Below are 84,748 nucleotides of genomic sequence, written 5' to 3'. Positions count from 1 at the left end.
ATCTGCTCAAGCCCGTCCTGGTCACCAAGGACAACTGGAAGCAGGTGCTGGTCGATGGTGGCTACTACAAGGAAGACCAGCTGAAATAAGTGGTCGTCCTTAAAACCATGTTAGGGTATCGGGCGGCTGGCACCACGGTGCCGGCCGCCCTTTTCACAGGTCATCCACTATGACAGCCATCCTGGAAATGCGGGGCATCACCAAGACCTTTCCGGGGGTCAAGGCGCTCAGCAACGTCAACCTCACGGTCAACGAGGGCGAAATTCACGGCGTGGTCGGCGAGAATGGCGCCGGCAAATCAACCCTGATGAAGGTGCTGAGTGGGGTCTATCCCCACGGCTCCTACGAAGGGGAGATTCGCTTCCGCGGCAAGGAATGCCACTTCAAGGATATCCGCCAGTCTGAAGAGCTCGGCATCATCATCATCCATCAGGAACTTGCCCTGGTGCCGCTGCTCTCCATCGCCGAGAACATCTTCCTCGGCAACGAGCAGGCCACCGGTGGACTGATCGATTGGCCCCTGACCTATGGCAAGACCCGCAAGGTGCTGGATAAGGTCGGGCTGAGGGAATCGCCGGACACGCTCATCACCAATATCGGCGTGGGCAAGCAGCAGCTCGTCGAGATCGCCAAGGCCTTGTCGAAGGACGTCAAGCTGCTGATCCTCGACGAGCCGACGGCCAGTCTTAACGAAAGCGACAGCGATGCCCTGCTTGACCTCCTGCTGGAGTTCAAGCGCCAGGGCATTTCCTCGATCCTGATCTCGCACAAGCTCAACGAGATCTCCAAGGTCTGCGACGAGATCACGGTGATCCGCGACGGTGCCTCGATCGAGACCCTCGACTGCCGCAACGAGGCGATCAGCGAAGACCGCATCATCAAGGGCATGGTCGGGCGCGAAATGGCGGACCGCTATCCCAGCCGCGAGCCCAAGATCGGCGAGCCGGTGCTGGAGATCAAGGACTGGGTGGTGCACCACCACGAGCATTCCGATCGCCAGGTGGTCAAGGGCGTGAACTTCACCGTGCGCAAGGGCGAGGTCGTCGGCATCTCCGGCCTGATGGGCGCCGGGCGGACGGAGCTCGCCATGAGCATCTTCGGCCAGTCCTACGGCCAGCGCATCAGCGGCCAGGCCCTGATGCACGGCAAGCCGGTGGATCTGTCCACCATCCACAAGGCGCTGGCCAACGGCCTGGCCTATGTCACGGAGGACCGTAAGCAGCTCGGCCTCGTCCTCGAAGAGGACATCATCAAGAACATCACGCTCAGCAACCTCGAGGGGGTGTCGAAGAATTCCATCATCGACGACATCAAGGAATTGCGGGTGGCCAACGACTACCGGCGCAAGCTGAACATCCGCTCTCCCAACGTCTTCCAGAAGACGGTGAACCTGTCGGGCGGCAATCAGCAGAAGGTGGTGCTCTCCAAATGGCTGTTCTCCAATCCTGAACTGCTGATGCTCGACGAGCCGACGCGCGGGATCGATGTCGGTGCGAAATACGAAATCTACAGCATCATCAACGAGATGGTGAATGAAGGTAAAGCCGTGCTGATGATTTCCTCCGAGATGCCGGAACTGCTCGGCATGTGCGATCGCATCTATGTGATGAATGCAGGTCGCTTCGTAGGCGAATTCCCCGGGGCCGAGGCCACCCAAGAAAAGATCATGCGCGCCATCATGCGTGCGGAAGGGCATTGACGATGACGACAAACACTGTGGAAGCTCAAGGCTCATCGCCCAAGAAATCCATCCTTGAATATATCAGCGGCAACATCCGCGACTATGGCCTGCTGATCTCGCTGATCGTCATCGTCGGCTTCTTCCAATATATGACGGAAGGGCGGATGCTGGCGCCCTCCAACATCAACAACATTCCCAACCAGAACGGCTATGTCATCGTCATGGCGCTCGGCATGCTGCTGGTGATCGTGGCCGGCCATATCGACCTGTCGGTCGGCTCGGTCTGCGCCTTCACCGGCGCCGTCGCCGCGACCCTGATGGTGAAGCTGGGCTGGCATTGGGCACCGGCGGCGGTCGCCACCCTGGTGGTCGGGGCGCTCATCGGCGGCATCCAGGGCTATTTCATCGCCTATCTGCGCATTCCCTCCTTCATCGTCACCCTGGCGGGCATGCTGGTGTTTCGAGGGCTGACCTATCGCCTGCTTGGCAATACCAATGTCGGTCCGCTACCGGCCGAGTTCAACCAGCTCAGTGCCGGCTGGATTCCCGATCCGTTCGCATCCCCGGGCTTCTTTACCACCACCTTCGCCCTTGGCCTGATCGCCGCTGCGCTGTTCATCCTGGTGAACATCAAGGGCCGGATGACGCGGCTCAAGCACGGCGTGGAGGAAGAGCCGATGGCGATCTTCATCGGCCGCAACATCCTGATGGCGGTCGCTACCGTCTATGTCGGCTATCTCCTCGCCATGTATCGTGGCCTGCCGATGGTGCTGATCATCCTGCTGGCGCTGACGCTGCTCTATGTCTTCGTCACCACCCGCACCGTGGTCGGCCGGCGCATCTATGCCCTCGGCGGCAACGAGAAGGCAGCCAAGCTCTCGGGCATCAACACCGATCGCCTCATCCTGTTGACCTTCGTCAATATGGGCGCGCTGGCGGCGCTGGCCGGGCTCATCGTCACCTCGCGCTTCGGCGGCATGGCGACACCCAAGGCCGGCGACGGCTATGAGCTCGACGTCATCGCAGCCTGCTTCATCGGCGGCGCTTCGGCTTCGGGGGGCGTCGGCAAGATCACTGGCGCGGTGATCGGCGCCCTGCTGATGGGCGTGATGAATGTCGGCATGTCGATCCTCGGTCTCGGCATCGACGACCAGAAATGGATCAAGGGCCTGGTGCTGCTCTTCGCCGTCTGCCTCGACGTCTACTACAAGAAGAAGCGCTGACAGACGGGACGTCGATCACGCATGCCGGCCTTCGGGCCGGCATTTGCGTTGTGGCGTCTCGATTGCATGCCCCGATTATACTTGGCGATTGCCGCTGCCTGGCCTTAAAACGCCTGCCACTCTCGGGAGCGGTCATGGAGCGAATCGTCAAGGCATTCTTCAATTCGGCAGCGGGTCTTGCCCATGCCGTCCGCTATGAATTGGCGGTGCGCCAGGAGGTCATCGTCCTGCTCGTCGCGGTGCCGGCGAGCTTCTTGGTTACCGAGAGCTGGTGGAAGCGCCTTGCCCTGATCGGCGTCATCCTGCTGGTACTGATGGTGGAACTGCTCAACACGGCCATCGAAGCGCTGTCGGACCATGTCACGCCCGACCGTCATCCCCATATCCGCATCGTCAAGGATCTCGGTTCGGCAGCGGTGTTCACGGCGCTCACCTTGGCGGGGCTGACCTGGCTTCTCGCGCTGGCCGAAAGGCTGGTGTAAGGATGGCGGATCATTCTTGTCCGCCTTTGAAGAGACCATGAGCACCGATATTCTGCGCATTGCCGTTGCCCAGCTCAAACCAACGCTCGGCGACATCGCCGGCAATCTCGCCAAGGCGCGCGCGGCGCGGGCCAGCGCGCGGGAGCAGGGCGCCGATCTCGTGCTGTTCACCGAACTTTTCCTCTGCGGCTATCTGCCCGAGGATCTGGTACTCAAGCCCGCTTTCCAGGATGCCTGCCGCGCCGCGCTGGAGGACTTCGCCCGCGATACGGCCGATGGCGGACCGGCGGCGCTGGTCGGCCTGCCCTGGCGCGAGAAGGACAAGCTGCACAACGCGGTAGCGCTGGTGGACAAGGGAATCGTCGCTGCCGTCCGCTTCAAGAACGATCTGCCCAATTACGGCGTGTTCGACGAAAAGCGCGTGTTCCAGCCGGGGCCCTTGCCGGGGCCGATCGCCTTTCGCGGTGTGCGCCTGGGCGTGCCGATCTGCGAGGATATCTGGGGCCATGACGTGGTCGAGTGCCTGGCCGAAACGGGCGCCGAAATCCTGCTTGTGCCCAATGGTTCGCCCTATCATCGCGACAAGTCCGACATCCGGCTCAATGTCGCGGTGGCACGCGTTACCGAATCCGGCCTGCCCATGCTCTACGCCAATGAGGTTGGCGGCCAGGACGAGGTGATCTTTGACGGCGCCTCCTTCGCCCTCAATGCCGATCATCGCCTGGCGGTGCAACTGCCGGCCTTCCGGGAGGCGATCGTCACAACGACCTGGCGGCGCGGGGCGCAGGGCTGGGCCTGCGAACCGGGCGTGGTCGAGCCGGTGGAGGAGGGCGAGGAAGCCGATTACCAGGCCTGCGTCCTGGGCCTGCGCGACTATGTCGACAAGAATGGCTTTCCCGGCGTGGTGCTCGGCCTGTCCGGCGGTGTCGATTCGGCCCTGGTGGCGGCCATGGCGGTGGATGCGCTCGGACCGGAGCGGGTGCATTGCGTGATGCTGCCCTATCGCTACACCTCCAAGGAATCCCTGAAGGATGCCTTGGAATGCGCTACGGCGCTGGGTGTGCGCTATGACGTCGTACCGATCGAGGCCCCGGTGAGCGGGCTGGAGAGCGTGCTCGAGCCGCTGTTCGCCGGCCAACCCCGCGGCATCGCCGAGGAGAACATGCAAAGCCGCACCCGTGGCACCATCCTGATGTCGATCTCCAACAAGTTCGGCGCCATGGTGGTGACCACCGGCAACAAGTCGGAGATGTCGGTCGGCTATTGCACGCTCTATGGCGACATGAATGGCGGCTTCAACCCGATCAAGGATCTCTACAAGACCGAGGTCTATCGCCTGTGCGAGCTGCGCAATCGCTGGAAACCGGTGGATGCCAAGGGGCCGGCGGGTGTGGTGATTCCGCGAAACATCCTGACCAAGGCTCCATCTGCCGAATTGCGCGAGAACCAGAAGGACCAGGATTCGCTGCCACCCTATGACGTGCTCGACGACATCCTGCGCTGCCTGGTCGAAAGCGAGATGCGGGTCAGCGAGATCGTGGCGCGCGGCCATGACGAGGAGACCGTGCGCAAGGTCGAGCGCCTGCTCTATCTGGCCGAATACAAGCGCCGCCAGGCCGCCCCCGGCGTGAAGGTGACGGAGAAGAATTTCGGCCGTGATCGCCGTTATCCGATCACCAACCGGTTCCGGGACGGCAACAAGGCTGCCTTCGTGCCGGATGCTGCGCTCTATCGCGTCTCCACCACTGCGAGCGCGGACGCCGTCGATTTCTGAGCCGCTGGGTTGTCTGCCAGCGCCTCTGCCTGGGCCGTGTCGATGAGCCAGCGCCGGACCGCGTCCGTGGGTTCGGGATGGCGCTGCCGGCGCGGCAGCACCACGTAGAAATCATGGCCGCCGGACATTACGGTCGCCACAGGCTGGATGAGCCGGCCGGTGGCGAGATCGCCGGCGACCAGGAAACGGCTGGCGAGCGCGATGCCCTGGCCGGCGGCCGCCGCCTCGATTGCCAGTCCCGTCTGGTTGAAGCGCATCCGTCGCGGCTCGACGAGCGGCTTCAGCCCCAGCGCCCGCTCGAGAAACTCCGGCCACAGATTATGGGTGTCGTGCAGAAGCGTGTAGCTCAAGATCTCGGCCTGTTCGATGCCGTTCGAGCCGGCCGGCAGCAAGGCGGGGGCGCAGACGGCGATGACGTGCTGCGGAAACAGGCGCTCCACTACAAGGCCCGGCCCGAAGGGCAGGCGACCCTGCCGTACCGCGATGTCGACACCGTCGCTCTGGAAATTCGACAGGCTTTCATTAGCGAGAATGCGCAGGTCGACGAGCGGATGCTCGGCCACGAAGTGAGGCAGTCTCGGGATCAGCCATTTGGTGGCGAAGCTCGGCGTGACGCTGATCGTCAGCCGGGCAGGCTCGGGCCGCAGGCCCAATGTCGCGTCGGCGATGAGTTCGAAGGCTCGGCGGACAGGAGGCAGGTAGCCGTGCCCGGCATGAGTGAGCGTAAGCCCGCGCGGCAGCCGCTCGAACAGCTTGACGCCAAGATCGGCCTCCAGCCCTCTGATATGCTGGGCGACGGCGCCCTGGGTCACGTTGAGCTCCTCGGCGGCGAGGCGGAAGTTCAGATGGCGTGCGGCGGCTTCGAAGGCACGCAGGGCCTTGAGCGGAGGAAGGCGGGGCAGGGCGTCCGGCATGCAGTAGTTTTTCTACAGAATGAGAGCAGCTATTCTGGCTCGAATGGGAGCTGGATTGCCAGTATATCAGGTGCATGGTCCCTTTGTCGCGGCCTCCTGCCGCTCCGGGGCATGGAAGGATGATTCCGATGGCAGCAGAAAAAGTAGCGATCGTCACGGCCGGGGGCAGTGGCATGGGAGCGGCGGCCGCCAGGCGCTTGGCCAAGGATGGCTATAGGGTTGCCATTCTCTCCTCCTCCGGCAAGGGCGAGGCCATCGCCCGGGAATTGGGGGGCCTCGGCGTCACCGGTTCCAACCAGTCCAATGAGGACCTGCAGCGCCTCACCGACCTGACGCTCGAACGCTGGGGGCGTGTCGATGTGCTGGTCAACAGCGCAGGCCATGGTCCGCGCGCGCCGCTTCTGGAGATCACCGACGAGCAATGGCACACGGGGCTCGACGTCTATCTGATGAATGTGATCCGTGCGACCCGCGTGGTGGCACCGGCGATGATCCGTCAGAAGAGCGGCGCCATCATCAATATCTCGACGGCCTGGGCCTTCGAGCCGACGGCGATGTTCCCGACCTCGGCGGTCTTCCGCGCCGGGCTTGCCGCCTACACCAAGCTCTTCGCCGATCAGCATGCCGCCGACAATGTGCGCATGAACAATGTGCTGCCGGGCTGGATCGACAGCCTGCCGGCCACCGAGGAGCGCCGCGACAGCGTGCCGATGGGGCGCTACGGCACCAGCGAGGAGATCGCCGCCACCATCGCCTTCCTCGCCTCGGAGGGCGCCGGCTATATCACGGGCCAGAACATCCGGGTCGACGGCGGGCTGATGCGCTCGCTCTGACAGAACATGGTCGGAGTGCCGATTCCCGGGTACGCGGACGTCTTGTCCGCGCACCCGGAAGGACGTCGTGCTCTCAGAGAGCCCAGCCGACCTTTAGGCCTTCCAGCACGGCTTCCTCGGCCGTGCGGGGCGTCAGGCAGTCGCCGATGCTGTGAATCTCCGCCACCAGGCCCTCCAGCTCGGCTTCCAGAGCATTGACGGCCTCATGGCCGAGCGAGGTCACCAGCGTGTCGATGCCGTCGATGATGATCGGCTCGCGCCCGGTGACATGGGCGAGATAGACGGTCTGGCCGTCGACGCCGTAGAGATCGGCATAGGGGATGACCTCGATGCCGAGATCGTGCAGCACGCCGGCCCAATGGTCGCGGACATAGGCCTGGATACGCTGGCCCGGCATGTAGCCATTGACGGCGAGGCGGACCTTGCAGCCCGCCCGCGCCAGCTTCTCGGCGACGCCCATGCCGATCCAATCACAGCGCCAGTCCGCCACCAGGACGGAACTGCCGACATTGGCCTCGTCACGGAGTACTTGCCAGGCGTCGACGACATGGGCGGTCTCGGCACCGGGCAGTTCGGGATGGCGGGGCGTGGCACCGGTCGCGATGATGACCACGTCCGGCCGTTCGCGCTCGACCAGAGCACGGTCGACCCTGGTGTTCCTCACCACGGTGACGCCGGCGAGCTCCGCCTCACGGGTGAGATTGGTGACGATGCCGCCGAACTCCATGCGACGCGGCAGCAATTGCGCCAGCAGGGCCTGGCCGCCGAGCCGGCCCGAGGCCTCGTAGAGCGTGACGTCATGGCCGCGCGAGGCGGCGATGCTGGCGGCTTTCATGCCGGCCGGACCACCGCCCGCCACCAACACTTTCTTCGCAGCGCCGGCGGGCAGCACCTTGCCGTAGCGCAGCTCGCGCCCAGTCTCGGGGTGCTGGATGCAGGAGATGGGCACGCCGAGCTGGAAATGGCCGATGCAGGCCTGGTTGCAGGCGATGCAGGCGCGGATGTCGTCGAAGCGGCCCTGTTCGGCCTTGGCAGGCATGTCGGGGTCGCAGATCAGCGCGCGCGTCATGCCGACCATGTCGGCCTCGCCCTTGGCGATCAGCTGCTCGGCATCCTGGGGCTGGTTGACGCGCCCAGCATAGAAGACGGGGGTCTTGACCTTGCGCTTGATGGCCGCCGCCGAGGGCGCGCCATAGCCGCTGGCAAAGGCCATGGCGGGGGCGATATGCACGGCGCCGCCAAAGCTGGCGGAGGAGCCGACCGTCAGGTTGAAATAATCGAAGCTGCCATCGAGGGCAGTCAGCACTTCCGCCACTTCCTCGGCGGTGAGGCCGTTGAGGTCACTGTCCTCGGATGAGAAGCGGAGGCCGACCACGAAATCCGGCCCTGTCCTGGCGCGGATGGCGGCCAGGCTCTCGCGGATGAAGCGCAGGCGGTTGTCCAGCGAGCCGCCATAGGCGTCCTCGCGTACATTCACGCGCGGATTGACGAATTGCGAGGGCAAATAGCCATGGCTGCCGACGATCTCCACGCCGTCGATCCCGGCCTGTTCGAGCCGGCGGGCGGCCTCACCATAGCCCTCGACGATCTCGCCGATCATCGTTGTGCTCATGGCGCGCGGCATGACGTGGAAGCGCTGGTTGGGCACGGCGGAGGGCGCGTAGGCGACGGGGGCGGTGCCTTCGGCCGTCTCCATGATCTCGCGGCCGGGATGGAAGAGCTGGCCGAACACCGCTGCTCCCTCGGCATGGCAGACCTCGGCGAGGCGCCGATAGCCGGGGATGCAGTCGTCGCTGGTCGCCATCAGCAGATGCGAGGTGTAGCGCGCCGTCTCGTGGACGCCGGCAACCTGCAGCACGATCAATCCGACGCCGCCCTTGGCGCGCGCCTGCTGATAGGCGATCAACGCGTCATTGGGCACGAAGGCCGTGGGCAGGGTGGTGTCGTGTCCGGTGGACATGATGCGGTTCTTGATGCGCAGATTGCGGATCGTGAACGGCGAATAGAGGTGGGGGAGGGCGGCGGACTGGCTCACGGGGCCTCGCAGAAGCTGGACCCGTACTGGGTGCACGGGACCGATCGTGCAATCAACATGGCCGATTGTCGCGACGAGCATGGCTCGGCGCTGGTGAGGCATATCCCGGGTGCCCGCGCACCCGGGGATAGCTGCGGGGCGTCTCAGAGATTGAAGTCGAAGCGATAGCTGGCCGATACGCCGATCGTGAACTGGTTCGGGGAGCCGCGCTCCTTGACCAGGCTCGATTTGGAAGCGGGGCCGGTGAGACGGCTATATTCGGCAAAGGCGCTGGTTGTGATCTTGTCCGTGGTCTTCCAGGTGAGCGCGCCGCCGACGCCAACCGATTTCAGGCCACCGCCGGGCGAATAGGGGCTAAGGCCCGAAGCGAGCGATTCCTGCAGGTTCACGCCGTAATAGGCGTCGAAATAGCTGCGTGTGGCCAGGGAGACCCGGGGCCCGCCGGAAATACGCCAATCCGGTGCGATATCATAGAAGGCGTCTGCGGCGATATCGGCGACCAGGCCGTGATGCGAACGGATGCCATGCCGCAATTCGGCCCGCAGACGCAGCCACTCGGTCGGATAGATATCGGCGAAGATGCCGAGTTCGCCGCCCCAGCGTACCGGCTTGAGGCCCTTGAGATCATCGTCGGTGGAGCCGTCGCGCTCGAACAGGATCTTGCCGACCGGGCCGATGCGCAGGAAACCATTGTCGAGGAGGCCCAGGCCCGGATTGTCGTTGCGCGAGGTGAAGGCCGGGCCCTTGCCCTGGCGCGACAGCGAGACGATGGGCGAGGGCAGGAAGCTGAAATCCTTGGCGCCTTCATATTTGGGGCCCATGGCGGCTGTGGCGCCGAGCTCCAGCGACCAGCCGCCGGCGATGTAGTTGTCCCAGAATCCCGTCGGCGTATAGGAAGAGGACTGGGCCAGCGCCGGCGTCGCCAGAACGGCAAGAACTCCTGCCGCAACGGCAGTCTTCAGGGAGGTACGCAACATCACTTTATTCCCATTTCCGGTCGCGGCAGGAACGGCCGCGAACCTGGCCGCACAATGCCTTCGAGGTGACAACAAACAATGAAGGATGGCACGAATAATCAACGAATTCCCTAACGTCATGTTTTGGATGCCGAGGGCATCGTCAGTTTCGTGATGCCTATTTTGGCGGCATTCACTGAGTGGCGATGATCAGCCGGGAAAGGAGTCTATGAGCCGGCTGCGATTGATTATCGTCTCCCTTATAAACACGATGGCGATTTTGTGGCCAGCAAAAATGGCAGGAGCCTGTTCATAATCTCTCCTTCAAAAGGCAGGAGACGCGGTATAGGACAGGCCATAATTCCAATTTCGAAAGCCCATCATGCCGCCCGTCGTCCGCTTTGCGCCATCCCCCACCGGCTATATCCATATCGGCAATATCCGCACCGCTTTGCTGAACTGGTGCGTGGCCAAGCGTGCGGACGGGCGCTTTATCCTGCGCTATGACGACACCGACACCGCCCGTTCGCGCCAGGAATATGCCGACGCCATCGCGGTGGACCTCGCCTGGCTCGGCATGGTGCCGGACGTGCAGGCACGACAGTCCGAGCGCATGGCGCTCTATGATGCCGCCGCCGCCCGCCTGCGCGAGGCCGGCCGGCTCTATCCCTGCTACGAGACCGAGGAGGAGCTGGAACGCCGGCGCACTTTGCAAAAGGCCCGCGGCCTGCCGCCGGTCTATGACCGGGCGGCCCTGCGCCTGACGGCCGAGCAGAAGGCGGCCCTGGAGGCCGAGGGGCGGCGTCCGCATTGGCGCTTCCTGCTCAACCACCGCATCGTCGAGTGGCAGGACGGCGTGCGCGGGCCCGCCCATGTCGACACCGCCTCGCTTTCCGACCCGGTACTGATCCGGGCCGATGGCGGCTATCTCTACACACTGCCGTCGGTGGTCGACGACATCGACCTCGGCGTCACCCACATCATTCGCGGCGAGGATCACGTCACCAACACCGCCGTGCAGATCGAGATCTTCGAAGCCTTGGGCGGCGCGGTGCCGGCTTTCGCCCACCACAACCTGCTCACCACGGTGAGCGGCGAGGGGCTGTCCAAGCGTAGCGGCGCGCTGTCGATCGGCTCGCTGCGTGAGGCCGGCTTCGAGCCGATGGCGGTAGCGAGCCTGGCGGTGCTGACCGGCACGGCCGAGGCTGTGCGTCCGATCGCGTCGCTGCAGGAGCTCGCTGCACTGGTTGATCTTTCGCGCATCTCGCGTGCACCGGCGCGCTTCGATCCGGCCGAGATCGAGACGCTCAATGCCAAGTTGCTGCACGAGACAGCCTTTGCGGATGTTTCCCAGCGGCTCACGGCTCTCGGCATCGAGGGCGGTGAGGATTTCTGGCTCGCCGTGCGCTCCAATCTCGTCAGGCTGGCCGATGCGAAATTATGGTGGGAGGTGGTGACGGGACCGGTCGCCGCAAGCGAACGGGATCGGGAGTTTCTCGGCCGCGCCGCCGAACTGCTGCCAAGCGAACCCTGGGACGAGAACACCTGGGGCGCCTGGACGCAGGCCGTGAAGGAAGCCACCGGCGCCAAGGGCAAGGCCCTGTTCATGCCGCTGCGCCAGGCGCTGACCGGGCTGGACCATGGCCCCGAACTCAAGGCGCTGCTGCCCCTGATCGGCCACGAACAGGCGCTGGCGCGGTTGGCAAGCTGAGGCCGGAGTGTCGACCTCTCGGTCGACATTGGATTGGGGATCTATGAGGAGTGTCGACCGGCAGGTCGAGACTCCACCCTGGCGCCCGGCTCGACGCCTTCCCATATGGGGCCCGATGAGGAGACCCCGCATGCTGCGTAGAATATGCTTCGGCCTTGCCGTGATCGGACTTGCCCTGCTGGCTCCCGCCGCTGCCCAGGCCCAGGAGCCCGACCTAATCTTCCGCAAGTCGACGGTATGGAAATTCCTGACCCCGGATGACAAGCTTGCGGTCTACGGCATCGACGATCCCGATGTCGAAGGGGTCGCCTGCCACTTCACCGTGCCGGAGAAGGGCGGTCTCAAGGGCATGTTCGGGGTGGCCGAGGAGGTGTCGGACGTCTCGCTGGCCTGCCGCCAGGTCGGGCCGATCAAGTTCAAGGAAAAATTCGAGCAGGGCGCCCTGGTCTACCGCCAGTCTCGCTCGCTGTTCTTCAAGAAGATGCAGGTGGTGCGCGGCTGCGACGCCAAGCGCAATGTGCTGGTCTATCTGGTCTACACCGACAAGCTGATCGAGGGCTCTCCGAAGAACTCGACCTCGTCGGTACCGGTGATGCCCTGGGCCGGGGAGCCGCCCCAGAAATGCGGCGATTTCGTCACGGACTGAGGGCGGCACCCGGCAGAGCTGCCGCCCGCATTCCCACTTCCCGTGAAGTTTTTACTTCTCGCAGGTGATCACGACGGCGTGCGGCTGCGCGGCAGCGGCGACCTGCGTGGGCGCGTTGATGGCGCCGGTGATGTCGGTTTCGGTCTGGCGGCGGAAGGCGACGGCCTTGGCGTAGCCGTTGGCGACGCACCATTCGCTGGCGATCGGCTGGCCGCAAGGCGAGCCGCTTTCCAGGCAGGTGTCGACGCCGTAGCCGTCATCGCTGCTGACGACGAAGGAAGCCACGTTCTGGGCGGAGGCGGGGCTGGCGAAGGCCAGGCAAGCCGCGATGAAGGAGAGGGTACGCAGGTTCATCGAAATCACACATGTGAACGGGGTCTGCCCCGTTCGGATAGCGGAGCCTGCCTATCATCGCTGTGCGTTTTTAAACATGCGTAAATCTGCGTGTTTAATTTTTGGCGAAACTCTGTTGCCTGGGTGCATCACTCTGGCACTGGAGAAAGCGGATGCCGTCCTTGTCTCGTGTGGCTTGACAACGTCGCCCGCATGGCACATTGCTCCCGGCCATGACAAAGACGGCCATCCTTTCGCGGATTATTTGCAGCTAGCAGCAACGCTGGCTGGCGCCGTCATTCGCCCAAAATCTTGAGCGCAGGACGCCCCCGGCCAGCCGAGGTGGGGAACTCATGGTTTTACGGCTCTACGATACCCGTACGCGCGCCAAGGTCGATTTCACGCCGATCGATCCCGATCGGGTGCGTATGTATGTCTGCGGCCCGACCGTCTACGACTTTGCCCATATCGGTAATGCCCGGCCGATCATCGTCTTCGACCTGCTGTTCCGCCTGCTGCGCCATGTCTACGGCGCCGCGCATGTCTCTTACGCGCGCAACATCACCGACGTCGACGACAAGATCAACGAGCGCGCGGCCGAGCGCGGCATCACCATCCGCGAACTGACCAATGGCACCCTGGCCCAGTTCCACCAGGACATCAGGGAACTCGGCGTGCTGATGCCCGACCAGGTCAACCAGCCGGGCGAGCCGCCGCAGATGGTCGAGCCGCGCGCGACCGATCATATCGAGGAGATGAAGGCCATCATCGAGCGCTTGGTGGCGCGCGGTGTCGCCTATGTTGCCGAGGAGCATGTGCTGTTCTCCGTGCATGCCATGGAGAAGCTCGCGACAGTGCCGCGCTATGGCGCGCTCGCCCGCCGCTCGCTCGACGAGATGCTGGCCGGCGCCCGGGTCGATGTCGCGCCCTATAAGCGCGATGCCATGGATTTCGTGCTGTGGAAGCCCTCGCATGGCAACCAGCCCGGCTGGCCGAGCCCCTCGGGCATCGCCACGCCCGGCCGTCCGGGCTGGCATATCGAGTGCTCGGCCATGTCGATGGCGACGCTGCTCACCCCTTATGGCGGTGGCATCGCCTGCGACGATCCGGCCCGCAACGTCTTCGATATCCATGGCGGCGGCATCGATCTCGTCTTCCCGCACCACGAGAACGAGATCGCCCAGAGCTGCTGCGCCTTCGACACGCCGGTGATGGCCAATGTCTGGATGCATAACGGCTTCCTGCAGGTCGAGAGCGAGAAGATGTCCAAGAGCCTTGGCAACTTCATCACCATCCGTGAACTGCTCGGCAGCGACAGGTTCGGCGGGCGCGCCTGGCACGGGGACGTGCTGCGGCTCGCCATGTTGCGTACGCACTACCGCCAGCCGATCGACTGGACACTGCAGGCCTTGAACGAAGCCCAGCAGACCCTGCTGCGTTGGTACGAAGAGGTGCCTGCGGGCGGAAGCGTCGATGCCGGCGTGATCGAGGCCCTGTCGGACGATCTCAACACGCCGGCCATGCTGGCCCGCCTGCATCAGATCGCCGACCCGGCCGACCGGGCGGCGACGCTCGCCTTTCTGGGCTTCGGCAACGATGCGGCCGCCCTGAAGGGAGACACTCAGGTCAGCGATGGTCTGAGGCAGGAGGTCGAGGCGCTTCTGGCGGCCCGCAAGGTAGCACGCGCCGAGAAGAACTGGCCGGAGTCCGATCGCATCCGCGACGAGCTCGCCCGGCTGAACATTGCCGTCAAGGACAACAAGGACGGCACCACCAGCTGGGAGGTCAAGCTCTGATGGCACAATCCATGCCCAAGCCGGGGCTGCGTCCCTTCCTGCCCGCAGATGCGCCGATCCTGGCCGAGATCTTCCGGGCCAGCATCCACGAGTTGACGGCTGACGACTACTCGGAAAGCCAGCAGGAAGCCTGGGCCGAGGCCGCCGATGACGAGGAAGCCTGGGCCAAGCGTCTTGCCGGCTGTCTGACCTTGGTGGCCACGGTCTCCGGCTCCCCAGTCGGCTTCATCGCCCTGAAGGGCAAGGACCTGGTCGATCTGCTCTACGTTCATCCCGCGGTCGCCGGGCAGGGGGTGGCCTCGACGCTCTATGGCGCCATCGAGCAACTTGCCAAGGCGCGCGGTGCTACCCAGTTGACGGTGGATGCCAGCGACACCGCCCGAGACTTTTTCCTCAAGCAGGGATTCGTGCCCCAGCAGCGCAACACCGTGTCGCTCGGCGACGAATGGCTCGGCAACACCACCATGAAGAAGGCGCTCGTGGCCCCGCCCGATGCGAGCCGGCAATGACACGCGACCGCCTCTATCTCTTCGATACCACCCTGCGCGACGGCGCCCAGACCACGGGCGTCGACTTCTCCCTCGCCGACAAGCAGGCGATCGCGCGCCTGCTCGATGATCTCGGTGTCGACTATGTCGAGGGCGGCTATCCTGGCGCCAATCCGCTCGACACCCAGTTCTTCAGCCAGCCCAACGGCCTCAAGGCGAAGTTCACCGCCTTCGGCATGACCAAGCGGGCAGGGCGCTCGGCCGCCAACGATCCTGGCGTCGCCGGCCTCCTGGATGCTGAGGCGGATGCGATCTGCTTCGTGGCCAAGAGCTGGGACCACCAGGTGCGCATGGCGCTCGGCATCAGCCTGGAAGAGAACCTCGATTCGATCCGCGACAGCGTCGCCACCGCCAAGGCGCGCGGGCGCGAAGTGCTGCTCGACTGCGAGCATTTCTTCGACGGCTACAAGGCCAATCCGGACTACGCGCTTGCCTGCGCCCGCACGGCCCATGAAGCCGGCGCGCGCTGGGTGGTGCTGTGCGATACCAATGGCGGTACTCTGCCGCATGAGGTCGAACGCATCGTCGGCGAAGTGGTCAAGGTGATCCCCGGCAGCCATCTCGGCATCCACGCCCATAATGACACCGAGCAGGCCGTCGCCAATTCGCTGGCAGCGGTGCGGGCCGGAGTCCGGCAGATCCAGGGCACGCTGAACGGCCTCGGCGAACGCTGCGGCAATGCCAATCTCACCTCGCTGATCCCGACGCTCCTGCTCAAGCCCGCTTATGCCGAGCGCTTCGAGATCGGGGTGGACGCGGCCCGGCTCGAGAACCTCACGCGCATCTCGCGCAAGCTCGACGAACTGCTCAACCGCATGCCCGACCATCATGCGCCCTATGTCGGCTCCTCGGCCTTCGCCACCAAGGCCGGCATCCATGCTTCGGCCGTGATGAAGGATCCTTCCACCTATGAGCACGTGCCGCCCGAGAGCGTCGGCAACCGGCGCAAATTGCTGGTCTCGGACCAGGCCGGCAAGTCGAACATCCTGGCGGAACTGGAGCGCCTGGGGCTGGCGATCGACAAGGATGATCCCCGCCTCTCCAGGCTGCTCGGCGCATTGAAGGACAAGGAAGCGCAAGGCTACGCCTATGAGGGGGCGGATGCCTCCTTCTTCCTCCTGGCCAAGCGCATCCTCGGCAGCGTGCCGGAGTTCTTCTTCGTCGAGCGTTTCAGCGTCAATGTCGAACGGCGCTGGAACGAGCGCGGTGAACTCGGCGTGTTCTCGGAAGCTATCGTCAAGGTCAAGGTCGGGACCGAGGAACTGATCTCGGCGGCGGAAGGGCATGGCCCGGTCAATGCCCTGGACACGGCGCTGCGCAAGGACCTGGGCAAATACCAGTCGGTCATCGAGGACCTGAAGCTGATCGACTACAAGGTCCGTGTCTTCCAGGGCGGTACCGACGCGGTGACGCGGGTGCTGATCGAATTCCAGGACGCCGCCGGCGACCGGTGGGCCACCGTGGGTGTCTCCGACAACATCATCGATGCCTCCTTCCAGGCGCTGGTGGATTCGATGACCTACAAACTGCTCAAGGCGGGCGCGGAGGTGTGAAGAGAGAGTGTCGACCTGGAGGTCGACACTCCATCGTTCAGCGCCGGATCGCTTCGGCGTTGATATCGATGCGCACGACGTCGCCGATCAGGGGGATGAAGGCCTTCATGCCGAAATCCGAACGCCGGATGGTGGTGGTGGCCGTGAAGCCGGCGACCATACGGTTGCCGCGCAACGGATCCGGTGCCACGCGGTTGAAGGTGGTTCGCAGCGTCACCGGTTTGGAGATCCCGAGCAGCGTCAGTTCACCGCTGAGGTCGGCGCTGCGCGGGCTACGGCGCTTCACCTTCGTGGTCCGGAAGGTGATCGTCTGATGGTGGGCGACGTCGAAGAACTCGCTCGACCGAAGATCCTCGTCGCGCGCCGGCACGCCGGTATCGACGCTCGAGGCCTCGAGCGTCGCCTCGACCAGGCTTTGCTCGGGATGTGCCTCGTCCAGCGTCAGCACGCCCTTCAGCTGGCGGAAACTGCCCGTGACGGTGGAATAGCCGAGATGGTCGATATGGAAGATCGTCTGGGTATGGTCGGGGTCGAGATCGTAGAGGTCGCCCGCCAGGACAGGGGACGAAAGGCAGGTACTGAAAAACAGCGCCGCCGCGCTCGCCTGGAAAAACTGCCTCATCGCATTGTCCATGCCGCCCGATCGCAAAACACCGTGGCATGAACACCCGAGGCCGCGATCCTATTCGACCGCAGCTCCTATTCGACCGCAACCCCTGGAGGCGGCTTCAGAGCGTCTCGGGTGCGACGCTCATCGCCATTTCGGCGCGCGAGATCTTTTCGATCGCTGCCGTGACCATCGGCACGACCTCTTCGGGTGTGTTGGCCACCAGCACATCCACCGCGGTTTCGGGCCGAATGAAGCCCTCCTCCCGCATGTGTTCAAGAATGTCGAGGAACCGTGTCCAGAAGCCGTCGATATTGACCAGCACGATCGGCTTCTTGTGCTGGCCGAGCTGGGCCCAGGTGAGCTGCTCGACCAGTTCCTCCAGCGTGCCGACGCCGCCGGGCAGGGCGACGAAGGCGTCCGCCCGTTCGAACATCAGGCGCTTGCGCTCATGCATGTCCTTGGTGACGATGAGTTCCTCGACCTCGGTGAGCATGCGCTCGCGCCGCTGCAGGAAGGTCGGGATGATGCCGGTGACCTGGCCACCATTCTCGATGACGGCGCGGGCGACCGTGCCCATCAGGCCGACATTGCCGCCGCCATAGACGAGGCGAATGCCGCCTTCAGCCATGTCCCGGCCCAGGCGCTCGGCGCCGGCGACATATTCGGGGCGAGTGCCATTGCTGGAGCCGCAATAGACGCAAATCGAACGAAGCTTTGTCATGCCCCCGGTTTCGCACTGCGGCATGGGTGGGTCAAGTTGCTTTGCCGGAAGCCCCTTACTTGATGCAGACTTTGGCGAGAAGGAGATCGAGATCGCGGAAACGTCCCGTCGAGACCGTAACGGTTTCAGCTTTGACGGGGCTGCTCTCTTTCGGGCCAATTGCGAGTTTCAGCGAACGCCTTTCGGCGAGCGTGCAGAAAGCGACGGGATCGAGGGTGATTGTCAGGGCAGGGCCGGAAGCATTCCTCGACAGATTCGAGAAGGCCAGTACGTCGCCGATTTGAAGGATCGCGATCAGATTGGCGGTCGGCACGGGACCGCCGCCGGTCGTCGGCATGACGCTGGCTTGGACGCCGGCGACATTCGGCGCTTGGCGCAACTCGACATGCGAGATGATCGCGTTGCCATCGTAGAGACCCGCCGGCACGTCGGCGGCAGTCGCGGTAAAGGCTGCGACGCGCTCGGCATTCTTTTGAGTAAACAGTGCCGCCTGGTGCTTGAGAACCTGCCCTCTCGCATCCTGGCCGTCAGTGATGATTTTCGTTGCTAGAAGTTCGGGACGGCTCATGACGTGGATATTGCTGTTGCTCGCAAGCTGAACCAGCTCGTTGATACTGGGATCGATGCCCATTTCGTCGAAAAAGCGGGCAGCCTGATCATATTGCGCCTGTGTCGTCTTTACCTTGATCCGGTTGACCGACAGAATCTCCCGCCGGATGACGCGCCCGTTCAGAGTGGTCTGGCGCCAGCGTGTCAGGGTCCGCGAACTGGCGAATTGATGCACACCGACCGGGCTCATCCAGAAGACGTGGCGCGCGACGCCGCCTGCCAGCACGAACACACAGGCCGAATTGCAAAAGGCGCCCGCATTGTTGGCGAAGCCGCGGCGGCCTTTCGTGATCGAGGCCGTGCAGTTTTTCTCACCCGGCTTGCAGGCAGCCAGCATGGTCCGGCCGATGGTGACCTCCAGGCCTGCGCGGCGAATCAGACGTCCCATGGCGTAACCGGCGGCGACGTCTCCGCCGGGCGAGGTGAGGATGAAAGGCAGCTTCCTGCCGCCGGCGGCTTTCAGGACCTTGCGCAGCAGTGCCGGCGTCGCGGCGGTGATGTCGCCTTCTGCGGAAATCCATTCCGCACAATCGGGTTCACAATCCACTGCTGCGTTGCGCACGATGAAAATGCGCATGGGCGAGCCTTTCGGACCTGTACCAGCCTCTGTTTGGCCGGCTTGCGATGGTAGGATTCCAAAAAGAAGTGTCAGGCAAAGAGCAGATACAAACAGCGCCGCTCGTTTCATGGAACCTTCCGATCAAGCCCGTCCGACGAAGAATATCGTGCGTTCCTCGAATTTCATCACAATTCTGCGGCAATGGCGCTGCAGTCGGGCGATACCGGCACGCGCCGGATATGATACGGTTGCAGGTGAAATAAACCGGCGCGATACTTTGTTTGCCCGACATCTTGGCGGCGTGGCCTTTCGTCTTGCAGGCGAAGCGGATAAGTAAAATTGGATGAAACGATGCGCGTTCTTGCGTCGGGAGTAGATGATGGCAGTGGGCTGGAAGAGTCTGGCTGGAATAGTCGGAGCCGCGAGCGTTGTCAGCGTCGGTACGCTTTACAGCGTGCTGGTGCGCGAGCCTGCCCGGTCGCCGTCGCCGGCCGTCGGCGATACAAATTCGGTGGTGGCTGCCAATCCTCCTGCCGACAAGGCACAGAGGCCGGCGTCGAGCGGCGATCAGGCGGCCGGCAAGCCGGGTGCGAGCGCTCCGGAGGCCACCAAGCCTGACGCCGCCAAGACCGAAGCCGCGAAAGTCCCGGCCGCGGGCACCCAGGCCGCCAAGCCCGAGGCTGGAAAGACGGAGGTAGCGCAGCCCGAGGCAGGCAAAACCGAAGCCGCCCAAGCCCAACCGCCGAAACCTCAATCTCCCAAGCCCGAGGCACCGAAGCCGGATGCGGCCAAGGGGCAGATTGCCCCGACCTTCGACATTGCCCGCATCGAGCCGGCCGGCAGCGCGGTGATCGCCGGCCGGGCCGCTTCCGGCGCCACGGTGGAATTGCTGCGCAACGGCAATCCTTATGCCCGCGTGGTCGCCGACATCAATGGAACTTGGGCGATCACGCCGCCGGCCTTGCCGAAGGGCCCCTGCGAGCTGACACTGCGCACCACATCGCCGGACGGCAAGGTGACCTTGTCCGAGCAGACCCTCTCCGTGCGCGTTCCCGAAAAGCCGGGCGAAGAGGTGGTGGTCGTCCTCAACACGCCCGACCAACCCTCCAAGGTTCTGACCGATGCGGCGCAGCCGCCAGGCAAGGCGCCCGAACAACCGGTAACGCCGGCAGCGGCAAGCGCCTCTGCCGATGCGGACAAGGCAGCGTCTCGGGCCAATGTCTCGATCCGGACCGTCGAAGCGGACGAGATGGGCCGCTTCTTCGTGACGGGCCGCGCCGAGCCGGGGGCTGCCCTGCGTATCTATCTCAACGATACCTTGGTGACGGGCGTGACCGCGGCCAAGGACGGGACCTTCGGCATGACCATCGAGAAAGGCATGCAGCCGGGCAATTATCGGGTGCGTGTCGACGATGTCGCAGCTGCCAACGGGCAGGTGATGACGCGGGCCGAGGTACCCTTCACCATGGTCGACAAGGCTCCTACCGCCTCGGCTCCGGCCGTGGTGGCGGCGATCGCCACACCGTCGCGTTCGGGGGGCAGTCGCAGCGGAGAGCCGGCCGCGACACCGACCCAGCCAGCGACCACGCCGTCGACCGCCGTACCCGGTGCCGCCACGCCGTCCCCGGGTAAGTCGCTCCCTGGCGAAACGGCTCCTGGCAGCAAGACGCAGCCGGCCGCGGCTTCCGTACCCGCCCAGGGGGCCTCCCCAGCAACGGAGTCCGGCAGCCCGGGAGCAGGCGCTACGGGAGCTGCCTCGTCTCCGACTCAGGCGGAAGCCGCACCGCCGGCCTCCGGCAATGCCGTGGTGCCGAAGTCTGCTACGACGCCATCCGCCTCCAACCCTGCGACGCCCGCCACGGAGCCGGTGCAGACCAGCGAGGCCAAGCCGGCCCAACCTTCGCCGCCGCCCTCGGTGGCGGTGATCCCGGAGATCCGCACCACGACGATCGTGCAGGGCGACAATCTTTGGCGGATCTCACGCAAGGTCTATGGCCAGGGCATCCGCTATACCTGGATCTACGACGCCAATACCGATCAGATCCGCAATCCCAATCTGATTTATCCGGGTCAGATCTTCGTCATGCCGGACAAGAAAACTCCCTGAGCAGAGCGGGCCGCGGGCCCCGGCTCGGGGCAGCAAAATGAGATTTCGTCGCAAGACGCTTGCGGTCACGGCGTTCCAGACCTAACTACGCAGCGTCATCGAGAGCAAAGCGCCTTCAGGCCTGAACGCTTTTTGCTCCGACTCTTTGTTTCGACGCGTCTTTGCGATTCGAGGCGATTCCGTCAAATCGCAAAACGCTTTGGAAAACCCCTGATGCCGGCGCTCTCCGCTCGCCGGCCGAAAGACCGTTGATGCCCTCCGCCGACCCTTCCGCCGCCCCCAAGCGCGTCAGCGCAGACCAGGGCGCCTTTCTCCAGACCATGAAGCATTTGTGGCCCTATATGTGGCCACAGGACCGTGCGGATCTGCGCATGCGGGTGGTGTGGGCCTTCGTGCTCCTGCTGCTGACCAAGCTCATCACCCTGGTCGTGCCCTATACGCTCAAATGGGCGACCGACGGTCTGGCAGCCGTCGGCGGCGGTCGTGAGCTCACGGGCCATACGCTCGCGGTGCTGCTGGCCGGTGTACCCCTCACCATGCTTGTGGCCTATGGCGTCGCGCGCATCCTGATGACGGCGATCTCGCAATGGAAGGATGGGCTGTTCGCCGCCGTGTTCATGTACGCGGTGCGGCGGCTGGCGATCGAGACCTTCGAGCACATTCACAATCTCAGCCTGCGCTATCATCTCGAGCGCAAGACTGGCGGGCTGTCGCGGGTGATCGATCGCGGGCGCACCGGCATCGAGAACATCGTCCGCTTCGCCACCATCAACATCCTGCCGACCATCGTGGAGCTGGCGCTCTACCTGGTCATGCTGGTGCTGCAATTCGACTGGCGCTATGCGCTGATCGTGCTCGTCACCACGGCGGTCTATGTCTGGTTCACCGTCAAGGCGACCGAATGGCGGATCAGCATCCGCCGCGAGATGAACGATTCCGACACCGATGCCAACCAGAAGGCGATCGATAGCCTGCTCAACTACGAGACGGTCAAATATTTCTCCAACGAGGACCGTGAACTGGCGCGCTACGACCGCGCCATGGCGTCCTACGAGAAGTCGGCGATCCGGACCTATATCACCCTGACCTGGCTCAATATCGGCCAGGGTATCATCTTCATGGCGGGCATGCTGGCCTCGCTGCTGCTGGCGGGCCTGGGCGTTTATCACGGCGTCAACACCGTCGGCGACATCGCCTTGCTCAACGTGATGTGGCTGCAGCTCGCCACGCCGCTGAACTTTCTCGGCTTTGCCTATCGCGAGATCAAGCAGGGCATCACCGACATCGAGACCATGTTCGAACTGCTCGACAAGGATGCCGAGGTGAAGGATCGGCCTGGGGCGCCGGCGCTCGATGTCCGTGAGGGGCGGGTGACTTTCGAGAACGTGGTGTTCAACTACGACCCCGATCGCCCCATCCTGCAGGGGCTGTCCTTCGACGTGCCGGCTGGCAGGACGGTGGCGATCGTCGGTCCCTCCGGCGCCGGCAAATCGACCATCTCGCGCCTGCTCTTCCGCTTCTACGACGTCAATGGCGGGCGCGTCATGATCGACGGGCAGGATGTGCGCGAGGTCACCCAGAAATCGCTGCGCGCGGCTATCGGCATGGTGCCGCAGGACACCGTGCTGTTCAACGACACCATCCGCTACAACATCCGTTACGGCCGTTGGGACGCCACCGACGCGGAAGTGGAGGAGGCTGCTCGCCTCGCCCAGATCGATACCTTTATCCGCCGCATGCCCAAGGGCTATGAGACCGAAGTCGGCGAGCGCGGCCTCAAGCTGTCGGGCGGCGAGAAGCAGCGTGTCGCTATCGCACGCACCATCCTCAAGGGGCCTCCGGTGCTGGTGCTGGACGAGGCGACCTCGGCCCTCGACAGCTACACCGAGATGGAGATCCAGGCGGCGCTCGAGCGCATCTCGGAGAACCGCACCACCTTGGTGATCGCTCATCGTCTTTCGACGGTGGTGAATGCCGACGAGATCATCGTGCTCGACAAAGGCGTGATCGTCGAGCGCGGCAATCATGAGGAATTGCTGGCATTCGGCGGCGTCTATGCCGGCATGTGGAACCGCCAGCGCGAAGCCGACGAGGCTCGCGAGAAGCTCCAGCGCACCCAGGACGATGCCTCGCCGGCGGCCGATTACCGCGACGCTCTGGCCGGATAAGCGGTACGGAAGTCCCGTTTTCGTGCTATGAGCAACCGGCTTGGTCGGTGTGGAGGCTCCATGACGGGCAGGAAGCGTCAGCCACCCTTCCCGCAGGCTACCGTTCGCCAGCCCTTCCCGACGTCCGCAGCCATGGCGCCGGCTCCGGCCGCGCGGCCCCTGGTCAGCGTGGTGATGCCGGTCCACAACCGGGTGCGCTACTGCGCCGAGGCGATCGACAGCATATTGAGCCAGACGCTGGCCGATTTCGAACTCGTCATCGTGGACGACGGCTCGACGGACGGCACCTCCGCCTTCCTCGAATGGTATCGCGGGCTGGACGTGCGCATCCGGCTGTTCCGCAATGAGGTCAATCGGGGTGTTTCCGCCAGCCTGAACCACGGCATCGCGCAAGCGCGCTGCGATCTGGTGGTTCGCATGGATTCGGACGACATCTCTTTGCCCGAAAGACTCGCGCGCCAGGTCGCGTTCATGACTGCTCATCCCGAAATTCTGGCCGCCGGCAGTGCCCTCAGGATGATCGATGCGGGAGGAAACATCGCCGGTCCGCCGTCGAAGGTCGAAACCGATCCACAGATCCTGCATTCCCGTCCAAGCCTGGCCCATCCGACCACCATATTGCGGCGCGAGGCGGTCCTGAGCGTCGGCGGGTATCGGCCTGCCTTCGATCATGCCGAGGATGTCGATTTGTGGTTTCGCCTCGGCGAGGTCGGCATGCTGGGCAACCACCCCGAGGTTCTCCTGCACTATCGTGCTCACCCCGGCAACGTCCATCAGACCCATCGGCGCCGCCAGTCGTTCCTGGCTGAGATGGCGGCCTTGGCCGCCTATCGGCGGCGGAATGGCTGGGGTGATCCGGTGCATGCCGAAGCCCGCTATGAGGAGGCCGAATTGGCCGATCTTCTGGGCTGGAGCGAGAAGGCGCGACAGGCCTTCCTTCGGCGCATGGAGGCATAGGGAAGGGCGGTCCCGGCCTCAGTTCAGCCCCGGTTCATCTTGTAGGCTGCTTATTCACCCGGCTGGGTGCAAGTCTTGCGTTACAGGATCCCTCTTCATGTCGACCCGACGTCGTTTTCTCGCTGGAGCTGCCGCTGCCGGCGCCACCATGCTTGCCGCTCCTGCGCTGGCGCAGAACCTGATCGAATGGCGGATGGCGACGGCCTGGCCGAAGGGCCTGCCGGGAGCGGGCACCGGCGCTCAGCGCCTGGCCGATCGGATCGGCGTGCTCACCCAGGGCCAGCTCACCATCAAGCTCTACGCGGCCGGCGAATTGGTGCCGGGGGACCAGAACATGGCGGCCGTGATGGCCGGCGAGGTGGAGATGTCGCATGACATGTCGGCCTATTATCTTGCCAAATCGCCGGCCTTCGCTTTCTTTTCGGCCATTCCCTTCGGCCTGATCGCCCAGGAGTTCGATGCCTGGCTCTATGCCGGCGGGGGCAGGGCGCTATGGGACGAACTGGGCGGACAGTTCGGCATCAAGGCCTTTGCGGCCGGCAATACCGGCGCGCGCCTGGGCGGCTGGTTCCGCCGGGAGATCAACAATGTCGCCGATCTCAAGGGCCTGCGTTTCCGCATCGGCGGCCTGGCCGGCCAGGCCCTCGCCAGGCTCGGCATTCAGCAGATGCTGATGCCCGGCTCCCAGATCCTGCCCAGACTCCAGGCCGACGAATTGGATGCGGCGGAGTTCATGGGACCGGTCAACGATCTCAGCTTCGGTTTCCAGAATGCCGCCAAGTTCTGCTATTGGCCTGGCTTCCAGGAGCCTTGTGCGGCGCTGCAGCTCCAGGTCAACCGTGCCAAGTTCGACGACTTGCCGGCCACCCACAAAGTGGCGATCGAGGTTGCCTGCGCCGAGGAGAATGCCCGCTCCCTGGCCGAATACGGCGCCCGAGCGCCCGCAGCGATTGCCCAGGCGGTGACGCAGCAGGGCGTCGTTCTCAAGCAGTTCCCCGACGAGGTGTTTCAGGCCTTCGGTACGGCCAGCGGGCAGGTTCTCAGCGAAATCATCGAAAATGGCGACGAATTCATGCGCCGCCTCGCCGCCTCTTATTTCGGCTTCCGCCAGCAGACCCTGCTGTGGACCCGTATCGGCGACCAAGGTTACGCCAATATGCGCCTGCTCACCTACGACTATCCCAAAGGCAGCTGATTGCGTCCTTGTCCTGTCGGTGTGCGCCGACCGGACAATTCTTGCCTGTGTTTTGGGCCGGAGCTTGGAGCTCGAGGGGCAGGTTTGCCGTGTAGCGATGTTTTTTACCATTTGTATACGATTGGTATGACGTAAAGTTATTTTCTTATCCAATGGCAACGTCGCTTCGAAGTTTTCGATCGTTGACTTGTAGAAAAACGCCAGCCGATTACCTTTGAATGCAAATATGCATCACTTCATGGGAATTCCCTATTTAAGAATATGCGGAATGTTCAAACTTTATCGAATGCTTCGGTGGATCAGTTTATTGAGGTGATAGGATTGATTGCGTGGTTAACCGTTTATTCATGATGATATACGGTGGTGGGTTGATTGGCGGAGGTTGTTTGGCGTAAGGTTCGGCTCCGGGGCGGCGCCCTCGTATAGGGGTTCAGTGGGGGCGCTGGTCTATGGCGTGGGGCGATCGACAAGCGATGAGGGGGCTCAGCAGGCTCGAACGCCTGATGCCGGCGCGGCAGCGTCTGGCCAAGGGGTTGGCCCTGTCAGTGGCTGTCGCAGCGCTCATTGCCGGGGCAAAGCCTCAGCCTGCCGCAGCCTTCAAGCTCTTTGGCTATAATTTCTTCGGATCGGACGAGAAGCCGGTCTCACCCGATGCCCAGACCTACAAGATCGAAGTGGTGATCGCGGGCGGGGACAAGACGATCAAGTCGGCGGTCGAGGGCGCATCCTCCCTCTATAGCGGTAAGGATGAGACGCCGCCGCCGAGCACGCCCGCCTTCCTCTCCAAGGCGCGGACCGAATATGATCGCATTCTCGGCACGCTCTATGCCAATGCGCGCTATGGCGCCTCCATCTCGATCATGGTCAATGGGCGCAAGCTCGAGGATATTCCCATCGATGCCACCTTGCCGCATCCGGTTCCGGTGGTGATCAACGTCAATCCTGGCCCGGTCTTCACTTTCGGCCGGATCAGGATGGAGAATCGGGCGCCGCACAGCCCGATCGACGACATTCCCAAGACCAAGACGCCCGAGCGTCTCGGCCTCGAGCCAGGGCATCAGGCCAATTCGGACATCGTCCTGTCGGCGGAACAGGCGATGATCGATGCCTGGCGGCGCCAGGGCTATCCCAAGGCCAAGGCCCTGCCGCGCGTCATCACCGCCGATCACGTCAACAACCGGCTCGATGTCACACTGGCGGTCGAACCGGGGCGCCTGGCCCATTATGGGCGCATGACCGTCGACGGCACCAAGGACATGAATCCGGCCTTCGTGGCGCGCCAGACCGGGCTCCGGCCCGGCGATCAGTACGATCCGGCCGAGATCGAGCTCGCCAAGCGGCGCCTGCAGCGCCTACAGGTGTTCTCGACCACCAGCATCGTGGAGGGCGATGCGATTGCGGCCGACAGCACCATGCCGCTGATGGTCACCGTGTCGGAACGCCCGCTGCATGTTTTCGGTGCCGGCGCTGAATATTCCACCACCGACGGCATCGGCCTCAATGGCTATTGGGAGCATCGCAACCTGTTCGGCGAGGCCGAGCGCCTGCGTTTCGATGCAACGGTCGCGGGCGTCGATTCGACCGACCCGACCAAGTTCACCTATTCGGGCGGCGTCACCTTCGTGAAGCCGGGGATCTTCGACCCCTTCACCGACCTCACCGCGCAATTGCTGGCCAAGCGAGAGGTCTATGATCCCTATTCCCAGAATACGTTCCGTGCCCGCGTCGGGCTTGCCCACGAGTTCTCCGAACGGTTGACCGGCAAGATTGCGATCAACGGCGAATACGACCAGGTCGAAGATTTCTACGGCAAGCGCAATCTCCTGCTGTTCAGCCTGCCTGGCGAGCTTGCCTACGACACCACCGACGACAAGCTCGAGCCGACGCGCGGCTATCGCCTGAAAGGAACGCTCGAGCCATTCTACGAGGCCAAGTTCGGCAATTTCGGCGCGGTGACGCGCATCGACGGTTCTGCCTATTTCTCCTTCGATGCGATGGGGCGCTATGTCCTGGCCGGCCGGGTTGCGGTCGGCTCCATCGTCGGGGCGCCGGCCAACGAATTGCCGGGCGATCGCATGTTCTATGCGGGCGGCGGTGGCTCGGTGCGCGGCTATAATTTCCGCAGCCTCGGTCCCAAGCTCGACAATGGCTTCGTCGTGGGCGGCCGCTCCTTGCTGGAGGGCTCGCTCGAAATGCGCATCAAGGTCACCGACAGTATCGGCATCGTGCCCTTCGTCGATGCGGGCAGCGCCTTCTCGACCTCCTATCCTTCTTTCGACGAGGACATGAAGATTGGTGCCGGTGTCGGTCTGCGCTACTATACCAGCCTCGGAGCGATCCGCGTGGACATCGCCAGGGGGCTTACGCCCGTCAAGGGCTTCGTCATCGAGGATGGTAAGGTCAAGAAGAAGAACACACCGCCTTTCGCCCTTTATATCGGATTGGGAGAAAGCTTCTGATGCGGCGCCGGATCGTTCTCTTCACTGCCGTCGCGGTGGTGGCCGTTCCCCTCGGTCTCAAGGCGCTCGCGCCGGCGCGCGCCGATGACGCCAGCGAGAAGTCGTGGTTCATCACCTATGTCGAGGACACCATCTCGACACCGGACCAGAAGATTTCGCTCGGCCAGATCGATGGCGCTCTGTCGTCCGATGTGAGGATCTCTTCCATCACCATCGCCGACCGGCAAGGCGTGTGGCTGACCATCAAGGACGCCCATCTGGTCTGGAGCCGGCTTGCCCTGATGAGCAAGAAGCTCGATGTCGACCTTCTCGAAGCGGGTTCGATCGAGATCACCCGCAAGCCCAATCCGCCCCAGGGCGTGCAGCCGGCCGCCAGCGAGGGCGGCTTCTCCCTGCCCGAACTGCCGGTTTCGGTGAAACTCGGCAAGCTCGCCGTGCCCGTGGTCAAGCTCTCCGCGGCCCTCGCGGGAGAGGATACGGTGTTCGACGTCGGCGGCAATGCCCTGCTGGCGGATGGCAAGCTGCATTCGGAATTGCTGATCAAGCGTACGCAGCCGGCCGGTGGCGATCTCACCTTCACCGCCGATTTCGACAATGCCACCAAGCAATTGGGCCTCAATCTTTCACTGCAGGAACCGCATGGCGGCTTCCTGAGCAGCATGCTGAAGGTGCCCGGCTCGCCGCCGCTCGGCTTCACCATCGTCGGTTCCGGCCCCCTCGACAATTTCGCCGCCGATATCGCCCTTTCGGCCGACGGCAACAAACTGTTCGGCGGCAAGACGACGCTTGCCCAGGGGGGGAATGGCGTTACCTTCAAGGCCGATCTCGGGGGCAATCTGGAACGGCTGGTCGATCCGGCCTATGCGGATTTCGTCCGGGGCCAGTCGGCCCTCTCGATCGAGGGCGGCCAGGTTGCGGGCGGTGGCTATGAACTCAAGCATGCGACCGTCAAATCCGGCGTGCTGGACCTTGCCCTCGCGGGTACGCTATCGCCCGATGCCTTTCCGACCAAGCTCAAGTTGGACGGCAAGTTCGGTGCCGAGGACGGCCACGACATCCTGTTGCCGGGAGGCAATGCCCGTATCAGGGGAATGACCCTGGCCGCCCAGTTCGGCGATGGCGGCTGGACCGCGAATTTCGACCTGCAGAAGCTGGTTGCCGGGACGGTTGCTGCCGAGAGCGCCACCATCAAGGCCGGGGGTGACGCCCAGAACCTCGCCGATCCACAAAAGCGGAGCCTCACCTTCAAGGTCGACGGGCGGGGCGACAAGCTCAGTTCGTCCGACGCCGGGCTTGCCAAGGCGCTCGGCAACAGCCTCGGTCTCACCGCAGCCGGCAAGTGGCAGGCGGGGCAGCCTGTGGTCGTCGACGGCGTGCGCCTTGCCGCAAACGCCTTCCAGGCCGGCTTCACCGGGCTCGTCGGCACCAAGATGAGCGGCATCTACTCGCTGGCCACGCCCGATATCTCGGTGTTCTCCGGCCTTGCGGGACGCGAATTGCGCGGCAAGGCCGATCTGACCGCCAAGGGCGACGTCGCTCTCGCGGGCGGCGGTCTCGCTTTGACCTTCGAAGGCAAGGCCAGCGACATCGTGCTCGGCGATCCGCGCCTCGATGCCGTGCTCAAGGGAGCGACCGATCTCAAGGGCGGCGTCAGACGCGACGCCGAAGGCCTGCATTTCGACAAGATCACCCTGGGCAACCAGCAGTTCAATGCCTCGGCCGATGGGCTTTATGGCGCCAAGGCGATGGATTTCAAGGCCACGGCCAGCCTTGCCGACATCAAGCTGGTGACGGGTAACGCTTCCGGCGCCGTCGAGGTCAACGCCAGCCTGAAGGGCAGCGCCGAAAAGCCCGACGTCGTCGCCGATCTCGTCGCACCCAAGCTGGTGCTGCAGGGCAAGCCGTTCAGCGACGGCAAGGCCAATTTCACCGGCAGTGTCGCCGGCCCCGCCGTCAACGGCGTATTCTCGCTGTCCGGCCAGCTCGACCGCATGCCGGTGAAAGCGGGTGCGACCATCGCCACGCTGGCCGACGGTACCCATCAGATCAATGGCCTCAATGCCAGCGCGGGAGCTGCCCAGCTTGCCGGCGACCTTGCCGTCACCCCGAACGGGCGTGCCAGTGGCCAGCTCAATGCGGCGATCCCGGACATGGCCGCGATCGCGCCGCTGCTGCTGATGAAGGCTTCCGGTTCGCTGACCGCCAATATTGGCCTGTCCATCGACGGCAACAAGCAGAATGCGGCCATCAAGGCGCAGGCCAAGGCGCTCAAGGTCGAGGCCAACAGCATCGGCTCCGCCACCATCGATCTGACCGGGCGGGATCTCACGGGTGTTCCGGCACTCGCCGGCACAGCCAACGCCGCCAATGTCCAGGCCGGCTCCTTCATCCTCAGCCAGCTGCAGGCCAGCGCCAAGCCGGAGGGCGAGAATGCCACCGCCTTCCAGCTTCAGGGCACCATGCCGAAGGGCAAGCTCGCGCTCGCGGGCGCGGTGAAGCCGGCCGGCGATGGGCTCGATGCCCGGCTCGACAAGCTTGACGTTTCACAGCAGGGTATCTCCGCCTCCCTCCAGTCGCCGGTCACCATCGCCAGCCGCAAGAGCGGGGTCACCATCCCCAAGGCCGTGCTCAGGATCGGGCAGGGCGGCGTCGTGTCCGTCGACGGCAAGGTCGGCGAGACGCTGGCGATGAATATCGTCGTCGGCCAACTGCCATTGTCTCTGGCCAATATCGCTTCGCCCGGCCTTGGTGCCACGGGCACGCTGTCGGCCAATGTGAAGCTCTCCGGCAAGCCCGCCGATCCGGTGGCGGAGTTCGACGTGAAGGGCAGCGGCCTCGGCGTCGCCGCCGCGAAGGGCTTCGGCATTCCGGCTCTGCAGCTTGCCGCCAATGGCCGCTATGCCGGCAAGGCCGTCACGATCGGTAGCGCCAGCCTGACGGGAGCGGGGGGGCTGTCGGTCACCGCGCGCGGCCACGTGCCCTTACAGGGGGCCGGCCTTTCCGTCGACGTGCAGGCTTCGGCGCCGCTCGCTCTGGCCAACGGCGCCCTGCGTGATCGCGGCGGCCGCGCCACCGGCACGCTCACCCTCAATGCCAAGGCAGGCGGATCGATCGCCGCGCCGGCCGTGTCGGGCCAGGCGGTGATATCAGGCGGCACGGTGACCGATCCCGAGACCGGCATGAAGCTGACGGGGATCGGCAGCACGATCCGCTTCGATCGTGACCGGGCGACCATTGCCCAGTTCAGCGCAACCACCCAGGGCGGTGGTTCGATCGGTGTCAGCGGTTCGGTCGGCTTGAAGCCGGATTTCGCCGCCGACCTGAAGATCACCACGCGCAACGCCAAGCTCACCGACGGTAATCTGGCGACGGCGATCGTCTCCAGCGACATCACGGTGCGCGGCCCCCTGATGGTCAAGCCGGTCATCGGTGGCCGTATCGAGATCCAGCGTGCAGAGATCACCATTCCCGAGCGCTTTGCCGCCAATGCCGCCATGCTCGGTGTCAGGCATCTCAAGCCGCCGCGTGAAGTAACCCGGACCCTGGCAAAGGCGAAGGACACCGCCGCGGCAGGCAAACCCAAGAAGGGCAAGGCCAGTTCCGGCCCGAATGTGGTGCTCGACCTGACCATCGATGCGCCGGCCCGCATCTTCGTGCGTGGCCGCGGCATCGATGCCGAACTCGGCGGCCAGATGGCGCTGAAGGGTTCGGTCGCCAACATATCGCCGGTGGGCTTCCTGGAGATGCGGCGTGGTTCGCTCGACGTCATCGGCCAGCACATCGTGTTCGACTCGGGCAAGGTAACCCTGGTCGGCGATCTCGATCCCAACATCGATTTCGTCGCCTCTACCCGCAACAGCTCGATCACGGTGACGGTGCGGGTGACCGGGCGGGCTTCCGATCCGCAGATCGTGCTCTCCTCGGTGCCCCAGCTGCCGCAGGATGAGGTGATGGCGCGCTTCCTGTTCGGTCGCAGCATCCAGGACCTGTCGCCGCTGCAGCTCGCCCAGCTTGCCACGGCCGTGGCCCAGCTCGCCGGCGGCCCCTCCGGTCCCGGCCTGCTCGACAGCATCCGCAAGTCGACCGGCCTCGACAATCTCGGCGTGGTCACCGATTCCAGCGGCAACGCCGCCGTGCAGGCCGGCACTTATATCGGCGACAAGATCTATCTGGGCGTGACCTCGGGCGTCGGCGGCCAGACCGACGCCACCATCAATCTCGACGTCACCAGGAACCTCAAGCTGCGCGGCCAGGCCGGCACCGACGGCTCGAAGGGCGGCATCTACTACGAGCGCGAATATTGAGGAACGGCGTTCGCCTTAGGGTTCGTCAATGACTGAATCGGCCCGGCCTTTGTCATTGCCGGGCTTGACCCGGCAATCCAGACCCGCTGCCCCCGGGGGGCGAGCCCGGGCATGACAAAGGCGGCGTTTAGGTGTCACCGGTCGATGCCTTAGCGGCCGCCTGCAACGCGCAGGATCGAGCCGGTGACGTAGCTCGCAGCCTCCGACAACAGATAGAGCGTTGCATCGGCAATTTCGTCGGCGGTGCCGATACGCTGCATCGGAATGCTCGGCCTGATGCGCTCCACGCGTCCGGCGTCGCCCGTGCTGCGCGCATGGATCTCGGTGTCGACCATGCCGGGCTGGATGGCGTTGACACGAACGCCCTCAGTGGCGAGTTCCCGGGCGAGGCCGTAGGTCAATCCGTCGATCGCGGCCTTTGACGCGGCATACCAGACATATTCGCCCGGCGAGCCCAAGGTCGCCGCGGCGGAGGACATGTTGACGATGGCCCCGCCCGGGCCGCCCAGCCGGGTCGAAAGCCGCTTGGCCGCTTCGCGTGCCACCAGGATGGCACCGGTGACGTTGAGGTCGATGGTTTCACGGATGATAGCCGGATCGGTGTCGGCGAGCTTTCCGGACTTGCCGGTGATGCCGGCATTGTTGACCAGATGGGTCAGCCTGCCGAACGCGTCTACGGCGGCGAACAGGGCCGCAATGTCGTCTTGCTTGGCCATGTCGCCGGCAAGGAGCAGTACCCGCGCACCCGCGCGCCGGACAGCCTCCGCCACGGCTTCGGCCGCGACATGGTCGCTACGGTAATTGATGACGAGATCGTAGCCGGCTTCGGCGGCCTTGAGCGAGACGGCGGCTCCGATGCCGCGGCTTCCGCCGGTGACGAGGAGGAGAGGGCGCTGTGACATGGAAAACTCCCGGCTTGTGATCGACCTTGGCTGGCTCAAGGGGATGGACGTGATCTGATCGTTCAGAGAGGGGAGACATCTCCCGGTTCGATGGGAACTGCCTCGCGGATCACCCATTCGGCAATCCCGTCGATGTCGTCGAGCGCGAAGCGCGGCATCGGGAAGGGGCCGGGTGCGTCCGTGGCGATGGCGCGAATATAGGGATCGCCGGGATAGATGTAATCCTTGTCGGTCGCCGTGCGATGCACCTCGATCTTCGGATGCGGATCGCTCTTGAAACCCTCGACGATGACGAGGTCGACCGGCGACAATCGCCGCAGGAGTTCGGTGAGGGGGGGCTCGGGAGCGCCACGCAGCTCATGCATCAGGGCGAAGCGATGGGCCGAGGCAACCAGCACTTCCCGGGCACCCGATTCACGGTGGATGTAGGAGTCCTTGCCCGGCTTGTCGACATCGAAGGCGTGGTGGGCGTGCTTGATGGTCGACACCGTGAGGCCGCGCTGGAGCAGGGCCGGAATCAGGGCGGCGATCAAGGTCGTCTTGCCGGCGCCGCTCCAGCCCGACAGGCCCATCAGCCGCATCATGGCGTCGGTCCCTTGCGGATGTGGTGCGCGGTGAAGCCTTGCTCCTCGCTGCGTCCTTCGTAGATGTCCCCGGTCTCGCGCATGAGATTGGGCAGGTCGATCGCAGCCATCGGATCGGTGCATTCGAGGATGAGGCGGTCGCCGGGCGCCAGGCGCGCAAGCTCCTTCTGCGCACGCAGCACGGGCAGTGGGCATTTGAGGCCGCGCAGGTCGATGCGCTGGGCCGGATCGGTCGCCGATGGAGAAGACGGATGAGCGGACATATCACCGCTCTAGCGAGCCGAGGGCCGCCATTCAACCATTGTGCGTCGTCGCGACGCATCTCCGCCCTATCGGGGTTGAAGAAATCCCGGAAAAGTCCCTCTGGGCTTGCTCGACATGCCGTTGGCATGGAACATCCTCAGCGGCGGCACGGCGACCTTCAGCCGCCATCGATCTCGGAAAGGCGAGGCAGTGTCGTTGAACCAGAACGAGCAGAAGACAGGCAACGCCGTCATGGGGCTGATCCTTGCCGGCGGCCTGTCGCGTCGCATGGGCGGCGGCGACAAGGGGCTGTCCTTGCTGGGCGGGCGGACGATCCTCGAGCGCATCGTCATGCGCCTGCGTCCGCAGGTCGGCGCCCTCTTTCTCAATGCCAACGGGGATGCCGGACGATTCGAGGCGCTGGCTCTTCCCATTCTGCCGGACAACGTGCCGGATTTCCCGGGGCCGCTGGCCGGTGTGCTCGCCGGTCTCGACCATGCGGCGCAGGCCGGTTTTGACGACGTGGCGGTGGTACCTTGCGATGCGCCCTTCCTGCCGGCGGATCTGGTGGCCAGGCTGCGGACCGGGACACAGGCAGGAAGGGGCGCCGTCGCAGTCTCCGCCGGCCGGCGCCATCCGACGGCGGCGCTCTGGCCCGTTCATCTGCGTAGTGCCCTGCGGAAGGCTCTGGTCGAGGAGGATCAGCGCCGGGTGGAGGCCATTCTTCGCCGTCACGATTTCGCGGAAGTGACGTGGCCGGCCGAGCCCTTCGATCCCTTCGCCAATGTCAACGATTCCGCCGGAATGGCTGAGGCGGAGGCGCTCCTCGCCCGTTTCCCGGCGGCCTGACTGCGGAAGTCGTCCCATCGCGCGCTAGTGCCGCCATCTGGCCTTAATTCCGCGCCGGTGATAGAAGCGCGGCGATTGCCAGAGCTTTTTGCGACCGACGGGGCATCCCGGGAAACGCAGAGGCGCGTTGAAACCAAGGTCGGAGTGCAGCGGGGGTTTGGCAAGAACCTGCGCTGTTCCAGGAGTTGCCACCATTTCCACAGAGGCTCAGAACACAGTCCGCGCCATGCCGTTGCTGCGGCGCCTGTTCTCCGATGAAGGAAGCAAGCACACCCGCGCCTATGGCGTGGCGATTGCTGCCGGCGCGATCGAAGCGTCCATGGGCGGGCTGGTGGCCTGGCTGATCGGACCGGTCATTCGCGCCATGTGGGACAAGCAGAGCATGGGGCAGATCACAGGCTTTGCCCTGCTGGTCGTCGTGGTCTTCCTGGTTCGCGGCGCGGCTGCCTATACCAAGGACACCGTGCTCGCCCGCATCGGCAACTCCATCATCGCCAGCGTGCAGCAGCGGCTGTTCGATCATGTCGTGAAGCAGGACATGGCCTATTTCACCGCGCGCCATTCCACCGAAATGGTGGCCTCGAATACTTTCGTGGCCAATTCCTCGCGCATCGCCTCCAATCTTCTGGTCACCTCGGTCTCCAACGTGCTGCAGGTCGGTGCACTGATCGCCGTGATGATCATGCGTGATCCGCTATTGGCCTTGTCTGCCCTCGTGGTGATGCCGCCTGCCGTGCTCGGCATCCGCTACATCACCAAGCGGATCCGGCGTGTGGTGAAGCGCCAATATCAGAGCACCGCGCAGATCACCGGAATCATTCAGGAAACCTCGCAAGGGATCCGGGTGGTCAAGTCCTTCGGCATGGAGCAGGCCATGCGGGCCCGCATGGCAGCCGGCGTGGCCGAGGCCCAGGCAGCCGCCAACAAGATGGCGGGGCTCGGCAATCGTTCGGGCCCGATCATGGAGACGATGGCCGGTTTTGCCGTTGCGGCGGTCATCATCTATGGCGGTTGGCGTATCACCGCCGGCCAGCTCACAGTCGACGAGTTGATCTCTTTCCTGTTCGCCTTCCTCACCGCCTATGCGCCGTCCAAGGCACTCGCTCGCGTCAATGTCGACCTGAACGCCGCCGTTGCCGGCGTGAGCATGTTTTACGACATCATCGATCAGCCGGCGCGCGAAGGGGCAGGCGAGAGCAAGAAACCCGCCTTCGTCAACAGAGGTGGCCATATCGCCTTCGATCAGGTGAGCTTCGGCTACAAGCCGGACGAGCCGGTCTTGCAGGATCTCTCCCTGGTCGCCGAGGCCGGCAAGACGACCGCTCTGGTCGGTCCGTCCGGCAGCGGCAAGTCGACCGTGCTCAACCTGATCCTGCGCTTTTATGAGCCGGGCTCCGGCGCGATCGAAATCGACGGGCAGGACATCGCGTCGGTTTCCGTCGCCAGCCTCCGCAGTGCCATGGCCTATGTCGGCCAGGACGTCTTCCTGTTCGCCGGCACCATCCGGGAGAACATCGCCTTTGGCCGGCCGGGTGCCTCCCAGGAGGCGATCGAGGCGGCGGCCAAAGCCGCCTATGCCCATGACTTCATCGTGGATTTCGACCGGGAATACGACACCGAGGTCGGTGAGCGCGGCCTGCAGCTTTCCGGCGGGCAGCGCGCCCGCATCGCGATCGCGCGTGCCATCCTGCGTGATGCCTCGATCATTCTTCTGGACGAGGCCACGGCCGCATTGGACTCGCAATCCGAACAGGCGGTGCAGAATGCCCTCGACGATCTCTGCGCCGGCCGCACCGTCGTGGTAATCGCCCACCGGCTGCAGACCATCCAGGAAGCCGACAAGATCTGCGTGATCGACGGCGGCCGACTGGTGGAGGAGGGCAGCCATGAGGCGCTGCTCGCCAGGGCAGGGCGCTATGCCGCCCTCCATGCCGTGCAGTTCCGCGACGAGCCCCAGCTCCTGCCTCTCTGAAGAAGGTTTTGTTTCGTGAAATCCGTTGCTCTCTTCGATCTCGACGGCACTTTGGTCGATGCCGATCACCTGCATTACGAGGCCTGGCGCGAGATGGTGGCGCCGCACGGGATCGAGCTTTCCCTCGACACCTATGTCTCCGAGATCATGGGCCAGCCCAACAGCCTGCTTGCCAGGAACTTCCTGAAGGATCTCGACGAAGATGCCGCCCTCAAGCTCGTCGACGACAAGGAGGCGATGTTCCGCAGCCTCTTCGTGGGGCTGAAGCCGGCGAAGGGACTGACGGATTTCCTCGACTGGCTGGAGCAGAACGGGGTGCCGGTCGGCGTGGTCACCAATGCACCGCGGGACAATGCAGAGCATCAGCTGGTCAATCTGGGCCTGGTGGAACGCTTTCCGACCGTGGTGATCGGCGCTGAGGTTGCCAATCCCAAGCCCCATCCAGATCCTTACCTTGTCGGCCTGGAGCGCCTGTACGGACGGGCCGCTTCCAGCCTGGCCTTCGAGGATTCGCGCTCGGGCATCACGGCTGGCAAGGCAGCGGGCCTTGCCGTGATCGGTCTTGCCACCAGCATGAGCGAGGAGGCGCTGCTGGCGGCCGGCGTGGAACTGGCGATTCCCGACTATACGGATTCGCGCCTCCGACCTTTCGCCGCAGCTCGGCTCGGTATCGCCTGATCGCAGGCCGGTGACCCAGCTCCGTCATGGCGCGGATGCTGGGTGAGGCCCCAAGTCTTGGCCTGTCGTCGGCAGAGGGCGGCTGCCGCGATGAAACGGACTTTCCCTCGTGCCGGGAAAGCGCTAACACGAGAATTGTCTCATGGGGTGCCCGCAAGGGCTGAGAAGACGATGGCCGCAAGCTACGTCTAACCCATCGAACCTGATCCGGGTCGTGCCGGCGGAGGGATGAGCTTCGAAGCTTTCAGCTTCACCTCAATTTTCTTCACCGCCGTCATCCGTATCGAACCGTTTTCGACATGGAGGACGCTATGCTGAGGAAACTGCTCGCCGCTCTCGCACTGGCCACCGTCGCCACAACGGCCTCGGCCGACGACAAGCCGGTGCTCACCGTCTACACTTATGAGAGCTTCTCCGGCGAATATGGCCCCGGCAAGCCGCTGCAAACCGCCTTCGAGGCCAAGTGCAACTGCAAGCTGACCTATGTCACCGCCGATGACGGTGGTGCCCTCTTCGCCAAGCTCAAGCTCGAAGGGGCCTCGACCAAGGCCGACGTCGTCGTCGGGCTCGACGACAATCTGATGGGAGAGGCGGAGAAATCAGGCCTGTTCGCGCCGCATGGCGTGGCAGCCGAGAAGCTCTCTCTGCCCGAGCCTTGGACCAACAAGACCTTCATTCCCTATGACTGGGGCTATTTCGCCTTCGTCTATGACAGCGACAAGCTCAAGATCCCGCCCGCCAGCCTGAAGGATCTCGTCGACGACAAGAACGGTCCCAAGCTGGTGATCGAGGATCCGCGCACCTCCACGCCAGGCCTTGGCCTGCTCGCATGGATGAAGGCCGTGTATGGCGACAAGGCCTCCGACGCCTGGAAATCCTTGAAGCCCCGCATCGTCACGGTCACTTCGGGCTGGTCGGAAGCCTATGGGCTCTTCCTGAAGGGCGAGGCCGACATGGTGCTCTCCTATTCGACCTCGCCCGCCTACCATATCGGTGCCGAGAAGAAGACCAACTACAAGGCTGCGATGTTCCCGGAAGGCCATCAGACCCAGGTCGAGGTCGCCGGGGTGACGGCGAGTTCAAAGCAGCAGGAACTCGGGCGCCAGTTCCTCACCTTCCTCATCTCCGACGAGGCCCAGGCCGTCCTGCCCGAGACCAATTGGATGTATCCGGCCAGGACGCCCGCTGCCGGCCTGCCGGAGAGCTTCAAGGCCGTTGCCGTGCCCGCCAAGGCCCTGATGGCGGATCCGGCCAAGCTCGCCGAGAACCGCAAGGCCTGGATCGACGAATGGCTGGCCGCCATGGCGAAGTGAGGAAGGGCAGGTGAAGCTCGACGCTGGTCCTTTACCCTCCCCTGGAGGGGGGAGGGTCGACACGAAGTGTCGGGGTAGGGTGGGATGCACTGGCCCTTCCAAATCGTCTTCCCTCGGCCAAAGCTGAAATATTTTGCAAAGAGTCACCCCACCCCGGCCTTTCAGGCCGACCCTCCCCCTCCAGGGGAGGGTAAAGATGCTTCAATCTGAATGCCCGGCCTGATTCTCCTCGGCGGCCTTGCCGCACTCGTGCTCGCCGCGCTCGCCAGCCTGTTTCTCGCGGCTGGCGGCGACGCCTGGCAGGGCAATGTCGGCTATCTCGTCTCGATCGCCGGTTTCACCGTCTATCAGGCGCTGCTCTCCACTCTGCTGTCGCTCTCGTTCGGGGCGCTCGTGGCCTTGGCGCTGGCCCGGCGGCAATTTCCCGGACGTCGGCTGCTGCTGGCCCTGTTCGGCGTTGCAGCGGCTTTGCCCTCGATCGTCGCCGTGTTCGCCTTTGCCGGCATCTACGGTAGGGCCGGCATCGCCAACACCGTGCTGGGCGCCATCGGCCTGCCGGCCATCTCGCTCTACGGGCTCACCGGCATCCTGATGGTGCATGTGTTCTTCAACGGTGCCTTCGCGAGCCGGGTGTTCCTTGCGGCGCTGGAGGCGGTGCCGGGCGAGCATTGGCGGCTGGCAGCCTCGCTCGGCATGCCTCCGGCTACCATCTTTCGCCGCATCGACTGGCCGGTGCTGAGGCGGGACCTGCCGGCGCTCGCGCTCCTGATCTTCATCGCCTGTGCGACGTCCTTCGCCATTCCCCTTACGCTCGGAGGCGGGCCGGGGAGTGCCACGTTCGAGGTTGCAATCTACCAGGCCATCCATTCCGATGCCGATTTTGCCCGGGCCGCGGTGCTGGCCTTGCTGCAGATCGTCGCCATGGCACTGCTGGCGACGCTTGCCGCGCCGTTGCTGGTGCGCCCGCCGGAAGCGGCGAGTGTCGGACGCAGGCTGGAACGGCCCGATCGCGAAGCTGGCTGGTTGCAACTGGCCGATGCACTGGTCATCGGCTTTGCGCTGCTTCTGCTGCTGCCACCCTTGCTGGCGGTCATTCACGCGGGCCGCACGCTGATGGCTGGCATCGATCCGCAGGTGCCCCGGGCCCTCGTGACCAGTCTGGTGGTTGCATTGGCGGCTGCCTTGCTGTCGCTGGCCGCTGCCCTCCTGCTGTCGCGTTCGCGCCTGTCCCTGGCGAAGCAGGGCTGGCCCCGTCTCGCCCGTCTGATGGCCGCCGGGCCCTTGCTCACACTGGCCGCTCCGCCATTGGCTTTCGCGGCGGGTCTCTACGTGATCGCCCGTGCCTTGGGCGCGACCGATTTCGTGGCGATGCCGGCTCTCATCCTGGTCAATGCGATGATGGCTCTGCCTTTCGTGCACCGGCTCGTCGATCCGCCCATGGCTCTGGCTGAGGAGCGGTATGGCCGACTGGCCGACAATCTCGGCCTGACCGGCTGGGCACGGTTGCGTCTGGTCGAGTGGCCTTTGCTGGCCCCCTCGGCGGCGGCCGGTTTCGCCCTTGCCATGGCGCTCTCACTCGGCGATCTCGGCGTGGTGGCCCTGTTCGGCTCGCAGAGCCTGGTGACACTGCCGGCCTTGCTCTACGCCAAGCTCGGCTCCTACCGTGTCGCCGAGGCGGACGGCATTGCCGCGCTGCTTGCCGGTCTCGTGCTCGTGCTGTTCCTGGTGGCTGGGCGGTTTGGAGGCCGGCATGCTCGTCGTGGATAATCTCACCATCATCATCGACGACTGGACCGGGCGCTACGACCTCACGGTTCCGCGCGGTGCGCTAGCGGCCATGGTCGGTCCTTCCGGCGGCGGCAAGTCCACCTTGCTGCACGCCATTGCCGGTTTCGAAAAGCCGGCAAGCGGCAGGCTCAGCTTCGGGGGGATCGATCTCCTGCCGCTGAAGCCGGCTGACAGGCCGGTGGCCATCGTCTTCCAGGACCATAATCTCCTGCCCAATCTCACGGCCCTGCAGAATGCCGGTCTCGCCCTGTCGCCCTCCCTTCGGCTCTCGGCGGCCGATCACCAGGCCATCTCGGCGATGCTCGACCATGTCGATCTGGCCGGCATGGAAGCGCGCCTGCCTTCAGAGCTCTCCGGTGGCCAACGCCAGCGCGTCGCGCTCGCGCGTGCCATGCTGACCACGCGCCCGCTGCTGCTGCTCGACGAGCCGCTGACAGGGCTCGATCCCACCATGCGGGCCGACATGATCGATCTCATCGATACGCTGCGTCGCGAGAAGAACCTGACCGTGCTGATGACCACGCATACGCCCGAAGATGTCGAGGGCAGGGCCGATCAGGTCATCACGGTTGCAGATGGACGGGTCGTGGGCTGAGGCGAGGTAACACGGAGGGGCGATCCCCTCGTGCGACACGTTTCCGAGATGGTCGATCTGCTCCCTCAATTGATGGAACTGCGGAGATCGATCCTCCAGGGTGCCGTGCCTTCGCCGACAAGGAAAAGCGGACTGGAAGTCCGCACCCCAAGGTCTAAGTTGCTCCTTTGCATGCAGAAGGAATCGCCCGGATGGACGCCAGCGAACTCGCCCGATTGATCGCCCAGGGGCGGGGCACCGAGCCGGCGGATCTGGTGATCAAGAATGTGCGCCTCCTCGACCTTGTCAGCGGCGACCTCGCCGAGACCGATATCGCCATCGGCGGAGATCGCATCGTCGGCACCTATGCCAGCTATCGCGGCCGGCGCGAGATCGACGGGCGCGGGCTTGTGGCCGTGCCCGGTTTCATCGACACGCATCTGCATGTCGAATCCTCGCTCGTCACCCCTCCCGAATTCGACCGCTGCGTGCTCCGGCATGGCGTGACCACGGCCATTTGCGATCCGCACGAGATTTCCAACGTGGTCGGGGCCGATGGCATCCGCTATTTTCTGGAGGCGGCCGGTGAGACGGCGCTGGACCTGCGCGTCCAGCTTTCGAGCTGCGTGCCCTCCACCCATCTGGAGACCGCCGGTGCGAGGCTCGAGGCTGCGGATCTCGCACCCTTCAAGAACCACCCCCGCGTGATCGGCCTTGCCGAGTTCATGAATTTCCCGGGCGTGATCAACGCCGATCCTGCCTGCCTCGCCAAGCTTCTGCCGTTCCAGGACGGCCATATCGACGGCCATGCCCCGCTTCTCATCGGCACGGATCTGAATGCCTATCTCACCGCCCGCATTCGTACTGACCATGAGACGACAACGGCCAGGGAGGGCCGGGAAAAGCTTGCCAAGGGCATGACGCTGCTGATCCGGGAAGGCTCCGTTTCCAAGGATCTGCATGCCCTTGCCGAGTTGATCACGGTCAGGAACTCGCCTTATCTCGCCTTCTGCACCGACGATCGCAATCCCCTCGACATTGCCGAGGAGGGCCATCTGGATTTCATGATCCGCACCGCCATCGCCCTCGGCGCCGAGCCGCTGGCGGCCTATCGCACCGCGACCCTGTCGGCGGCCATGGCCTTCGGGCTCAGGGATCGTGGCGTGATCGCGCCCGGCAAGCGGGCCGATATCGTGCTCATCGAGGATCTCGACCATTGTGCCGTGCGCCAGGTGATCAGCGCCGGCCGGCTGGTGGAGGACGGCTTGTTCGAGGGGCGGACCCGCATTGCACCGGTGGGGCTTGGCTCGATGAAGGCTCCCCGCGTTTCGGCGGCCGATTTCCGCGTCAAGGCAGGCGGGCCGACCGGGCCGGTGATGGGTGTGGTGCCCGGCAAGATCATCACCGAGCATCTGAGGTTGAGCCTGCCCTATGAGAGTGGTTATCGGAATATCGACCTCGACCAGGACGTGGTGAAGGTGGCCGTGGTCGAGCGCCATGGCATCAACGGCAATATCGGTCGCGGCTTCGTCAAGGGCTTCGGTTTGAAGCAGGGGGCAATCGCTTCCTCGGTGGGACACGATTCGCACAATATCTGCGTGGTCGGTGCCGATGACGCCGACATGGCGCTGGCGGTCAACCGCCTCGGCGAGATCGGCGGCGGCTTCGTGGTGGCCCAGGATGGCGTCATCCTGGCCGAATTGGCGCTGCCGGTGGCGGGCCTGATGAGCTTGCTGACTTTCGAGGAAGTGCGAGACCACCTGATTCCGCTGCGCGCAGCCGCCAAATCCCTTGGTGTCACCCTGGCCGAACCCTTCCTGCAGGTGGCTTTCCTGCCCTTGCCGGTCATTCCCCATCTCAAGATCACCGACAAGGGCATGGTCGACGTCGATCGCTTCGAATTGATCGCCGCTTGAGTCATGGTCTTGACGGTGCTGCATCAGCATTCTGCAACCACCGCTCATGCAGTATTCCGGACTCAGTTTCCGGCTGAAAACTTTTGTGATTTGAATAAATAAACTCAACTCACAGCGATGCGTCGAGCCGATTTTAGTATAAAAGTACGTTTTTTATCAAAGCGCATTTCGCTTCAGAGTACCTGCGATGAAACTCCTCGTCGTCTATTGCCATCCTTGTTCGGAGAGCTTTGGCGCCTCGATCCGGGACACCGCCCTGCGCGCGCTCGGCAAGGCGGGGCATGAGGTCCGCCTGATCGACCTTTATGCGCAGGGTTTCAATCCGGTGATGAGTGCAGAGGAAAGGCGCGGCTATCACGAACCGGGCAGCAATGAGGCGCCCGTGGCCGAGCATCTGGCGCAATTGCGCTGGTGCGAGGGGCTCATCTTCATTCATCCCACCTGGTGGTATGGACCGCCGGCCATGCTCAAGGGCTGGCTCGAGCGGGTCTGGGTGCCGCACGCCACCTTCACCATGCCCGAAAACGGCAAGGCGATCGGCCCGGTGCTGACACAGATCCGCCTGCTGGGCGTCATCTCCACATTGGGATCGCCCTGGTGGTGGTGGACCTTGTTCATGAAGGCGCCTGGACGCAATATTCTTCTGCGCGGCCTGAAGAGTCTTTGCGCTCCGCGTTGCCGCACGATGTGGCTGGCACTGCACCGTCTCGACGAAACCACCGAAAAGCAGCGCCGCTATTTTCTTGCGAAGGTCGAGAAGAGGCTGGCATCCCTCAAGAATTGAGAAGTGCCGGAAGGCGGTTCCGCAGAATGTTGGGAGGATATTTGACCAATTCTAAACACGCGGTCGGTTGACGCGGATGCGCCCCGGGCGGCGGAATTGCCAGCGAGCTCTGCCGAAAGATCCGCAAAGACCGAGTTTTGCCAAGTTTGTGTAAGATGAACGGGTATTCTCACCCTTCGGACTTGACTCAGGCAGCAGCCTATTGTCTCAACGCGCCGTCTCAAACGGGGTTCTTGCATGAGTATCGCCTTCACGTTTCCCGGCCAGGGAAGCCAAAGCGTGGGGATGGGCAAGGCGCTTGCCGATGCCTTTCCCGTAGCCCGCGCCGTCTTCGACGAGATCGACGCAGCGCTTGGCCAGAAGCTGACGGCCGTGATCTGGGATGGCCCGGACAACGACCTCACGCTCACGGAGAACGCCCAGCCGGCGCTGATGGCCGTCTCCCTGGCAGCCTTCCGCGTGCTGCAGGACGAGGCTGGCCTCGATCTCAAGAAACATGCCAGCTTCGTCGCCGGCCATTCGCTCGGTGAATATTCGGCCCTGGCTGCATCGGGGGCGCTGACGATCGCCGATACGGCCCGCCTGCTGCGCATTCGCGGGCGGGCGATGCAGGCCGCGACGCCCGTGGGGACCGGCGCCATGGCCGCCCTCCTCGGTCTCGACTACGAGCAGGCGGCCGCCGTCGCCGCCGAAGCAGCGCAGGGCGAAGTCTGCCAGGCTGCCAACGACAATGCGCCGGGCCAGGTCGTCATTTCCGGCACCAAGGCAGCGGTCGAGCGGGCGGTGGAGATCGCCAAGGGCAAGGGCGCCAAGCGCGCCATCCTCCTACCGGTTTCGGCTCCCTTCCATTGCGCTCTGATGCAACCGGCTGCCGATGCCATGGCCGAGGCGCTTGAAAAGGTCGCCATCGCAGCGCCGGTCGTGCCACTGGTTGCCAATGTCCTTGCCCAGCCGATCTCGGATCCTTCCGAGATCCGCCGCCGCCTCGTCGAGCAGGTGACGGGAACCGTCCGCTGGCGGGAAAGTGTCGAATATCTTGCCGGGGCCGGTGTCACCAAGCTGGTGGAGGTCGGCTCTGGAAAGGTTCTGAGCGGGTTGGTCAGGCGTATAGCCTCCGGCGTAGAAGCGGTGAGCATTGGTACACCGGACGATGTAGCGGCATTCGCGCCGACACTGCGATGAAAGGGCCCACGGCCACCCGCCCGATAGCGGGTGGTCATTTCGGGTGAGGATAAACAATAAAGGGTGCGCCCGCAGTGGCCGGCAGCACTCGATTGGGGATGACGATGTTCGACCTTACTGGCAAGATAGCCCTGGTGACCGGCGCCACGGGCGGAATCGGAGCGGCCATTGCCGCATCCCTGCATCGGCAGGGCGCCACGGTGGCGCTTTCCGGTACGCGCAAGGCGGTGCTGGAGGAACTGGCGGCCAAGCTGGGCGAGCGTGCCCACGTCTTCGCCTGCGACCTGACCGACAAGGAACAGCTCGGCGCGCTGGTCCCGAGTGTCGAGGGGGCCCTGGGTCAGCTGGACATCCTGGTCAACAATGCCGGCTTTACCCGCGACAATCTGATGCTGCGCATGAAGGATGAGGACTGGGACAGCGTCATCGCCGTCAACCTCTCTGCTGCCTTCCATCTGTCGCGGGCCGCGGTGAAGGGAATGCTGAAGCGCCGTACCGGCCGCATCATCAACATTGCCTCGCTGTCCGGTGTCATCGGCAATCCCGGCCAGACCAACTATGCCGCCTCCAAGGCCGGCCTGGTCGGCATGTCCAAGTCGCTCGCGCATGAGGTTGCGAGCCGCGGAATCACCGTCAATTGCATCGCGCCGGGCTTCATCGAAACGGCGATGACGGATGCCCTCAACGAGAAGCAAATGGAACCGATCCTTGCCGCGATCCCCGTGCATCGGCTCGGTCATGTCGACGAGATTGCGGCGGCAGCCGTTTACCTTGCCTCTTCAGAGGCTGCCTATACCACCGGGCAAACTTTGAATATTAACGGCGGAATGGCAATGATTTGAACGAGTTAGGCGTCAATTCCACAGTGATTTCCACTGGCGGGATGCCCGCTGGCAATGGCATTTGAAGTGTGTTAATCACCGCCGAGGGACATTCCGATGGCCCCTACGAATGTGATTGTCCGGGATAATCGGAGGTCAATCGAAGGATTGGCCCCGGCTCAAGGAACTATCCAAACACCGACCGCCTCACCGGCGGCGGAATAAAGTGCCGGCAGGCAGTCTTGGTTTATCAAAGGAACGAAAAATGAGCGATATCGCAGACCGCGTGAAGAAGATCGTGGTTGAACACCTCGGCGTCGATCCGGACAAGGTCACCGAGAATGCGAGCTTCATCGACGATCTGGGCGCTGACTCGCTCGACACGGTTGAGCTGGTCATGGCTTTCGAGGAAGAGTTCAACTGCGAAATCCCCGACGATGCCGCAGAGACGATTCTGACCGTCGGCGATGCCGTCAAGTTCCTGACCAAGGCTACGGCCTGAGACGATCGGGGAGCGAAAGCTCCCCGATATCCATCCATCGACCGGCCGGGGGACGAGATTGCATCATTGCCGGGAACCCTGGAGTGACAGCAGGCATAGCGGCTGCCAGTTCAGCGTAAAGGCAATGCGTTCGAGGCATTGGAAGGGCAGCCCTCAGGGCGCCTGCCTTTCAATGCCCGCCTTGCGTCAGGCAATTTTGCGATCAAACGGGTTTGAGTAGCCGGGGAGGGCGATTCCCCGGCCTTTGGAGGTTCTATGAGGCGCGTTGTCGTAACAGGTCTCGGCATGGTCAACCCGATGGGTGGCGATGTCGAAACATCGTGGTCCAATCTCCTTGCGAGCAAGAGCGGCATCGTCAAGATCGACCGTTTCGAGACGGAGGATCTCAAGGCGCGCATTGCCGGCCTCATTCCGCATGGCGATGGCAGCAACGGCACCTACAATGCCGATCAGTGGATGGAGCCCAAGGAGCAGCGCAAGGTCGACGACTTCATCGTCTTCGCCATGGCCGCGGCCACCCAGGCGCTCGACGATGCCGGCTGGCATCCCGCCTCACAGAAGGACCAGGAAGAGACCGGCGTCCTGATCGGTTCGGGCATTGGCGGCCTGCAGGGCATCGAGGATGCCGCGATCACGCTTCGCGATCGCGGTCCCGGCCGCATCTCGCCCTTCTTCATTCCCGGCCGCCTGATCAACCTGGCCGGCGGCCAGGTCTCCATTCGTCACGGCCTGAAGGGGCCGAACCACGCGGTGGTCACGGCCTGCTCGACCGGTGCGCATGCCATTGGCGATGCCGCCCGCCTGATCGCGCTCGGCGATGCCGAGGTGATGGTGGCCGGCGGCACCGAATCCCCGGTCTGCCGTCTCGCCCTTGCGGGTTTTGCCGCATGCCGTGCGTTGTCGACCGGCTTCAACGACGAGCCCACACGTGCCTCGCGCCCCTATGACCGCGATCGCGACGGTTTCGTCATGGGCGAGGGCGCCGGCTGCGTGGTGCTCGAAGAGTATGGTCACGCCAAGGCGCGTGGCGCCAAGATCTACGCCGAAGTCATCGGCTATGGCCTCTCCGGCGATGCCTATCACATCACTGCGCCGTCAGAAGACGGCGACGGCGCCTTCCGCAGCATGCAGATGGCAGTGAAGCGGGCAGGTATCTCCGTCGGCGAGATCGACTACATCAACGCCCACGGCACCTCCACCATGGCGGATACGATCGAGCTCGGCGCCGTCCAGCGCCTGCTCGGAAATGCGTCCGCGACGGCCTCGATGTCGTCGACCAAATCGGCGACCGGCCATCTGCTCGGCGCTGCCGGTGCGATCGAAGCGATCTTCTCGATCCTGGCCCTTCGCGACCAGATCGTGCCGCCCACCATCAATCTGGAGAATCCCGAAGTGGAGACGCCGATCGATCTGGTGCCGTTGCAGGCGCGCAGGCGCGAGGTGAATGTGGTGCTCTCCAATTCCTTTGGCTTCGGCGGCACCAACGCCTCCTTGATCCTGCGCAAGGCCGATTGATCCTCTGCCCGAGCAGAGCGCGTTCAGGCGTGAACGTCGATTTGCTCGGGTTCTTTGTTTCCGAGCCAATCCAGCGGATCGGCTCGGGCGTCCTTGCGGTTCCTGGTACTTCCGAGAAATCGCAAAACGCGTGGCGCATGGCAGGCATGGGGAGCTGGCCGGCATTTCTGCCATATTCGCAGGGCATGCCCGCCGGGGCAGAGGTGATACGGCTTCCGGGTTTCGGCAATCGGAGGTCGCCTTATTGTTCGTATTTTGATGCATTTTCGCCGAAACACACTGGTATTTGTGCGGCAAAGCGCATTTTGGCAAAGGCCGTGTTTTGCTCTAACTCTTTGTTTCGACGCGTTTTTGCGATTCTTGGCGATTCTGTGGGAACACAGGGCGCCTCGGGCATGGCACAATAGATCCGCCAGTTGCCAGGCTCTGCGGCCCGCGGTCGAGGCGGGCAAATATGTAGGCGTACGAGGTTTCTATGGTCGATGATCGGGATGATTCGGGACTAGCGAACGAACGCTCGCGCTCCTTCGGGAAAGGTGCTGCCGGCTCGCGCGGATCCCGCAACATGATCCAGCCCGATGCCGTCGCCAAGCCGCCGACACGTTCGAGCGCCGTGCGCAATCCCTTCGTGGTCGCGGGCAACGCGATCTTCGTCCTGCTGATGCTGATCGCCATCGGCGGCTATTTCGGTCTGCGCCAGTTCACCTCGCCCGGGCCGCTCTCCGAAGCCAAGACCGTTTATGTGCCCAAGGGCAGTGGACGTGACGAGATCGCCGATTCCCTCGAGCGCCAGGGCGTGATCGACAGTGCCACCGTCTTCACCACCGGCGCGTTGATCCTGGGACATAGCAATCTCAAGGCGGGCGAATACGCCTTCAAGCCCGGCGCCTCGATGTATGACGTCATGAACATCCTGGTAGACGGCAAGGTGATCCAGCATTCGATCACCATTCCCGAGGGCCTCACCAGCCAGATGATCATCGATCGTCTGAGCCAGGACGACCTGCTCACCGGCGATGCCCCGCCGGTGCCGCCGGAAGGCGCGCTGCTACCCGACACCTACAAATATGAGCGTGGCACCACGCGCTCGGCCATGGTGCGCAAGATGCAGGAAGAGCAGAAGGCCCTGGTCGATCAGATCTGGAAGCAGCGCGCGCCCAATCTGCCGCTGAAGAGCCCGGCGGAGATGGTAACGCTGGCCTCGATCGTCGAGAAGGAGACGGGCCAGGCTGACGAGCGACCCCATGTCGCGAGCGTCTTCATCAACAGGCTGCAGAAGAACATGCGCCTGCAATCCGATCCGACCGTGATCTACGGCATGGTCGGCGGCAAGGGTAAGCTGGACAGGGCGCTGACCAGCGCCGACCTCTCGCAGCCGACGCGCTTCAACACCTACACCATAGCCGGCCTGCCGCCTTCCCCCATCGCCAATCCCGGCAGGGCCGCCATGCAGGCCGTGGCGACCCCCTTGGCGACCAAGGATCTCTACTTCGTTGCCGATGGCACGGGTGGGCATGCCTTTGCTCCGACTCTGGACGAGCACAACAAGAATGTCGCCAAATGGCGCCAGTTCCAGCAGCAGGGCGGCAATGCCACCGTCGCACCGCCGCAGCCGACACCTGCGCCGGCACCGGACAATGCCGCAGCGGCGCCGGCGCCAGCCCCGGCCGAGGCCCCCGCAGCCAAGCCACCGGCAAAGCCTTGCAAGAAGGGCAGCAAGGCCTGCAAGCAGCAGACGGAGGCCGAGGCACCGTCTGCACCTACGCCGCCACCGGTACCAACTCCGTCACCAGCGCCCGCTCCGTCACCGGCACCTGCAGCCGATGTCCCGCTGCCTGCTCCTTCGGCGCCCCCGGCTGCAGAGGCGCCGGCCGCACCCAATGCCGACCCGGCCCAGGCTGGCAAGCCCAAGAAGGGCGGCTTTGACGATCCTGTCGCCAATACCAACCATGACCCGCTGCTCGACAAGACCTTCGATCTGAATTCGCCGCAGTCGGTGCAATAGGCTGGCTGCGTGCGAGCCGCTTGAGCGCGGGGCCGCGGGGCTCTATCTTCCGTCAGGCTTATTCGACGCGCCCGCGGCGCGTCGGGAGCGAGCACTCAGTTCCGGTTGCCGGTGAAATCCGTCCGGTCGGATGCTGAAATCACCGTATGGAACGTTGGAAGATGTCCGTTGTCAGTATGACCGGCTTTGCCCGGGTGGAAGGACAGACCGGCGCGAACCGCTGGGCCTGGGAAATCAAGACCGTCAATGGCAAGAGCCTCGACGTCCGCTTCCGGTTGCTGCCCGGATTCGAGGCGCTGGAGGCTTCGGCACGTGCCGCCTTGGGCGCCGCCTTTGCTCGCGGCTCGTGCCAGATCGGCCTGTCGCTGAAGCGCGATGCCGTGGCGCCGGTGGTGCGTATCAACCAGGCGGTGCTCGATGCCATCGTCTCGGCGATGGCCGAGGCCTCGCACAAGGTCGATGCGGCGGCGCCGCGCCTCGATGGCCTCTTTGCCATCAAGGGCGTGCTCGAGGTCGAGGAGCAGGAGGAGGACGAGGCCGGACGCGTCGCGCTGCAGGAGGTCCTGCTGGAGGGGTTCGCCAGGGCCGTAGCCCAATGCGCCGAGATGAGGCGGCGGGAAGGGCAGGCGCTCGCCCGCGTCCTGCTCGGCCGTATCGACGAGATCGAGGCCCTCACCCGTGAGGCGGACACCAATCCAGCGCGCCAGCCCGCGGCCGTGCGGGAGCGGCTTGCCGCCCAGATTGCCGCCCTGCTCGACGCCTCGTCGTCGCTCGACCCCGACAGGCTGCACCAGGAGGCGATCCTGATGGCAGCCAAGGCCGACATCCGCGAGGAACTCGACCGGCTGCATGCGCATGTTGCCGCCGCGCGCGATCTGCTGGCCAAGGGCGGCCCGGTGGGACGGCGCCTCGACTTTCTCGCGCAGGAGTTCAACCGGGAAGTCAACACCCTTTGCTCCAAGGCGAATGATGTCAGCTTGACCGCGACCGGTCTTTCTCTCAAAGCAGTGGTCGAGCAATTCCGCGAACAGGTTCAGAATATCGAATGAGTAGCACTGCGTCCGTTCCCCAGCGCCGGGGCCTCCTGCTGATCGTTTCCTCGCCCTCCGGTGCCGGCAAGACCACGCTGACACGCCTTCTTCTGGCCGAAGACAAGTCGATGCATCTGTCGATCTCGGTAACGACGCGGCCGCGCCGTGGCAGCGAGATTGACGGCGTGCATTATCGCTTCATCGACGCCGGTAGCTTCGAGACCATGCGCGAGAAGGGCGAATTGCTGGAATCGGCCAAGGTACACGGTAATTACTACGGCACGCCGGCCGGGCCGGTGGAAGAGGCCCTGGCCGCCGGGCGTGATGTCCTGTTCGATATCGACTGGCAGGGCACCATGCAGATCTACAACAAGATGAGGCCGGATATCGTCTCCGTCTTCGTCCTGCCGCCGTCGGTGGCCGAACTCAAGGCGCGGCTGGAGCGGCGGGCCGAGGATAGTCCCGAGATCATCCTGCAGCGCCTGCAGAATGCCCGCGTCGAGATCAGCCACTGGACGAAATATGACTATGTGCTGGTCAACACCGACCTGCAGACGACCTATGCCAAGCTCAAGGAAATCCTCGACGTCGAACGCATGAAGCGCCAGGACAAGTCGCAGGTCGGTCAGCTGGTTGATACGCTGAAGGCCGACCTCGACGCACTCACACGCGGGCGCTGAGGCTACTTCAAGGCATGCGCCAGCGCGACGAAGGCGGCGACCGGGACTTCCTCGGCGCGCATCTCCGGGCGCAGGCCCGCATCGGCCAGCGCGGCCGCGAGGTCACCACCAAGCCCTTTGAGGCTCTGGCGCAGCATCTTGCGCCGCTGGCCGAAGGCGGCCTGCGTGATCCGCTCCAGGGCCGCCGGAGTACAGGGCAGCGGCGCCGGACGGGGGCGCAGATGCACCACAGACGAGGTGACCTTGGGCGGTGGCACGAAGGCACTCGGCGGCACGTCGAAGACGATTTCCGCTTCCGTCCGCCATCCGGCCAGGACCCCGAGGCGGCCATAGGCCCCGTCCGCTTCGGTGGCCACGATACGCTCGGCAACTTCCTTCTGGAACATCAGCGTCATCGACTGGAACCAGGGCGGCCAGGGCTCGGTCTTCAGCCAGCCGATCAGCAGGGGAGTCGCCACGTTGTAGGGCAGGTTGGCGGTGATGCGCACCGGCCCTTCCAGCCCGGCGATCAGCGCCGGCCAATCCGCTTCGAGGGCATCGCCGGCATGGACCGTCAACCGGCCGGGATAGTGGGCCGCGATTTCGGCAAGGGCCGCCAGGCAGCGCTCGTCGCGTTCGACGGCGACCACATGGCGAGCGCCGCAGGCCAGCAGAGCGCGGGTCAGGCCGCCGGGACCGGGGCCGACCTCCACGACATTCACCCCCTCCAGCGAGCCGCCCGCCCGCGCGATCTTGGCGGTGAGGTTGAGGTCGAGCAGGAAGTTCTGGCCGAGGGACTTCTTGGCCATCAGCTCGTGCTGTCGGATGACCTCGCGCAGCGGAGGAAGGTTGTCGATCTGGGCCATGGTCAGCGGGACATCCTGTCGGCCAGCGCCAGGCTGGCAAGGAAGCTGGAAGGGTTGGCCTTGCCGGTACCGGCAAGGTCGAAGGCCGTGCCATGGTCGGGCGAGGTGCGTATGAAGGGCAGGCCCAAGGTGACGTTGACGGCCTCGTCGAAGGCGAGCGCCTTCGCCGGCGCCAGGGCCTGATCGTGATACATGCACAAGGCGACGTCGAAGCCCTGGCGCGCCCGAGCATGGAACATGGTGTCGGCGGGCAGGGGACCGCGAGCGTCGATGCCGGCCGCTCTCAGCCGGGCGATTGCGGGCGCGACGACGGCGTTGTCCTCCCGGCCCAGCGTGCCATTCTCGCCGGCATGCGGGTTGAGACCGGCGACCGCGAGCCGCGGAGCCATGATGGCGAAACGAGCCTTGAGATCCTGGGCAACGATCAGCCCGGTCTCAAAGATCAGCTCCTCGCTGAGGGCTGCGGGCACCTCGGCCAAGGGAATGTGAATGGTCACCGGCACCACGGCCACCGTTTCGGACCAGATCATCATCACCGGCTTGCCGTCGTGGCCCCAATGGCGGTGCGCCAATTCACCCAGGAATTCGGTATGGCCGGGATGGCTGAAGCCGGCGCGATAGAGCACCTCCTTCATGATCGGAGGTGTGACCACGGCCCGGGCCTGCCCGCGGCGAACAGACAGCACGGCGCGTTCGATCGACTCGATGACCGCGGCGGCACCGGCGACATCGGGCCTGCCGGGCTGGTCAGGGGCGGGATTGGCCAAGGGAACCACAGGAAGGCCACGTGCGAAGGCTGCGAATGCGCCGGCTTCGTCGGTCTCGACGATGGCCAGATCGAGACCGATGCGCCGAGCACGGTCCGACAACAGGCCGGGATCGCCATAGACGAAGAAAGGCGCGGCTTCGCGGCGGGCTGAGGCTGCCGTCACGATCAGCTCCGGGCCGATGCCTGCCGGTTCCCCCATGGTCAAGGCAATTGGCAGCGAGGACTGTTCGGTCGGCATGATCAGGTCAGATGAGCTCGCTTGCATGAGCGGGCCAGCCCCGGGCGGGGCAGGCCGGCTCGCTTCGTCTCAGAAGGTCTTCAGATTGCCGTAGCGGTCGGTATAGCTGCTCGGCTTGGTGACATTGAGATTGTCGAAGTCGTTGTTCCAGATCTTGTCGGTGAATTCCTTCGGACTGCCGCTGACACCCAGGCCGCGCAGCTGCAGCTGGAACTGCACCGTGGTGTCGTATTTCAACGACGTGGTGTCATAGGAGCGCGAGACGCTCATGCCGAGTGCAATGCAGGCGTCGACATAGGTCAATCCGGCATAGCTCGACGAGAATTTCTTGGTCCTCATGTCGTAGAGAGCGCCGGCACTGGCGATCCAGTTCTCGTTCAGCTTGAAGGCAGCCTTGCCGTTGATGCCTTCGCGATCGTCGAGCCCCAGCAGGGGCTGGGCATCGTAGCGTGCATAGATGATGTCGGCCTTCAGGCGCCCGATCGTACCGAGGGCGCCGACTTCGAACTGCCGCATGTCCCAGTTTTTCTGGTCGAAGCGGGCACCCGACAGGATCGCGAAATTGTTTACCGGCTGCAGATAAACACGCGCGACATAGTCGGAAATGTTGCGATCCAGGCCCGATTGCAGGCCCGTATTGGCCATGTCGCCCCTGGTGAAGGAATTGGTGCCGCCGAAGGAGTAGGACTGGCCGAACATGGCGTTGTAGTAGCCGCCGCCATTGGTAGTCAGCGAATATTGCAGGCCGGCATTGACGCGAGAACCGTCCTCGGCCCGATCATAGCCGGAATACTTATCCCAATCGAACAGGTTGGTGTCGTCGAAGATCAGGCTCTGGGCGTCTTCGTTCGGGAAGACGCCGCTCTGCATCGCCTTGGGGCGCAGGATGACCTGCGCGATCGGTTCGATGATCTGCGTGCCCCAATCGGATTGCGAGATGAAGGGGTAGCGATAATCGAGGCCGATGGCCGGCACCAGGCGCGCCGCAGTGTCGTTCTTCTTGTTGCTGACGAACTGGTCGGCCGGATTGCCGTCGAGCTGGGTGAAGCCAAGATCGCCGCGAACATAGGCGAAGGGGGTCCACTGCTGCCCATAGGTATCGGTGAAGGTCTTCTTCCAATAGGCATTGATCGAGGCGCGCGTATAGGTGCCATCGATGCCGCGCTGCAGGCAGTTCGTCCGCGTCTTCGGCGTGAGATTGTCGCAGTTGTAGCCCAGGATGTTGTCGAAGGCGGCCTGCTGGCGGGTCAGGCTGGTCAGATTGAGGTTCCAGCCGAGTTCGCCGCCGAAGACCGGGCGGTCGACGATGTAGTCATAGTCGAGCACAGGTGCGACGACGGGCAGCTGCTTCTGCACGTCGGCCGTGGTCAGGCCCTGGAAATAATAGGCGCGCAGATCGAACCAGGATTTGGTGCCGACGCCGGTCAGATAGACGGTGGAGGTTGCCTCCGTCTTGCCCCGCAGATTGTCGAGGCGGTAGTCGCGCCAGTAATATTTGTCGCTCAGCAGCGAGCCGTCCCAGCCGAAACGCCATTTGTCGTTCAGCCAGAATTCACCCTTGGACGAAATCGAGCCACGCCAGTTCGGCCTGCCGATATCCTCATTGGCGAACTTGTCCGGGTCGCTGATGAAGGCGCCCGACGCCATCACCGAATAGGCGCCGTTGAGCGTACGATGGCGCCATTCGATCTGGCCCGTCGGACCCTGGCTGCTGGCATAGCCGGGCGTCAGGGTCAGATCGTAATTGGGTGCGAGGTCGATGAAATAGGGCAGTTCGAGGCCGTAGCCGATCCGCGAGGAGTGGAAATAGCGCGGCGTGATGAAGCCGCTCTTGCGGGTGACGGACGGGTCGGGGGTCGACATATAGGGCAGGTAGGCGATCGGCAGTCCGAAGAACTCGAAGCGAGCATCTTCGAAATAGATCATCTTCTCCTGCTGGTTGTGGATGACCTTGACGGCCTTGATCTGCCACAAAGGCGGCTTCTGCGGATTGTCGGCACAGGGCGAGCAGGCCGAATAGACACCGTTCTGGAACACGGTGACATTGCCGCCGGTGCGCTCGGCCCGGTTGGAGGCGATATAGAGTTCGTCCGCCGTCACCATCTTCAGCGAATTGACGAAACCGTCCCTGAAATCGTCGGTCAGGTCGAAATTGTCGGCATAGGTCTTGGTGCCGTCGGCTTCGGTGATGACGACATTGCCATTGGCCCGCACGCGCTTGGCCTTGCGGTCATAGACCACGCGGTCGGCCTGCAGGGCGCGGCCGTTGTAATAGATCTGCACCGTGCCGATGGCGGTTACGACCTCGTTGTCCTGGTCATACTGCATCTCCCTGGCCTTGAGGACCATGTTGGAGCTGCCCTGACCTCCGGCACCATCGGAACGCGCACCCAAGGGCCCGAGCAGGTTCTCCTGGGCATGGGCTTTCGACGGCAACAACGCAAACGACAGCGCTGCAACCGCGACGGTGGTGCACAGCATGGTCGTAAGGAAGTGGCGAGCTGATACGCGCATCAGCCATCCTCCTGGTTAAGCAACACGGTAAATCCGATCAGGGCCGCAACGGCAGCCGGAGTCCAAGCGGCGACGGCCGGCGCAACCAGCCCCGCAATGCCCAGATCCTTGGCCATTTTGGTTACGACATACAGCAAGAAACCCGCCCCGATTCCACTCAAGATCATCACACCAATACCGCCAAGACGCGCAAACCGCAGCGATACCGTCGCGGCGATCAGCACCATCGCTACGAGCAGCAGGGGACGAGCTAGAAGCGTCTGATATTGCAACCGGTAGTCATTTGCATCAAGTCCCGCGGCGCCCTGTTGTGCGATTGATGACGGGAGTCTCCAGAAAGACACGCTGTCCGCAGACACCGCAAATTTCTGGTCAACCTGGGACTTGGTCAAATTACTAGGAAAATCAATGCTTTCCGACGTTTTGACCGGTTGGTTGGGAATGAATTCCTGGACGTTGGATAGATGCCAGGCGCCCTTGTCAAGTTTTGCGGTATCGGCTTCCAGCCGCCTGACAAAGCGACCGTCGGCATCGAGGGCATAGATGGTAACGCCCGTCAGCGTGCCGTCGTCGCTGTTCTCCGCCGAAGTATGGATGACGGCCTGGCCGTCGCGGATCCAGCGGCTCTTGTCGTCGTCGCGGATCTGGCGGGCGCCGAAGACGCGGGTGTCGAGAAGATCGCTTCTGGTTTTCAGCGCCGCCGACAGCGGGTTGAAGGCAATTGCCGCAAGGATGCCGAGGAGGATGGCGCAGATGATCGGTGGGGCCAGGAATTGCCAGACCGACAGGCCGGCGGCACGCATCACCACCAGCTCGAGCCGCAGGCTGAGATTGACGAAACAGATGATGGCCCCGAACAGGAAGACGAAGGGCAGGGTCTGCTCGATGATGGACGGTGTTCGCAGCAGGGACAGGGCCGCGATCGAGCCCACGGACACGCGGGGCAGGTCGCTGGCGCGCCGACTGGTCTCGGCAAAATCCAGCAGGAAGATCATGACGAACAGGAAGGCAAGCACGCCGAAAATGGCGATCAGAAAGCGCTTGCTGAGGTAGCGGCCGAGGGTGGAGGTCATGATCATGCGCGCGCCGTCCGGTTGGCGAGGCGCGAAGTCAGCTCATTGTACCAGTTCGTCACTCCGCGCGGCAGCGACAGGCGCAGATGGCCGGTGATCACGGCAAGGCAGATCAGCGAGGTCAGGATCGGCACGCCGAATGCGATATAGACGCCGCCGGCCGAATGCACGCTCAGGCTCTGCGTGGCAATGAAGCCGAGAATGCGCACCACCAGCACGCTCAGAATGGCAAAGCCGATCGCGCTGGCTCGCCCCTGGCGGGTGGTGCGCGCCTGGCCCAGGAAGGCAAGGGCGACCAGCATGAAGGCAATCGGATAGAGGGGAGCGGTAAACCGGTCCACCAGTTCGCCGCGAATGCGGCCGCGTTCGGCCTGTCCCTTCATCTCGGATGGCTGGGTATTCCACAGTTCGCTGGTGTAGCGGTCACGCGGCTTGTAGTTGATGGTGTCGTTGTCGTCGCGGGCGAGCTGCGAGAGGTCGAACTGATACTGCTCGAAGGTGACGATGGAGGCGTCGGAGGAAGCGCCGCCTTCCTGCTGCTGCAGCGAGCCGTTGTTGAGAACCAGCACCAGCCCCGTCGCCGTATCGACGATCTTGCCGGTTCCGGCGATGTAGGTCTTGGTCTTGCCCTTGTCGCGGGCATCCTGCACGAAAATGCCGAGCAGCGTCCCGTCGGGCTGGCGCTCACGGATATGGAAGGTGAAGCCGCGCAGGGCAGTGAACTGGCCTTCCTTGAGGAAGTGCTGCACTACGTCGGCCGCTGCCGCGACGCGCCAGGCGGTCAGCTCATGCTGGCTGGCGGGCTGGATATAGAGGGTGACGGCGGCAATTCCCGCAGCGACGAGACCGGTAATGCCGGCAAAGGGCGTGATCAGCCGGGAGGGGGAATAGCCCGCAGCGTTGAGGACGACGAGTTCAGAGCCGGCATTGAGCCGCTGCAGCAGCCACACGGCCGCCAGGAAGACCGCCAGCGGTGCGACCACGACTACCAGCGCCGGCAAAGCGAGCGAGCTGATGGCCAGGAAGACCAGCACGGACTGGCCTTGTGCCGTCATGACGTTGAATTCGCGCAGGGCTCCGACCATCCAGGCAAGGAGCGTCAGCACGACGAGGCAGACCAGAAAGGCAAAGCCAAACTGTCTGGCAATATATCGGCTGACGAGGTTCATTGCCTTTTCGGGTCTCCTACCCGTTGCTTGTAGCCTCGTGCTAGGCAGGAGGCGAGACGTTTGTATGGCAGGACCGAGGCTGCAAGCGAATTGTTGTAGACATGGTTACGGATTGACATGCAAAAGTCCCAACAAGCCGTCAACCGCGCGGCAGCTTCCAAGCCGATTCCTTCTCCCCGAGCCATTGGCGCGGGGAGAAGGAATCGGCAGAATATCAACCGCTTGCAAAGTTTCTCGATAGTGTCCACGAATGGGCGATAATTGAGAAACTTCGCTTGGAATGGGCATCAATTATGGTTTCCGAATTGAAACTGTCTTTTTCAAAAGTCGAGAAAATTGCCGACGGCATTGCCGTCATATTCACAAATATCGATTTGGCGGTATCGCCTGAAACGGAAGCTGCTCTACCGGGTATCGGCAGTCTGGTCAAACGTGCGGCTTCCGCCGATAATTTCAAGGGGAAGGCGCTGACCTCCCTCGACATTCTTGCGCCCTTGGGCCTGACGGTGGATCGTGTGATCGTGGTTTCGCTCGGCAAGGCCGAGGACAGCGCCCGCACCGATTGGGTCAAGGCCGGAGGCAATGTGGTCGGCAAGCTGCCGGCTTCGGCAAAGTCGGCGACTGTGGTGCTGGACCTGCCGGATGCCGCCATCACCGCCGATCAGGTGGCTGACTTCACCCTCGGCGCCCGGCTGAGGGCCTACAAGTTCGAACGCTACAAGACGCGCAAGCAGGACGATGCGGCGAACAAGGTGCTGGAACTGACGATCGCCAGCAGCGTCGATGGCGCAGCCAAGAAGGCCGGCAAGTCGCGCGAGGCGATCGCCGACGGCGTCAGGCTCGCGCGCGACCTGGTCAACGAGCCCCCGAACGTGCTCTACCCCGAAGCCTTCGCCAAGCGGGCGGCCGAACTGGAGGAACTCGGCGTCGAAATCGAGATCCTCGACGTCAAGGCGATGAAGAAGCTCGGCATGGGGGCGCTGCTCGGCGTCGGTCAGGGCTCCGAGCACGACAGCCGGCTGGTGGTGATGCGCTGGAACGGCGCCAAGAATCGCGAGGCCAAGCCGGTTGCCTTCATCGGTAAGGGCGTAACCTTCGACACCGGCGGCATTTCCATCAAGCCGGCTTCCGGCATGGAGGACATGAAGGGCGACATGGGCGGTGCGGCCTGCGTGGTCGGGCTGATGCATGCGCTTGCCGCCCGCAAGGCCAAGGCCAATGTGATCGGAGCCATCGGCGTGGTCGAGAACATGCCGGACGGCAATGCCCAGCGCCCGGGCGACATCGTCACCTCGATGTCGGGCCAGACCATCGAGATCATCAACACCGATGCCGAGGGCCGGCTCGTGCTGGCGGATGTGCTCTGGTACATCCAGGACAAGTACAAGCCGCAATTCATGATCGATCTCGCCACCCTCACCGGGGCCATCATGGTGGCGCTCGGCCAGGAATATGCCGGCCTCTTCTCCAACAATGACGAATTGGCCGGGCGCCTCTTCGTGGCCGGGCAGACGACGGGCGAGCGGGTCTGGCGCATGCCGCTCGGCCCGGAATACGACAAGCTGATCGATTCCAAATTCGCTGACATGAAGAACACCGGCGGCCGCAATGGCGGCTCGATCACCGCCGCCCAGTTCCTGCAGCGTTTCGTCAACGAGACGCCCTGGGCCCATCTCGATATCGCTGGCACCGCCATGGGTTCGCCCGCCAGCGACGTCAACCGCAGCTGGGGTTCGGGCTGGGGCGTGCGCCTGCTCGACCGGCTGGTGGCGGAGCATTACGAGGGGTGAGGATCACGCTGTTCGGCACGCCTGACAGCGTCTATACGCGGATCATCCGGCTGGTTCTCGATTTGAAGAATGTCGGTCATGACTTTGTCATGGCTGACATTTTTGACGACAGGGGTATACCGGATGATTATGAACGGCGCCATCCGTTCCGGCGTATCCCGAGCATCGAGATCGATGGCACGGTCGTCTATGAGACCGACGCCATTGCCCATTATATAGAGGCACTGCTTCCCGATCCTTCGTTGGTGCCTGCGGATGCACGCACCGCGGCACGCATGCGTCAGATCATGCGCGTTGTCGATCATTACGCCTATCGACCGCTTGTCTGGGGAATTTACGTGCCGCTGTGGTGGCGTGATGGCACGATGCCCACTCGAGAGATGCTGGCGGAAGCCGAGACGGCATTGCGTGCCTTGCAAGAATTGGTGGGTGAGGGGGGCGTGGGACTTTCTCCCAACCTGGCTTGGTGCTACCTCGCGCCGGTCCTGGCCGTTGCCGACAGTGTCTAGGCCGGAAGCGAGTTGATCGCTCGCGTACCGGTTCTGAAAGAATGGTGGCATTCCGTGCGGAACGCGCCTGCCATGGTGAGGACACGCTCCCGGGAGAGCCACTATTGAGAAAGGCGAGGCGATGACGGAATTGCTCTTCTATCATCTGCAGCGGGCCCCGCTCGAACGGGTTCTACCGGGCCTTCTGGAAAAATCCCTGCAGCGGGGTTGGCGCTGCGCGGTGCAGGGGCCGCAGGAGCGGCTGCGTGCACTCGACGACGTGCTTTGGACCTATAATGACGAAGCCTTTCTGCCGCATGGGCTGGAGAGCGACGATGGTCCCGCCCAGCCGATCGTGCTGGTGACGCATGAGGGCAATCCCAACGGCGCTGCGATCCGCTTCCTCGTCGATGGCGCGCCCTTGCCGGCGGATGCCCCGAGCTATGAGCGCATCGTGCTGATGTTCGACGGCAATGACGCCGATGCGGTGCAAGGGGCGCGGGATCAGTGGAAGCAGGCCAAGGAACTTGGCTTTGCTGCGACCTATTGGCAGCAGAGCGACGAGGGACGCTGGGAGAAGAAGGCTTAGGCCAGGTCCGACCGGATCGGCAATCGATCTAGGCGCACTGCTGTCCCTCGGCCGACGAAGTTTCCTGGCTCTGCCCGAAATGCGCGCGGACATGGTCGATGAACGCGCTTGCCATCCAGGTGATCGGAAATTGGCGCGGTGTGATGATCGCTGCCTTCTGCGGGGGGAGCGCATCCTCGAGTTCCACGATGGCCAGCGGCAGGCCATCCTCGCTGACACCGGACCGGGAACGTGTGGTCAGCAGCGCGATGCCGAGACCGTTGGCGACGAGGCCGCGTACCATGTCGATCGTGCGTGCTTCCATGCCCAGGGTAGGTGTCACACCCGCCTGGCGGAACAGCGCCAGGAAATAGTCGCGGCTGTGCGGCAGGTTGATGAGGATCAGGGGCCACGCGGCGACGTCCTGCAGCCGGACGCGACGCTTGTCGGCAAGCGGGTGACCGGCCGGAACGAGCACGTAGGGCTGGAATTCCGCGACCGTCTCGGCCGCGCCGGTTCGGCCGAGGTCGAGATCGTAGAGCAGAGCGACCTCGATCAGGCCATTGTCGACCAGCCGGTGCAATTCCTCGATGTCGCCCTCTCGCATCCGCACTTCGACATGTGGGTGGGAGTGGCGAAAGGCGCTGATGATCGGCGGCATGTGCAGCGGGCCCAGCGTGGTCAGGCAGCCGACGTCGACGAAGGTCTGACGCCCGGACGAAACGCCGGGGGAGGCGGCCCAGGCATTTATCTGCGAGAGAATGGAACGGGCTTCGGCAAGCTTGTCGCGTCCGGCCTGGGTGAGGACGAGGCCCTGAGCGTGGCGGCGCACGAACAGGGGTTGACCGACCCTTTCCTCCAATTGACGGATCGCCACGGAAATCGCCGGCTGGGAGACATGAAGGGCGCGTGCCGCCTGCGCCGTGCCCTCATGCTCGGCGGCAGCCACGAAATAGCTCAGTTGGCGGACGGTGACCATGAATAGGAAAAACTTATTCTCTTAATGCAATAAGAATATTTGCCTTTATTCATGGGCTGTCAAATCCTGCGCAGGCATCAAGGAGCAGCCATGACTGGATTTGACCTGCCGCTCGAGGGCCTCGTCGTCCTGGACTTCTCGCGCGTGCTTGCGGGCCCCTTCGCCACCGCCCTTCTCGCCGACGCCGGCGCCGATATCATCAAGGTGGAGGGAAGCGCCGGCGACGACTATCGCCATGTCGGCCCGTTCGTCGGGGATGACAGCGCCATGTTCGAGTTTGCCAATCGCGGTAAGCGCAGCATCGTGCTCGACCTCAAGGCCGAGGCCGACCGTATCACGGCGCGGCGGTTGGCCGCCCAGGCGGACGTCGTGGTCGAGAATTTCCGGCCGGGCGTCACGTCCCGGCTCGGCATCGCCTATGCCGATCTCGTCGGCGAGAATCCCGATCTCGTCTATCTCAGCATTTCCGGTTTCGGACAGAACGGCGTCGGGCGTGATCGGCCAGCCTATGACATCATCGTGCAGGCTGAGAGCGGGCTGATGGCGATGACGGGCATGCCGGACGGGCCGCCGACCCTGGTCGGGGAGGCGATCGGCGACATCGGCGCTGGGCTGTATGGCGCCTGGGCCGTTACCGCCGCGTTGTGGCAGCGCGAGCGCACCGGGCGCGGCTGCCATATCGATCTCGCCATGTTCGATGCCCTGCTGTCGCTGCTGCCGACCGGAGCGTGCCGCTATCTGGCGACGGGGGCCGTGCCGATGCGTGCCGGCAACCGTCACCCACTCTCGGCGCCATTCGGGGCCTATCGGACCATGGACGGCCACGCGGTGATTGCGGTCCTCAACGAGAAATTATTTGCCGATTTTGCCGCGACCATCGGGCAGCCCGAACTGGCGAGCGATCCGCGTTATCGCAGCGATTCTCTGCGCTCGGACAATGAACCATCCTTGCGCGTCTGTGTGGAGCGATGGACAGGCGTAAGGCCGACCGGTGAGGTCGTGAGGGTCCTGGCGGCAGCTGGCATACCTGTGGCGCCGATCAGCACCGTGGCACAGGCGATCGATTCCGAGCTGGCGCGCGAACGTGGCCTTTTCCGGCAAGGGAGCACGGTTCCCCTGCCGGAGCAGCCCGCCCATTTTTCGGGCTCCCGGCGTGGCCGGCCCGTGCGAGCCCCGCGGCTCGGCGAGCACACGCACGACATTCTCGCCCGCCTTGCCGCGCAGGAGGAACAGCAATGAATTTCGAACCGGATGCCGACACCCTCGCGGTGGTCGAACAGATCCGCCGCTTCGCCGAGGACGTCCTCAAGCCGAACGCCCGCGAGATCGATGCGAACGGGACCTTCGCGTCACGGCACATACCGGCTCTGGCCGAACTGGGCGCGATGGGCATGAACCTGCCGGAGGCATGGGGCGGCCCCGGCCTGTCGCCGGTGGCGCTCTATCTCGCCGTCGAGGCCTTGGCGGCCGGTTGCGGCTCCACCGTCTCGATGATGACCGCGCATTTCCTGGCGACCGATGCAATCCTCATCGGCGGCGACGATGCGCAGCGCGGCCGCTATCTGCCGGATGCGGCGGCCGGCAGGACATTGGGCGCTTTCGGCCTGACTGAACCGGGGGCCGGTTCCAATCCGGCCGACATGACGACCCGAGCCATACGGGACGGCGCATCGTATCACCTGCGCGGCGTCAAGCATTTCATCTCCAACGCAGCGCATGCCGATTTCATCGTCGTCTTCGCCAAGACCGATGCGGCGGCGGACGCACGCGGCATCAGCGCCTTCGTGGTCGAGCCCGCAAAAGGGGGTGTGAGAATCGGTTCCCCCGAAAAGACGATGGGCCTGCGCGGCGGGCATGTGTTCGAGGTCGAGTTCGACTGCCGCGTCGGCGAGCAGGAGATGCTCGGGCCGGAGGGAAGCGGCTTCAGGACCGCATTGAAAACGCTCGACAATGGTCGCACCGAAGTCGCTGCCATGTGTACTGGAATGGCCGGTGAGGCCCTGGCCATGGCGGTGGAATGGGCCAGGACCCGACGGGTCGGCGGCCACCCCATCGGCGAATTCCAGGGACTGCAATGGATGCTCGCCGACATGGCGACCGAACTCGATGCGGCGCGCCTGATGGGGCTGAGAGCCGCCTCCCTGCGCGAGAAGGGCGAGCGCTTTTCGAAGGAAGCCTCCATGGCCAAGCTGTTTGCCTCGGAAAAGGCCGGGGCGATCATCGACCGCGCCCTGCAGATCCATGGCGGCTATGGCTATTCCCAGGAATTGCCCCTGGAACGGATGGCGCGCGATGTCCGCATCATGCGCATTTACGAGGGCTCCTCGGAGATACAGCGCAACATCATAGCGCGCATGCTGCTCGCCTGAATGTTCCGCGAGTTGATGGAGATCTCAAATCGTAAAGGCGTGCTGCAACGAAGGGGGGGCAAGCATGTGGTTTTGCCGAAGCTTGCCTTGCGCTCCAACGTCTTGATGGTGATACCTCCCCATGATCGATGCGGGGCCGTCGCCGCTTAGAAACTGTTGCGGGGCGATTGCGAAATCCGCTCTCGACGATGCCAAAAAAAGCGGGTTCAATCCAAAGCCTATCCAGGTGGAGAACATAATGAAAATCGGAACCTTATTGCGCGGTGCGCTGCTCGGGCTTGCCCTTGTCGGCGGCTCGGGACTGGCGGCGTCGGCCGATCAGCTGGCCAGCGTCAAGAGCGCCGGTAAGATCGTGACGGCAACGGACATGCACTATGCGCCGTTCGACATGGTCGTCGACGGCACCTATCAGGGCATGACCAAGGACCTGTTCGACAATGTCGCCAAGGAGATCGGCGTCGAACCCGTCTATCAGGACCTGCCCTGGACCTCCCAGCTTCCCGGCCTCGAAGTGTCGAAATTCGACATCGTCATCGCGCCGGTGACGATCACGCCCGAACGGCTCGAGCGCTATACCTTCACCCTGCCGATCGCCGATGCGACCGTCGGCATCGTCAAGGCCGCCGCCAACAAGGATATCAATAAGCCCGAAGACATCGCCGGCAAGACCGTCGGCGTGCAGCAGGGCACGGCGCAGTTCAAACAGTTGCAGGAATTCGGCACCAAGGTCGGCAATGTGACCATCAAGGAATATGGCACGACCGATGAGGCCTATGCCGATCTGGCCGCCGGCCGCCTCGATGCCGTGGCGGGCTCGGCGCCCAATCTTGCCTATCTCGTCAAGCAGCGCGGCGATGTGTTCGCCCTGCCTGAAGTGTCGACCTTCGGCAAGCCGACCTATTTTGCCTGGGTGCTCCGCAAGGGCGACGACAGCGCCAGCTTTGCTGGCGCCATCAAGGATGCCATCGTCAAGATGACCAAGGATGGCCGCGTCAAGGCGATCCAGGAAAAGTGGCTCGGCAAATATACCGAGCTGCCGCTGGAAGTGCCGGCCAAGTGACCTGAGGTGTTTTCCGGTTTGACGGAACTCGTCGGATCGGAAAGGCACGTCGCAATGAAGAGCCGGAGCAAGGTGCGATTCGCGAGGATCACACCTTGCTTTGGGAACGCACGGCATCCTGGTGACGCCGCGCTTCGGTCGCTGGTCCCGTTCGCATGTTTTCGCTGAATGCCTTCGTCAAAAGCTTCCATGCGCTGGCGCTGGGAGTACCCAGTACCCTGATCGTCTCGCTGTTGGGCATCGCGATCGGGCTTCTCGTCGGCGCATTGATCTGTGCCGGCGCCCTGTCGCTCTCGCCTGTATTGCGGCGGGTTGCTGCGGTCTGGATCAGCTTCTTTCGCGGCGTGCCGCTGATGGTACAGCTGCTCTTGATGTTCTACCTCCTGCCGGTTGCCGGCATCAACGTGCCGCCGATGGTGGCGGCCGTGTTGGCCGTCGGCTTGTGCTCCAGCGCCTATGTCGCCGAAATCTGGCGTGGGGCCATCAACGCGCTGCCGCGCGGGCAGGCCGAGGCGGCCGTCGCCATCGGCATGCTGCCGCGTTCGATCTGGACACGGATCATCCTGCCGCAGGCGGTCCGGCTGTCGCTGCCGGCGCTGGTCAACGAGCTCATCCTGCTCGTGAAGGCCTCCTCGCTGGTCTCCCTGGTCGGCATCTGGGAGATCACGCGTGCCAGCCAGGCGGAGGCCGGTGCAAGCTATCGCCCGCTCGAAGCCTATGTCGCGGCGGGATGCCTCTATCTCGTGATCAATCTGTGCCTGGCCGCGCTCGGCCGGTACCTGGAACGAAGGACGGCGGCGTAATGGAGCTGATCGTTCACTACGGACCGGCACTGCTGCGCGGTTTCGGCATGACGGTGCTGTGCTGGCTGGTCGGCACCGCCTGTTCGGTGGTCCTGGGCCTCGTCATCGCCCTGGCCCAGCGCTATGGGCCGGCGCCGTTGCGCTGGCTGCTGGTCGGTTATGTCGAGGCCATTCGCGGCACGCCCTTCCTGGTCCAGCTCTACGTGCTCTATTATGGCGGTCCCGCCTTCGGCTTGCGGCTGGATGCCCTGCCGGCGGGCCTGATCGGGCTGTCGATCTATGGCAGCCCCTATTTCGCCGAGATCTTCCGCTCGGGCTTCAATGCAGTCCCGGTGGGGCAGATCGAGGCGGCGCGCACCATCGGCATGAGCGAGTTCGCCATCGTCAGGCGCATTCTCTTGCCGCTCGCCCTGGTTTCGTCCCTGCCGGCGCTGGTCAATTTCGCCATCATCCTGACCAAGGAAACGGTGGTGCTCTCCACCATCACGGTGCCGGAGTTGCGCTACCAGGTGGACCGGATGATCACCGAGACCTTCCGCTATTTCGAGGCCACCTTGGCGTTGGCCTTGTTCTTCTGGGGCCTGGTGGAACTGGTCTCCCGGCTCGGCCGCTGGCTGGAAGGCCGCGTGACCCACTACATGATCGAAAGACGCTGAGATGGAACAGGCTTCCTCCGTCGAGATCCGCAAGGTCGACAAGTTCTACGGGCCGTTCCAGGCCTTGAAGCAGATCTCGGCCTCGATACCTCCCGGCAAGGTCACCTGCCTGATCGGGCCGTCCGGATCGGGCAAGTCGACCCTGCTGCGCTGCATCAACTTTCTGGAAGAGTATGATGCCGGCGAGATTCGCATCGATGGCCGGCTGATCGGCTACGAGACCCCGGGCGGCAAGCGCATGGGTTCGGGCAAATTGCGCGAGATGCGCCGGCGCATCGGCATGGTCTTCCAGCAGTTCAATCTCTGGCCGCATATGACGGCGCTGCAGAACGTCGCCGAAGGGCTTGTCCAGGTGCGCGGTTTCTCCAAAGCCGAGGCCCAGGCACGTGCGGCGGAGGCGTTGCGCAAGGTCGGCCTTGCCGACAAGATGGCGAGCCATCCCGGCCGGCTTTCGGGCGGGCAGCAGCAGCGCGTCGCCATCGCCCGTGCCATCGCCATGGAGCCCAAGCTCATGCTGTTCGACGAGCCGACCTCGGCGCTCGATCCCGAACTGGTCGGCGAGGTGCTGAATGTGATGAAGCAGCTTGCCGCCGAGGGCATGACCATGGTGGTCGTCACCCATGAAATGGGCTTTGCCGCCCATGTCGGCGATCAGGTGGCCTTCATGGAAGCGGGCGAACTGGTCGCGGTCGATACGCCGTCGGCGATCTTCCACAACCCGGCCGACAAGCGCATCCAGTCCTTCCTGCGGACCTATAACGAGCGCAACAGTTTCTAAACGGAATGCCGAATTTGTCATCCCCGGCCGAGCAGAGCGAGGGGAGGGGATCCAGAACAAACGCACGACACGCAGCCCCTGAATTCCCTTCCCGCCGCCTCCGGCGGAGTCGGGAATGACGGAGAGCTAAATCCTGCAGGCCAATCAACTCCGATGCGGGTTGATATGAAGCCTTAACAGCAGCAGATCTTACGATCGTAAGCCTACCCCTTCAACTGCGCCATGACGCCGGCGATGTCGCCCATGCCCCAATGTTCGGCGATCAGCCCGGCCTCGACGCGGAAGATGTCGCATGAGGTGAAGCGCAGGTGCTTGCCGGTGGGGGCGATGCCGAAATAGAGGCCCTTGTGCGTACCGCTGTAGACGAAGCTGGCCGCTATCTTGTTGCCCTGGCTCACCTGCGTCTCGATCGTCACCTGCAGATCGGGCATGGCGGTGAGGCGGGCCTGGAAGAAGGCCACCGTCGCCTGCTTGGCGCTGAGGTCCTTGCGGGCCGGAGCGGCGGCGCTGGACTGGTTGTTGATGTAGCTCTGCGCGAACAGGGCGGCAAAACCGTTAATGTCGTGGGCATTCAGCCGGGCCGCGAAGCGCTCGGCGGCGTTGGGTTCCTGCGCCTGCGCCGACAGGCTCACGCCGCCTGCAAGGGCCAGCCCGCCCAGGATCGCTAGTCTGCGCCGATCATCCATATCTGTCTCCAGCTTAGGTCTTATGAAGACGCTTCCTCCAGAGCGGCGCTGGCTTCGAGCCAGGCTTCCTCCGCCAGGAGCAGCCTCTCTTCGGCGGTCGCGCGTGCCCTAGCCATTTCGGCCGCCTTGTCGGGCGAGCGCTCGAACAGGCCGGGACGCGACAGCTTCTCGTCGAGATCCACGATGATGGCCTGCAGCTTCTCCATCGCCGCCTCGATCTGCCGGACTTTTTCGCGGTCGGCTGCGGTTTGCGCCCGCCGGGCGGCATTGGCCTGGCGCTGCGTCGGCTCGCCGTTGCGCTCGTTCTTCTCCACGACCGGCTTGGCAAGGACCAGGCGACGATAATCCTCCATGTCGCCGTCGAAGCCCTTGACCGTGCCGTTCGCCACCAGCCAGAGCCGGTCGACGCAGGCTTCGAGCAGATAGCGGTCATGGCTGATCAGGATCACCGCGCCGGGATAGTCGTTGAGCGCCTGGATCAGGGCCTGGCGGCTGTCGATGTCGAGATGGTTGGTCGGCTCGTCCAGGATGAGCAGATGCGGGCCGCCAAAGGTGGCCAGGCCCATCAGCAGGCGGGCCTTCTCGCCGCCGGAAATGTTGGCGACCGGCGTATCGGCCTTGTCGGCGCCGAAACCGATCTGGGCGGTGCGGGCGCGGATCTGCGCTTCGGTGGCGCCGACCATCATCTCGGCGACATGGTCGCGGGCCGAGGCCTGCGGATTGAGTTCGTCGAGTTGGTGCTGGGCGAAATAGGCAACCTTCAGCGCCGAGGAGCGCCGCATGCGCCCCGCCATCGCCGCGAGGCGCCCGGCCAGCAGCTTGGCGAAGGTCGACTTGCCGTTGCCGTTGGACCCGAGCAGGCCGATGCGGTCCTCGCTGTCGACGGACAGGTCGAGCCGCGACAGCACGGTGCGCTCGCCATAGCCGACACTGGCGCCTTCCAGAGCGATGATCGGCGGCGACAATTCCTTGGCGGGCGGCGGAAAGTCGAACGGCCTGACTTCCTCGTCGACGATCGCCGCCACCGGCTCCATGCGTGCCAGCATCTTCATGCGCGACTGGGCCTGGGCCGCCTTGGTGGCCTTGGCCTTGAAACGGTCGATGAAGGACTGGATGTGGCGGCGCTGGTCTTCCTGCTTCTTCCTCAGCTTCAGGCTGAGCGCCTGCTTTTCCCGACGCTGCTTTTCGAAGCCGTCATAGCCGCCGCGATAGAGTTCGAGCCGGCCCTCGGTCAGGTGCAGGATGTAGTCGACCGAGGCGTTGAGGAGATCGCGGTCATGGCTGATCACCACCACGGTGTGCGGGTAGGAGGCGAGATAATCCTGCAGCCAGAGCGTGCCTTCGAGGTCGAGATAGTTGGTCGGTTCGTCCAGAAGCAACAGGTCCGGCTCGGTGAAGAGCAGGGCGGCCAGCGCCACGCGCATGCGCCAGCCGCCGGAGAATTCCGAGCAGGCGCGGCTTTGCGCGGCATGGTCGAAGCCCAGGCCTGCCAGGATGGTGGCGGCCCGCGCCGGCGCAGCATGGGAATTCTTGTCGGCGAGGCGGGTCTGGATCTCGGCGATGCGATGGGGATCGCTGGCGGTCTCCGCCTCGGCCAGCAGGGCCGTGCGTTCCTCGTCGGCCGCCAGCACCACCTCGATCAGGGTTTCCGGCCCGCCCGGCGCTTCCTGGGCGACACGGCCGATGCGCATGCCGCGCGGCACCGAGACGCTGCCGAGATCGGGCGAAACCTCGCCCATGATCATCCGGAACAGGGTGGTCTTGCCGGTGCCGTTGCGTCCGAGGAAGCCGACGCGCGCATCCGGTGGCAGCGCCACGGTGGCGTTGTCGAACAGGACGCGCGATCCCAGGCGATAAGTAAGGCCGTTCACATGCAACATGGCCGGGCTTTTGGCATGAGCCGGGCGGCAGGGCAATCATGCAATGGCCCTATCCTCGAGCCGCATGCGTATTTGGCCGAAATCTTCAAGGCAGGCATCGGGATGATGGCACAGTATGACGGTCGGAATTTGATTTGCGGCTTATTCTTCTCCGTCATTGCGAGCGCAGCGAAGCAATCCAGGAGCCATGAGTGCGCCGTTTTCCGACCCTGGATTGCTTCGCTCTGCTCGCAATGACGATCGAGTCGGGCGTTTCAGACGGTTGGCATAAGCGAATATCGCGGATTCCCCGCAAGCCATGTACGGAGGAGGAGTTTTCATCATGAAACCGTATGTAAGCGTCCTGAGCATCGGCGTGGACGATCTGGAAGCCGCCTTGCATTTCTATCGTGACGGCCTCGGCCTGCCGACCGAAGGCATCATCGGTCGCGAATTCAAGCATGGCTCGGTGGCTTTCTTCGATCTGCAGAACGGCCTGAAGCTCGCCTTATTTCCGCGCGCCAACATCGCCCACGATGCCGGGATCGCGCAGTCGGCGCGCAGTCCGACCGAATTCACCCTCGGTCACAATGTCGGCAGCGAGGCCGAGGTCGATACCGTGATGCAGCGGGCGATCGCAGCAGGAGCACGCCTGGTCAAGCCAGCCCAGAAGACCTTCTGGGGCGGATATGCAGGCTATTTCCAGGATCCGGACGAGCATCTTTGGGAGGTCGTTTTCAATCCGGCCTTTCTGCCGCCGGCGTGAGGACGCGGCGCGGAAGCCACAGGGCATGGGAGAGGGGGCCTTCGCTTTTTAGTAGTCCGCAAGGAGAACTTTCCCGACCTTCCGCTTCGTGAGGTAGGGACTTGGTCTTGCTGAATCTGGCAGTCCGCCACCGCAATTTTTAACCAATTGCTGGGATTGCACTCACGAATCCAGCATTTGATTCATGGTGTTGCGCCAGAATCATGATACTTCATCTGTCTGTGGCGAGTGGGGAGGTAGAATATTAGCGCATTCCCCAACGTCAGTTTTATATGCCGGGCGACAGAAAAAATTGGTCCATGAAGATGAGTCATTCACGGCGTGAACCAAGCAACCTCTCGTTAGACAAGCCCAAATGGATGAGACATGATTAAAAAACTCGCGGCAGAGTTCTTCGGAACGTTCTGGTTGGTTTTCGGCGGTTGCGGTGCCGCCGTGCTTTCGGCGGCTTTCCCGGAACTGGGCATCGGTTTCGCGGGCGTCGCCCTGGCCTTCGGCCTGACCGTCCTGACCATGGCTTTCGCGGTCGGCGGTATCTCCGGCGGCCACTTCAATCCAGCCGTCTCGCTGGGCTTGGCCGTCGGTGGCCGGTTCAGCTGGGCTGAGCTCATTCCCTACTGGATCGCACAGGTCGTGGGCGGCCTCGTCGGCGCGGCGGTGCTCTATGCCATCGCCACCGGCAAGCCCGGCTTCGAGGTCGGCGGCTTTGCGTCCAACGGCTATGGCGACCTCTCGCCCGGCAAATACAACATGATCGCCTGCCTGATCGCCGAGATCGTACTGACGGCAGCCTTCCTCGTCATCATCCTGGGCTCGACCTCGAAGGTGGCGCCGGCCGGCTTTGCGCCGATTGCCATCGGCCTTGGCCTGACGCTGATCCATCTGATCTCGATCCCGGTCACCAACACCTCGGTCAATCCGGCCCGTTCGACGGCTGTCGCCTTCTTCGCGCAGACCGGTGCGGTGAACCAGCTCTGGCTGTTCTGGGTTGCGCCTCTGGTCGGCGCCATCGTGGGCGGTCTGATCTGGAAGGTGCTGCTGGAGCCCGAGCAGGCCTGAGGCACGCCCGGATAGGGGGGTTTCAAGCGGCGATCGGTTCATCCGGTCGCCGCTTTTTTGTGTGAGAGCATCAGAGGTTGGTGCTGCCATGGCGCCCACCGATTTGACGGCGCCGGCAGGAAGGGCGACGGCGCGGCCACTGCCGGGAACCGGAGTAAACAAGCGTTCTCCGCGAATGCGCTTCGCGGTGGGGGTTGAAGCCTGGCAGGGGCATGGCTATAAGCCGCTCACCTCAACCCAAAGAAACCAGGACGACCATGGCTCTCGAGCGCACCTTTTCGATCATCAAGCCCGACGCGACCAACCGCAACCTCACCGGCGCCATCAATGCCGTGTTCGAGAAGGCTGGCCTGCGTATCGTCGCCCAGAAGCGCGTCCGCATGACCCGCGAGCAGGCGGAGACCTTCTACGGCGTGCACAAGGAGCGTCCCTTCTTCGGTGAACTCGTCGAGTTCATGATCTCGGCTCCCGTCGTCGTGCAGGTGCTGGAAGGCGAGAATGCCGTTGCCAAGCATCGCGAAGTGATGGGCGCCACCAACCCGGCCAATGCCGCCGAAGGCACCGTCCGCAAGCTCTTCGCGCTCTCCGTCGGCGAGAACTCGGTGCATGGCTCGGACTCGCTCGACAATGCCAAGATCGAGATCGGCCAGTTCTTCTCGGGCAACGAGATCGTCGGCTGAGCCGATCGACAGGTTGCCGGCCTGATAGGCACCACGAGATGCGCTCGGTTTGAGTGCGCCTTGCCCCCCGGGGGCACACACCTTTCAAGGCGGGTCCATTGGATCCGTCTTTTTTGAATTTTAATTTTATACTAATTCTATAGAAAATAATTGACACGTTCATGTTGCTGACGCACCCTTCCACCACGACGAGCGGGCAGCCCTGATTTCCCCGCAAGCGGAACCTGTGGAGGGGATCGCCATGACCAGTTGTTGTCGCTGCTGAGTCCTTTGCATTCGGACGCCGGACCGGCGTTGCATCACCCATAACCTTCATCACCGCATCGACGTTGCCGGGCATCTCATGGTGCTTCTGCGCAGCGCATGACGGATCGTGTCTTCAAGGATCTCATATGACGTTCCTCAACCGCCGCCTGTTCCTGGCCGCTGGCCTGGCGCTCGGCACCGCTTTTGGCGGTACGGCCCATGCCGCCGATAACAAGGTCACCATCGGCTTCCAGACCGGCGTCGATCCGGCCAAGGCCGCGCAGGCCGCAGGTGCCTATGAAAAGGCGACCGGCTGGCAGATCGCCTGGCGCAAATTCGACTCCGGCGCCGACGTGATCGCGGCCATCGCCTCGGGCGACGTGCAGATCGGCTATGTCGGCTCGAGCCCGCTCGCCGCGGCCGCCAGCCGCCAATTGCCGATCGAGACGATTTTCGTCGCCGCCCTCCTGGGCGATTCCGAGGAACTGGTGGTGCGCGACACCATCAAGGATCCCAAGGACCTCGCCGGCAAGAAGATCGGCGTGCCTTTCGTCTCCACCTCGCATTACAGCCTGCTGGCGGCGCTCAAGCATTGGGACATCGCACCGAAATCCGTGCAGATCCTCAATCTGCGTCCTCCGGAACTGGCCGCCGCCTTCGAGCGCGGTGATATCGACGGCGGCTATGTCTGGGATCCGGCCCTGGGCAAGCTCAAGGAAAAGGGCAAGGTGCTGGTATCGTCGGCCGACGTCGCCAAATGGGGTGCGCCCACCTTCGACGCCTGGATCGCTTCGAAGGATTTCGCCAAGGCCCATCCCGACGTGGTGACCTCCTTCGTCAAGGTCACCGGCGAGGCCTACAAGACCTATCGCGACAATCCCGATGCCTGGAGCGCCGCCTCGGACCAGGCCAAGGCGATTGCCAGGCTCACCGGCTCCAAGCCCGAAGATGTGCCGGGCCTGCTGAAGGCCAATGTCTGGCCGCTCCTGGCCGAGCAATCCTCGCCCGATCTGCTGGGCGGCGCTACGGTCAAGGCGATCGCCGACACGGCGGGCTTCCTGGCCGAGCAGAAAAAGATCCCGGCGGTGCTGCCGGACTATTCCGCCTATGTGAACAAGGCTTTCGCCGCACAGGCCCTGACGAAACTCTCTTCCCAATAGATTTTCGCAGGCTCGCCCGCCCCGGGATCTCCTCCCTCCCGGGGCGGGCCTTATTCAATGAATTGAAAACGGTGCCCCGCATCGTCATTGCGAGCATAGCCAAGCAATGCAGTCCTGCTTCGCGCAAGGGCGTGGATTGCTTGGCTATGCTCGCAATGACGTTCCAGGGGCTGAAAGAGGTTCCCGTGTCCGCTCTGTCCGCCCGTGACGTCAACGTCGTCTATTCCGGAAGAGGAGGGCGCTCCGTCACCGCCCTCAGCAATGTTTCCCTCACCATCGAATCCGGCGAGTTCGTCGTGGCGGTCGGGGCCTCCGGCTGCGGCAAGACCACCTTGCTCAAGCTGTTCGCCGGGTTTCTGCCGCCGAGTTCGGGCGCGATCACGCTCGGCGACAAGCCGGTGAAGGGGCCTGGCGGTGAACGCGGCGTCGTCTTCCAGGACGATGCCCTGTTTCCCTGGCTTTCGGTGCGCGGCAATATCGAGTTTGGTCCCAGGCTGGCCGGGCTCGACAGGGCCGAACGCAGGCAGCGCTGCGGACGCATCATCGAGTTGGTCGGGCTTGGTGAATTCGCCGATCATCGGATCTGGGAGTTGTCGGGCGGCATGCGCCAGCGCGTCGGCATGGCCCGGGCTCTCGCCAACGAACCGGATATCTTGCTGATGGATGAGCCGCTCGGCGCGCTCGATGCGCTGACACGCGAGAAAATGCAGGAATTGCTGATCCATCTGTGGGACCGCACGCGACGCAGCGTCTTCCTGATCACGCATAGTGTCGAGGAGGCGATCTTCCTGGCCACCCGCATCGTGGTGCTCTCCCCACGCCCGGGACGCATCACGTGCGAATTCCATACCGATTTCTCACGCCGGGTCCTGGCCGGAGAGAGCAGCCGGTCGATCAAGTCGGACCCGGCCTTCATCGCCCTGCGCGAGCAGGTGCTCGCCGCCGTCCTGAAGGGAGCGGATGCATGAGCGATCTCGCCAATTCCGTCAGTCTGGACGATGTCGAGGAGCAGAACGGCAAGATTGGCTCGCGCAAATCCGCTTCGCCACTCGGGGCGACGCCGGTGCGCATCCTCACCATTCTCGGGCTGCTGCTCACCTGGTCGCTCGCCACCTATTTCGAATGGCTGCCGGCCTTCTATCTGCCGTCGCCCCGGGCGGTGGTGGAGCAACTCTTCACGGTCGCAACGGAGGGCTATGCCGATGCGACCTTGCTGCAGCATTTCGACGCCAGCCTGGCGCGCATCCTCGCTGCTCTGCTGATCGCGCTGGTGACGGCCGTGCCGGCCGGCATCGCCATCGGCCTCAGCCCGATCGCCCGCGGCATTCTCGATCCGATCATCGAATTCCTGCGCCCGGTGCCGCCGCTCGCCTATCTGCCGCTGATGGTGATCTGGTGCGGCATCGGTGAAACCACCAAGGTCCTGATCATCCTGATAGCCATCTTCGCGCCGGTGGCCATCACCACCGCCGCCGGCGTCGCCACCGTGCCGCCCGACCGGATTGACGCGGGCCGTGCGCTCGGCGCCCGGCGCTGGCAGGTGCTCTGGCATGTCATCCTGCCCAATGCCTTGCCGTCGATCCTGACGGGAATACGCATCGGGCTTGGCGTCGGCTGGTCGACGCTGATTGCGGCGGAATTGGTTGCCGCCTCCCAAGGGCTCGGCATCATGATCAAGACGGCCTCGGACTTCCTGCAGACCGATATAGTCGTCCTCGGCATCTTCGTGATCGCCCTGGTGGCGATCGGCTTCGAGTGGATCGTCCGGCTGGCCGAGAAGCTGCTGGTGCCCTGGCACGGCAAAGCGTGAGGGGCGCGGCCGGCTGCCTTGTCCTCACCCGATCGGCAGCCGCTCGATGGCGTCGACCCGGTCCGGATAGAAGGCGAGATGATCCTTGATGGCCGATACCGCAGGATAGGGGGTTTCGTAGCTCCAGACGGCATTGACCGAGCGGTCGCCGCCGGCCGGAAGGCTGAAATAGGAGCAGTCGCCCTTGTAGGGGCAGTAGGTGGCATGCTCGCTGCGCACGAGTGCGCCCATGTCGACATCATCGCGCGGAATATAGAAGACGGCGGGATAGGTGGCTTCCTGCAAGCGCAACGCCTGCCGGCTGTCGGCGATTACCCGGCCGCCGAGGCTGACGACGATACGCTCCCCGCTGGGCTCGACGCTGATGGGATGGTCGGGACCTGGAGTCTTCATCACTTTGTTCGTCATGACCTGTCCTTTCTTCAATCCGCGGCGGAGGGAACCGCCTGCGCGCCCACGGCCTCGCGTCGGCCGAGGCCTGCCGCAAGATAGGCGCCGACGGAGTGGCAGGCCGCGATGGCCAGCAAGGTCCAGGCGAAGGCATGGCCGATGCTGGCGGCGTCGGTTCTCGTGCCCACCAGGGTATAGAACAGCCCGCCCAGCACCGCCACGCTGATGGCGGCGCTCACCTGCAGCGTCGAGTTGACGATGCCGCCGACAAGGCCGGCGTGATGCGGCCCGACCCGCTCGACAATCGCCCGCATCATGGTCGGCATCGATGTTCCCATGCCCAGCCCGATGAAGCCGATGGCCGGCGCCATCAGCAGGAGCGGCGGCATGGTTCCGGCCGGAAAGCCCAGCACGAGCAGGGCCGTTGCGGCTGTGCCGAAGGCCGAGCTGGCGAAGCCGAAAGCGGGGGCGGAGCCACCGACCAGACGACTGATCGTGGGGCTGAAAGTGGATCCGGCCAGGAACCCGGCCGAGAAGGGCAGGATGGCAAGCCCGGCTTCCCACGCGGTATAGCCCAGGGAGCCTTGCAAATAGAGCGAATAGGTCAGGAAGAAGGTCGCCATGGCATAGAGCGCGAGGATGGCGCTGATGCCGCGGACCAGGCCCGGCAGGCGGAAGATGCCGAGATCGATAAGGGGATCGCCGCCAGCCCTGGCGAGGCGCTGCTCGTAACGGCGGAAGAGTTCCACGAAGACGGGGGTCGTCGCCAGCATGACGATCGACCACCAGGGCCAGCCGCGCTCGCGGCCCTCGACCAGCGGCACCACCAGGCTGCTGAGTGCCAGGCTCGAAAGCACCACGCCGCCGAGGTCGAGACGAGGTCTGGTCTCGCCGCGCGTCTCGCGCAGCAGCGGGATCGCCGCGAGGAAAGCGACAAGGGCGATGGGCAGGTTGATCAGGAAGATCAGCCGCCAGCCGAAGCCGTCGAGATCGGCGCCAACGAGCGCGCCGCCGAGCAACTGGCCGATGATGGAGGACACGCCGAGCACGATGCCGTAGATGCTGAGGGCCCGCCCGCGTTCATGGGCCGGAAAGAGCGCATGGACAGAGGCCAGGGCCTGGGGCGCCATGGCGGCCGCGGCGAGGCCTTGCAGCATCCGCGCGGCGATCAGGACGGTGGGGGACCAGGCGAGGCCGCACAGGGCGGAGGCCGCGGCGAACCCGGCGAGGCCGGTCATGAAGATCGCCTTGCGGCCGAAGATGTCGCCAAGCCTTCCGCCGGTGATCAGAAAGACGGCATAGACCACGGCATAGCCGGAGATCACCATCTGCACGTCGGCGGCCGTGCTGTGGAGGCCGGTGGTGATGGCCGGCATGGCGACGTTGACGATGAAGAAGTCGAGGGGGGCCAGGAAGGCGCCTGTCAGCAGGATGGCCAGGGCCGACCAACGGCGCGGGTCGGGCGCCGGGCCGGCCTGTCGAACGATATCGGAGGGAGAGAGTGCCGAGTCTGGCATTGCAGAGCCTCGTTCTGAAAAGGATAAAATACGTACGAACGTATTATTTTGTGCGAAATACGATGCGTGAAGCCGGGGCATCAACGCAGGATGGAAGCGAACAGAAATTTCTTGAAGCGTTCGACCGGTGCCGCGCCGCGCTCCGTCTTGGCCGTCAGGAAGGCTCCCTGGAGCGAGGAGAGGATAAGGGCGGCGGCATCGTCGCAGTCGAACGCCTGCGGCAGGTCGCCAACCCTCACGGCGGCCTCCAGACAGTAGCGCATGGCACGCCGGCTCTCGGCGAAGATGTCGAGCAGTTCAAGGCGGATCGCCTCGCTCTCGCTGCTGGATTCGGCCGCGAAATTGCCGAACATGCAGCCGCAGCGCATGCCGTTCTGCTTGAAGCGCTCTGTCCTGGCGTCGATATAGGCGCGGATGCGCTGCAGCGGTGGCTGGTTGTCGTCCAGCAGCGTCTTGTGGGCATCCTCCCGCTTTTCGGCGCGATAGAGACCCAGCACCTCGAGGCCGAAGGCTTCCTTGGAGGTGAAATGGTTGGTGAAGCAGCCCTGCGGCACGCCGGCCGCACGCACGACGTCACGCACACTGGTAGCGTTGTAGCCATGCTCGTGGATCAGGCCGAGCCCGGCGACGAGGAGCTTTTCACGGTTCGATGCGCGTGCCATTGCGCCAATATGTACGACCGTATTATTTTGTCAAGAATAGATCGCTGTGTGATTGGTGTGCCGGTCTTCAGACCGGCAATTGTGGTCCAAAGATGCCGGTCTGAAGACCGGCACACCAACGACAGCCATCGCAGCTCACTTCTCCTTCGCCTGATGGCTGGTCGATGCCTTCAGGCGCCGTTCGAGCCACAGGCTGTAGCGCGAGGCCGGAAAGCAGATCAGGAAATAGACGAGGGCCGCGAAGGCATAGGCTTCCGGATAGCAGTGCGGCCAGATCTGCTCATTGGTGGCGGCCGTGTTCCTGACGGCGGTCAGGAAGTCGATCATGCCGATGAATCCGATCAGCGGGGTGCTGAGGAGGACGCCGATGCCCAGATTGACCAAAGGCGGGATGATGGCGCGCAGGGCCTGCGGCAGGATGACGAGGCCGGTGGTTTGCCAGTAGCTCAGGCCCAGCGCCCGTGCCGCCTCGCTCTGCCCGGCCGGCAGGGCCTGCATGCCGGCCCGGATTACCTCGGCCAGATAGCAGGCGATGAAGAGGGTGAGGGCGACCTCGACGCTGAAGAACAGGTTCACGTCGAAATAGGGCAGCGCCATCGGCACGATCAGGCTGGAAACATAGAGCACCACCAGCATCGGCATGCCGCGCACGATTTCGATGAAGCCGGTGCTGACCAGCCGCACGCCGCCCATGCTCGAGCGGCGCCCGAGGGCGAGGGGAATGGCGATCAGGAAGGACGAGGCATAGGCGATCGTCCAGATCAGCATGGTCAATGGCAGGCCGCCCCAATCATTGGTGGAGACGGTGATACCGGAGAAATATCCGCGCAGCAGCAGGCAGGTGAGGAGGGGCACCGCGATCCAGGCCAGGATCAGACCGCGTCCCCAGAAACGCGGGATGGTGCTGAGGCCGGCCAGGCCGAACATCAGCACCAGGCCGAGGATCGGGCGCCAGAGGAGGTCGGACGGGTAGGTCCAGAACAGCATCAGCTTGAGATTGACGCCGACGAAGGCCCAGCAGGCACCGCCATTGGCCTGGCAATCCTGCGCGGTGCCGGACCACGTCGCTCGGATGAAGGCCCAGTCGACCAGATGCGAGCCGACCCAAGCGATCAGGGCCAGGACGACGAGTGTGATCGTCGTGTTGAGAGGCGAGGAGAACAGGCCCGCCTTGAGGGTCTGCCAACGCCGGCTCGAGCGGATCCGTGCTGCATCGGGGAGGGACATCGAACTCATTTGGCGATGATCCCGCGCTTGGCCAGGCTGCGATTATAGAGATTGATCAGATAGGAGGTCGGCATGCTCACGGCCAGGAAGACGGCGACGAGCACGATGATGGTCTCGACGGCGTTGCCGGTGTTGTTGGCGCTGGTCTTGATGATGGCAGTCACCTCGGTGAAACCGATGAGGATGCCGAGCGTGGTGTCCTTGGTGAGGTCGAGATAGCTCGAAGTCATCAGGGGCGTGATCACCCGCATCGCCTGCGGCATCACGATGAGGCGCATGATGCGTCCGCGCGGCAGGCCGATCGCCCGGCCGGCTTCCCATTGGCCGACATTGACGGATTCGATGCCGCTGCGCACGCTTTCGGAGATGCTGGCGGAATAGTAGATCGTCAGTCCGACGAGCATGGCGGCGAATTCCGGCGTCAAAGTAATGCCGCCGCGGATGTTGAAGCCCTGCAGCACGGGCAGATCCGGCGTGAAGGTGATACCGGCGACGAAGATCCAGGCGAGTGCGATGGCCGGAAAGAGTGCAAGCAGGCCGAGGAAGCCGAGAGCCGACAGGGGATGCTGCAGGCGACGGATGAAGGCCCTGGCAGCGAAAGCGAGCAGTACCAGCACGGCGGCCAGCAGCCACAGGCTTTGGCCATTGCCGATCTCGACCCAGGGCAGGAAGATGCCGCGCACCGACAGGAAGGTTGAGCTGAAGGGCTGCAGGGCTTGCCTGGTGGGTGGCAGGGCCTGGGTCAGGGCGATCCAGAAGAACAGTTGCAGGGGCAGGGGCGTGTTGCGGATCAGCTCGACATAGGCCTGCACGAGGCGGGAGAGAAGCAGATTGCCGGAAAGGCGGGCGATGCCGAGAGTCGTGCCGAGAATGGTGGCGAACAGGCAGCCGAGCACGGCGAGCTTGAGCGTGTTGAGCAGGCCGACCGCGATGGCACGCGCATAGCTGTCGCCGGCCTGGTAGACGAGCAGGCTTTCGGTGATGTCGAAATTGGCCGGCTGCCAGAGATAGTCGAGCCCTGGCGCCATGCCCAGGCGATGCATGCTGGCCAGGATGTTGTGGCAAAGGAGGCCGAGGACCAGCGCCAGTGCGGCGATCAGCAGGAGCTGGCCATAGGGATGGGCGCCCCACCAGAGACGGATCTTGCCGACGGGGCCGGGCGTGTCGGGGGAGACTATGCTGATCGTATCGGCCATGAAGAGATCCCATGGGGGCGGGTCTTCTCAGCTCCATCAAATGATGGAGCGGGACCCGCCTGGAACCGGCTCGCTTGCCGGCAAGGAGAGGCGGGTCTGAAGACCCACCCCCCTTTATTATCGGAAGGGCGGCGAATAGATCAGGCCGCCCTGGGTCCACAAATTGTTGAGGCCACGCTCGAAGCCGATCTTGGTGCTCTTGCCGAGATTGCGCTCGAAGATCTCACCGTAGTTGCCGACCTTCTTGATGATGTTGTAGGCGAATTTCGGATCGAGCCCGATGGCCTGGCCGAGCGAGGGATCGACGCCGAGGAAGCGCTTGATGGCCGGGTCGTCGCTGGTCAGGAAAGTGTCGACATTCTGGCTGGTGATGCCGAATTCCTCGGCCTGGATGGTGGCATAGACCGTCCAGTTCACGATCTCCAGCCAGCGATCGTCACCGCCCAGCACCGCCGGCGCCAGGGGTTCCTTGGACAGGCGCTCGGGCAGCAGCACATATTCGTCCGGATTGGGCAGCGCGGCACGGCGCAGGCCGAGATCGGTGCCGTCCTGCGTCAGCGCGTCGACACGGCCGGAGGTCAAGGCCTGGGTGAAGGTCGCCGTATCCTCGATCACCACGGATTTGTAGGTCTTGCCGGTCTTCTTGAAGAAATCGGCGATGTTCTGTTCACCCGTGGTCCCGCTCTGCACGCCGATGGTGGCGCCGTCGAGTTCGGCCGCCTTGGTCACGCCCAGCGACTTCTTCACCAGGATGCCCTGGCCGTCATAGAACACCACCGGGCCGAAGTGGAAATTGAGCTTGAAGGCGCGGGTGATTGTCTGGGTCACCGCCGAGAGCAGGATATCGAACTGGCCGGCCTGCAGGGCGGGCAGACGCTGCTGGGGCGAGGAATTGGTGAACTCGACCTTGTCGGGATCGTTGAACACGGTGATGGCGAGAGCCCGGCCGAAATCGACGAAGAAGCCCTGCCAGCGGCCATTGGCGTCAGGCGCAAAGAACCCGGCCTGGCTGCCGACGCCGACCTTGATGACGCCACGCTCCTTGATCTTGTCGAGCGTGGGGCCTGCCTGGGCCGGTGCCGCTGCGATGAAGCCGGCTGCGAGCGCCGCGATGGCGATGCCGGCGCTACGCGTGAAGCCGCGTTTGACTGAGTTCAGCATGAAAGTCCCTTTCATTCCCTGCCGGTCGATATCCACGGCAAGGCGCCCCGTTGCTCTCTTGTTTTACCAGCCTGGCGGCATGCGCAGAGGCCGATGGTTTTCGGAAGGATGTCGTTGCTTCGAGGCATGATCGGGCGATTGTACCGCGATGGCAAGATCGGCGGTGACCGCCCCAATTCCTGTCAGCTGTTTCATCCATTCAGCAGAATGTGATCGTAGAATGATTTATTACACATTGTCTACTGGTTTTATAAACTAATAAACAGCGTGAAATTGGGTGTTGTGCCCTGCCTCAGAGGCCGACATCGAAGAAGATCTGGTCCATCGTCCGCCCCGGATCGGCACCCGGCGTGTCCCCGATGATCCGGGCCGGCACGCCCGCCACGGTCTTGTGCGGGGGCACCGGCGCCGTCACCACCGAGCCGGCGCCGATGCGGGCACCTTCGCCGATCTCGATATTGCCGATCAGCTTGGCGCCTGAGCCGATGAGGACGCCCTTGCGGATCCTGGGGTGGCGCTGGCCCGAGCGGATGCCGCTGCCGCCCAGCGTCACCGATTGCAGGATCGAGACGTCGTCCTCGATCACCGCCGTCTCGCCGATGACGATGCCGGTGGCGTGGTCGAAGAAGATGCCACGCCCGATCGGAACGGCGGGGTGGATATCGACCTGCAGCACCTCCGAGACGCGGCTTTGCAGATAGAGTGCGAAATTGCGCTGGTCCTCCTGCCAGAGCCAATGAGCGAGGCGATGCAGTTGCAAGGCGTGGAAGCCCTTGAAGTAGAGCAGGGGCTCCAGATAGCGCTTGCAGGCCGGGTCGCGCTCGAGCACGGCCTGGATGTCGGCACGGATAGCCAGGCAGATGCCGGGATCGGCCGCGATTGCTGTGCGGAAGGCATGGCGCAGCACCGAGGCCGGCATGTCCGGATGCTCGATACGCTGGACCAGGCGCTGGATCAGGGCGTCCTCGAAGGAGGCATGATCGAGCACGCTGGCATAGAATTGCGTGGCAAGCTGCGGCTCGGCGGCAATGGCGTCCTGCGCCTCGTCCACCAGCCTCTCCCAGATCAGGTCGGATACGGCGCCCGGTCTTCCGGTCCGGCGCGAGAGCTTGCTTCGATGCGAGGCATTCATGATGGCCCCTCCGATCAGCGTATGCCGGCCGTGCCGGTACGCTTGGCGAGAGAGCGCTCGAGGCTGCCGAGCGCATCGTAGATGAGCACGGCCAGGAGCGCGACGAGGACACCGCCTTGCAGGATATAGGCGGTGTTGGTGGTGGTGATGCCGGCCATGATCACCTCGCCGAGGCTTTTGGCGCCCACGGTGGAGCCGATGGTGGCCGTACCGAGATTGACCACGAAGGAGAGCCTTATGCCGGTGAGGATCACGGGGAGGGCGAGCGGCAGCTCGACCTTGATCAGGCGCTGCCAGCCGGTCATGCCCATGCCGCGGGCCGCATCGAGTGCGGTAGGGGGAACGCTCCTGAGGCCGGCCATGGTGTTTTCGAAGATCGGCAGCAGCCCGTAGAGGGTGAGGGCGAGCAGGGTCGGCTCCGCCCCGAAGCCGAGCGAGGGCACCGCGATGGCGAGCACGGCGATCGGCGGAAAGGTCTGGCCGATATTCACGATGGTTCGCGACAAAGGCAGGAATTCGGCGCCGGCCGGTCGGGTCACGAAGATGCCGGCGAGCAAGGCCAATGTCCCGCCGATGAGGGTGGAGACGGCGACCAGGCCGAGATGGCTCAAAGAGAGGAACAGCAGGCTGCCCTGGCGATAGACCGGCGGCGCCCCATTGTCGTTGAGCGGTGCCAGGATCGGCACGAACAGATCCGTGTCGAACAGCAGGAGCAGCAGCAGGACGAGAGCGAGCGCGCGAGCGCCGTAGCCGAGCCACTTCATGCCGGCGTATCCTCGGCGCGATGCGCATCGGCTCCGGCCAGGTCGAGGATGGCAGGCAGGGTGATGCGCCCACGCGGGGTGCCGTCGGCCGCCGTGACGGGCAGGGCCTGGGCCCGAGCCCACAGCAATTCGGAGAGGGCGTCGCGCAGTGTCGCGTTTTCCTGCACGGGCTTGCCCTCGGCAGTGCCGGGTTGCACGGAATCGGCGACTTTGAGCAAAGAGAGCAGGCGCAGCGAACGGTCGGGGCCACCGATCAGGCGCTCGACGAAACCGGGCGCCGGGTTGGTGAGGATCTCGGTCGGCGTGGCATATTGCAGGAGCTTGCCGTTATCCATTACGGCGATGCGGTTGCCCAGCAGCATGGCCTCTTCCATGTCGTGGGTGACCAGGACCACGGTGATGCCGAGGCGGCGCTGCAAGGCAAGCAAATCGTCCTGCGCCTTGGCGCGGATGATCGGATCGAGCGCGCCGAAAGGTTCGTCCATCAGCAGCACGGCGGGTTCGGCCGCCAGCGCGCGGGCGACGCCGACACGCTGCTGCTGGCCGCCGGACAATTGGTGCGGCAGCTTCTCGGCGTAGAGGGCCGGGTCGAGATCGAACAGGCGGAGCAGTTCGTCGACCCGCCTGGCTGTTCGAGCCTGGTCCCAGCCGAGCAGGCTCGGCACGGTGCCGATATTGCGTGCCACCGTCCAGTGCGGGAATAGGCCGTGGCCCTGAATGGCGTAGCCGATGCCGCGCCGCAGTTCCTCGCCCGACAGGGTGGAAGTGTCCTGGCCGTTGATCAAAACGGTGCCTGAGGTCGGCTCGATCAGCCGGTTGAT

General features: G+C 64.1%; 73 protein-coding genes, 1 pseudogene and 1 riboswitch (1 of these 75 only partly in view). Of the genes and pseudogenes, 47 read left to right on the top strand and 27 right to left on the bottom strand.

Annotated features, from left to right (window positions below; all coding sequences use genetic code 11):
- From QM672_RS16285 to QM672_RS16265, 5 genes and pseudogenes are all read left to right on the top strand, one after another.
- Positions 1-89 (top strand): annotated as a pseudogene (locus tag QM672_RS16285) (sugar ABC transporter substrate-binding protein); the annotation flags it as partial.
- A gap of 80 nt (positions 90-169) precedes the next feature.
- On the top strand, positions 170-1,699 hold the full coding sequence (mmsA, locus tag QM672_RS16280) for a multiple monosaccharide ABC transporter ATP-binding protein (protein WP_311933207.1): 1,530 nt from the start codon (positions 170-172) through the stop codon (positions 1,697-1,699).
- A 2-nt stretch (positions 1,700-1,701) separates the two neighbouring features.
- On the top strand, positions 1,702-2,904 hold the full coding sequence (gene mmsB / locus QM672_RS16275; protein WP_311933206.1) for a multiple monosaccharide ABC transporter permease: 1,203 nt from the start codon (positions 1,702-1,704) through the stop codon (positions 2,902-2,904).
- Positions 2,905-3,038: 134 nt separating this feature from the next.
- Positions 3,039-3,386 (top strand): diacylglycerol kinase, encoded by a 348-nt coding sequence (locus QM672_RS16270; RefSeq protein WP_394309913.1) that lies wholly within the window; start codon positions 3,039-3,041, stop codon positions 3,384-3,386.
- A 37-nt stretch (positions 3,387-3,423) separates the two neighbouring features.
- Positions 3,424-5,160, top strand: a complete 1,737-nt coding sequence (locus QM672_RS16265; RefSeq protein ID WP_415083779.1) for an NAD+ synthase — start codon at positions 3,424-3,426, stop codon at positions 5,158-5,160.
- On the opposite strand, the gene QM672_RS16260 is transcribed toward QM672_RS16265, so the two are convergent.
- Positions 5,115-6,074, bottom strand: coding sequence for a LysR substrate-binding domain-containing protein (locus tag QM672_RS16260; RefSeq protein WP_415083777.1), 960 nt, complete (start codon positions 6,072-6,074; stop codon positions 5,115-5,117). The two genes, QM672_RS16265 and QM672_RS16260, sit on opposite strands and share 46 nt — an antisense overlap.
- Positions 6,075-6,202: 128 nt before the next feature.
- Here QM672_RS16260 and QM672_RS16255 point away from each other — a divergent pair, with 128 nt between their 5' ends.
- Positions 6,203-6,907: an SDR family oxidoreductase gene (locus tag QM672_RS16255; protein WP_367623931.1), complete on the top strand. Its 705-nt coding sequence runs from the start codon at positions 6,203-6,205 to the stop codon at positions 6,905-6,907.
- A 73-nt stretch (positions 6,908-6,980) separates the two neighbouring features.
- On the opposite strand, the gene QM672_RS16250 is transcribed toward QM672_RS16255, so the two are convergent.
- The gene (locus tag QM672_RS16250) at positions 6,981-8,942 is read right to left on the bottom strand and encodes an FAD-dependent oxidoreductase (RefSeq protein WP_415083774.1); all 1,962 of its coding nucleotides are present in this window, start codon (positions 8,940-8,942) and stop codon (positions 6,981-6,983) included.
- A gap of 143 nt (positions 8,943-9,085) precedes the next feature.
- Positions 9,086-9,919, bottom strand: coding sequence for a MipA/OmpV family protein (locus QM672_RS16245; protein ID WP_311933200.1), 834 nt, complete (start codon positions 9,917-9,919; stop codon positions 9,086-9,088).
- A gap of 361 nt (positions 9,920-10,280) precedes the next feature.
- On the opposite strand from QM672_RS16245, the gene gltX reads away from it, so the two are divergent.
- Both gltX and QM672_RS16235 read left to right on the top strand, forming a co-directional pair.
- Entirely contained in the window at positions 10,281-11,609 is a 1,329-nt protein-coding gene (gene gltX / locus QM672_RS16240; protein WP_415083772.1) for a glutamate--tRNA ligase, read from the top strand.
- A gap of 130 nt (positions 11,610-11,739) precedes the next feature.
- A complete protein-coding gene (locus tag QM672_RS16235) occupies positions 11,740-12,255 on the top strand; it encodes a CreA family protein (RefSeq protein ID WP_311933198.1) in 516 nt (171 codons plus the stop codon).
- Positions 12,256-12,306: 51 nt separating this feature from the next.
- Here the strand turns inward: QM672_RS16235 and QM672_RS16230 are convergent, their stop codons facing one another.
- The gene (locus QM672_RS16230) at positions 12,307-12,609 is read right to left on the bottom strand and encodes a hypothetical protein (RefSeq protein ID WP_068287134.1); all 303 of its coding nucleotides are present in this window, start codon (positions 12,607-12,609) and stop codon (positions 12,307-12,309) included.
- Between the two features lie 332 nt (positions 12,610-12,941).
- Between QM672_RS16230 and cysS the strand changes: the two genes are divergently transcribed.
- Genes cysS through cimA form a run of 3 tightly spaced genes read left to right on the top strand, consistent with a single transcriptional unit; the run spans position 12,942 to position 16,485 of the window.
- Positions 12,942-14,384 carry a cysteine--tRNA ligase gene (cysS, locus tag QM672_RS16225; RefSeq protein ID WP_415083769.1) on the top strand — a complete coding sequence of 481 codons (1,443 nt, stop codon included), beginning with the start codon at positions 12,942-12,944 and terminating at the stop codon, positions 14,382-14,384.
- Entirely contained in the window at positions 14,384-14,893 is a 510-nt protein-coding gene (locus QM672_RS16220; protein WP_311933196.1) for a GNAT family N-acetyltransferase, read from the top strand. The genes cysS and QM672_RS16220 overlap by 1 nt, the downstream gene beginning before the upstream one ends.
- A complete protein-coding gene (gene cimA, locus QM672_RS16215) occupies positions 14,890-16,485 on the top strand; it encodes a citramalate synthase (RefSeq protein ID WP_415083767.1) in 1,596 nt (531 codons plus the stop codon). The genes QM672_RS16220 and cimA overlap by 4 nt, the downstream gene beginning before the upstream one ends.
- A gap of 37 nt (positions 16,486-16,522) precedes the next feature.
- Here cimA and QM672_RS16210 read toward each other — a convergent pair whose 3' ends face one another.
- The 3 genes from QM672_RS16210 to QM672_RS16200 all read right to left on the bottom strand — a co-directional run bounded on the left by QM672_RS16210 (position 16,523) and on the right by QM672_RS16200 (position 19,002).
- The gene (locus tag QM672_RS16210) at positions 16,523-17,107 is read right to left on the bottom strand and encodes a YceI family protein (protein WP_415083765.1); all 585 of its coding nucleotides are present in this window, start codon (positions 17,105-17,107) and stop codon (positions 16,523-16,525) included.
- Positions 17,108-17,213: 106 nt separating this feature from the next.
- Positions 17,214-17,816, bottom strand: a complete 603-nt coding sequence (locus tag QM672_RS16205; protein ID WP_311933193.1) for a TIGR00730 family Rossman fold protein — start codon at positions 17,814-17,816, stop codon at positions 17,214-17,216.
- Between the two features lie 55 nt (positions 17,817-17,871).
- Positions 17,872-19,002 (bottom strand): hypothetical protein, encoded by a 1,131-nt coding sequence (locus tag QM672_RS16200; protein WP_311933192.1) that lies wholly within the window; start codon positions 19,000-19,002, stop codon positions 17,872-17,874.
- 361 nt (positions 19,003-19,363) lie between these two features.
- Between QM672_RS16200 and QM672_RS16195 the strand changes: the two genes are divergently transcribed.
- From QM672_RS16195 to QM672_RS16170, 6 genes are all read left to right on the top strand, one after another.
- Positions 19,364-21,091 (top strand): LysM peptidoglycan-binding domain-containing protein, encoded by a 1,728-nt coding sequence (locus QM672_RS16195; RefSeq protein ID WP_415083762.1) that lies wholly within the window; start codon positions 19,364-19,366, stop codon positions 21,089-21,091.
- Between the two features lie 251 nt (positions 21,092-21,342).
- On the top strand, positions 21,343-23,259 hold the full coding sequence (locus QM672_RS16190; RefSeq protein ID WP_367623921.1) for an ABCB family ABC transporter ATP-binding protein/permease: 1,917 nt from the start codon (positions 21,343-21,345) through the stop codon (positions 23,257-23,259).
- Between the two features lie 60 nt (positions 23,260-23,319).
- Complete coding sequence (locus QM672_RS16185; RefSeq protein ID WP_415083758.1) at positions 23,320-24,216, top strand: glycosyltransferase family 2 protein; 897 nt, start codon at positions 23,320-23,322, stop codon at positions 24,214-24,216.
- A 97-nt stretch (positions 24,217-24,313) separates the two neighbouring features.
- The gene (locus QM672_RS16180) at positions 24,314-25,411 is read left to right on the top strand and encodes a TRAP transporter substrate-binding protein (protein WP_415083756.1); all 1,098 of its coding nucleotides are present in this window, start codon (positions 24,314-24,316) and stop codon (positions 25,409-25,411) included.
- 473 nt (positions 25,412-25,884) lie between these two features.
- A complete protein-coding gene (locus QM672_RS16175; RefSeq protein ID WP_367623918.1) occupies positions 25,885-27,870 on the top strand; it encodes an autotransporter assembly complex protein TamA in 1,986 nt (661 codons plus the stop codon).
- Entirely contained in the window at positions 27,870-32,174 is a 4,305-nt protein-coding gene (locus QM672_RS16170) for a translocation/assembly module TamB domain-containing protein (RefSeq protein ID WP_415083753.1), read from the top strand. Before QM672_RS16175 ends, QM672_RS16170 begins: the two co-directional genes overlap by 1 nt.
- A gap of 149 nt (positions 32,175-32,323) precedes the next feature.
- Here the strand turns inward: QM672_RS16170 and QM672_RS16165 are convergent, their stop codons facing one another.
- The 3 genes from QM672_RS16165 to QM672_RS16155 all read right to left on the bottom strand — a co-directional run bounded on the left by QM672_RS16165 (position 32,324) and on the right by QM672_RS16155 (position 33,923).
- Positions 32,324-33,076 carry an SDR family oxidoreductase gene (locus QM672_RS16165; RefSeq protein WP_415083751.1) on the bottom strand — a complete coding sequence of 251 codons (753 nt, stop codon included), beginning with the start codon at positions 33,074-33,076 and terminating at the stop codon, positions 32,324-32,326.
- Positions 33,077-33,138: 62 nt separating this feature from the next.
- A complete protein-coding gene (mobB, locus tag QM672_RS16160) occupies positions 33,139-33,657 on the bottom strand; it encodes a molybdopterin-guanine dinucleotide biosynthesis protein B (RefSeq protein ID WP_311933882.1) in 519 nt (172 codons plus the stop codon).
- Positions 33,657-33,923: a sulfurtransferase TusA family protein gene (locus tag QM672_RS16155; RefSeq protein WP_311933184.1), complete on the bottom strand. Its 267-nt coding sequence runs from the start codon at positions 33,921-33,923 to the stop codon at positions 33,657-33,659. Before QM672_RS16155 ends, mobB begins: the two co-directional genes overlap by 1 nt.
- A 232-nt stretch (positions 33,924-34,155) precedes the next feature.
- Between QM672_RS16155 and mobA the strand changes: the two genes are divergently transcribed.
- From mobA to gmk, 15 genes are all read left to right on the top strand, one after another.
- Positions 34,156-34,752: a molybdenum cofactor guanylyltransferase MobA gene (gene mobA / locus QM672_RS16150; protein ID WP_367624304.1), complete on the top strand. Its 597-nt coding sequence runs from the start codon at positions 34,156-34,158 to the stop codon at positions 34,750-34,752.
- A 226-nt stretch (positions 34,753-34,978) separates the two neighbouring features.
- Positions 34,979-36,724, top strand: a complete 1,746-nt coding sequence (locus tag QM672_RS16145; RefSeq protein WP_367623914.1) for an ABC transporter ATP-binding protein — start codon at positions 34,979-34,981, stop codon at positions 36,722-36,724.
- A 15-nt stretch (positions 36,725-36,739) separates the two neighbouring features.
- Positions 36,740-37,402 carry an HAD family hydrolase gene (locus QM672_RS16140; protein WP_367623913.1) on the top strand — a complete coding sequence of 221 codons (663 nt, stop codon included), beginning with the start codon at positions 36,740-36,742 and terminating at the stop codon, positions 37,400-37,402.
- A gap of 133 nt (positions 37,403-37,535) precedes the next feature.
- A riboswitch (TPP riboswitch) is annotated at positions 37,536-37,648 on the top strand.
- 53 nt (positions 37,649-37,701) lie between these two features.
- Complete coding sequence (gene thiB / locus QM672_RS16135; RefSeq protein WP_311933181.1) at positions 37,702-38,715, top strand: thiamine ABC transporter substrate binding subunit; 1,014 nt, start codon at positions 37,702-37,704, stop codon at positions 38,713-38,715.
- Between the two features lie 210 nt (positions 38,716-38,925).
- Positions 38,926-40,482 (top strand): ABC transporter permease subunit, encoded by a 1,557-nt coding sequence (locus tag QM672_RS16130; protein ID WP_415083747.1) that lies wholly within the window; start codon positions 38,926-38,928, stop codon positions 40,480-40,482.
- A complete protein-coding gene (locus tag QM672_RS16125; protein WP_415083745.1) occupies positions 40,466-41,098 on the top strand; it encodes an ATP-binding cassette domain-containing protein in 633 nt (210 codons plus the stop codon). The genes QM672_RS16130 and QM672_RS16125 overlap by 17 nt, the downstream gene beginning before the upstream one ends.
- Before the next feature lie 191 nt (positions 41,099-41,289).
- On the top strand, positions 41,290-42,993 hold the full coding sequence (ade, locus tag QM672_RS16120; protein WP_415083743.1) for an adenine deaminase: 1,704 nt from the start codon (positions 41,290-41,292) through the stop codon (positions 42,991-42,993).
- 187 nt (positions 42,994-43,180) lie between these two features.
- Positions 43,181-43,777, top strand: coding sequence for an NAD(P)H-dependent oxidoreductase (locus QM672_RS16115; RefSeq protein WP_415083741.1), 597 nt, complete (start codon positions 43,181-43,183; stop codon positions 43,775-43,777).
- A 237-nt stretch (positions 43,778-44,014) separates the two neighbouring features.
- Positions 44,015-44,959: an ACP S-malonyltransferase gene (gene fabD / locus QM672_RS16110; RefSeq protein ID WP_367625635.1), complete on the top strand. Its 945-nt coding sequence runs from the start codon at positions 44,015-44,017 to the stop codon at positions 44,957-44,959.
- Positions 44,960-45,063: 104 nt separating this feature from the next.
- A complete protein-coding gene (gene fabG / locus QM672_RS16105) occupies positions 45,064-45,801 on the top strand; it encodes a 3-oxoacyl-[acyl-carrier-protein] reductase (RefSeq protein WP_415083739.1) in 738 nt (245 codons plus the stop codon).
- Positions 45,802-46,045: 244 nt separating this feature from the next.
- Positions 46,046-46,282: an acyl carrier protein gene (locus tag QM672_RS16100; RefSeq protein WP_068287214.1), complete on the top strand. Its 237-nt coding sequence runs from the start codon at positions 46,046-46,048 to the stop codon at positions 46,280-46,282.
- Positions 46,283-46,537: 255 nt separating this feature from the next.
- Complete coding sequence (gene fabF, locus QM672_RS16095) at positions 46,538-47,797, top strand: beta-ketoacyl-ACP synthase II (protein WP_415083736.1); 1,260 nt, start codon at positions 46,538-46,540, stop codon at positions 47,795-47,797.
- A gap of 565 nt (positions 47,798-48,362) precedes the next feature.
- A complete protein-coding gene (mltG, locus tag QM672_RS16090; protein ID WP_367625637.1) occupies positions 48,363-49,802 on the top strand; it encodes an endolytic transglycosylase MltG in 1,440 nt (479 codons plus the stop codon).
- A 161-nt stretch (positions 49,803-49,963) separates the two neighbouring features.
- Positions 49,964-50,851, top strand: coding sequence for a YicC/YloC family endoribonuclease (locus tag QM672_RS16085; protein WP_415083734.1), 888 nt, complete (start codon positions 49,964-49,966; stop codon positions 50,849-50,851).
- Complete coding sequence (gene gmk / locus QM672_RS16080) at positions 50,848-51,513, top strand: guanylate kinase (RefSeq protein ID WP_311933171.1); 666 nt, start codon at positions 50,848-50,850, stop codon at positions 51,511-51,513. Before QM672_RS16085 ends, gmk begins: the two co-directional genes overlap by 4 nt.
- A 2-nt stretch (positions 51,514-51,515) precedes the next feature.
- Here the strand turns inward: gmk and rsmA are convergent, their stop codons facing one another.
- The 5 genes from rsmA to lptF all read right to left on the bottom strand — a co-directional run bounded on the left by rsmA (position 51,516) and on the right by lptF (position 58,121).
- The gene (gene rsmA / locus QM672_RS16075; RefSeq protein WP_311933170.1) at positions 51,516-52,358 is read right to left on the bottom strand and encodes a 16S rRNA (adenine(1518)-N(6)/adenine(1519)-N(6))-dimethyltransferase RsmA; all 843 of its coding nucleotides are present in this window, start codon (positions 52,356-52,358) and stop codon (positions 51,516-51,518) included.
- Between the two features lie 2 nt (positions 52,359-52,360).
- Complete coding sequence (pdxA, locus tag QM672_RS16070) at positions 52,361-53,365, bottom strand: 4-hydroxythreonine-4-phosphate dehydrogenase PdxA (RefSeq protein ID WP_415083731.1); 1,005 nt, start codon at positions 53,363-53,365, stop codon at positions 52,361-52,363.
- Between the two features lie 69 nt (positions 53,366-53,434).
- A complete protein-coding gene (locus QM672_RS16065; RefSeq protein ID WP_415083729.1) occupies positions 53,435-55,879 on the bottom strand; it encodes an LPS-assembly protein LptD in 2,445 nt (814 codons plus the stop codon).
- On the bottom strand, positions 55,879-56,958 hold the full coding sequence (gene lptG / locus QM672_RS16060) for an LPS export ABC transporter permease LptG (protein ID WP_311933167.1): 1,080 nt from the start codon (positions 56,956-56,958) through the stop codon (positions 55,879-55,881). Before lptG ends, QM672_RS16065 begins: the two co-directional genes overlap by 1 nt.
- Positions 56,955-58,121 (bottom strand): LPS export ABC transporter permease LptF, encoded by a 1,167-nt coding sequence (gene lptF / locus QM672_RS16055; RefSeq protein WP_311933166.1) that lies wholly within the window; start codon positions 58,119-58,121, stop codon positions 56,955-56,957. Before lptF ends, lptG begins: the two co-directional genes overlap by 4 nt.
- A gap of 293 nt (positions 58,122-58,414) precedes the next feature.
- Between lptF and QM672_RS16050 the strand changes: the two genes are divergently transcribed.
- The 3 genes from QM672_RS16050 to QM672_RS16040 all read left to right on the top strand — a co-directional run bounded on the left by QM672_RS16050 (position 58,415) and on the right by QM672_RS16040 (position 60,988).
- Entirely contained in the window at positions 58,415-59,911 is a 1,497-nt protein-coding gene (locus tag QM672_RS16050; RefSeq protein WP_415083726.1) for a leucyl aminopeptidase, read from the top strand.
- Positions 59,908-60,420, top strand: coding sequence for a glutathione S-transferase family protein (locus QM672_RS16045; RefSeq protein WP_311933164.1), 513 nt, complete (start codon positions 59,908-59,910; stop codon positions 60,418-60,420). Before QM672_RS16050 ends, QM672_RS16045 begins: the two co-directional genes overlap by 4 nt.
- 121 nt (positions 60,421-60,541) lie before the next feature.
- Positions 60,542-60,988, top strand: a complete 447-nt coding sequence (locus QM672_RS16040) for a DNA polymerase III subunit chi (RefSeq protein WP_367625645.1) — start codon at positions 60,542-60,544, stop codon at positions 60,986-60,988.
- Positions 60,989-61,016: 28 nt separating this feature from the next.
- On the opposite strand, the gene QM672_RS16035 is transcribed toward QM672_RS16040, so the two are convergent.
- Complete coding sequence (locus QM672_RS16035) at positions 61,017-61,946, bottom strand: LysR family transcriptional regulator (RefSeq protein WP_415083723.1); 930 nt, start codon at positions 61,944-61,946, stop codon at positions 61,017-61,019.
- Positions 61,947-62,036: 90 nt separating this feature from the next.
- Between QM672_RS16035 and QM672_RS16030 the strand changes: the two genes are divergently transcribed.
- The 6 genes from QM672_RS16030 (at position 62,037) to QM672_RS16005 (ending at position 67,612) form a co-directional block, all read left to right on the top strand.
- Positions 62,037-63,185, top strand: a complete 1,149-nt coding sequence (locus QM672_RS16030) for a CaiB/BaiF CoA transferase family protein (protein WP_415083721.1) — start codon at positions 62,037-62,039, stop codon at positions 63,183-63,185.
- On the top strand, positions 63,182-64,315 hold the full coding sequence (locus QM672_RS16025; protein WP_415083719.1) for an acyl-CoA dehydrogenase family protein: 1,134 nt from the start codon (positions 63,182-63,184) through the stop codon (positions 64,313-64,315). Before QM672_RS16030 ends, QM672_RS16025 begins: the two co-directional genes overlap by 4 nt.
- Positions 64,316-64,553: 238 nt before the next feature.
- Positions 64,554-65,375 carry a transporter substrate-binding domain-containing protein gene (locus tag QM672_RS16020; protein ID WP_311933159.1) on the top strand — a complete coding sequence of 274 codons (822 nt, stop codon included), beginning with the start codon at positions 64,554-64,556 and terminating at the stop codon, positions 65,373-65,375.
- 155 nt (positions 65,376-65,530) lie between these two features.
- Entirely contained in the window at positions 65,531-66,178 is a 648-nt protein-coding gene (locus tag QM672_RS16015; protein ID WP_367625649.1) for an amino acid ABC transporter permease, read from the top strand.
- Positions 66,178-66,834, top strand: coding sequence for an amino acid ABC transporter permease (locus tag QM672_RS16010; RefSeq protein WP_311933157.1), 657 nt, complete (start codon positions 66,178-66,180; stop codon positions 66,832-66,834). Before QM672_RS16015 ends, QM672_RS16010 begins: the two co-directional genes overlap by 1 nt.
- Position 66,835: 1 nt before the next feature.
- Entirely contained in the window at positions 66,836-67,612 is a 777-nt protein-coding gene (locus tag QM672_RS16005; RefSeq protein WP_415083716.1) for an amino acid ABC transporter ATP-binding protein, read from the top strand.
- Between the two features lie 203 nt (positions 67,613-67,815).
- On the opposite strand, the gene QM672_RS16000 is transcribed toward QM672_RS16005, so the two are convergent.
- Positions 67,816-68,298, bottom strand: a complete 483-nt coding sequence (locus tag QM672_RS16000) for an ester cyclase (RefSeq protein WP_415083714.1) — start codon at positions 68,296-68,298, stop codon at positions 67,816-67,818.
- A gap of 20 nt (positions 68,299-68,318) precedes the next feature.
- Complete coding sequence (locus tag QM672_RS15995; RefSeq protein ID WP_415083712.1) at positions 68,319-70,178, bottom strand: ABC-F family ATP-binding cassette domain-containing protein; 1,860 nt, start codon at positions 70,176-70,178, stop codon at positions 68,319-68,321.
- 322 nt (positions 70,179-70,500) lie between these two features.
- On the opposite strand from QM672_RS15995, the gene QM672_RS15990 reads away from it, so the two are divergent.
- From QM672_RS15990 to QM672_RS15965, 6 genes are all read left to right on the top strand, one after another.
- Positions 70,501-70,923 carry a VOC family protein gene (locus tag QM672_RS15990; protein ID WP_311933151.1) on the top strand — a complete coding sequence of 141 codons (423 nt, stop codon included), beginning with the start codon at positions 70,501-70,503 and terminating at the stop codon, positions 70,921-70,923.
- Positions 70,924-71,289: 366 nt separating this feature from the next.
- A complete protein-coding gene (aqpZ, locus tag QM672_RS15985; protein ID WP_415083709.1) occupies positions 71,290-71,982 on the top strand; it encodes an aquaporin Z in 693 nt (230 codons plus the stop codon).
- Positions 71,983-72,239: 257 nt separating this feature from the next.
- Entirely contained in the window at positions 72,240-72,662 is a 423-nt protein-coding gene (gene ndk / locus QM672_RS15980) for a nucleoside-diphosphate kinase (protein WP_149254567.1), read from the top strand.
- 392 nt (positions 72,663-73,054) lie between these two features.
- Positions 73,055-74,068 (top strand): taurine ABC transporter substrate-binding protein, encoded by a 1,014-nt coding sequence (tauA, locus tag QM672_RS15975; RefSeq protein ID WP_415083707.1) that lies wholly within the window; start codon positions 73,055-73,057, stop codon positions 74,066-74,068.
- A 155-nt stretch (positions 74,069-74,223) separates the two neighbouring features.
- Positions 74,224-75,036: a taurine ABC transporter ATP-binding protein gene (locus QM672_RS15970; RefSeq protein ID WP_415083789.1), complete on the top strand. Its 813-nt coding sequence runs from the start codon at positions 74,224-74,226 to the stop codon at positions 75,034-75,036.
- Positions 75,033-75,878, top strand: a complete 846-nt coding sequence (locus QM672_RS15965; protein ID WP_415083705.1) for an ABC transporter permease subunit — start codon at positions 75,033-75,035, stop codon at positions 75,876-75,878. The genes QM672_RS15970 and QM672_RS15965 overlap by 4 nt, the downstream gene beginning before the upstream one ends.
- A 24-nt stretch (positions 75,879-75,902) precedes the next feature.
- Here the strand turns inward: QM672_RS15965 and QM672_RS15960 are convergent, their stop codons facing one another.
- From QM672_RS15960 to QM672_RS15920, 9 genes are all read right to left on the bottom strand, one after another.
- Positions 75,903-76,286 (bottom strand): DUF427 domain-containing protein, encoded by a 384-nt coding sequence (locus QM672_RS15960; RefSeq protein WP_415083703.1) that lies wholly within the window; start codon positions 76,284-76,286, stop codon positions 75,903-75,905.
- A gap of 14 nt (positions 76,287-76,300) precedes the next feature.
- Entirely contained in the window at positions 76,301-77,785 is a 1,485-nt protein-coding gene (locus QM672_RS15955; RefSeq protein ID WP_367625657.1) for an MFS transporter, read from the bottom strand.
- A gap of 80 nt (positions 77,786-77,865) precedes the next feature.
- The gene (locus QM672_RS15950; protein ID WP_311933144.1) at positions 77,866-78,447 is read right to left on the bottom strand and encodes a TetR/AcrR family transcriptional regulator; all 582 of its coding nucleotides are present in this window, start codon (positions 78,445-78,447) and stop codon (positions 77,866-77,868) included.
- Positions 78,448-78,582: 135 nt separating this feature from the next.
- On the bottom strand, positions 78,583-79,683 hold the full coding sequence (locus tag QM672_RS15945; RefSeq protein ID WP_394309846.1) for an amino acid ABC transporter permease: 1,101 nt from the start codon (positions 79,681-79,683) through the stop codon (positions 78,583-78,585).
- Complete coding sequence (locus QM672_RS15940; protein WP_311933138.1) at positions 79,680-80,870, bottom strand: amino acid ABC transporter permease; 1,191 nt, start codon at positions 80,868-80,870, stop codon at positions 79,680-79,682. Before QM672_RS15940 ends, QM672_RS15945 begins: the two co-directional genes overlap by 4 nt.
- 117 nt (positions 80,871-80,987) lie before the next feature.
- Positions 80,988-82,031 (bottom strand): amino acid ABC transporter substrate-binding protein, encoded by a 1,044-nt coding sequence (locus QM672_RS15935; RefSeq protein WP_068287298.1) that lies wholly within the window; start codon positions 82,029-82,031, stop codon positions 80,988-80,990.
- A 292-nt stretch (positions 82,032-82,323) separates the two neighbouring features.
- Complete coding sequence (gene cysE, locus QM672_RS15930; RefSeq protein WP_415083699.1) at positions 82,324-83,163, bottom strand: serine O-acetyltransferase; 840 nt, start codon at positions 83,161-83,163, stop codon at positions 82,324-82,326.
- 14 nt (positions 83,164-83,177) lie between these two features.
- Positions 83,178-83,927, bottom strand: coding sequence for an ABC transporter permease (locus QM672_RS15925; protein ID WP_367625661.1), 750 nt, complete (start codon positions 83,925-83,927; stop codon positions 83,178-83,180).
- On the bottom strand, positions 83,924-84,748 hold the 3' portion of the coding sequence (locus QM672_RS15920; RefSeq protein WP_311933130.1) for an ABC transporter ATP-binding protein. Its footprint extends 138 nt past the window's final position; the window shows 825 of its 963 coding nt (coding positions 139-963); its start codon lies off the right edge, out of view; its stop codon occupies positions 83,924-83,926. The genes QM672_RS15925 and QM672_RS15920 overlap by 4 nt, the downstream gene beginning before the upstream one ends.

The sequence above is a fragment of the Labrys sp. (in: a-proteobacteria) genome (assembly GCF_047605565.1).
Classification (GTDB): Bacteria; Pseudomonadota; Alphaproteobacteria; order Rhizobiales; family Labraceae; genus Labrys; species Labrys neptuniae.
This window is presented reverse-complemented; position numbering and strand designations above follow the sequence as displayed.

What these genes read in the sequence shown, in the direction of transcription:
- mmsA (WP_311933207.1), top strand. Translation starts at nt 170, where the DNA reads ATGACAGCCATCCTGGAAATGCGGGGCATCACCAAGACCTTTCCGGGG.
- mmsB (WP_311933206.1), top strand. Translation starts at nt 1,702, where the DNA reads ATGACGACAAACACTGTGGAAGCTCAAGGCTCATCGCCCAAGAAATCC.
- QM672_RS16270 (WP_394309913.1), top strand. Translation starts at nt 3,039, where the DNA reads ATGGAGCGAATCGTCAAGGCATTCTTCAATTCGGCAGCGGGTCTTGCC.
- QM672_RS16265 (WP_415083779.1), top strand. Translation starts at nt 3,424, where the DNA reads ATGAGCACCGATATTCTGCGCATTGCCGTTGCCCAGCTCAAACCAACG.
- QM672_RS16260 (WP_415083777.1), bottom strand. Translation starts at nt 6,074, where the DNA reads ATGCCGGACGCCCTGCCCCGCCTTCCTCCGCTCAAGGCCCTGCGTGCC.
- QM672_RS16255 (WP_367623931.1), top strand. Translation starts at nt 6,203, where the DNA reads ATGGCAGCAGAAAAAGTAGCGATCGTCACGGCCGGGGGCAGTGGCATG.
- QM672_RS16245 (WP_311933200.1), bottom strand. Translation starts at nt 9,919, where the DNA reads ATGTTGCGTACCTCCCTGAAGACTGCCGTTGCGGCAGGAGTTCTTGCC.
- gltX (WP_415083772.1), top strand. Translation starts at nt 10,281, where the DNA reads ATGCCGCCCGTCGTCCGCTTTGCGCCATCCCCCACCGGCTATATCCAT.
- QM672_RS16235 (WP_311933198.1), top strand. Translation starts at nt 11,740, where the DNA reads ATGCTGCGTAGAATATGCTTCGGCCTTGCCGTGATCGGACTTGCCCTG.
- QM672_RS16230 (WP_068287134.1), bottom strand. Translation starts at nt 12,609, where the DNA reads ATGAACCTGCGTACCCTCTCCTTCATCGCGGCTTGCCTGGCCTTCGCC.
- cysS (WP_415083769.1), top strand. Translation starts at nt 12,942, where the DNA reads ATGGTTTTACGGCTCTACGATACCCGTACGCGCGCCAAGGTCGATTTC.
- QM672_RS16220 (WP_311933196.1), top strand. Translation starts at nt 14,384, where the DNA reads ATGGCACAATCCATGCCCAAGCCGGGGCTGCGTCCCTTCCTGCCCGCA.
- cimA (WP_415083767.1), top strand. Translation starts at nt 14,890, where the DNA reads ATGACACGCGACCGCCTCTATCTCTTCGATACCACCCTGCGCGACGGC.
- QM672_RS16210 (WP_415083765.1), bottom strand. Translation starts at nt 17,107, where the DNA reads ATGAGGCAGTTTTTCCAGGCGAGCGCGGCGGCGCTGTTTTTCAGTACC.
- QM672_RS16205 (WP_311933193.1), bottom strand. Translation starts at nt 17,816, where the DNA reads ATGACAAAGCTTCGTTCGATTTGCGTCTATTGCGGCTCCAGCAATGGC.
- QM672_RS16200 (WP_311933192.1), bottom strand. Translation starts at nt 19,002, where the DNA reads ATGCGCATTTTCATCGTGCGCAACGCAGCAGTGGATTGTGAACCCGAT.
- QM672_RS16195 (WP_415083762.1), top strand. Translation starts at nt 19,364, where the DNA reads ATGGCAGTGGGCTGGAAGAGTCTGGCTGGAATAGTCGGAGCCGCGAGC.
- QM672_RS16190 (WP_367623921.1), top strand. Translation starts at nt 21,343, where the DNA reads ATGCCCTCCGCCGACCCTTCCGCCGCCCCCAAGCGCGTCAGCGCAGAC.
- QM672_RS16185 (WP_415083758.1), top strand. Translation starts at nt 23,320, where the DNA reads ATGACGGGCAGGAAGCGTCAGCCACCCTTCCCGCAGGCTACCGTTCGC.
- QM672_RS16180 (WP_415083756.1), top strand. Translation starts at nt 24,314, where the DNA reads ATGTCGACCCGACGTCGTTTTCTCGCTGGAGCTGCCGCTGCCGGCGCC.
- QM672_RS16175 (WP_367623918.1), top strand. Translation starts at nt 25,885, where the DNA reads ATGAGGGGGCTCAGCAGGCTCGAACGCCTGATGCCGGCGCGGCAGCGT.
- QM672_RS16170 (WP_415083753.1), top strand. Translation starts at nt 27,870, where the DNA reads ATGCGGCGCCGGATCGTTCTCTTCACTGCCGTCGCGGTGGTGGCCGTT.
- QM672_RS16165 (WP_415083751.1), bottom strand. Translation starts at nt 33,076, where the DNA reads ATGTCACAGCGCCCTCTCCTCCTCGTCACCGGCGGAAGCCGCGGCATC.
- mobB (WP_311933882.1), bottom strand. Translation starts at nt 33,657, where the DNA reads ATGCGGCTGATGGGCCTGTCGGGCTGGAGCGGCGCCGGCAAGACGACC.
- QM672_RS16155 (WP_311933184.1), bottom strand. Translation starts at nt 33,923, where the DNA reads ATGTCCGCTCATCCGTCTTCTCCATCGGCGACCGATCCGGCCCAGCGC.
- mobA (WP_367624304.1), top strand. Translation starts at nt 34,156, where the DNA reads ATGGGGCTGATCCTTGCCGGCGGCCTGTCGCGTCGCATGGGCGGCGGC.
- QM672_RS16145 (WP_367623914.1), top strand. Translation starts at nt 34,979, where the DNA reads ATGCCGTTGCTGCGGCGCCTGTTCTCCGATGAAGGAAGCAAGCACACC.
- thiB (WP_311933181.1), top strand. Translation starts at nt 37,702, where the DNA reads ATGGAGGACGCTATGCTGAGGAAACTGCTCGCCGCTCTCGCACTGGCC.
- QM672_RS16130 (WP_415083747.1), top strand. Translation starts at nt 38,926, where the DNA reads ATGCCCGGCCTGATTCTCCTCGGCGGCCTTGCCGCACTCGTGCTCGCC.
- QM672_RS16125 (WP_415083745.1), top strand. Translation starts at nt 40,466, where the DNA reads ATGCTCGTCGTGGATAATCTCACCATCATCATCGACGACTGGACCGGG.
- ade (WP_415083743.1), top strand. Translation starts at nt 41,290, where the DNA reads ATGGACGCCAGCGAACTCGCCCGATTGATCGCCCAGGGGCGGGGCACC.
- QM672_RS16115 (WP_415083741.1), top strand. Translation starts at nt 43,181, where the DNA reads ATGAAACTCCTCGTCGTCTATTGCCATCCTTGTTCGGAGAGCTTTGGC.
- fabD (WP_367625635.1), top strand. Translation starts at nt 44,015, where the DNA reads ATGAGTATCGCCTTCACGTTTCCCGGCCAGGGAAGCCAAAGCGTGGGG.
- fabG (WP_415083739.1), top strand. Translation starts at nt 45,064, where the DNA reads ATGTTCGACCTTACTGGCAAGATAGCCCTGGTGACCGGCGCCACGGGC.
- QM672_RS16100 (WP_068287214.1), top strand. Translation starts at nt 46,046, where the DNA reads ATGAGCGATATCGCAGACCGCGTGAAGAAGATCGTGGTTGAACACCTC.
- fabF (WP_415083736.1), top strand. Translation starts at nt 46,538, where the DNA reads ATGAGGCGCGTTGTCGTAACAGGTCTCGGCATGGTCAACCCGATGGGT.
- mltG (WP_367625637.1), top strand. Translation starts at nt 48,363, where the DNA reads ATGATCCAGCCCGATGCCGTCGCCAAGCCGCCGACACGTTCGAGCGCC.
- QM672_RS16085 (WP_415083734.1), top strand. Translation starts at nt 49,964, where the DNA reads ATGTCCGTTGTCAGTATGACCGGCTTTGCCCGGGTGGAAGGACAGACC.
- gmk (WP_311933171.1), top strand. Translation starts at nt 50,848, where the DNA reads ATGAGTAGCACTGCGTCCGTTCCCCAGCGCCGGGGCCTCCTGCTGATC.
- rsmA (WP_311933170.1), bottom strand. Translation starts at nt 52,358, where the DNA reads ATGGCCCAGATCGACAACCTTCCTCCGCTGCGCGAGGTCATCCGACAG.
- pdxA (WP_415083731.1), bottom strand. Translation starts at nt 53,365, where the DNA reads ATGCCGACCGAACAGTCCTCGCTGCCAATTGCCTTGACCATGGGGGAA.
- QM672_RS16065 (WP_415083729.1), bottom strand. Translation starts at nt 55,879, where the DNA reads ATGCGCGTATCAGCTCGCCACTTCCTTACGACCATGCTGTGCACCACC.
- lptG (WP_311933167.1), bottom strand. Translation starts at nt 56,958, where the DNA reads ATGATCATGACCTCCACCCTCGGCCGCTACCTCAGCAAGCGCTTTCTG.
- lptF (WP_311933166.1), bottom strand. Translation starts at nt 58,121, where the DNA reads ATGAACCTCGTCAGCCGATATATTGCCAGACAGTTTGGCTTTGCCTTT.
- QM672_RS16050 (WP_415083726.1), top strand. Translation starts at nt 58,415, where the DNA reads ATGGTTTCCGAATTGAAACTGTCTTTTTCAAAAGTCGAGAAAATTGCC.
- QM672_RS16040 (WP_367625645.1), top strand. Translation starts at nt 60,542, where the DNA reads ATGACGGAATTGCTCTTCTATCATCTGCAGCGGGCCCCGCTCGAACGG.
- QM672_RS16035 (WP_415083723.1), bottom strand. Translation starts at nt 61,946, where the DNA reads ATGGTCACCGTCCGCCAACTGAGCTATTTCGTGGCTGCCGCCGAGCAT.
- QM672_RS16030 (WP_415083721.1), top strand. Translation starts at nt 62,037, where the DNA reads ATGACTGGATTTGACCTGCCGCTCGAGGGCCTCGTCGTCCTGGACTTC.
- QM672_RS16025 (WP_415083719.1), top strand. Translation starts at nt 63,182, where the DNA reads ATGAATTTCGAACCGGATGCCGACACCCTCGCGGTGGTCGAACAGATC.
- QM672_RS16020 (WP_311933159.1), top strand. Translation starts at nt 64,554, where the DNA reads ATGAAAATCGGAACCTTATTGCGCGGTGCGCTGCTCGGGCTTGCCCTT.
- QM672_RS16015 (WP_367625649.1), top strand. Translation starts at nt 65,531, where the DNA reads ATGTTTTCGCTGAATGCCTTCGTCAAAAGCTTCCATGCGCTGGCGCTG.
- QM672_RS16010 (WP_311933157.1), top strand. Translation starts at nt 66,178, where the DNA reads ATGGAGCTGATCGTTCACTACGGACCGGCACTGCTGCGCGGTTTCGGC.
- QM672_RS16005 (WP_415083716.1), top strand. Translation starts at nt 66,836, where the DNA reads ATGGAACAGGCTTCCTCCGTCGAGATCCGCAAGGTCGACAAGTTCTAC.
- QM672_RS16000 (WP_415083714.1), bottom strand. Translation starts at nt 68,298, where the DNA reads ATGGATGATCGGCGCAGACTAGCGATCCTGGGCGGGCTGGCCCTTGCA.
- QM672_RS15995 (WP_415083712.1), bottom strand. Translation starts at nt 70,178, where the DNA reads ATGTTGCATGTGAACGGCCTTACTTATCGCCTGGGATCGCGCGTCCTG.
- QM672_RS15990 (WP_311933151.1), top strand. Translation starts at nt 70,501, where the DNA reads ATGAAACCGTATGTAAGCGTCCTGAGCATCGGCGTGGACGATCTGGAA.
- aqpZ (WP_415083709.1), top strand. Translation starts at nt 71,290, where the DNA reads ATGATTAAAAAACTCGCGGCAGAGTTCTTCGGAACGTTCTGGTTGGTT.
- ndk (WP_149254567.1), top strand. Translation starts at nt 72,240, where the DNA reads ATGGCTCTCGAGCGCACCTTTTCGATCATCAAGCCCGACGCGACCAAC.
- tauA (WP_415083707.1), top strand. Translation starts at nt 73,055, where the DNA reads ATGACGTTCCTCAACCGCCGCCTGTTCCTGGCCGCTGGCCTGGCGCTC.
- QM672_RS15970 (WP_415083789.1), top strand. Translation starts at nt 74,224, where the DNA reads ATGACGTTCCAGGGGCTGAAAGAGGTTCCCGTGTCCGCTCTGTCCGCC.
- QM672_RS15965 (WP_415083705.1), top strand. Translation starts at nt 75,033, where the DNA reads ATGAGCGATCTCGCCAATTCCGTCAGTCTGGACGATGTCGAGGAGCAG.
- QM672_RS15960 (WP_415083703.1), bottom strand. Translation starts at nt 76,286, where the DNA reads ATGACGAACAAAGTGATGAAGACTCCAGGTCCCGACCATCCCATCAGC.
- QM672_RS15955 (WP_367625657.1), bottom strand. Translation starts at nt 77,785, where the DNA reads ATGCCAGACTCGGCACTCTCTCCCTCCGATATCGTTCGACAGGCCGGC.
- QM672_RS15950 (WP_311933144.1), bottom strand. Translation starts at nt 78,447, where the DNA reads ATGGCACGCGCATCGAACCGTGAAAAGCTCCTCGTCGCCGGGCTCGGC.
- QM672_RS15945 (WP_394309846.1), bottom strand. Translation starts at nt 79,683, where the DNA reads ATGAGTTCGATGTCCCTCCCCGATGCAGCACGGATCCGCTCGAGCCGG.
- QM672_RS15940 (WP_311933138.1), bottom strand. Translation starts at nt 80,870, where the DNA reads ATGGCCGATACGATCAGCATAGTCTCCCCCGACACGCCCGGCCCCGTC.
- QM672_RS15935 (WP_068287298.1), bottom strand. Translation starts at nt 82,031, where the DNA reads ATGCTGAACTCAGTCAAACGCGGCTTCACGCGTAGCGCCGGCATCGCC.
- cysE (WP_415083699.1), bottom strand. Translation starts at nt 83,163, where the DNA reads ATGAATGCCTCGCATCGAAGCAAGCTCTCGCGCCGGACCGGAAGACCG.
- QM672_RS15925 (WP_367625661.1), bottom strand. Translation starts at nt 83,927, where the DNA reads ATGAAGTGGCTCGGCTACGGCGCTCGCGCGCTCGCTCTCGTCCTGCTG.